The organism is Novosphingobium umbonatum, from assembly GCF_004005905.1.
GTDB classification, from domain to species: domain Bacteria; phylum Pseudomonadota; class Alphaproteobacteria; order Sphingomonadales; family Sphingomonadaceae; genus Novosphingobium; species Novosphingobium umbonatum.
The window spans coordinates 1-115,343 of sequence record NZ_SACO01000005.1 but is presented as its reverse complement, the minus strand read 5'-3'; the positions used below and the strand labels follow the sequence as shown (position 1 = coordinate 115,343).

Sequence of the window (115,343 nt, the reverse complement as noted above, 5' to 3'; positions counted from 1 at the left end):
CAATTTCACCTTCTCGCCCACGCTGACACAGCCCGACAGCGCCAACAGCGCCGCAGCGGATAGGAGGATGGCGCGGCTCATGGGTGATACTCCGGCAGCTTGGGCGGGCTGATCAAGGCGGTCGCCCCCTGATTGTCGATCTTCTCGGTCAATTCGCGCAGCGCCTTGCTGGTGGCGCGCAATTCGCGAATCGCATTTTCGGCTTCCGGCAAGGTCTGGTTGTTCACGCGGCGCATGGTCGGCGCGGTTTCGGCCATGGTGGCCTGCAAGCCTTGCGCCGCATCCCGTGCCGCGCGTAAAGTATCGGCCAATTGCCGCGCTAGCGAGGCCCCGTTGGGATCAAGCTGCGCGTCCACCCTGCCCGCCACCTGTTGAAACGCAGCCAAGGTCGACTGTGCCTGCACCAGCGTCGTGTCCAGATCGGCCAAAGTCTTGCCCACCTGCGGCGAGGCATCGGCCAGATGGCGCGTCATACGGTTGGTATTGGCCAGAATGCCCGCCAATTCCTGCTGGTTCTTGTCCGAGAGCATATCGCCCAACCGCTCGGTCAGGCCGGACAGCCGTTCCAGCAGCAGCGGCGCGTTGGACAGCAAAGCCCCCAGCCCCGATTGCTTGGTGGGGATTTGCGGCACGCCATCCGGCCCAAGCCGCGTCAAGGGCGGGGCACCGGGCAGGCCGCCGGACAGCTGGATCGCCGAAACGCCGGTAAAGCTGCCCTGAATGCTGGCCTTGGTGCCTTCCAGAATGGGCACGTCAGGGTTGATCGCCACCCGCACCCGCACCAGACCCGGATCGTCCTTTTTCAGCTCGATCCCCACGATCTGCCCCGCCGGAACGCCCGAATAGGACACTGGCGCGCCATTGGCCAAACCATCGACCGACTGGCGGAAATAGATGTCATATTCGTGCCGCTCGTTTCGGCTGAGATGGGCCAGCCACAGCGCCAGCCCCATGGCCAGCGTCAAAAGGCCCAGCGTGACCGCCCCGACCCAAATGTGATTGGCCCTCGTTTCCATCAAAAATGTTCCTGTCCGCCAGCAACCGGCCCCGGATAGCGCGCCGCCAAAGCGCTGCGCCCGCGGGGGCCGTCGAAATAATCATGGATCCATGGGTGATCGCTGGCCAGCAATTCCGGTATGGTGCCCACCGCGATCACCTGTTTATCGGCCAGAACCGCCACACGGTCGCAAATCTCGTGCAAAGTGTCGAGGTCATGGGTGATCAGGAACACTGTCAGACCCAACGTCTCGTGCAATTCGCGCGTCAAATGGTCAAAGGCCGCAGCGCCAATCGGGTCCAGCCCTGCGGTCGGCTCGTCCAGAAACAACAGTTCAGGGTCCAGCGCCAAGGCCCGCGCCAGACCGGCCCTTTTCTTCATGCCGCCCGACAGTTCGGACGGATATTTGGCCGCCGCCGCATCGGGCAGGCCGGTCATGGTCACTTTGAAACGGGCAATCTCGCGGCGCAGGCGCGGGTCCATCTGGGGGTAGAATTCCTTCAAACCCACTTCGACATTTTCCGCCACGGTCAGCGTGGAGAACAAGGCCCCGCCCTGAAACAGCACGCCCCAACGGCTGCGAATGTCGATATCGGCACGGCATGGCTCGCCGATCACCTGCCCCAACACCTCGATCCGCCCCGCGCTGGGCCGTTGCAGGCCAATGATCGAGCGCATCAGCACCGATTTGCCCGTGCCCGATCCGCCCACCACGCCGATGATCTCGCCACGCCGCACCTCTAGGTCCAGCCCTTGATGGACGACCTGCGCGCCAAAGCGGTTTTCAAGGCCGGTGATGCGGATGGCTGGTTCGCTGTTCATATCCAGCCCACTTCGGAAAAGAATACCGCAAAGAAAGCATCGATCAGGATCACCGCCGAAATGGCCTGCACCACCGCCATGGTTGTGCGCTTGCCCACTTCTTCCGAACTGCCCTCCACCTGCATCCCCTGATAACATCCGGTCAAGGCCACGATCAGGCCGAACATCGGCCCCTTTACCACGCCGACCCACAGGTCGATCATCGGCACCACTTCCTGCACCCGCGACAGGAAGGTGAAGAAAGGAATGCCCATCGTCGCCGCGCTGATGCTGGCCCCGCCGACAATGGCGATCAAAGCGGAAAACACGCCCAGCAAGGGCATCATGATCAAAGTGGCCAGAATACGCGGCAGCACCAAAGCCTCCATCGGAGAGACCCCGATGGTGCGCATCGCGTCAATTTCCTCGGTCAGCTTCATCGTGCCCAATTGCGCGGCAAAGGCGCTGCCCGAACGGCCCGCGACCATGATCGCGGTCATCAACACGCCCAACTCGCGCAAGGCGATGCGGCCGGTCAGGTTCACGGTGTAAATCTGCGCGCCGAATTGCGCCAATTGCACCGCCCCCTGCTGGGCGATCACCACGCCGACCAGAAAGCTCATGAGGCCGATAATGCCCAGCGAATCCACGCCCACCAATTGCATATGCCGCACTAGCGCGGTGAAACGCAGGCGGCGCGGGTGGAGCAGGACACTACCCGCTGTCGCCACCACCGCGCCAAAGAAATCCAGCACGCGCATGGAACCGGCGGCCAATTCCAGCACGACCTTGCCGGTCTGCGCGGTCAGATAGGTGAGGAAAGCGGGGCGATAGGGCGTGACCGGCGCCACCCCGCTGCAAGTCTTGATCGCGCCGATCAGACGTTCGGCCTGCCCGCTGGCGCCGGTAATCTGCGCGCCCGCATCGCGGGCCAGACGCCACACCAACCATGCGCCTGCCGTATCGATCTCCTTCACCGCGGCGATATCCAGCGTGGAAAAGGCCGGCTCTTCCTGCCGCATCGCGCGGTCCAGCCCGCTGACCGTGGCGATGGTCACTGCCCCCGTCAGGGCCAGCACAACGGCGCCCCCTTCGGTCTGATACAGAACATGATCGCAGGTGATGGTCATAGAAGCTAAGTTCATGCGGGAAAATCCCAGTTGCCGCAAGGCCGGGAAGACACCCAATTGCCGCAATGCAGCGCAATGCCCACCCGCACAGGCTTGCGCGCCCGCGCCCGCACTGGCAAAGGCCAATCATGACCGAGGAATCCAGCACCCAGCTCGACAAGACCTTTGATCCCGCCGCGATCGAGGCCAAGTGGTATGCCCATTGGGAACAGGGCGGCCTGTTCCGCCCCGAACGGGGCGATGCCACGCCCTTCACGATTGTAAACCCGCCGCCCAACGTCACCGGCAGCCTGCATATTGGCCACGCGCTGGACAATACGTTGCAGGATATTGTCGTGCGCTATGAACGCCTGCGCGGCAAGGATGCGCTGTGGGTGGTGGGCACCGACCATGCGGGCATTGCGACCCAGATGGTGGTCGAGCGCCAGATGGAAGCGCGTCAGGACAAGCGCACCAATTACACGCGCGAAGGCTTCATCGACAAGGTATGGGAATGGAAGGCCGAATCCGGCGGCACCATCACCAGCCAGCTGCGCCGTCTGGGCTGTTCGATGGACTGGAGCCGCGAACAATTCACCATGGACCCGCATTTCACGCAGGCCGTGGTGAAGGTCTTTGTGGACCTGTATAATCAGGGCCTGATCTATCGCGACAAGCGTCTGGTCAATTGGGACCCGAAGCTGAAAACCGCGATTTCCGACCTTGAGGTGGAAACCCGCGAGGTGCAGGGCGGCTTCTGGAAGTTCCGCTATCCGCTGGCAGACGGCGTGCGTCTTGCCGACGGGCGCGACTATATCGAGGTGGCCACCACCCGCCCCGAAACCATGCTGGCCGACATGGCCGTGGCGGTTCACCCCGATGACGAACGCTATCAGAGCGTGATCGGCAAGATGGTCAAGCTGCCCATCACCGGCCGGTTGATCCCGATTGTGGGCGATGAACATGCCGATCCGGCGCTGGGCACGGGCGCGGTCAAGATCACGCCCGGCCATGACTTCAACGACTTTGAAGTGGGCAAGCGCGCGGGTATCGCCGCCAACCAGATGCTCAACATGCTGGATGCGGATGCCCATGTCGTGCAGACGGCAGATGGTCTGGTGCCTGCGCAGTTCCTCGGCCTTGAGCGGTTTGAAGCGCGCAAGGCGGTGGTGGCTGCGATGAAGGAGCTTGGCCTCCTCGTCCCCCACATCACCAAGGACAAGGAAGGCAACGAGGTCGAGAACGAATTCGAACCCCGCACCATCCAGACCCCCTATGGCGACCGTGGCGGCGTGGTGATCGAGCCTTGGTTGACCGACCAGTGGTATGTGAATGCCGCCGAGCTGGCCAAGGCACCGATCGAGGCGGTCAAGACCGGCGCGATCGAAATCGTGCCCAAGTCATGGGAAAAGACCTATTTCAACTGGATGGACAACATCCAGCCCTGGTGCGTGTCCCGCCAGCTGTGGTGGGGACATCGGATTCCGGCTTGGTATGCCGCCGATGGTCAGGTCTTTGTCGCCGAAACCGAGGAAGCCGCCCAGGCTCTGGCCGGTGCAGGCGTGGAATTGTCGCGCGATCCCGACGTGCTCGACACGTGGTTCTCCTCCGCCCTGTGGCCCTTCGCCACGCTGGGTTGGCCACAGGAAGGCGCGGAGCTGGTCAAGCGCCATTATCCCAATGATCTGCTGATCTCCGGCTTTGACATCCTGTTCTTCTGGTGCGCCCGCATGGCGATGCAGGGCATGCATTTCATGAACGATGTTCCGTGGAGGAAGCTCTATCTCCATGGCCTTGTTCGCGCCTCCGATGGCGCGAAAATGTCCAAGTCCAAGGGCAATGTGGTCGACCCGCTGGGCCTGATCGACAAATATGGCGCGGATGCCTTGCGCTTCTTCATGGCGGCGATGGAAAGCCAAGGCCGCGATGTGAAGATGGATGAAAAACGCGTCGAAGGTTACCGCAACTTCGCCACCAAACTGTGGAACGCGGCCCGCTTCTGTCAGGCCAATGGCATTGTCGGCAGCACCAGCGTCGAGGCGCCCGCCGCCAGCAGCGCGGTGAACAAATGGATCATCGGCCAAGTGGTGGAAACCGTCGCCGCGCTGGACAAGGCCATGGCTGACCTGCGCTTTGATGCCGCTGCCCATGCCATCTATCGCTTCGTCTATGACGATTTCTGCGACTGGTATATCGAACTGATCAAGGGTTCGTTTGACGAGGAAACCAAGGCGGTGGCCGGTTGGGTGATCGACCAGATCCTCGTCATGCTCCACCCCTTCATGCCCTTTGTCACCGAAGAATTGTGGAGCAAGCTGGGCAGCCGTGAGGCTGAATTGATCGTCGCCGCATGGCCCGCCCCGCAGGCACAGGTTGACGCCGAAGCCAAGCGCGAGGTCGAATGGCTGATCGCGTTGATCGGCAATCTGCGTGCGGCCAAGAACGAGCTGGGCCTTGCCCCCGGTGCGCGCCTCACCGCCTATCTGCCCGAACCCGGCGAGGCGACCGCAGGCATTATCGCGCGCAATCCCACCGCGATTGACCGTCTGGCCCGTCTGGACGCCATCCACTTTACCGCCGCTCCGGCAGGCGCGGCGATGCAGGTGGGCGCGGGCGATGCCAATCTGATCGTGCCTTTGGAAGGCTTGATCGACGTGGCCGCCGAAAAGGCCCGCCTTGCCAAGGCTCTGGCCAATTCCACCAAGGAGCGCGACAATCTGGACAAGCGTCTGTCCAATGCCGCTTTCGTGGAAAAGGCCAAGCCCGAAGCCATCGAAAAGGCCCGCGCCGACCATGCCGCCCATGCGGCAGAGGCCGAACGTTTGGCCGCCGCTCTGGCGCGTCTGGGGTAATTGCTACCGCGATGACTCTGGCCCTTGCCACCATACGTCCGGGCGAACCGGAAATCTTTGCCGCCTTGCAGGGCGAAGGGGCGTCTTTGGGGCGCCCCTGCGTCTTCGTGCGCCTGTCGCGTTGCAACCTGTCCTGCCATTGGTGCGACACGGCCTATACGTGGCATTTTGATGGCGACAATCGCCCGCACAAGGATGGCAAAACCTTCTCCCGCCTCGACAATCAGGTGACGATGGACGAGGGTGAGGTGGCGCAGATGGTGCTGGATCTGGGCGGGCATTTGCCGGTGCCGCGTCTGGTGCTGACCGGTGGTGAGCCTCTGTTGCAGGCCCCTGCCCTTGCCCGCCTGCTGGCCTTTTTGCCCGGATGGCAGGTGGAGGTGGAAACCAATGGCACCGCCGCGCCCACCCCCGCGCTGGACGCCATGCTGCACCAGTTCAACGTCAGCCCGAAACTGAGCCATAGCGGCAATCCGGCAGAGCTGGCCATCGTGCCCGAACGCATGGCCGCCTATGCCGCCGACAAGCGCGCCTTTTTCAAATTCGTGGTGGCCAAACCTGCCGATGTGGGCGAAGTCAGCACTCTGGCCGCAACCTATAACATCCCCCCCTCGCGCATCTTCCTGATGCCGGAGGGGCGGGATCCGGCCACTTTGCTCTCGCGCATGGCGTGGCTCAGCGAAATCTGTCTGGCCTACGGTTATGCCCTGACAGACCGCTTGCATATTCACCTATCCGGCGACACCAGAGGCACATGAGCGACATAGCCCCCGAACAGAACCCTGCCGCCCCGCGCCCGTCCAGCCATGGCGCGCCAATGCGGGGCGATCTGACCCAGGGGCCGATCCTGAAAACCTTGCTGCTGTTTTCGATCCCCACGCTGATTTCCAACCTGTTGCAAACGCTCAACGGCACGATCAACTCGATCTGGGTGGGCAAACTGATCGGCGAAAGCGCGCTGGCGGCGACCGCCAATGTCAATATCATCATGTTCCTGATGATGGCCGCTGTTTTCGGTTTCGGCATGGCCACCACCGTGCGCGTGGGACAGGCTTTCGGGCGGCGGGATATTGATGCTGCCCGTGTCACTTTCGGGTCGGGCGTAGGCTTTTGCACCGCGCTATCGGCGATCATCGGGGTGGCGGGCTGGTTTCTGGCTGACAAGCTGTTGCACTTGATGGCCACGCCCGAGGCTAGCCGGATCGAGGCCTTGGACTATCTGCGCGTGGTGTTCATCACCATGCCTTTCGGCTCGCTCTCGATCATGCTGTCGATGGGGCTGCGCGGCGTGGGCGATGCCAAATTGCCGCTTTATGCCATGATCCTGACGGTCGCGATCGACATTGCCGCCAACCCCTTCCTGATCCGTGGCATTGGCCCGTTCCCGCCTTTGGGCATTACCGGATCGGCGCTGTCGACCGCGCTGGCCAATTTTGCCGGTGGGGCGCTGATGCTGGGCTGGATCTATCGGCGTGATCTGCCGCTGCGGCTGCGCGGGGCGGAACTGTCCTATCTGCGCCCGCGCGGAGAGGAATTGCGTTTCATCATTGCCAAGGGCCTGCCCATGGGCGCGCAAATGCTGATCGTATCCTCCGCAGGTCTGGTGATGGTCGGTCTGGTCAACCGCGAAGGCGTGGCCACATCGGCGGCCTATGGCGCCAGCATGCAATTGTGGAACTATCTGCAAATGCCCGCCTTTGCCATTGCCAGCGCGGTTTCGGCCATGGTGGCGCAAAATGTCGGCGCGGGCCTGCACAAGCGCGTCAGCCAGATCACATGGCGCGGCATGGTGCTGAATGAGGGCGTGACGCTGGTGCTGGCGCTGGTGATCCTGTTTGCCTCGCGCCCCTTGCTGCACATGTTCCTGTTGCCCGGCAGCCCTTCGGTGCCGATTGCCGAGCATATGCAACCGGTGGTGATCTGGTCCTATGTGCTGTTTGGCATCATGATGATCCTGACTGGAACAATGCGGGCCTATGGCGCGGTAATCACCCCGCTGGTGATCATGTTCCTGTCCATGTATCCGGCACGTATCGGTTTTTACTTTGCCGCCTATGGCTTGATCGGTTCCGAAGCCCTGTGGTGGGCCTATCCGTTCAGCGCGGTTCTGGCCGTGGGCATGACCGTGGCAGTCTATTTGCACGGCGGTTGGCGCAAAAATGCCGTGCGACGCGGGCCTCCGGCCTGAGCGCCTAGATCAGCGCAAACACACGGCCCGCTAGCCAGCCCATGGCAATGGATACACCCACGGCCAGCAGGCCATAAAACACCGGCTGATGCTGGGAAAAATCGGCCACCGCTTTTTCAAAGCCCTGCTTTTCCACCTCTACCCGTGCCGTGGCCGAAGCCAGAACCCGCCCGCGCTGCACGGCAAAGGTTTCGGCGGTATAGGTCCCCACCGGCACATGGCTGGGCAAGGCGATGCGGGCTTCGTAAAGCACCTGCTCCTTGACCCGCACCGCGCTTTCATCCTGCAGATACAGGCCCGAACGGCGCATCAGGTCCACCAGCCCTGCGGCGAAATGCTCCTGCGCTGCCGGATCGATGCTGCCGCTGGGCGATAATTGCAGGGCGGTGAGGCCCAATTGGTAAATGGCAGCGGTGCGCTCATCCACAATCTGCGCCAGCGGGCGGTTGCTGACCACGGCATAGAAACCGGGGACCGAGCGCAAGGTGGTGCTATCGGCATTGACCCAGACGCCCGCCACCCGCTTTTTCTCGCGCAGGGACAAGGGCCGCGCTGGCCCTTCCAGCACGATGACAATGTCATAATCCTTGGCCGCCCGCGCGCCTTCGGGCGAAAGGATCGCACCATAAAGCAGCAATTGCGTGCCGGTAAAACCCTGCCGCACCTCGATACGCGGTTGGGACACGGCGGGTACAAGGATAGGGTTCTGCGCCCGATCCCGCGCCATGGCGGGACCGGCCAGCGTGAAAGCCAGCGCGAACAAAGCGAGCCTCACAGCGCAGCCACCGTAAAGATTTCATCGGGCCGCCATGTCAGGCCAATCGCCATCCGCACCGCGACCAGCAACACGATCGCCGCCAACACCAGACGCAGCCGCAAAGGGCTGGCATTGCTGGCAAATCTTGCGCCCAATTGCGCGCCCGACACCGATCCGATCAGCAACAGCACCGCCAGCACCAGATCGACCGCATGGGTGGTGAGCGCATGCATCATGGTGGTGGCCATGGTGACGAACAGGATCTGGAACAGGCTGGTCCCGACCACCACCTGCGCCCCCATGCCCAGAATATAGAGCATGGCCGGCACCAGCACAAAGCCGCCGCCAATGCCCATCAACATGGTCAATATGCCGGTAAACATGCCCAGCAACAGCGGGGCCAAAGGAGAAATATACAGGCCCGAGCGATAGAACCGCCACCGACCCGGCAGGCTGGCCACCAAGGGATGATGCCGCCGCGCCCGCACGGGCCGCGCCCCATCGGCACCGGCACGCAGGCTGGTGATGCTTTCCTTGGCCATCAACCCGCCAATGCTGCCCAACATGGCGACATAGAGCAGGTTGATCACCGTATCGATCTGCCCCAGCCTTTGCAGCGCATCGAACAGAAGCGCGCCCAGCCCCGTGCCCAGCACGCCGCCCACCACCAAGACGCCGCCCATGTGATAATCCACGCCGCCGCGCCGCCCATGCGCCAAAACGCCCGACACGCTGGCACCGGTCACCTGACTGGCCGCAGAGGCCGCCGCCACCGTGGGCGGGATGCCATAGAAAATCAGCAGCGGCGTAGTTAGGAACCCGCCCCCCACGCCGAAAATGCCGGACAGCATGCCCGTCAACAGCCCCAGCCCGATAATCACGAGGCCGTTTACCGACAGGCTGGCAATGGGCAGATAAATATCCATGTCAAAGCCTTGGTTAGCGGCTTCACGCCCGTGAGAAAACCCCTCAGGCCCGCTCTAACCCGCTTTGGTTTAAAATCCTGCTGACAAGGTGAGCGCTGGCCCCGAATCAGGCATAGCCTGCCCCGCCACGCGGAAACGCCAGTCCAGCGACAAACGCCCCCCTGCCCCATAGCTCCACACCGACAGGCGCGCGGTGGGGCCAATGTCCAAACGCCCCGCCCCTTGCTGCGCCCCGCCCCAGGCGCCAGCGCCAATCCACAATTGCACCCCGCCATCCTGTTGCACCAGACGTTCGACCCGCATCTGGCCATCAACAAAAGGGGTCGCCGCCCGCCCGCCAACATAGCCTGCCTGCGCATAGGATTCGGCCTCGAACCCGCCGCCCAGCGCCAGCGGCTGCCATTGGCTGACCAGACTGACCGCAGGGCGCGGATGGGTCTCGCCACTGGCAAACTGGCTGGCACGCAATTCCACCAAGGCCAGCACGGGCAGCTTGGGCAAAGGCCGCAGGCTAACCCCCAGCGCGCCTTCGGTCTCGCCCGCGCCGTTCATCGCACGATAGGCGCGGACATAGACCGCGCTACGATGGCGGTCGTGCTCATCCAGCCGGTAACGCAACACGCCTCCGATCTGGTTGGCGCCATAGGAAGGCGCCATGGCAGCGCCACTCTGCACCGCATGATCACCTCCGCGCCGTGCCGCCAGCCATGCATCGCCCGACCAGCGGGACACAGGCGCAACAGGTGCAGCGGGCAAGGGCGCGGGATCGGGCGCTACATGATCAGGTCGCGCTGCTTCCCGCGCGGGCGCAAGACTCCAGATCGGCTGATCCGTCACGGCGCGCGCGCTATGGCTGGGCGCAACCTCGGTCATGGCCTGCGCTTTGGGCCGTGGCTTCGGCCTCTGGGGCCTTGGCCTCGGCGCTGGCTCCGGGAAGGGGCGCGGCAGCCCCGCCCAGCGCAGCCCGGCCAAAGGTTCCGGTCGCGCCAAAGCCAGATCCACACGGGCCAATGCTGCGGCATGGTCCCGCCAATCGGCGGCCAGCACCACTCTGCCGCCCACCCAAAGCGTTAGAACCATGCCTAGCATCACCATCGGCCGGCCTTTGCGGTGGTGGATCAATCCCTGCATCTCCTGCGTCATGGTGCTGCTCCCACAATCTTGCGCGCGGGGTGGATGTCATGCTCGGTCTTGTCCCAGACCAGCGCCTGACCGGCCAAAGTCCGGCAATAGGAAAACACGGCCCGACGCGCAGCCATGATCATCACCACATTGGCCAGAGGCATGCGCAACACTGCCCTGACGCCCTCGCCCCAGCCATATTCGCGGGTGGTGAAGGTGAAACGCATCCCCGCGCGCCAGACCATACCCATACCGCACAGCATCAGCCCCCATCGCAAGGCCGAAGGATAGGCCACTTGCGGCATGGCCGCGCCCAATTGCCAGCGCAGCCCTTGCAAAGCCGCGTCCAGCATCAACAAGGCATAGCCGGTAAACAGCACCAAGGCGGTCAAAGGCCCGCGCCTGTCGCGCAGCGTCATCCATTTTTCCACCCAGCGCCGCCCCCAACCCAAGCGGTCCCAGCCCTGCAAGCTGATCCCGTGAATCCAGCGCGTTTTTTGCCGCACCGCGCCGCTCAACGTATCGGGAAAATAGGATCTTGTGCCGATCAACTGCCCACGCTCGTCACGGCAACGCAGGAAACGGCTGCGTCCGCCAAGGCGGGTGATCAACAGGCCCAGTTCATAATCCTCGGTCAAACATTCCGCCGCGAAGGGGCCGGTCCCGCCATCGGCCTGTCGCAATTGGGCGATCTGGTGCAACATCGCCCGCGCAAAGCCACAGCTGACCCCCGCCGCAGGCAGGCCTGCGCCCAGAATGTCGCGTACGGGCAGCATACGGGCATGAGCCTCGGTAAATTCATCGGCATAATGACCTGACACCCAATGGGGGCCGGCGGGCAATTCGGGCCGCACCGGCAATTGGACAAAATCCACCTCATCCAGCGCCCGATCGACCAGCGCCAGTTCCAGCGGATGCACCATATCCTCGCTGTCATGCAGGATAATGCCGCGATAGGCGCGGCCCATGCGCCTTTCGTCGGCGCAAAGCGCGGCATAGAGGCGGTTGAGGCAATCGGCCTTGGTGGTAGGGCCATGGCGGTCATGGACGATAATGCGCAAACGGCTGTCCTGCGCCGCCCCTGCCATCGCTGCGGCGATGGTCGCGGGATCATTGCAATAACAGCCGACATAGAGCGTCACATCCTGCCCGCGCCAATGGTCCAGCATGGTGGCAATGGTGGTGCCGATCACATCAGCCTCGCGCCATGCCGCCACCATCACCGCCAATCGCCCCTGCAAAGGCTCGCACGCAAGTCGAGAATCCACGCGCGGCGTTTTCTGTTGCGAGCGACCGCGCAGCACGAGCCAGATGCCATCGACCAACAGTTCATCCACCAGCCCGACCACGAACCAAAAAAGCGCAAAAATCAGCATTTCGCGCTCGATCAGCAGCAGAAATTCAACTAGCCTAATCCCTGTCTCCGTGGTTCCAAGCGCCAACATGCTCCGGCCCCGCTTCTGATTTTTATGTATTAATACTTATATACCTCCTGCAATTTTCCGCAACAGAACTCCCCCAAAGGGCAGTTTCTGCGAAACAATGTGTTAGATAAATGAAATATTGGCATTTTTTGCAAAAAATGAAACGGCATCTGCAACAGGAGGCTGGCGCGGGCCTGTTGCTGGCGGGGGTTGCATGCCTGTCAATCCTGCTGGCCAATTCGCCATGGTCGGGCCTGTGGCTGACGATTTTGGACGAACCATTTCTTTCTGACCCAAATCACCATCTTGGCACGACTCGGGGCATCATCGGCAATGCGCTGATGGTGGTGTTCTTCTTTGTCGTCGGGCTGGAGGTGAAGCGCGAGATGCTGATCGGCAATCTGTCCGACCCGCGCCAGAGGCGGCTGCCGGTGCTGGCCGCTTTGGCGGGCATGGCGGCGCCAGCGCTGGTCTATACGGCGATCTGCTGGAGCCAGCCCGCCTTGCATCGCGGATGGGCCATTCCGGCGGCGACCGATATTGCCTTTGCGCTGGGCGTGATGGCCCTGCTCGGCCCCCGTGTCCCGAGCGGCTTGCGGCTGTTTCTGCTGACGGTGGCGGTGGTGGACGATATTGGCGCGGTGGTGGTGATCGCGCTGGCCTATACCGCGCATATCGATGCCATATGGCTGGCGGCGGCGGCTTTTGTGCTGGGGGTAATGCTAGGGCTCAACCGGTGGAACTGCCTGCGGACATGGCCCTATATGCTGCTGGCCGTGGCCTTGTGGTGGTGTGTGCTGCATTCGGGCCTGCATGCCACGGTCGCCGGTGTGGTGGCGGCGTTGACGGTCCCGCTCGCGCTGGACGAGCATAAGGACAGCCCATTGCTCCGTCTGGAACACAGCTTGGCGCCATGGAGCGGTCTGGTGATCGTGCCGCTGTTCGGCCTCAGCCATGCCGGTGTGCAGTTGAGCGGCGACGCCCTGAGCAGCGGCACCACCCTGCCCTTGGCGATTGCGCTGGGGCTGGTGCTGGGCAAACCTTTGGGCGTGTTCGGGGCGATTGTGCTGGCGGAAAAGACCGGCTTTGCGCGTAGGCCGCAAGGGGTCAGCTGGCTTCAGGCGCTGGGCGCGGGGCAATTGGCGGGCATCGGCTTTACCATGAGCATGTTCATCGGCACATTGGCTTTTCCGCCCGATCCCCTGCGCGAGAATGCCATACGTCTGGGTATTCTGGGCGGGTCTTTGTTGGCAGGCGCGCTGGGCGCGGCGCTGTTGTGGAAAGGGGCGGCGAGGGAAGGCACCGCCCCTTGAGCCTTTACCAGCTGCCGGTGTTGGGCATGGATACCCATGGCTCCTGCGGCGGCAAATGGCCGTTTTGCAGCAGTTCCACACTGATCCCGTCGGGCGTTTTGACAAAGGCCATATGGCCATCGCGCGGGGGACGGTTGATGGTGATGCCTGCGTCCACAAGCGTCTGGCAGGTGGCGTAAATATCCTCGACCTCCAGCGCGATATGGCCGAAATTGCGTCCGCCGGAATAGGTTTCGAAACTGCCATCCTCGGCGGGCCAGTTATAGGTCAGTTCCACCTCGACGCTTTCGCCGGGGCAGGCCAGATAGATCAGCGTGAAGCGCCCCTGTTCGGAGGAAAAGCGGCGCGTCTCGTGCAGGCCAAGCAGGTTAAAGAAGGCAATCGTCGCATCCGGATCGGTAACGCGGATCATTGTATGCAGAAATTTGGTCACTTGCTGGCTCCTTGGCCGGTGAACGGGCAATCGGGTGGATCGCCGTGCAAATAGGTATCCACAACAGATGTGAACAGGGGCGCTTGGCCCAAAGGCCGTAATTTTGATCAGGCCGGCCCGCAGTTTCATCGCCAAAGGACACCGCATTGGTGGTTTTGTGCGAAGCCAGGCCCGCCGCCGAAAGGAGGGGAAAACACCTCTTCGTAACCAATGTTGCCATAATAGTTCCACACCCATTCCCGAATGTGCCAATCTCGCCACAATTTTGGAAGGATTTGAATTGTTTCCGGCTATGGCCGGACTGCGCCTTGACCGGACAACAAGCCTATCTTATGGCGTGTTTTCGGATATTTACGGATGTAACGCTCGCATGTTCTGGCCTTTTCGCAAGCTGTTGGGTAGCCGGACGGTCTCGACCGTTGCACCGGCCATTCCCTCTGGCGAGCGAGCCTATGCGATTGGCGACATCCATGGTTGCGACCAACTTTTCGCCGCTCTGCAACAATCCATAGAGGCACATGAGGCGCGCCTGCCCCCTGCCCGCACCAGCATCATCCTGCTGGGCGATCTGATCGACCGCGGGCCGGACAGTGCAGCGGTTCTGGCCCGCGCGAAAGATTGGCAGGAACGCCACCGCGCCAAGGGGCTGCCCTTTCACATCCTGATGGGCAATCATGAGGATATGTTGTTGCAATCCATGGCCAAAGTAGAGGCCTTGCGCCCCTTTGTCGAACATGGCGGCAAGGAAACCATCCTCAGCCTTGGCGTATCGCCACAGGCCTATGAAGCAGCAAGCTGGAGCCAATTGCAGGTCCTGCTGCACAAGGCCCTTGGCGAGGAACGCGCCGCCTTTATCCGCAGTTTCCAGCCGATGGTACAGCTGGGCGATTATGCTTTCACCCATGCCGGCATCCGCCCCGGCGTGGCGCTGGAGGAACAAAGCGCGCAGGATATGCGCTGGATCCGCGAACCGTTCCTGTCCAGCAATGACAACCATGGCGCCTTCATCATCCACGGCCACACGATTGTCGAAGCGCCAGACTTGCGCTCCAACCGTATTGGCATAGACACCGGAGCCTATGCCTCGGGCCGTTTGACCGCGTTGATGCTGGAAGGCACACAGCGCTGGTTCCTCTCCGCCGTCCAATCGGGCGCAACTATCACTACCAGCCTCCAGCAGGCGGCTTGAATGCGGTTCACCAAAGGAGTGTCAGAATGAAGATTGCAATGGTTGGCTCTGGCTATGTCGGGCTGGTGTCGGGTGCTTGCTTCGCCGATTTCGGGCACGAAGTGGTGTGCATTGACAAAGATCCCACCAAGATCGAGCGGCTGAACAACAATATCATGCCGATCTATGAACCCGGCCTGGCCGAACTGGTGGGCAACAATGTGAAGGCGGGCCGCCTGTCCTTCACCACCAGCCTTGCCGAAGGCATTGAGGGCGCATCGGCCATCTTCATCGCCGTGGGCACGCCTAGCCGCCGTGGCGATGGCCATGCCGACCTGTCCTTTGTCCATGCCGTGGCCAAGGAAGTGGGCGAAAACCTGAAGACCCCCGCTGTGATCGTCACCAAGTCGACCGTGCCCGTGGGCACCGGTGACGAAGTGGAACGCATCATTGCCGCCACCGGCACGCAGGTGCAGTTCGCGGTCGCCTCCAACCCCGAATTCCTGCGCGAAGGCGCCGCCATTGGCGATTTCAAGCATCCCGACCGCATCGTGGTGGGCACCGAGGACGAATTTGCCAAGACGGTGATGAACGAGGTCTATCGCCCGCTGTTCCTCAACAAGTCGCCGATCCTGTTCACCTCGCGCCGCTCGTCGGAAATGATCAAATATGCGGCCAACGCTTTCCTGGCGGTGAAGATCACCTTCATCAACGAAATCGCCGACCTGTGCGAAAAGGTCGGCGGCAATGTGCAGGACGTGGCGCGCGGCATCGGCATGGATGGCCGTATCGGCTCCAAGTTCCTGAACGCAGGTCCGGGCTATGGCGGCTCGTGCTTCCCCAAGGACACGCTGGCCCTGCTGAAGACCGCAGAAGACTATGACAGCCCGACCCGCATCGTCGAAGCTGTGGTGAAGGTGAACGACAGCCGCAAGCGCGCCATGGGCCGCAAGGTGGTGGACGCGCTGGGCGGCATGACCGAGGCGCGCGGCAAGAAGGTGGCCCTGCTGGGCCTGACCTTCAAGCCCAACACCGACGACATGCGCGACGCGCCCTCGATCGCCATTGCCCAGACCTTGCAGGATGCTGGCGTTACCGTGGCCGCCTATGACCCCGAAGGCATTGAAATGGCCAAGCCTTTGCTGCCTTTCGTGGAAATGAAGAGCGGCGTGTATGAAACGATCGAAGGCGCCGACGCTGTGGTGATCGTGACCGAATGGGACGCCTTCCGCGCGCTGGACTTTGACAAGGTGAAGGCTCTGGCCAAGGCTCCCGTGCTGGTCGACCTGCGCAATGTCTATGATCCGGAAGAAATCCGCGCCAAGGGCTTTGCCTATAGCTCGGTGGGCCGCGTTTAAGCCGGTTTCAGGGGTGGGCCAAGGCCTGCCCCTACCGTAGACACAAAAAGGGCCGCCAGCGCGTCTGGCGGCCCTTTTTGTGTGGGCGGGACCCTATTGCAGGGTTCCGGCCCCGTCATCGCCATCACGGCGGCCATAGAATTGCATCAACTGCACCAGCAATTCACAACGCGCGCCAATATCATCGGCCTCCAGCAAGGCCTGTTTGCTGGCCGCGTCGAACGGTGCGATTTGCGCCACACCATTGATCAACGTCTGGTCATCCAGCCGCGTCACCTGCTGCCAATCCACCGCATAGCCCTGCGCCTCGGCAAAGGCGCGCGCCTCGCGCTCGAACATGGCGCGCTCCACCGCGCTCAGATGCACCTCCACCTCGGGCAAGGCTTCAGCCTCGACCTGCCGGAAAGGCGTCTGCACCGTCATCTCGCGCAGGACGCGGAAACGGGTCTGCCCCGTCAGCACCAGATTGAACCGCCCGTCGGGCAGCGCCTCCACCTCCGAAATATGGCCAAGGCAGCCCACCGCATAGAGCGGCGCCCCCTCCTCCGCCCGCTGCGGCTGGATCATGCCGATATTGCGATCGCGCGCCAACGCATCGGACACCATGGCCCGATAGCGCGGCTCGAAAATATGCAAAGGCAGGCTCAGCCCCGGATAGAGCATCGCGCCAGGCAGCGGGAAGATGGAGACGCGCATCAGCGCTTAACCGAAGAGAATCGTCGACAGCTTGCGGCGCTGGGCCGAAACCCATGCATCCTCCAGACCGATCGCTTCAAAAATCTGCAACAGCTTGGCCCGCGCCGCACCTTCGTTCCAAGCGCGATCCTGCGCGATCAGGCGCAGCAGAGTGGCTGCGGCGGCATCACGGTCGCCCGCGGCAAAGGCAGCACTGGCATAGGCAAAGCCAGCCTCCTGATCCTGCGGAGCGGCTTCGGCAGCGGCTTTCAGCCCGTCCAACTCGCTCGCCTCGGGCGCGTCTTTGGCCAAAGCCAAAGCGGCCTTGGCCTTGTCCAGCACGGGGTCCTTGGCCAATTCCTCGGGTAAGGCATCCATCAGTCTCTGCGCGGTTTCCACATCGCCCAGCAGCAGCAGAGCGCGGATCACCCCCGCATGGGGCGCGGCATTGTCAGGCACCATTTCGGCGATCTGGGCAAAAATGCTATAGGCACGCTCGCCATCGCCTGCTTCCAGCGCTTCCTCGCCCATGGCCAGCAACGGGGCCAGATCGGGCGCCTCGGCGCCATCGGCCTTGACCGGAATCTGCTTCAGGATCTGGTCCAGCATCGCCTTCAATTGCGATTCGCTGCGCGCATTGGTCAGATCGGCAATCGGCTGCCCCTGAAACATGGCATAGACGGTGGGAATCGTGCGGACCTGAAACTGGGCGGCAATGAATTTGTCTTCATCCACATTGATCTTGGCCAGCAGCACGCCCTTGTCGGCATATTCGGCCGACACCTTTTCCAGCACCGGCGTCAAAGCCTTGCACGGCCCGCACCATTCGGCCCAGAAATCGAGAATGACCAGCTTGTCCATCGAAGGCTCCACCACAGCCTTGCGAAAGCGATCCACCGCTTTCTGTTCATCGATGCTCAGGCCAAGTGTCGCCACGGGGATTCTCCATTTTGTGTCTTGCGGCACTTACGCGTGCCTCATTAGCCCTATGTGGCCCTTTACGCGCATTTGTGAAGGGAAAACCTTGCAAATACCCATGGCCCCCGCCGCCCTGCCCGCATCAAATGCCCGTCCGACAAAGGGAATAGGCATAAATTTACCGACCCGCCGCATTTTCCTCTTGGCAAGCGGGCAAAGCTCCGTTAGAGGCCCGCTCCACCCCAGAGGGTCGGCGCATTGCCTTCTCTCTCGAAACGCCAGAGCGGGCGTAGCTCAGGGGTAGAGCACAACCTTGCCAAGGTTGGGGTCGAGGGTTCGAATCCCTTCGCCCGCTCCAAGTTTCACCCGATGATGCAACCCATCATCAAAGCCCGAGCGGGCGTAGCTCAGGGGTAGAGCACAACCTTGCCAAGGTTGGGGTCGAGGGTTCGAATCCCTTCGCCCGCTCCAGTTTACCCGATGATGCATGCGTCATCAAAAGCCCGAGCGGGCGTAGCTCAGGGGTAGAGCACAACCTTGCCAAGGTTGGGGTCGAGGGTTCGAATCCCTTCGCCCGCTCCAGTTTTTCGACATAATGATCATCAGGGCGTGGCGCTTTGCCCCCTGACCCATCCGCCGGTCGGCTTACCCGCAAATATCCCTAATCGGCATCCCGAAGCATTATTAGGAAAAACGCGCAATACAGGCGGAAAATCCGCATAGGAGAGGTCGCGTGTTTTTCCGTCGTTCCGTTCCCGCCCGAGATCTCGATTCGCTGGTGGCCGAGGCGATTTTTCACAAGTCGCCCGACGCCATGCTGTTGATCCGCAACGGCCTTTTCGTTGCAGCCAACCCTGCCTCCGCCAAATTGTACCGCGCGCCGCTTAGCCGCATTCTGGGCGCCTCTCCGGTGGATTTTTCCGCCGCTGTGCAGCCCAATGGCCGCCCTACGCCCGAAATGGTCGGCCTGCGCCTGCAGGAGGCCATGCAAAAGGGCTTCTCGCGCTTTGAATGGCTGAATCGGGCGCCCGATGGCGAGGAATTCCGAATCATCGTCACGCTGATCCCCTGCCAGATCGAGAGCGGGGACGAGGTGCTGGTCCTGCTACAGGATCTGGGCGATACGACACAGGCGATGGATGCGCTGCGTTCAGGGCTGGAGGACCTGTCCAAGGGCGATCTGGAATGCCGCATCACCCAACCCTTTGCCGGTGAATATGACAAGGTGCGCGAGGCCTTTAACGCCTCGGTCGATGCCATGGCGCAATCGGTGATGGCGGTGCGCGACACGGCGCAGGCCGTCAGCCTAGGCGCGGGCGAGATCAGGCAGGCCTCGGGCGACCTGTCCGCCCGCACCGAACAGCAGGCCGCAAGCGTCGAGGAAGCCTCCGCCGCCCTACGCGCGATCACCGATACGATGAGCAGCGCAGCCGAGGAAAGCCGCCGCACCACCGCTTTGGTCGAGGAAGCCCGCGATCAGGCGATGGAATCGGGCAAAGTGGTCAGCAGCACGATACAGGCCATGGACGCCATCGAACATTCCAGCCGCGAAATCGGCGACATCATCAGCGTGATCGATGGCATCGCCTTCCAGACCAACCTCTTGGCCCTGAACGCCGGTGTGGAAGCCGCCCGCGCGGGCGATGCGGGCAAAGGCTTTGCCGTGGTGGCCAGCGAGGTCCGCGCCCTCGCGCAGCGCAGCGCCGATGCGGCCAAGGATATCAAGGCCCGCATTCAGGCATCGACCGAACAGGTCGCCAATGGCGTGGAACTGGTCAGCCGCGCAGGCCAGACGCTGGAGCGCATCGCCACGGTGGTCAGCCAGATCAGCGAGGCCATGCACAGTCTGGACGAAAAATCACGCAGTCAGGCCAGCAACCTGCGCGAGGTGAACAACACGATGGGCGAGATGGACAGCATCACCCAACGCAACGCCGCCATGGCCGAGGAAGCCACCGCCGCCGCACGCAGTCTGGCCGATCAGGCGGACCAACTCAACCACCTGCTCTCACGCTTCCGCATGGCCGGTGGTGGCGGGGGCAACAACAGCTATCCCCCGCTACGCGCCGCGGGCGGCAGGGGCTGGTAAAGCCCCGCCCCACAATTTCAGCGTTTCAAACGCTCGGCGTGCCATGCGACATGGTCGGCCATAAAGCTGGAGATGAAATAATAGGAATGGTCATAGCCTTCCTGCATGCGGATGGTGGCGGGAATGCCAGACGCCTTGCAGGCTTCCTCCAGCAGATGGGTTTTGAGCTGCCCTTCCAGAAAATTATCGCCCAGCCCCTGATCGACCAGCAATTCGGGCAGACGCGCCCCATCCTCGATCAGGGCGCAGGCGTCATAGGCGCGCCATGCCACGCGATCCTGCCCCAGATAGCCACCCAGCGCCTTTTCACCCCAAGGGCAGTTGAGCGGTGAGACGATCGGCGCAAAGGCGCTGACCGAGCGGAAGCGATCGGGGTTGCGCAAGGCGATGGTCAGTGCCCCATGCCCGCCCATCGAATGGCCGGTGATGCCCTGCCGCGTCCTGTCGACCGGAAAATGCTCTGCCAGAAGATCGGGCAATTCCTGTTCGATATAGGTCCGCATCCGGAAATGGGCCGCCCAAGGCTCCTGCGTGGCATCCACATAAAAGCCTGCGCCCTTGCCGAAATCATAAGCCTCGTCATCGGCCACTTCATCGCCGCGCGGGCTGGTATCGGGCGCAACAAAGATCACCCCCGCCTCGGCGCAGGCGCGGCGGAATTCGCCCTTTTCGGTCACATTGGCATGGGTGCAGGTCAGGCCCGACAGATACAACAAGACCGGCAGCTTCTGCCCCTCTGCATGCGGGGGCACATAAACGGAAAAGACCATGCGGGTGCCCGTGGCTTGCGAATCATGGGCATAGACGCCCTGAACCCCGCCGAAACTGCGGTTGGTGCTAATGGTTTCCAACGTCATTCTTTGCCGGTCCCTTTATGGCGCCGCGATGCGGGCGCGAACGTCAAGCTTTTCATAACTGGCCGCTTGTGCGTGTAAAGCGGTGGAAAATCCACCCGCCTGCGGCCCAACCGGCCCGATGCGATAATCAACCTCGCCACAGCGATAAACCTTGCACGCTTCGTTCAAGCCTTTATTCAACGCCCCTATTCATCCACGGTTCACCCCTTTCCGGCCACTCGCCGGACACGGGAAACGACACAGCTTTTGACGAAGGACAGATACGGACATGGTTCGGTCCATTAACATGCCCAACCGCGCCGCTCGCGCGCGCAAGATTGCCCTTGTTGCTCTTTCGTCGACTGTGGCCATGGTGCCTGGCGTGGCCTGGGCCGATTGCACCGCCAGCAACAGCACGACTGTCACCTGCTCGGGCACGTCGGCGGCCTATACCAACAGCGCTTCGGGCGTGAATGTCACCGTCAATTCGGGCGCCAGCGTCACCTCGCCTCTGGTGATCGGCAGCAGCGGCACGCTGACCAATGCCGGCACCATCACCAACACGGGCGCTGTCTATGGCGTGCAATATGGTGACAATGCCACGATCACCAACAATGGCACGATCACCTCTTCGTCCAGCTCCTCGGGCGCAGGCACGATCAGCGTGGGCGCCAATTCGACCGTGACCAACAATGCGGTGATGACCGCCTATGCGGGCACGCCGCTGGTCACCTTTGGCACCAATGGCACGTTCATCAACAACACGGCGGCCACCGCTGCGCTGACCGGCATTGTGGCCTTTGGCACCAACACCGGCACCGACCGCGCCTATTTTTACAATTACAACACCGCCTATGGCCTGACTGGTTCGGTCACCGCCAGCGGCAACATCACCGCCTATAACAACGGCATTTTCACCGGCAATTTCGTCCAGACCGCCAAGGCTCTGGACAATGCGGTGGTGTTCACCAACGACACCTCGGGCACCTATACCGGCCTGATCGTGACCGGTGACCAGACCACGCTGACCAACAATGGTACGATGTACCTCTATTCGGGCAGCACCATCGGTTCGCTGGGCCTTTACGCCTCGCAGGTGACCAACAACAAAGACCTGTGGGTGGGCACGACCTCCTCGCCCGCCGTGCTGTCGATCTATGGCAATTACACGCAGAGCAGCACCGGCACGCTCAATGTGGCAATCATCCCCTCGGGCAGCGCCACCAATGCCGCTGGGACCACTTATAGCCAGATCTACACCACCGGCACCGCCACGCTGGCCGGCAAACTCAATCTGAACGTGTCGGCAGGCTTTTACCCCACCGGCACCACCTTTGACGTGGTGAAGGCCGATGGCGGCATTTCGGGCACATTCACTTCCGACAACATCACCGTCAACAGCGGCACCAACCTGCTGTTTGTGACGTTCTCCGGCCTTGGCGTGATCACCACTTCGGGCACGCAGCAGGTCTATCGCGTGGCCGCCACACATAATTCCTATGCCACCGTCATGCAGGCTGCTGGCGCCAATGCCAACCAGCTGGCCATTTCGCGCGGGCTGGACAAGCTGCTGGTGACCGCTTCGGCCAACACCGGTTCGGACGCCGCCGCCTTCCTCGGCACGGTGGACATCATCAACAACACTTCGGACGCCAAGCTGTTCCTCGACCAGCTCTCGCCCGAAGGCTATCTGGCCTATGCCACGGCGCTGCGTGATCAGGCCAACCTGTTTGCCCGCACCATCAACCACCGCATGGGCGACCAGAACAGCGACCACCCCGAAGATGGCTGGTGGCTGACCCCGCAGATGCAGGCCAGCTTCAGCTCCACCGCATCGCAGGTGGGCGGTTATCGCACCAAGGACAATCTGGTGGGCCTGACCGGCGGTTATGACTTCTCCGGCCCGAACCATGTGTGGGGTCTGGCGGTCAACCTGTCTTGGGACAAGCTGCGCTATGCCGCGCAAAGCCTGAGCGGCACCAACCGCGATTATGCCATCGCGCTGTATGGCGGCAAGAATTTCGGCCCGCTGCATGTGACCGGCCAGCTGGCCTATAATGCAGGCAAGCTGACCACCAGCAAGATCATCACCATCGGCGGCTACACCCGCACGGCGGCCGGTTCGGCCAGCGAATATCTGGCCAAGGCAACCGCCAAGGCCGGTTTCCAGCTGAAGTTCAACGGCATGGTGCTGGAACCCTTCGTCGGGATCGACTTTAACAAGGGCCGTATCAGCGCCTTTACCGAAACCGGTGCGGGTTCGGCCAACCTGACCATCTCGGCCATCAGCGCCGACCGCACCGAGGCGCTGGCCGGTGTATCCTTCACGCGCAGCAAGGGCATGTTCCGCCCCTATGTCGACGTGACCTATCGTTCGCGCATGAGCGGTGCTGGCAACACGGTTACCGCCCTGATGAACGCTCAGGCCGACACGCAATTCACCGTGACCGGTCTGGCGCAGGGCAAGAACCAGATCGACGCCAATGCGGGTATGAACTTTGTGTTCGACGATGCTGGCGCGCTGTTCGTGGGTTATCAGGGCACCTATCGCACCGATTACAAGGCGCATGGCATCAATCTGGGCATCCGCCTCGAATTCTGATCCACGCCTTTTCGGGTAAAGACAAAGGGGGGTATCGCCAAGGCGGTGCCCCCCTTTTGTCATTTGCGCGTCACCGATCCATCACACGACCATCACAAAAGCGCCGCATGCCTGTCACACCGGCCTGATATTCAGGAGGGAAGGAGACAGTATGACCGCTCACGCCCACCCCGCCGCCGCCCGCCGCCTTACGGTCCGTCTTGCGCAGGATGCGCGCGATCTGGACGCTGTGCAACGCCTGCGCTGGCGCGTGTTCTTCGAGGAAATGGGCGCGGATGCCGATCCGGCCAATGCCGCACTGCGTTGCGACCGCGACGCCTATGACGCGCTTTGCGATCATCTGCTGGTGATTGACGAGGCGCGCGAGGGGGATGAGGAAAACAAGGTGGTGGGCACCTATCGCCTGTTGCGCGAAAGCGTGGCGCGCGCCCATGACGGGTTCTATTCCTCCAGCGAATATGACGTCTCGCCCCTGATGCGCCCGCGTGAGGATGGCCGCGAATTGCTGGAACTGGGCCGCTCCTGCGTGCTGCCCGAATATCGCACCAGCGCGACCATCTCCATGCTGTGGCGCGGCATTGCCGATTATATCAAGGCCAACCACATCGGCCTGATGTTCGGCTGCGCCAGCTTCCCCGGCACCGATCCCGATGCCTTTGCCTCGGCGCTGTCTTGGCTTTATCACAACCATCTGGCCGATCCGGCGCAATGCCCCCGCGTGCTGCCCGGCAAGGGCGTTTCCATGGAGCGCCTGCCGCGCGGTGCCTATGACGAACGCCGCGCCATGTTCCAGCTGCCCCCGCTGGTCAAGGGCTATATGCGCGTGGGCGCCAAATTCGGCGATGGCGCCTTTATCGACCATGCCTTCAACACGGTAGACGTGTTCGTGGTCATGCCGGTGGACCTCATCGCCGACCGCTATGCCTCGCGCTTCAGCGTGGCGGCTTAAGCTTTCAACCTCTCCGCCACCGCCGCTTCGCAAGCGCGCGCCAACGCCTTGCGATCGGCGGCCAGCACCGGCTGTTCAAACCACACTTGCGCCACCAGCCTCGGCCCTTTGAGCAGCCCGCCCGCATGGGGCAGCAATTCATCATCGCCGATCCATGCAATCTGGCGCTGCTCTGCCTCGGTCAAAGGCGCGCCATCGGCCCGCAGATAGCGCAAGGTCACCGGCTGCACCTTGGCCGAGCCATCCGCCACACCGGGCACTAGCGCGAACAGGCTGGAGCGGAAGGGCAGCGTTTCCAGCCCCAACCCCGTTGTCCCTTCCGGAAACAACACCAACCCGCGTTCCGCCTCCAGATGGCTGGCCAAAGCCGCCGCCTGATCCTGCGCCTTGCCCCGCCGCTCGCGCTCGACAAACAGGCAGCCATAGGCCTCCGTCAGCTTACCGATCACCGGCCAGCCCCGAATATCACCCTTGGCCACAAAGCCCGCATTCAGCACCAGACCCAGCACCGGAATATCGGTCCAGCTGACATGGTTGGCGACATAAAGCGTGCCCGCCTCGGGCAAGGGCGTACCATGCACCTCCACCCTGATGCCAAAAGCGGGCAGCAGGCAACGCCACGCCATCACCGCAAGACACCGCCGCCATCGCAACCCACGCGGTATGCAAAGCCACACGCCCGCCACCGCCAGAAACAAAGCCACGCCCAAACCGGCGCGAAATTTCCGCCACATTCTCCGCAAACCCCAAACAAACGCATCAGCCAAGTCGATCAGCCTCAGCCTAGATATGTGACTGGGTGATGACTAGCGCGATTTGCGGGCACCAAGACGCGGCAAAGCCTGCGCGAAGGCAACCCGCGCGCCCAAGCCCGCCACGATCACATCCAGCGCCGCCTGCGCATCGGCCTGCGCCCCGCAGACGAAAATATCCACCGCTGCCAGGGCTTCCTCTGGCCATGTATGGATGGAAATATGGCTTTCGGCCAGCAGGGCCACGCCGGTCACCCCTTGTTCCGGCCCGAAGGGATGCAGATGGACCGACAGCACTGTCACACGCGCCGCCGCACCTGCCTGACGCAACAAAGCCTCGATCCGCGTCAGATCCCCCAGATGCTGACCATCGGCCAGATCGGCCACCAGATGCACGCCAGTGGCGGGCGCATATGGCGCGCTCATGCCAAAGCCTCGTGGACGTGGCCTAGCCAACCCATCGCCCGTTCCGCCGCCTGCACGCCGCTATCATGGGCTTCTTCAAACAGGGACAGGCCGCAAAGGTCTGAATGGGCGCGAAACACCGGCCCATTCTGCGCCACACCCGCCAAAGCCGCCCGCAGACCCACCGTCGGCCGCACCATGGCATGGCCCCAGCGCCAGACATCGATCCGCTCGATCAAGCCTTCCAGCTCGGGGTTCATCGCCAACAAATCCTGCGCCACGATGGCCTGCCATTGCGGCAGGCTTCGCGCCAGCATCGCCCGCCTTTCCGCCGCCGGATCGCCGCGCGACAGGGCGTTGTACCAGGTCAAAACCCCCACAGCCTCACCATTGCTCCGCGTTTGATGCGTGGCCACCACATAGCCAAGCGATTCACTACCCGCCGCCACATTGTCCCATGCCAAAGGCACACCATCGCCCGATGGCAGACGCGAGACCGCCACATTGGCGACCACCCAAGGCGCATAGGTCAGCCCCTTCACCCCCGCAAAATCGGTCGCAACGTGGCGTGCCACAAAGTCTGGCATCGCCAACACCACCGCCCGCGCCCGCCAGCGCTGCGTATGGCCGCTGGCATGGTCATGCGCATCGACCAGCACATCGGCCCCATCGCGCGCCACGCGCAGCACGCTGGTGTTGCTGTGGATTCGCTCCGCCCCCACACGCCCCGCCATCAACCGCGCCAGCCTTGCATTGCCCTCCGGCCAAGTCAGCACGCTCTCGCCCGCGCCATCACTGGCCCAACCGCGCCTTCCGGCGAAATAATGGATGCCCGCCCATGCCGACACAGCTTCGGGCTCACAGCCATAATCATCGCGGCAGGCATAGCGCACATAGGCCAGCAAGGGCGCGCTGTTAAACCCCTGCCCCGCCAGCCATGCGGCAAAGCTGATGCCATCCAGCGCGGTATAGGCAGGGTCGGCGCTGGACAGGCGGCTGGGGCTGGCGAAGGCGGTGCGACCATCGCGGCCAATCGCCTTGCGAAAAGCCTCCATCGCCGCCGTAAAGCGATCACGCTGCGCCTTGTCCTGCGCGGAAAGGTAAGTGCTGGGGTAAAGCCCCTCTTGCCATTCCCCGCGCCACAACAGGCGCTCTTCCAGATCGGCGCAGAGTTGGTAGGGGTCATAGATCGGGGCGCCGCTGGCATCCTCGCCGGTAATCATGCCGAATTGGCGCAGCATATGGCGCAGGGCCACCGCCTCCTTACCCGGCACCGGCAGGTAATGCGCGCCCCACGGGAAGGCCGTCTGCGCATTGGCGCCCGCGCGGGCATTACCCCCCGCCTCACGCTCCAGTTCCAGCAGGGCGAAATCATCAAACCCCGCCTCACGCAGCCGCCAGCCCGCCGCCAGCCCCGCCACGCCGCCGCCCAGCACCAGCAGGGGAATACGACGCTCCAGCCCGCTCGCCGCTGGCAGGCGGCCATCGCGCAGGGCATGGCCCCGCGCCACATCCGCGCCCAGCAATTGCCCCGCAAAAGGCCCATAGGCCGGCGCGCTGGCGCAGCCCCCCAAAGCGCCCGTGGCCATCATCGCCGCTCCGCCCGCCAAAACGCTGCGGCGGCGCATCTCAGCCTTCATATTTGGCCCATTCTTCCGAGAAGCTGCGCACCAGAGCCTGATTGTCGAGCCGGTTCACCGGCACCGGCCTGCGCGCCATATCGGGGGGAAAATCAAACATCAGCGGTTCGGATGTGGCGTTCAAAAACCGCAGGCCCGCAGGCAAATTCGCCGCCATCACCGGCGGCTGATGCGCGGCCAGAGTATAGCCCCATTCGCCAAAGCTTGGCACATAGGCATGGTAGCCCCGCGTGGAAAGCCCCGCCGCCTCCAGCGTTTGCGCCACCGTCCAATAGGAACGCGGCGCCACCATCGGCGAGGTCGACTGCACCACCATCACCCCCTGCGGCGCCAGCAGGCGCGCAACCTCGCGGTAAAAGCTGACGGTGTAGAGCTTGCCGAGCGCATAATCGGTGGGATCGGGAAAATCGACAAGGATCGCGTCATATTGCCCCTTGGCGCTGCGTGCCCAGCGGAAGGCATCGGCATTGGTCACCTTCAAACGCGGGTTGGACAAAGAGCCTTGGTTCAGCGCCGAAAGCTGGGGGATCTGGCGAAACATCCGCGTCATTTCAGGGTCCAGATCGACCAGATCGACATGGGCCACGCGACTATCGCGCAGGATTTCCCGCGCCGCCAGTCCATCGCCCCCACCCAGCACCAGCACCCGCGAGGGATGCGCCACCCGCCCCAGCACCGGCCAGACCAAGGCCTCGTGATAGCGATATTCGTCACGGCTGGAAAATTGCAGATTGCCGTTGAGATAGAGCCGCAGATCCCCGCCGCGCCGCGCCAGCACCAACCGCTGGTAAGGCGTGGAGCGGGCATAGATCACACCCTCGCCATAATAGGCGATTTCCGCCGCGCGCTGGATACGCTCGCCCAGAAACAGGCCTGCCACCAGACTGCCCGCCACCAGCACAGCGGCCAGCATATCGACCACCACCCGCCTTTCACGCCGCAACACCCATAGCAGCGCCACCGCCACCGCCACATTGGCCAGCCCGAACACCATGCCGGTGCGGATCATGCCAAGGCGCGGCACCAGCACGAGCGGAAAGGCCAGACTGGCAATCAAGGCGCCGACATAATCATAGGTCAACACATTGGAGACCAGATTGCGAAAGGCAAAGCGCCCGCGCAAAATGCGGATGAGCAGCGGGATTTCCAACCCCACCAACACCCCAATCGCCAGCACCAAAGCATAGAGCAAGATGCGGAAATCGGCCGCCATGGGAAAGGCCAGAAACAGCCCCGCCGCGCTCCACCCGCCCAGCATGGCGATCATGATTTCCACGCGGATGAACACGCCCATCTCGTCCCCGCGCACATAGCGCGAGAGGAAAGAGCCAACCCCCATCGCAAACAGATAGGAGCCGATCACCGTGGAGAACTGGGTAACGCTGTCGCCCAGCAGATAAGACGCCAGCGTGCCCGCCAGCAATTCATAGATCAGCCCGCAAGTGGCCACCACCAGCACCGAAAGCAGCAGGATGGCAGCATGGCTCTTGGAAGCAGGGCTTTTGGAAGCAGGCGCGGTTTCCTCAGCCATGAATGGCCGCAGCAATGATGATCGACAGGCCCAAAGCCGCCGCGCCAGCCAGCAGGGCCACGGCCTGATTCTGCTTCTCGATAATCTCTTTCCACAATTCGCCGGGGGTCAATTTATCGACCACGATAAAGCTGATGATGAACACCAGAACGCCCAGCGCCGCATACATCAAAGTGGCCAGCACGGTTGCGCCAGTTAGCATGATCATTCTCCCCTATTATTTATGCGCCGGACCACCGCCATAGCCACCGCCGCCATAACCGCCGCCAAAATACCAGAAGCCACCGCCGCTGCGATGCTGGCGCGAATGGTCGCCGGGGCCGCTGTGATGCGATCCGCCATCGGCAAACGGGTCCCATGCGTTGTACCCCGCCCATGCGGCAAGCCCCAGCAACAGCAGGCACCATGCCGCGTAAGTCAGCAATCCACGGCTCATCGCGTCCGGCTCCAATGCTTCAACGCCACCCACAGGACAGGCAGGCCCGCGCCCGCCACCACCAACCACCACAGGCCCCAAGCCATGCCGCCATCCTCCACCAGAAAGGCAAGGCCGATCGTGTCGGGCGTGGTCTGGAACGGGTTGGTATAGGTTGGCGCGGCTCGGGTGGGGTCGTTCCAGCTATGCGCGCTGGCCTCTACCACCACGTCATATTGGCCCGCAGGCACGCCTTCAAACAGGGTCTCGGCGCTATGGCTGCCCTCGCTCCATGTGCCATCGCTATCCACGCCGGTGTAATATTCCAGCGCGGCAGGCGCGGTGAACACGGCCTGCGTCTGGCGATTGACCAGACGATAATCGAGATCGACCCATTGGTTGACGAAATTGCTCGATTCCACCTTGATGGTCACAAATTGCTTGGGCCGCGCCAGCGTGATCGCGCCAATGGGGATCGCCGCTGCGGCACCATCCACCGTCACCTGCCCCTGCCCGCGCTGGGACAGGCTGGGCGAACCCATCGCCGTCAACAGCAAATTCGCCGCCATCACAGTGGCCAAGGCGATGCCAGCCATGTTAGGCAGGCTGGTATCGGCTACGTCAAAATCTGCCCACCATGCGGCAAAGCGCGAAGGCGGATTGGCGCTGGACGGCCCCTGTCGCCTGGTAAAGCTCCTGATCCGCCAAGAAGGCAAAGGCACCAGATGCGTCCATTGCACCTCCTCGCCATTGGCCTCGCGGCTCAGGCTCTGGCCATCGCCGCTGATGAAGCTCTCGGCAAAAACCTGTTCCCCCGCCCGCACGCGCCAGTAAAATTCGCCCAGCACAGCTTTGGTGGTGATCGTGGCCGCGCCATCCTCCTCCGCGCCAAAGCGGCGCGAGGCCCAGCCATAGGTGCCATCACCCAGAGCCTTGGGGTGCGCGGTGAGCATCTGGCCAAATTGCCAATGCCCGTTGGAATAAACCAGCCAGCGATAGCCCGCATAGGGGTTGAACAGGAGATATTCCTCCCAGCCATAGCCCGAAGCCTCGCGCGCCAGCCAGCCAATCACTTCCCATTGCGTGCCGAACAAAGCGCCACGGCTGCCCAAAGGCAGGGCCAGACGCGCCAGTTTCTGGTGATATTCGGCAATCACCTTCACATCGGGATGGGCCACATCCAGCAGGCTGCCGCAATATTGGCAGGCGACCGAGACGGTATAGCCCGCCGCCTTGACCTCGATCCCCCCGCCACAGCAGGGACAGGTGACCGCGCGGCTCATGCCAGACCCTCCGGCATGGTCCAGCCCTCGATCTTGCGCAGACGGCTGGGTTTCAATTCGGCCAGTTCGACATAACGCCCGACATAGACATCCACCTTGCCGCCATCGCGCTGCACCGACAAAGCCGCGCCGGTGTCACAGCGGAAGTCAATGCTTTCCACCGCCCAATCCTTCGGGCAGGCAAAGGGCAGATCGCCCTCCCCGCCTAGGCAGGTGACCTGTTTGATATCGCTGGCGGTGAAATTCTGCCCATCGACCGTTGCGCGGCTGCCCAGCAGGATCGGGCCGGAAAAGCGCTCCGCCAGTTCCTCACGCGGGGCCAGCAGTTGAAACTGGCCCATCGCCTCGCCCAGCCAGCGCGTGGTTCCATCGGTCAATTGCAGCAACCATTCGTTCCACGAACCATCGCTCCAGCCCCAGCGTACACGGCCCACCACGGTAAAGCGCGTGCCATCCATCGCGCCCCCCGTGCCAAGCTGGATGGGCGAAATATCATAGGGCAGCACGGCGGCAGTGCCGACCTGACTCATCCCGTCGCGCATCACCACCGCCTGACAATAGGCGCAAACCGCATAGGGCAAACCGCCCCCGCGCATGGGCAGCGGCGCGCCGCATTGCGGACAATTCATCTGGGCCATCGGATAGACCTTACTTCACACGGGCCAGAATATCGGCCTTTTTGGCGTCAAATTCACTTTGCGTGATCGCGCCCATGGTCAGCAACTTGTGCAGCTTTTCGATCAAGGCAAAAGGGTCTTCCTGAGGGGTTTGGGCAGCGCCGAGAGCATCCTTCATCGCCCCACCCAAAGCCGCCGCTGCCGCCATTTCCGCGCCCAGACCGCCCACGCCGGACGCGCCATTATCCAGCCCTTCGGCCGCCTGAAAGCGCGTATAGCCCGCCATATCGCCCAGCACCCGCATGGACGACCCCTTGTCGAGATAGGCCTGCACTTCCTCTGGCAGGCTGACGCTTTCGACAAAGAAGGTCGGGCAAGCCAGACCCCAGGCCGCAAAAGCCTTGTCCACCTCCAGCTTGATCGCGTCCGACATTTTCTGCTGATTGCCCGCCAGATCGAGGAAAGCGGTCTGGCTGCTGCCCAATGCGGTGGCGATGGCGGTGACGATCACGCTGCGCAATTGCGTGTCCAGCGCGTCGGCCCAGACCTCTGCCGTGGTGCCCACAATGCGTTCGACAAACAGTTTCAAATCCGTCACGCGGAAGGAATAGGTGCCAAAGGCCCGCAGGCGGATCGCGCCAAATTCGGCATCGCGCAAAGTCACCGGCTGGGGCGTGCCCCATTTGCGGGCGGTCTGCTCCTTCAGGGAGATGAACAACACATCGGACTTGAAGGGCGAGTTGAAGCCCTTGTCCCAATTGAGCAAATTGGTGAGGATCGGCAGATTGGCCGTCTCCAGACTATGCAACCCCGGCCCAAAATAGTCCGCCACATGGCCTTCATTGATAAAGGCCGCCACTTGCCCCTCGCGCACGGTCAATTGCGCGCCGTTCTGGATCTCGTTGCCTTGGGTGGGCACGCGCCACGCCACTTGTCCGGGGGCTTCGTGCCATTCGATCACATCGATGAAATTGCGGCGCAGAAAATCGAACATGGGTCGCACTCTTGGGCAGCGCGGCGCAACCATCACGCCGCAGGTGTTATTCTAGAGTAATACACCAAACTTGCAAGCCAGACCCACTCCACAACCGGCAGACACGCAGCCCCCTTCAAATCCCCGCCAATATGGCTTAGGGGGCGTGGCATGACCACTTCGGCCCCCAAAACCTATCGCGTGAAAAGCTTCGGCTGCCAGATGAACGTCTATGACGGGCAGCGCATGGAAGAATTGCTGGCCACCCAAGGCATTAGCCCCGCGCCCGAAGGGGCCGAGGCCGATCTGGTGGTGCTCAACACCTGCCACATCCGCGAAAAGGCGGTGGACAAGGTCTATTCCGACATTGGCCGCCTGCGCCGTGACGATGGCACCAGCCCGATGATCGCGGTGGCCGGTTGCGTGGCGCAGGCCGAGGGCGAGGAAATCATGTCGCGCGCGCCGGCGGTGAAAATGGTGGTGGGTCCGCAGGCCTATCACCGCCTGCCCGACATGTTGGCCCGCGCTGCCAAGGGCGAGCGTGTGACCGACACCGACATGCCCGCCGATGCCAAATTCGGCGCCCTGCCCAAACGGCGCAATGTGGGCCCCACTGCTTTCCTGACCGTGCAGGAAGGCTGCGACAAATTCTGCACCTATTGCGTGGTGCCCTATACGCGCGGCGCGGAAATCAGCCGCCCCTATGCCGATCTGATCGCCGAGGCGCAGCGTCTGGTGGAAGCGGGCGCCAAGGAAATCACGCTGCTGGGGCAAAACGTCAACGCTTGGTCAGGCGAGAATGCCAAGGGCCAGCAGGTGGGGCTGGACGGGCTGATCCGCGATCTGGCCGCCATGCCCGATCTGGCGCGCATCCGTTACACCACCAGCCACCCCAATGACATGACCGATGCGCTGATCGCCGCGCATGGCGAGGTGGACAAGCTGATGCCTTTCCTCCACCTGCCGGTGCAGTCGGGCAGCAACCCTATCCTCAAAGCCATGAACCGCAGCCATAGCGCGGAAAGCTATCTGGCCATTCTGGACAAGGTGCGCGCAGCCCGTCCCGACATCGCGCTGTCGGGCGATTTCATCGTCGGCTTCCCCGGCGAGAGCGAGGCCGATTTTGCCGATACTTTGGCGCTGATTGACGCGGTGGGCTATGCGCAGGCTTTCAGCTTCAAATATTCGCCCCGCCCCGGCACGCCTGCGGCCACGATGGCGGACCAGATCAGCGCCGAAGTGATGGATGATCGCCTGAAGCGTCTGCAAGCCGCGCTCAACCGCGACCAACAGGCCTTTAACGAGGCCAGCGTGGGCCGCATTTGCGAAGTGCTGGTCGAACGGCGCGGCAAGCTGGAAGGGCAATGGCTGGGCAAATCACCATGGCTGCAATCGGTGCATTTCCAGCATGATGCCAAGATTGGCGACCTGTTGAAGGTGGAACTGGTGGATGGCTGGGCCAATTCGCTGGGCGCGCGAGTAATCGGATAAAGAACGCGCGGGCAGTTTCCCGCCCGCGCTCCTTTGGTCCATTCGCTCAGGTCTTGCAGGTTAGAGGAAGAACGATCCGAATACCTGCAGCACGCGGCCATTGCGGATGTCCACGCGGATCACATCGCGGCCATAGCGCACATAGCGGTCATTCGGTCCAACCGCAGGCAGGCGATAGGCGCCCGGATTGGCCAGCCAATAGCGGCGGGCGTAATAATCGGGGGCAAAGCGATAGCCGGGGGCTACCGGACGATAGGCATAGCCGCGCGGACCATAATAGGCGGGACCACGGAAAACCTCGGCATGGGCGCGGCGATATTCGCGCCAATCCTCGCGCGCTTCACGGCGGATTTCCTGACGGTATTCGCGCCGGTCGTCGCGGCGATCGCGGCGCCAGTCGTCATGACGGTCCATGCGCTGTTCGTGGTGATTGTCCGGCCCGCCATGGGCCTGTGCAACGGCGGGAACCAGCGTGGCGGCAGCAAGGCCCAGCATCAGGATCTTTCGCATGATTGTCTCCTTTATCGGGGCAGCGCCCCTTGCGGACCCTGCCAATGAAGCCCTTTTGCCCACCTCCGCATGAACCGATTTGGAACCCGCCCAACAGGCTTCGTTCAGAGTTGTCGCAATTTGTCGCAAGCTTATCCACAAGCCAGCCACCTATTTGCGCTTTGCGCCGAAGGGGCAATGGGATAGTTTTGCATCAGCGGAGCAGTCATCCGACTCCGGCTCCGCAGACAAGGAGCGCATGGCCCGCAAGCACATCCGCGCTAACGACACCATGGGTGAAGTGGCGCAATTTCGTCCCCAGCAAGCACGGCCCAACCCTTCGCGGCGGGCCAGAGCCGAGCTGGAGTTCGATGAGCCGACAATACTCGGCGCCTTGTTCGGGCAGTTTGATTCCAATCTGGTGCTGATCGAAAACCGTCTGGGCGTGTATATTTCCGCCCGTGGCAACCGCATCATGATCGAGGGCAACGAGGATAATGTCGCCCGCGCCCGTGAAGTGCTGCAAGGCCTGCACCGCCGCATCATTCAGGGTCAGGAAATCGACGCTGGCGCGGTGGAAAGCCTGATCGCCATGTCGGTGGAACCGATGCTGGAAGGCATCATTTCGGGCGATGACAGCCACCCCCCGATCATGATCCGCACGCGCGGCAAAACCATCGTGCCGCGCAGCCCCACGCAAATCGAATATATGCGGGCGCTGGCCAAGCATGATGTGATTTTCGCGCTGGGTCCGGCAGGCACGGGCAAGACCTATATCGCCGTGGCGCAGGCCGTATCGCAATTGATCAATGGCAGCGTCAAACGCCTGATCCTGTCGCGCCCTGCGGTGGAGGCGGGGGAAAAGCTGGGCTTTCTGCCCGGTGATATGAAGGACAAGGTCGATCCCTATCTGCGGCCTTTGTATGACGCGCTCTATGACTGCATGCCGCCCGAACAGGTGGAACGCCGCCTGGCCAATGGCGAGATCGAGGTAGCGCCGATTGCCTTCATGCGCGGACGCACGCTGGCCGATGCTTTCGTCATTCTGGACGAGGCGCAGAACACCACCCATGCGCAGATGAAAATGTTCCTCACCCGCTTCGGCATGAACAGCCGGATGGTGATCTGCGGCGACCCCAAACAGGTCGATTTGCCCGGCGGGCAGGCGATGAGCGGGCTCAACGATGCCGTGGCCAAGCTGGAAGGTGTGGAAGGCATCGCCACGGTGCGGTTCAACCGCGATGATGTGGTGCGCCATCCCATCGTCGGGCGGATTGTGGATGCCTATGAAGGACAGGATCTGGCGTGACATCGCAGATTAGGCCCATAAGGATTAAGCTTAGACATTTGCGCCCGCAGCTTTTAGGCAGGCGCCATGTTGACGCTTGAAATCGATATCGAAGCCCCTTGGCCCGCCACCACCGATTGGGAGGCGCTGGCGGCCAAGGCGGCGGGTGCGCTGACCGTGGTGGCGCCCGAATTGGCCAAGGATTGCCTGTTGGTCAGCCTGTTGATGACCAGCGATGATGAAGTGCAGGTGCTCAATGCCGAGTGGCGGGGCAAGGACAAGCCGACCAATGTCTTGTCCTTCCCCATGCTGGAACGCGAGGATCTGCTGGATCTGGACGGCGATGGCCCGCCCGAAATGCTGGGCGATCTGGCGCTGGCCTATGAAACCTGCGCGCGCGAGGCGGAGGAAAAGGGCATCAGCCTGGAAGACCATGCCGCCCATCTGATGATCCATGGCCTGTTGCATCTGGCGGGGCTGGATCATGAAATTTCCGATGAAGATGCGCGGGAAATGGAAATTTTGGAAATAAAGGCGCTTGCACTTATCGGCATTGCCGACCCATATGGCGACCACGGGATTTGAATTTCCCGCAACTGCCGCTGCGTTTGCCGCGCGGCCTATTGGAGTATTACGCGCTGTGGCCGAAATGGGCCGTCTTGGAGACACCGGCAACGGAGAGTCGGACAGTAAGCTCTCGCTGTGGCGAGCGGTAAGACGTTTCTTTGACGGAGGCGAGGCGGACCAATCGCTGCGCGACCATCTGGAAGACATTATCGACGAGCATGAAGAGGAAGGCGGCGCGCCTGCTGGCAAGGGGGACCTGTCACTGATGGAGCGGCAGATGTTGCGCAACCTGCTCCATTTCTCCGAACATGATGCCGCCGATGTCTGCATCCCGCGCGGGGCGATTGTGGCGGTGCCGCATAATGCGCCCTTTGCCGATGTGGTCGCCGCCTTTGCCGAACACGGCCATTCGCGCATGCCGGTCTATCGCGACACGCTGGATGAAGTGATCGGCATGATCCTTATCAAGGATGTGTTCGGCTATCTGGCCCGTGGCGAGGAACCGCAAGGCCATTGGACCCGCCTGATGCGCCAGCCCTTGTTTGTGCCCACCGCACGCGGCGCGCTGGATGTGCTGGCCGATATGCGGTCGAGCCGTGTGCATCTGGCCGTGGTGGTCGATGAATATTCGGGCACCGAAGGCATCATCACCTTTGAGGATCTGGTCGAGGAAATCGTCGGCGAGATCGAGGACGAGCATGATGATGCCCCTGCCCCGCTGCTGACCCCGCTGGAAGAAGGCATGTGGGACGCCGATGCCAAGGCCCGGTTGGAGGAAGTGGGCGAACGCATCGACCCGCGTCTGGCCGAGGTGGAGGAAGATATTGATACGCTGGGCGGGCTGGCCTTCCTGATGGCGGGCCATGTGCCCCATGTCGGCACGATGATCCCCCACCCCAGCGGATGGACGATTGAAGTGACGCAAGCCGATGAAAGACATGTTATGCGTCTACGCCTGCACCCACCGGCCTCCCTCCTGAGCGAAGAGGACTGACCCCATGCCCGCCACTCGCCGCTTGCCCCCCCTGCGCGCGCTGGAAGCCTTTGTCCGCATCGTCCGCCTCGGTTCCGCCAAGGCGGCGGCGCATGAATTGGGCCTCAGCCCTTCGGCCCTGTCGCGGCGCGTGGGCAGTCTGGAAGATTTCGTGGGCAAGCGCCTGTTCACCCGCCAGCATCAGGCGATGAAGCTGACCGATGATGGTCAGGCCTTTTACGCGGCGGTCAGCCCCAAGCTGGAGGAATTGGCCGAAGCGGTGGAATCGCAGATGGAGGCGGGCAATGTGATGCGCCTGCATCTGGGCATTCCCGCGCTGTTTGCCGGTGAACGTCTGTTCCCGCGCCTGCCCGAATTGCGCAAATTGCACCCGCGCCTGCATATCGACTTTGACACTGGCGCGCAGCTCGATTCCGAATTGGGCGATTCGATTGATGCCGCGATTGTGCTGTCAAAAGAGCCCGATCCCGCGCTCCATTCGGTCCGGCTCGACCATAACAAGGTCCATGCCTTCGCCAGCCCCGCTCTGGCCGCAGAGATTGGCGCCACGCCCGATGTGGCGCGCCTGTCGAAACAGACCTTCGTGATCTCCACCGACCTGCCCGAAAGCTTTGACGTGTGGAAATCGGCGCTGGGGCTGGAAAAGCTGGAACCGGCGGCCATTGACCATTTCGACTCCGCCCAGTTGATCATCGCCGCCGCAACGCAGGGGTTGGGCGTGGCCATCCTGCATGATGACCATTTCCTGCGCGAAGGCGATGACCGTTTGGTGCGCCTGTTCGATATCGAGGTGAACAGCCCCTATTCCTATTGGTTCGTGTGCCGCCCCAAGGCGCTGGAAACGCGCCCGGTGCGGATTTTCTACGACTGGCTGGTCAAGGCCGGGCTTTAAGCCGCATAGCGCTGCTGACCATAGGAACCACCGCCCTGATGGCCGGAGGAGAAGCGCTGCACCACCGCCGACAGACGTTCGGATTCGGTGGCCAGTGAATGCGAGGCGGCGGTAGATTCTTCGACCAGCGCGGCATTTTGCTGGGTGGCGCGGTCAAGATCGCTGAGCACGCTGTTGACCTGCGCAATGGATGATGCCTGACTGGCCGCTGTGGCCGACAGGCTGGACAGCATGGCCGCCACTTCGGTCGAGCGGTCGACGATGCGTTGCAGGCTCGACTGGGTCTGGCTGACCATATCCACGCCTTGGCGCACTTCATGGCCCGAATTGACGATCAGGGCGCCAATTTCACGTGCAGCCTCGGCGCTGCGCTCGGCCAGGTTGCGGACCTCGGTGGCCACCACGGCAAAGCCCTTGCCCGCATCACCCGCACGCGCAGCCTCCACACCGGCATTGAGCGCCAGCAAGTTGGTCTGGAACGAGATGCCGTCGATGATCTCGACAATCGAGCGCATCTTTTCCGAGGTGGCGGCAATGGAATTCATCGCGGCCACCGCATCCAGCATCAGCTGTCCGCTGGCCGAAGCCTCGCTTTCGGCCTCACGCGCGGCATTGGCGGCATTGGCCACACCTGCGCCCGCCGAACTGACCGATTCGGCCAGATCGCGCACCGTGCTGGCCGTTTCGCCCAGCGAGGAAGCCTGCACTTCGGTGCGGCGCGCCAGATCCTGCGCGGCGGCGGAAATCTCGCTGGCACCGGTACGCACCGCGCCTGCCGAACGGGCCACTTCGCCCATCTGTTCGGCCAGAGAAGCCACGGTAGCGTTGAAATCCTGACGCAATTGTTCGTATTCGGCAGGGAAGTGGTTGTCGATACGGTGGCTCAACTGCCCCTGACGCAGCGCCCCCAGCCCCTTTTCCAAGGCGCCGGTCACCTGCTGCTGCGCCACCAGCTTGCTTTCAGCCTCCAACCGGCTGCGTTCGGCAACGGACGTGCGAATGTCATCCAAAGCGCGGGCAATCTCGCCCAGTTCATCGGGCTTTTCCGTGCCGGGGATCGACATGTCCACCTGCCCGCGCGCCATGGAACCCATCGCATCGCGCAGCCGCGCCAAGGGACTGGTCAAGCGCACACGCAGCATCAGCATCACCAGCAAGCCAATCACCACGCCAGCCACGCCCAGCACGCTATAACGCCACACCGAGGCCTTCGCCCCCGCCACGGCTTCATCGGTACGCTGCTGCGCCAGTTGGCTGTTGTAATCCTTGTCCTCCTCAATCGCGCTTTGCAAATCGCGGGCGTGCTGGACAATCTCGCCGCGATAAAGGACTTCGGCCTGTGCCGGATTGTCGGTGGCAGCCTGTTTCACCGCCTCCATATCGGCGCGGAACTGTTGCCACTTTTGCGAAAAGGCTTCGTAAAGGGCTTTGTCCTTGTCATCCGAAATCAGCTTGCCATAGGCGGCAACCTGCTCATCGACCTTGACGATGCCCTTGTCCAACTCGCCATTGGCTTTGGCCAGTTCTTCGGGCGATTTGGCCATGATCACGCGCGAGAGGCGAATGCGCGCGATTTCAAAATCGATCACAATCTGGCCCAAGGCCGCCACGCTGGGGAGCGAATTTTCGTTAATATAAACCAGATCGCGCTGCATGGCACCGGCACCAACCGCGGCGGTTACGGCGCTACCGCCAATCAGGGCGGCAAGGGTGAGAGAGCCAGCCGTAACAAGCGTGCTGATCTTGATCTGGTTTAACACAAAGCGATCCCTTTTTATCCGGATTTCGCCTTGCTTACACGGTAAATCTACAAGGAGGCCCTGTTGCCCCCCTGCGTTGCAACCCGCAATCAAAGTTGCATTTGCGTTAATCTCAAACTTTCACCCCTGACTAACAACCTCTCCCGCTGCCCATGCAACGGGAGAGGCCGCGATCAGGTTCAGGCAGCCGAAACGGTGGCCTTCACAATCTTGCCGGGGTTACGCGGCGGTTCGCCCTTGGGCAGGGCGTCGATGAATTCCATGCCCGACTGCACCACGCCCCAAACCGTGTACTGACGGTCAAGGAAGGTGGCATCGTCAAAACAGATGAAAAACTGGCTGTTAGCCGAATGCGGAGCGCTGGTGCGCGCCATCGAGCATACGCCGCGAACGTGGGGTTCGTTGTTGAATTCGGCCTTCAGGTCGGGCTTGTCGCTGCCGCCGGTGCCGGTGCCATGGGGGCAACCGCCCTGCGCCATGAAGCCGGGGATCACGCGGTGGAACTTCACGCCATCGTAAAAGCCTTCACCGGCCAGTTCCTTGATGCGTTCCACATGGCCGGGGGCCAGATCGGGGCGCAGCTTGATAACCACATCACCCGTGCCATTACCAGTATCCACGGTGAAGGTCAGAAATTCCTCGGCCATTTGTCTTAACTCCTGCTGGCATACGGGGCGGCGCTTTGGGCCGATAGGTCCCCGTGTCGCGCGCTCTGATAGAGATGGCGTGGCGCAAAGTCACGCGCCAGATGGTGCAGCCCTGTGCAGAGCTTGGCCCCATGCGCATAAACTGGTCAAAGCGCGCCATTGGGCGGTTGCATTTATGGAACAACTGCCTAATCCCTTGGCCCATGAGCCTGGAGCCGCTGGACCCTGACACGATCGACACCGCCCAAGCGGCAAGCGAAGCCGTGCCTGCGGAAAGCGAGCGTCTGGACGCGGATAACATGCTGAAAAGCGACTATGTCCGCCGTGTGCGCGACGCGCTGGAGGCGGGTGATGATGGCGCTGTCTATGCGTTAGTGGAGCCGCTGCACCCCGCCGACATCGCCGACCTGCTGGAACAGGTAGAGGCTGACGAGCGCAGCGCGCTGACCCGCGCCATTTCCGACCTGATGGGCAGCGAGGTCTTTGCCGAGCTGAACGACCACGTGCGCGAAGCATTGGTGGACGAGCTGTCGGCCGAGGATATTGCCGAGATTGCCGAGGAGATGGAGACCGACGACGCGGTCGCCCTGCTCGAAGATCTTGAGCCCGAAGAACAGCAGGCCGTGCTGGCCGAGATGGAGCCGGAAGAGCGCGCCGCCATCGAATCGGCGCTGGCCTATCCGGAGGAGACCGCAGGCCGTTTGATGAGCCGCGACTTTATCGCGGTGAACGAACAACTGACCGTGGGTGAACTCATCCACTATCTGCGCGACAACAAGGATCTGGCCACCGAGTTTTGGGAAGTGTTCATTGTGGACGCCCATTACCGGCCGGTGGGCACCTGCCAATTGTCGTGGATCCTGCGCACCGACCGGCATATTGCCCTGTCCGATGTGATGAAGCGCGACCAGACGCTGATCCCTGTCACCATGGATCAGGAAGAGGTGGCGCTGCGTTTCCAGAAATACGCGCTGATCTCCGCCGCCGTGGTGGATGAAAGCGGGCGTCTGGTGGGCCAGATCACGGTGGACGACGTGGTCCACATCATTCAGGAAGAGGCCAGCGAGGACATCCTGCGCCTGTCGGGCGCCGGTGATGGCGACATTAACGAGCCGATCCTGATGACGGTCCGCACCCGCCTGTCATGGCTGGTGGTCAATCTGGGCACGGCCATTCTGGCCTCATCGGTGGTCAGCCTGTTTCAGGACGCGATTGCCCGCTTTGCCCTGCTGGCCGTGCTGATGCCGATCGTGTCGGGCATGGGCGGCAATGCGGGCACGCAGACTTTGGCGGTGGTGGTGCGCGCCATTGCCACCAATCAGCTGACCAGTTCGAACACGATCCGCATGGTCTTGCGCGAATTGCGCATCGCCATGGCCAATGGCCTGTCGCTGGGCCTGTTGATCGGCACCAGCACCGCGCTTTTGTTCCATAACCCGCATCTGGGCGCAGTGATTGGCGCGGCGATGATTATCAACAATCTGGTGGCCGGTCTGGCCGGTATTCTGGTGCCCATCACGCTGGACCGCGCCAATGTCGATCCGGCTGTCTCTTCGGCCGTATTTGTCACCACTGCCACCGACGTTATGGGCTTCTTCTCCTTCCTTGGTCTGGCCGTCGCCACCGGACTGGTTTGAAAGCCCTATCCCCATGCCGCTCAATATGACCAAAGTCGCCTATGGCGCGCAATCGCTGGACGAAGTGCATGGCTGGTTTGCCGATGGCGGGCGGCGCGGGGGCGAGAAGGTTGTGCATATCACCACGCGCAATTGCCCCAAGCGCGCAGCCGAAATGATCGGCGGATCGGTGTTCTGGATCCTGAAACATCAATTGGTGGCCCGCAGCGAGATCATCGGCTTTTCCGAAGCCGAGGGGGGCCGCACCGCCATCCTGATCTCCTCCGATCTGATCGATGTCGTCCCCACTCCACGCCGCGCGCATCAAGGCTGGCGCTATCTGGAGGAGAAAGACGCCCCCGCTGATCTGGCCAGTGGCGCCAGCGGCGATGTGCTGCCCGCCGATATGGCGAGCGAATTGGCAAGGCTGGGGCTGGTTTAAGCCGCACGCAACCACCGATCCAGCAAATGCCATGCAATCGCGCGTGGCGATGGTGCGCTAAAGGCTACTCCGTCCTCCCCCCGCGCACGCGCCTCCATCGCCTCGGCCACTTGTTCGCGGGTGAACCAGCGGGCGTCTTCCAATTCATTGGTGTCAATGTTCAGCGCCGGATCATCGGCATAGGCATGGCCCGCGATCATCAGGCTGGAGGGGAAAGGCCAAGGCTGGCTGGCGACATAGCGCACGTCGCGCACCGTCACGCCCGCTTCCTCGCGGATTTCGCGGGCCACCGCCTCCTCGAAAGTCTCGCCCGGTTCGATAAAGCCCGCCAGCGCCGAATAGCGCCCCGCAGGAAAGCGGGGTTGGCGGCCCAGCAACAGGCGGCCTTCATGCTCTACAGTCATAATCACCACCGGATCGGTACGGGGGAAATGCGGCGTGGCGCAGGCCTCGCTGATGCAATCGCGCTGCCACCCGCCTTTGGCGATGCGGGTCGGGCTGCCGCAACGCGCGCAGAAACGGTGCCGCCCATGCCAACCCGCCAAAGCGCGGGCCGCGCCATAAATGGCGACTTCCTGATGCGACAGGCCCGATAGAGCGCTCCACAGATCGAAACTGGCAGGCGCGGTGCTGGCGTCTTCGGGGCGCGGCGCGGCGACAAAATGGCCTTGCCCTTCGGCATCCAGCCCGAGGAAGATCAGCTCCGCCCCTTCTGGCGCAGCATCCAGACTTTGCCAGACCAGCCCGCCATCAACGACCGGCTCCAATCCCTGCAAGGCCAGCAGCCGCCCGCCCTGCGCCTGCAAAGCCGCCAAGGCCTGCGCATCGGAACGCAAGGCATCGGCGCGGTCCAGCGGGCTGCCTGCAAAAGTCATTTCAGGCTGCGTCATCTCACTCTCCCTTTAACGCCAAGGCGGCTGCGCGGGCATAGAGCGTGGGCAGGCCCGCCTCGTCAAGCCGGTCCAGCGGCCACCATTCGCCATCGCCCTGTGGCGCATGACTGACCTTTGCCGCCCAGACATCCAGCTCCAGCGCGACATGGGTGAAAATATGGCTCACGCTGCCCGCCTCCAGCCACTGGGCCGAGACAGGCGGCGCGCCCATACCATCGGTCCGCGCGCTCCAGCCATTGTCGGGCAAGGCGCGCATGCCGCCCAACATGCCCTTGGCCTCGCGCCGGACCAGCCAGACATGGCCGTCACGCTCGATCCAATAGGCAATGCCCTTGCGCTGCGCCTTGGCCTTTTTGGGCGGTTTGACCGGATAGGCCTCCGCCGCGCCCTTCCCCGCGCAATGGCTGGACAGGGGACAGATTAAACATTGCGGGGCACGGACGCTGCAAATACTTGCGCCCAAATCCATCATCGCCTGCGCAAAATCGCCGCTGCGCAGGGCGGGCGTGATGCGGTCGGTCGCCTCGCGGATCTCGGCACGGCCAGCGGGCAGAGGCGCGTCAATCGCAAACAGGCGGGCCACCACCCGCTCGACATTGGCATCCACCACCACGGCGCGCTGGCCAAAAGCGATCGCCGCCACCGCCGCCGCCGTATAGGCGCCAAGGCCCGGCAAAGCTCGAAGCCCCACCTCATCCGATGGAAAACCGCCACGCTGTGCCACCACTCTTGCGCATTCCACCAGTCGCCGCGCCCGCGAATAATAGCCCAGCCCTGCCCAAGCCGCCATCACCTCTTCCTCTGGCGCGGCGGCCAAGGCCTGCACATCGGGCCAGCGGGTGGTGAAACGTTCGAAATAGGGGATGACAGCCGCCACAGTGGTCTGTTGCAGCATCACTTCGGACAGCCATACGCGATAGGGATCAGCCGCATTGCCACCGGGAGGCACACGCCAGGGCAGGCTGCGCGCATGAACATCATACCAGCGCAGCAGATCAGCACTGACCTCTGTTTCCAGCATCTTGCCGCAATTCTCGCTCTGCGCTCTGGCGTCCATGCGGCGGCTATGGCATGGCGGGCAGGCCATGGAAAGGGACCCGTCCAACACCCCAAAGGGCAGAAAGTCGCCCGCCGCCAAATCCACCCCGCGCCTGTATGAAAGGCCGCGAGGCGGGCAGGCGCGCGCGATTGCCGATCTGATGCCCGATATTGGCCGCACCGCCTTTCGCCGCTTTGGCTTTGTGCAATCCAGCGTGGTCACTCGCTGGCCCGAAATCGTGGGCGAAGCCCATGCCAAAGTCTGCGCGCCCGAAGCGATCCGCTTCCCGCCCGGCGAAAAAAGCGATGGCATTTTGCAACTGGTGGTGCTGCCCGCCCATGCGCCGCTGATCAGCCATGTGCTGCCCGAAATTGTGGAGCGAGTGAACCGCTTCTTTGGCTATAATGCGGTGGCCAAGGCGAAAATCCGGCAGGGCGAGGTCAAGCCCCGCCCGCAAAACGCCCCCCGCCCCGCCCCGCCAATCCTGCGACCCATCCCCTATGAATTGGGGGAAAGCCTGCGCGATATTGGCGATCCGGAATTGAAGGCCGTGCTGGAATCGCTCGCCCGCAGCATCGCGCGCGAGGAAGAGGCGTGGCAGGATAGACAAGAGAAGGAGCTTTGATGCGTTTGAGCAAGCTGTCGCTGCTATGGGCCGCCACACTGGCTGTAGCGGGAACCAGCCCTTTGCAGGCCGCGCCCGCAAAGCCTGTAGCCAAGGCTGCCCCCGCCGTGGCCGTATCGCCGGTCGGTGGCCATGTGCTGGGCCGCGCCAATGCGCCGCATAAGCTGGTCGAATATATGAGCTATACTTGCCCGCATTGCGCCCATTTCGACGCCGAGGCCAGCGCCCCGCTGCAATTGGGCCCGATTGCGCAGGGCAAGCTGTCGTTTGAAGTGCGCCACCTGCTGCGCGACCCGCTGGATGTAACCATGGCGGTGCTGACCAATTGCGCCCCGCCCGCTCGTTTCTTCCCGCTGCATCACAAATTTCTGGCCGACCAGCCCAAATGGATGGCCGTGGTGCAAGCCATGACCGAGGCGCAGATGCAGCGCTGGAACAATGGCCCGATGCTCGAACGCATGCGCGCCATTGCCGGTGACCTGAAATTCTATGACACGGCGGCCGGTTTTGGCGTGTCCCGCCCGCAGGCCGATGCCTGTTTCGCCAATGAAGCGCTGATCAAGCGTATTGTCCAGCAGACCCGCGATGCACAGACCATCGGCGTGGATTCCACCCCCAGCTTCACGCTGGATGGCGATTTGATGAAAGATGCCCATGATTGGGCTTCTGTTCAGGCACAATTGGGCAAAGCATTGAAGTAAAGGCAGCGCCCAGCTAGCCTTGCCCGCAAACTTGACCCTCATTCCATAGGTTGCCCCATGACGATGAAATTGCGCACCGCCCTTTATGCTATTGCCACGCTGCCGCTGGCTTTGGGCCTTGCCGCCTGCAACAAGTCCGAAACGCCTGCTACATCGGGCGCTCCGGCGGCCAATGTGGCCCCGCCCGCTGGCAAACAATGGGCCGAGGTTTTCGCCAAGACCGAGGATGGTGCGGGCCTGATCGTGGGCAACCCCAATGCGCCGATCAAGCTGGTGGAATATGGTTCGCTCTCCTGCCCGCATTGCGCGAAACTGGCGCAGGATGGCATGGCCACGCTTACCGGCACCTATATTGCCAGCGGCAAGGTCAGCCTGGAATATCGCAGCTTTGCTATCCACCCGCAGGATATTCCGCTGACGGTGCTGGCCCGCTGCGCTGGCGATGATGCCTATTTCGGCCTTGTCGAACAGATCTATGCCAATTTCGAAGCGATGAACGGCCAGACGCAGGCGCAATATGACGAGGCGAAAAAGGCGATGAGCCTGCCCGCCGCCCAGCGTTACAGCGCCCTGTCGGACGCTCTGGGCTATACCGCCTTCTTCTCGGCCCGCGGCCTGCCAGAGGCGCAGCAGCGCCAGTGCCTTGCCAATCTGCCCGCCGCCGAAGCGGTGGCCAAGGCATCGGAAACCTATAGCGCCAAGGGCATTGATTCCACCCCCACCATGTTTGTGAATGGCACCAAGGTGGAAGGCAATGAGTGGAAGAATGTGGAAGCCGCGCTGAAGGCAGCGGGCGCCTAATTCGCGTTAAATGAAATTCCGCAGGCTCAAACTTTCCGGCTTTAAAAGCTTTGTAGAGCCTGCGGAATTGCGGATCGAGGCTGGGCTAACCGGTGTGGTAGGCCCCAATGGCTGCGGCAAGTCGAACTTGCTGGAGGCTATCCGCTGGGTGATGGGCGAAAGTAGCCCTAAATCTTTGCGCGGCGGCGGCATGGAAGATGTCATCTTCGCGGGCACCGCCACCCGCCCCCCGCGCTCCTTTGCCGAAGTGGTGCTCTCCGCGCTGGATGCAGAGGGGCAGGAACTGGAAGTGGCTCGCCGGATCGAGCGCGGCGCGGGCAGCGCCTATCGCATCAATGGCCGCGATGTGCGGCAAAAGGATGTGGCGCTGGTGTTTGCCGATGCGGCCACGGGCGCGCATTCCCCCGCTCTGGTCAGCCAGGGGCGCATCGCCGCCGTTATCAACGCCAAGCCCGCCGAGCGCCGCGCCATGCTGGAGGAGGCTGCGGGCATTTCCGGCCTGCATGTGCGGCGGCGCGATGCCGAAACCCGCCTGCGCGCCACCGAGGCCAATCTGGCTAGGCTGGATGATTTGATGGCCGGTCTGGACACGCGGATCGCCGGATTGCGGCGGCAGGCCCGCGCGGCGGAGCGATACAAGGACCTGTCCGACCGCATCCGCAAGGCCGAGGCGCGGTTGATCTATGCCCGCTGGCGCGAGGCGGCCGAGGCGAGCGACAAGGCCAAAGGTGCCGCCGCCGAGGCCGAAGCCCGCGTGGCCAAGGCGCAAGAGGCAGCGACGCAAGCACAGGCCGATCAAGCCAACGCCGCTCTGGCTTTGGCCGCAGCCCGAGACGCGCAAGCCAGCGCGCGCGAGGCGGCGAGCGCGCTGGCGCATCAGCTTTCCACGCTGACCACACAATTGGAGGCGGCGCAAACCCGCCTTGCCGATCTGGACCGCCAGCGCGACAGGCTGGAGCGCGACCGCGCCGAGGCCGACCGCGTCACACGCGAAGCCGCCGAAGCCTTGGCGCGGCTGCAGGAGGAATTGGCGCAGGGTAAGGCTGCCTTGGCCGATTTGGAAGCCAAGCGCCCCAGCCTTGCCGCCGCCGCCGAAAAGGCCGACCAGCAGGCCCGCCGCGCCGAACTGGGCTTTGCCGAAGCCACCGCCGCACAGGCCAGTGTCGAGGCCGAATGGCGGGTGGCCGAGGCTGAAGTGAGCCAAGCGCAAGCCCGATTGCAAAGGCTGACCAGCGAACAGGCGCGCATCGCCGCGCAGCTATCCGCACTGGATCAAGCGAGCGATCCACAGGCAGATCTGGCCCGCGCCATTCAGGCCGTCGAAACAGCAGCCCAAGCCTTGTCCATAGCCCGCGAGGCACAAGGCGAGGCGCAGGCCCGTCGCGCCGAATTGCAGGTCCGGCGCGACCAAAGCGCCGCTCAACTGGCCGCCGCCCGCGCCGATTTGGCAGGGGTGGAGCGCGAATATCAGGCCTTGGCCCGCGACCGCGAGGCGAGAGCCAAGGCGCAAAAAGGCGCGGCAGGGCGGCGATTGGCACTGGACCATGTGCGTGCCGCGCCGGGCTATGAACGCGCTTTGGCCGCGGTGCTGGGCCGCGATGCCAAGGCTCCCTTGGGCGAGGCAGGGCCAGAGGGGCGGTTCTGGACCGGCGCTCCGGTCCCCGTGCCGGTGGAAGGCAATCTGGCCGCCCATGTGCCCGATGCGCCGCCCGAACTGGCCGCGCGTCTGGCCTGCGTGATGGTGGCGGAGGCCGATGACGGGCGCGCCCTGCCACAAGGTGTGTGGCTGGTGACGCTGGCGGGCCATGTGCGGCGCTGGGATGGTTTTGTGATGCGCGGCGAAGGCGCGGCGGAAGCGGCAAGGCTGGAGGCGGACAACCGCTTGGCCACGCTGGAGGCGCAGGTACCGCCTCTACGCGAGGCCGTGGCCCAAGCTGAACGCGAGGGCGCGCAAGTGAGCGCCGATCTGATCGCCGCGCAACAGGCCGCGCAAAGCGCCGAACGCGCCATAACCCAAGCCGCCGAGGCCGAACGCAGCGCCCTGCGCGCCCGCGATGCCGCCGAAGCTGCGCGGGACCGGCAGGCGCTACGCCGCGCCGAATTGGCCGAGGCGGCGCAGGATCTGGCCGCGCGTCATGCCAGCGCGCAGGCCGAAGTCGATGCTGCCTTGGCCCGCCGCGCTGGCCTGCCCTCGCCCGATGCAGGCCGCGCCGCTTTGGAGGCCGCCCGCCAAGCCCATCACGCCGCCCGCAGCGCCTATCAGGCGGCACTGGCTCTGGTATCGGCGCAGGATCAGGCCTTGGCCGTGGCCCGCGAACGCGCCCATGCGCAAAGCGGCGAGTTGCGCAATTGGCAAAACCGCGCCAGCGATGCCGCCAAACGTCTGGCGCAAATGGGCGAGCGCGCCGAGGAAATAGCGCAGGAACGCCAAGTGCTGGCCGCCAAGCCGGAGACCTTGGCGCGTGATCTGGCGCAGGCGCAGGAGCAAAGCGATGCCTCTGCCGCAGACTTGACCGAGGCCGAAGGCGCGCTGGCCGCCGCGACGCAGGCCAGCGCTCAGGCGGACAGAGCCTTGGCCCAAGCGCAGGAAGCCTTGGCCCAAGCCCGCGAGCATCGCGCCACCGCCACCACCCATGCCGAGCATGAGGAAATGCGCCGCGTGGAAATGGGCCGCATCTCGGGTGAGCGTTTCCAATGCCCGCCGGTCTTGCTGACCGAACGCTTTGGCTTTGCGGATAAGGATGTGGATGGCGCGGGCGCGGAAAGCGCCATGCTCGACAAGCTGACCGGCGACCGCGAGAGGCTGGGGCCGGTCAATCTGGTCGCCGCCGAGGAACTGGCCGCCGCCGAGGAACGGGCGGGCGAATCCTTGCGCGAGCGCGCCGAACTGGCCGAGGCGGTCAACCGGCTGCGCGGTTCGATCGGCAATTTGAACCGCGAAGGGCGCGAAAGGCTGCGCGCCGCCTTTGAAGCGGTGGATGGCCATTTCCGCCGCCTGTTCGCCACTCTTTTCCAAGGCGGACAAGCCCACTTAGCTCTGGTCGACTCTGATGATCCGCTGGAAGCTGGCCTCGAAATCTTTGCCCAACCGCCCGGTAAACGCCTGCAATCGCTCACCCTGCTATCAGGCGGGGAACAGGCTTTGACCGCCGTGGCGCTGATCTTCGCGCTGTTCCTCACCAACCCATCGCCCATATGCGTGCTGGACGAGGTGGACGCGCCGCTGGACGATGCCAATATCGAACGCTTCTGCGATCTGCTGGAGGCGATGGCGGCGGATACGGACACGCGCTATCTGATCGTCACCCATAATGCGGTGACGATGAGCCGCATGCACCGCCTGTTTGGCGTGACCATGGCGGAAAAAGGCGTGTCACGTCTGGTCAGCGTGGATCTGCGCGCCGCAGAGGCGCTGTTGGCGGAAGCAGAATAGTTCAGGCGTTCCCCACCACCCAACAGGCCAGCGCCAACAACAGCCCCGCCCCGCGATTGCTGCGGAAACGGGCCAAGGCATTGTCGCCATCATCGGGGTTGAACGTGCCCACCTGCCACAGCAGGTGCAGCGCCATGGGGGCCAAAGCCAGCAACACCAAGGGATCGGGCCGCCACAGCCAGAAAGCCCCCGCCCAGCAAGCGATGCTCAGGCCATAAAGCCCCGCCACGCCCGCCCGCACATGCGCGCCAAACGACAGGGCCGACGAACCGATGCCCACCACCGCATCATCCTCGCGGTCTTGGCAGGCATAGATCGTGTCATAACCCATGCACCAGCCCCAGCATCCGGCATAGAGCAGGCCCAGCACGCCCAGATGGTCAAAACCGGCCACCTCTACCCAACCGACCGGCGCGCCCCATGTAAACACCAGCCCCAGCCATGCCTGTGGCCAGCCCGTGATGCGCTTCATGAAAGGATAGGCCGCGACCAAAGCCAGCGAACCCAAAGCCACCACCTGCGCCTGCCAGCGCAATTGCAACAGCACCACCAGCCCGATCAGGCATAGGGCAATTGTCCAGACCCAGGCCGCCTTCTTGCTGACGCGCCCGCAAGCCACAGGACGCAGAGCGGTGCGCGCTACGCGGGCGTCAATGTCAGCGTCCACAATGTCATTATAAACGCAGCCCGCCCCGCGCATCGCCACGCTGCCCAGCAGCAGCCAGCCCAGCATGGCCCAGCGCCGCTCGCCTCCACCCAGTAACAGGCCCCATGCGCAGGGCCAGAACAGCAGCCACCAGCCAATCGGCCGATCAAGCCGCGCCAGCGAGGCATAATCGCGCCAAGCCGGTGGCAACAGGCGCATCAACCCGCGATGCTGGGAATCGGCGACAATAACGGGGGCGGTTTCCATTTCGGCCATGGCGGCAAGCCATAGCGGCGCGCGCCACAATCGGCTAGAGGGCCGAGCCTATGAGCGATCATCTTCCCGCCACGCCCGCATGGCCGCCACGCTCGGCCCCGCGCCTGTTTGTTGCCACGCCTTTGTCCGAAGGGCTGCAAGTACCGGTGGATGGGCCACAGGCGCATTATCTGGCCCGCGTGATGCGGGTGGGCATCGATGATGCGGTGATCCTGTGCGACAATATCAGCGGCGAATGGGCCACACGCGCGGTGCATGTGGGCAAACGCGATCTGGTGCTGGAATGTGTGAGCCTGTTGCGCGAGCGGGAGGATGTGCCCGATTTCACCCTTTGCGCCGCGCTGCTGAAGAAAGATCGCTTTGATCTGGTGCTGGAAAAGGCCTGCGAATTGGGCGTGGCGCGCATTCAACCGGTGCTGACGCGGCGCTGCGTGGCGGACAAGCTCAATCTGGAACGCGCCCGCGCCACTTTGACCGAGGCAGCCGAGCAATGCGCCCGTACCGCCCTGCCCGAAATAGCCGAGCCGGTGAAGCTGGACGCTTTGTTGCGCGCATGGCCGGAACAACGCGCCCTGTTCTTTGCCGATGAATTGGGCGGGGCCCCTGCGGCGGCCAGCTTTGGCGCGCATAAAGGCCCCGCCGCCCTGCTGACCGGCCCGGAAGGCGGGTTTACCGATGAAGAACGCGCCGCCATCCGCGCCCTGCCCCAAGCCAGCGCCATCACGCTGGGCCCGCGCATCCTGCGGGGGGAGACGGCCGCGATTGGTGCCACAGCCCTATGGATGGGCCTATCCGGTGATTGGGCATAACATCGCCCCCCTCTAGGCAAAGGCCATTGCCGTCACTACATTAGGCCTATACGCAGGGGTGAAATCTTCACATTTGTGAATATGTCAGTTTGAATAGCGCTGGCGATTTGCTGCAAGCGCCTTTAGAGGATGCGGCATGAGCACGCGCGAAGAGAACGGAATTGTCGAGCCGGAAATCACCAGCATCGACGAATTGACCACCCCCATGCTTAAAGGGGAAAAGCCGCGCGAGGCTTGGCGCATTGGCACCGAGCATGAAAAGCTGGTCTATCGCGCCCCCGATTTCCATGCACCCTCCTATGACGAGGCGGGCGGCATCCATGACCTGCTGCTAGGCATGAAGCCGCATGGCTGGAGCGAGATCTGGGAAGGCAATCCCGACAAGGGCGGCAAGGTTATCGCCATGAAGGGCAAGGATGGCGCGATCAGCCTTGAGCCGGCGGGCCAACTGGAACTGTCGGGCGCGCCTTTGGCCAATCTGCACCAGACTTGGGAAGAGACCGAGCGCCACATCCAGCAGGTCCATCAGGTGACCGATGGCACGGGCGTGGGCTTCCTCAGCCTTGGCCTGTGGCCGGACAAGACCCGCGAAGAATTGCCGATCATGCCCAAGGGGCGCTATGACATCATGCTGCGTCATATGCCCCGCGTGGGCACGATGGGGCTGGATATGATGCTGCGCACCTGCACCATCCAGACCAATCTGGATTACAGCGACGAAGCCGATATGGCGCAGAAATTCCGCGTCAGCCTGGCCTTACAGCCTCTGGCCACCGCGCTTTTCGCCAATTCGCCCTTCCTTGAAGGCAAGCCCAACGGCTATCTGTCCTATCGCAGCCATATCTGGTCCGACACCGATCCAGCGCGCACGGGCATGCTGCCTTTCGTGTTCGAGGAAGGCTTCCATTACGCGCGCTACGTCGACTATATGCTGGACGTGCCGATGTATTTCGTGTTCCGCGAAGGGCGCTATATTGACGCGGCGGGCCAGTCCTTCCGCGATTTTCTGGATGGCAAGCTGCCCGCCCTGCCCGGCGAACGCCCCACAATGTCCGACTGGAACGACCACCTCTCCACCGCCTTCCCCGAAGTGCGGTTGAAGAGCTTTCTGGAAATGCGCGGCGCCGATGGTGGCCCGCTGGAACGCATTGTAGCCCTGCCCGCGCTGTGGGTCGGCCTGCTCTATGATCAGAGCGCGCTGGATGCGGCATGGGATCTGGTCAAGGGCTGGACCATGGAAGAGCGCGAGGCTTTGCGTGGGTCCGTGCCCAAGCTGGGGCTGGATGCTCCGGTGGCCGGTGGGCGGAGCTTGCGTGATATTGCCCCTGAAGTGCTGTCCATTGCCCGTGCTGGCCTGAAGGCGCGCGGACAGTTGAATGGTTCAGGCGATGACGAGAGCCTTTATCTGGCCCCGCTGGACGAGATTGTGGCCAGCGGCATTGTTCCCGCGCAAGACTTGCTCAACCGCTATCATGGCGTATGGGGCGGCGATCTGACCCGCGTTTACGCCGAAGAGAGCTTCTAAACCACGCCAAAACAGGCGGTTGAGCCATAGCCCAACCGCCTGTCTCGCAAACGGGGGAATGTTTGTCGCGGCGCTTATTTAGGCAGCGGCCAATACCTGCACCTTGCGCTTGCGCATGGCATAGGCCGTCGCGCCGAAACCCAGAATCATCATGATCCAGGTCGACACTTCCGGCACAGCCGCAAGGCCCAGCGTGACGGTGTAGGATGCCGCCTTGCCCGACGTGCCCGTCAGATAAAGCGTGATGACATCGCCCGCAGCCAGCGCCGTACCCACCAGCGAGCGCAATTCATAAACACCCGTGGAATCCACGCTCAAATTCACGCGGCTGGCCGCACCATTGACGGTAACGTAAGCCGAGGTGAAATTGATGTTGGACGCGGGGTTCAACTTGCCATTCAAATAGCCTTGCGTGCTGCTGACCACGATGTCCAGAACCAGCCTATACGGTGCGGTAAACGTATAGGTCGTGCTGAAAGCCTTGGTCGTGCCCACGTTATAAGTGATTGTGTCTGCCGCCATTGCGGGGGAAGCCGCCATCAATGCCGGCGCAATCCATATCAAATTATTGATTTTCATGCGAAACTCCAATATCTCGGCCTACATTAAGTAAAAAAGAGCCAATCCGCCAGATCAAGCCCAATTAGCAAAATACACCAAGATAACGGATTCAACAATTTCCCGAATCCAAGCCATGTTTAGACAAATATTTACTTTAGTGCAAAAATTATCAAACCCTAACCTCAACATTTTGTTTTTCAGCACTTTTTCGAAAGCACCAAGTCGCCGTTCCGGAATGTTTTTTTGCCTTCTCAAGAAAAATATTTATAAATCGTTTATAATCAGCTGGTTAAAATTGCCCCCAACCACTCAGAAAGCAAAACGAAAACTGAATTTTTGTCCAAATATTATTCAACTTTAAACACAAACCCCTTCGCGTCCAATAAAGCGATAGAACCCGATGCATTCCGGATCTATCCAGATGGCCACACCATGCCGCCGAACGATCGACACAAAAACAGGCGGCCAGCATCTCTGCCGACCGCCTGCATAGGCGATATTGGTCGCTTGCGGCCGATTAGGCGGCAGCCAACACCTTCGCACCAGCCTGACGCTTGCGCATGGCATAGGCCGTCACGCCAAAGCCCAGGATCATCATGATCCAGGTCGATGCTTCGGGGATGGCGCCCGAAACCGAAGCAAAGGACACGGTGTAAGCAGCACTCTTGCCAGCCGTACCCGTTACCGTCAGAGCAACACTCGTACCTGCGCTCAGAGCCAGGCTCATCAGGTCGCGCCATTCAAAGCGACCGGTCGATTGCACCGACAGATTATACTGCACACCATTAATGGTGACATAGGCAGCCGTGAAATCAATGTTCGAGGCGGGATTCAACTTGCCGTTGATCGTGCCCTGCAGGCTGCTAGCCACCACGTCCAGATAGCCCGAATAGGGCATGGTGTAGGTATAAGTATCGCTGAAAGGGTTCGTGGCATAGGTCGTATAGGTCACGGTATCAGCCGCTGCAGCGGGCGTAGCCGCCAACAGCGCCGCTGCCGCGACGATAGTTTTGTTGATATTCATACATTTCCCCATTTGATTCAGAAATATTCTGACCCAGGGCACGAAAACGCTGCGCGCTAATGCCCAAAAATGTCCTAATCTCTGTACGAGGCTTTTTCAAACATGCTCGACATGCAAGCTATTGAGTACAAAGTATTTTTTACCTAATCTCACCAATCATGCGCGGCATATAGATGCTATATGTTCAAAGTTGGCGGAGTTCTCCAAGGATTCCGGTTATATCAAGGCTAAAGATGAGCCGGAAAAAAATTTGCACAGGGCAAAAAATGGAAACATGTCGAAAATGGCCACGCTGGAGCCCGATATCGACCATATGAAGGATTTAAGGCCGATTTCCACGTACATTAGTGGCGTTGGGTAGAAATACACGCAAATGTCACAGGAATCAGCCAGATAGATTTAATCAAAAGCCCAACCGGCGCAAGGCCCGAGTCGCAGGCGCGCCCTCGACCGCCCACGCCCAATAGGCTCGATATTGCGCATCCTCGGCCAACAAATGCCGCTCCTCGGTCTTGGCCCGCCACCAATAAACGGCGCTGACCAAGCCCAGAATGCAGGTGTTGCGAAAGGCATCCACCAAGGACCCATTGGTGGGCAGGAACGGCAGGGTCAGCGACCACCAGAACAGGTTCTTCGACAAATAGGCCGGATGGCGCGTCAGCCGGTATGGCCCATGGGTAATCACCCCGCGATAGGTCAGGTTCGAAAAGCGCAGGCCAAAGGCCACCGTCGCCCAAGCGTAAATGCCCGTCAACATCACCAGCCACGCCCCCCACACCCATTGCAGCGCTGGATAGCCTGCCAGCCAATAGGTCCATTCCGCCGTGCCCGGATGGTAATCCAGCACGCCCCCCGCCCCCATCAGCACAAAGGGCGGATAGCAGATCAGCGCCGCCAACCATCCGTCCAGATAGGGATTGGCGCTGCGAATATGCGCGTCCAGCGGGCGCAGGGTCAGCAGATAGCCCAGAGTGCCGATCTGCACATCCACCATGAACAACATGCCGACCAAGGCATCGGCCAGCCTGACCGGATCCTGCAACGCCGCGCCGAAATCCATCCGCACCACCTGCCCGAAACCACCGGGTAGGATCGAGAGCATAAAGGCCGTGAAAAAGCCCTTCACAGCCCAGCTACGGGCATGTTTGATGACTTCACAGCGCTCTACCCCGTCCAGCCCCAGCAGCCATGCACCGGCATGCCATGCGCCATCGCGCGGCTGCACCATCACGCGGTCCAGCCACAGGACATAGGGCACCGACAAAAGCACCAGCGGCCCGATCGCCACGCCCATCACTTGCAGGGCAAAGAGCCAAGGCCCCTGCCAATAGAAACGGAACAGGCCATAGAGGAAAGCGATAAAGGCCCATGTCGCCCACAGGCCCGCCAGCTTGACCGCACTATCGCGCCACGCCTGCCCCCAGGGGCGGGGCTGCGTCCAGTCCAGCCCTGTCGAGGGGCGGCGATGCACCTTCTCCACCAGCAAGGCCCATGTCGCCGCCGCCAGCGCCGCCAGCAACATGCCCGCCACCGCCGCATAGGGACCGGCCAGAACTTCACGCGGACCGCCCACGCCCAGGGCATCGGCCACCGCTGGCCAATGGCGGCAAACCATGATCCACAGGCCCAGCGCCGCCAACCCCACAAATCCGGTGGCGGCGGCTACATCGCTGGCAGGGGGCGCAAGGCGGGAGGTTTCACTCATCCCGCCTGCGTTTAACGACCTATGGTTAAAGCCAAGGTAACGCGCTTATTTCAGCGCGGTAATCTTGCCCGAATCGTCGAACAGATACAGCACGCCATTGGCGACAACCGGAGCCAGCGTGATCGGAGCCTTCACGTTGGTAAAGCGCTTGGGCACGCCTTCCAGCGCATTGACCACATGCACTTCGCCACGGCTATTGGCCACCCACAGGCGATCACCGGCCAGCACAGGACCGGTCCAGAAGATCGGGCCTTCTTTCTTCTTGGGCTTGGTCCAGCGGTCAAACTGCACCACCCAGCGCACCTTGCCGCTGTTTTTGGCAATGCACAGCAGCTTGGATTCATCGGTCAGGGTGAAAATCCAGTCGCCCGCCAGCGCAGGAGTGGAAATGCCCGCCAAATTGAGTTCCCAGATACGCTGGCCGGTCACCAGTTCATAGGCAGCCATACGCCCGCCCTGACCCAGCGCATAGACGCGGCCACGGTCGATGATCGGGTCGGCGTCAATATCGGTCAACACGCCCACGCTGGTGGACAAGGACGTGCGGGCCAGCGCGTCATTCCACAACTGGCGGCCATTCTCATAGCGATAGGCGATCAATTCGCCGGTCGAGAAACCGGCCACCACCGAACCTTGCCCCGCCGCCGGAGCGCCCACGCCAAACACGCCGGTCGCGCCCAGCGAGGCAGATTCCTGCCACAGGGTCGCGCCATCCTCCACCTTCAAGGCGTGGAGTTCGTTGTTCTGCGTCATGATATAGAGCGCGCCAAAGGCCACCGTGGGCGAACCACGCAGCGGGCCAGTGGGGCGCACTTTCCACAATTGCTTGCCGGTCTTGGCATCCACCGCCGCGACATCGCCAACGCCGGTGGTGACATAGACGCGGCCATTGTCATAGGTGGCCCCGCCGCCAAACACGGCCTCGCCAATGCCGCCGGTCAGGGCAAAACTGGTCGTCCATTGCGCAGCGCCCGTGGCCGCGTCAAAGGCATGCAGCACGCCATCGGTATCAAACACAAACAGGCTGCCCCCGCCCACCACTGGCGCCGCGCCCAGACGGCGGCGATCGGTGGAGCCAGCCACCTTGGCTTCCCACAAAGGCTTGGGATTTTCGGCCATTTGCAGATTGCCATAGGATTTGGAGGCCGAACCGCCCGGCTGCGCCCAATCGGCATTGGGCTGGGCCAAAGGCAGCACGACCGCCACCGTGCCAATATCCAGATCGGCCTGTGCCGAGGATTCCACGCGGCTCAGGATCGGCTCACGCTTGCCCATGGTGGGCGTGGGTGCCTTGGGCTTGCGCGGCAGCTTTGGCCCGCCGCCACAGGCCGACAGCAGCGCCGTCGTGGCCAGAGCCAGCAGCAGGCTGCGGGCGAAAGGGCGACCTTGATTTTTGTTGGCCGAAAGCTTGGCGATAGACTGCATGGAATAGGCGTCCTGAAAGCGAGAGCGCGGGCGTGAGACGAAAATTGTTATTCAGGCTTGGCTGGCTGGGCCGGAGCGGCGGCAGGCTGAGCCGCAGCAGGCGCCTGCGGGGCCATTTCGGCGGGCGGCGCAATATCATCCACCGCGTCAAAGCCCAAAACGCCCGCCATTTGCCGCGCACGGGCGCGCAGCGAATCGGGCTGGTCCTTATCCTTGGCAATGGCACCGAACAGCGGGCCAGCCAGATCATTCTTGCCCTGCTTCAAATAAGCGATGGCCAGCAATTCGCCCGCCTGACCAAACCATGCCCCACCGGGCGCGGCCAAAGGCTTCAGGGCGGCAACCACCGCATCGGGCTTCATCGTATCAAAGGACAAAGCCACCTGACGCAAAGTGGCAAAATCGCGATAGGGCTGGGGCGCGTCGGCCTGCTTGGCAATCGCCTCATAACGCTTGGCTGCATCCGCCGCCTTGCCCGACTGGACCAACAGACCCGCCTGCAGCAATTGGGCGACCACCGCGCTGGCCCCGCTCTTGTCCGCGGCCAGAGTGTCCAGCACCTTGGTCGCATTGGCGTTTTGCGAGGCCTCGATCTGGTCCATGGCGATGGTCAGTTGCTCGGCGCGCTGTGCGGCCTGCTGATCCTGATAATGGCCCCAATAAAGCCAGCCACCCAGCGCGGCCAGACCCAACACAAGGCCAGCGCCCACCGGCTTGGCATAGCGCTTGAGCGCCAGCAGCGTCTGGTCTTCGCGCAGGGCATCATCCACCTCGCGCAGGAAAGCCTCGCCCTGCTCTGCCTGACGGGCGGCCAGCTGTTGTTCGCGGGTCTGGGGTGGAGTGGGACGCAAAGCCAATTTCAAGTTTCCCGATTCTGCACGGCCGAAAATACAGGCCGCTATGGCCGCCGTAAAATGAACCTGTCGTTTAGCGGATGGGCGGCGTAATTCAACTTTTATGAATCATTGTGGGTTTTGGGTCACGCTTCACAGATCGGCCCGCCCCATGGCACCGGCGTAAAGGCGGCGATAACGGGCGATCATGCCCTGCTCGTCATAATCGGCCTGCGCAATGCGGCGGTTGGCCGCGCCAATATCGCCGCGCAGGGATGCATCCTGCGCCAAGGCCAGCAAAGCAGCGGCATAGGCGGCGTCATCGCCCGCGGGCGTGATGAACAACCGGTTTTCCGGCGCCACCATGCCCGCCACATCGCCCACCGCCGGACTGCATACCGCAAGCCCGCCCGCCATGGCTTCCACCACGCTGATCGGGAATTGCTCGCTATCAGACGAGAGCGCGAAAAGATCGAACAGGCCAATCGCCTTGGCCGGATCAGGCGCATGGCCGGGCAAATGGACGCGATGGGCCAGCCCGAGCCTTTCGGCCTCGGCGCGGATCGCCTCGCGTTCGGGCCCCTCGCCCATGATCACCAATTGCCATGGATCGGGCAGGCCCGCAAAGGCGCGCACCAGACGCGGCAAGTTCTTCACCGCGCGCAGACCGGCCAAAGTGCCCAGCCACAATTCCCCCTCGCGTTTCACAATGCGCGGCAGGGCGTTGGGGCGGACCTTTTGCGTAAAGCTGGCCGTGTTCACCCCATTGGCAATGCGATGCACCCGCGCGACAGGCTGTTGCCAAGCCTTCAGCGCGATCTGTTCCAGCCTTTGCGAAGGCACAACCAAAGCGCTGGCCCGCCCCAAGGCGATCCGGCGATACCAGTTGCGCAGGGGCTTGAGCTTTTCCGCCTCGTCCTGATTAAAACCATCCTCATGATGGATCAGAGGCGGCAAAGGCAGCGCGCTGGAATAAAGCGTATGGGCCATCACCGCATCCATCGCCCCGAAATTATAGGTCAGCACCAGATCATGCCCGACCATCGCCCTGGCCAGCGAGAGCAGACGGGCAGGCGTGGGCTTACCCTGCAAGGACGGGAAAGCCTCATCCCCGCGCCATTCGATGCCCTTGGCAATGCGCGCGGTGGCCTCCATCGCGCCCGCCACACCGCTGATGATCGTATGCGAACAGGCATCGCCAAAAGCATTAATCAACTGGGCGCAGCGCAATTCCTTGCCGCCGGGGTTAAAGCTGGAATGCAGATGCAGCAGACGTGTCTTGCTCATGGGAATGTTCAGACCACCCGCTCCAGCAAGCGCTCGATCGCCGCCACCGCCTCGGGTTCATCCAGCGTGGGCGCATGGCCCACGCGCGAGACGTTAACCGCCACGGCATCGGGAATGCGGCGCGCCATCTCCTCCAACGTGGCGGTGGAGAGGATATCCGACAATTCCCCGCGCAGCAGCAGCAAGGGCCGCCCCGTCAGCGCCAGATAGCCCGGCCACAGGTCAACCCCTGCCTCGGCACCGGGCTTTTCAAAAGGCTCGGCCAGTTTCATGTCATAATCATAAACGATGCGGCCATTCTGCCCCAGCGTCATCACCCTTTTGGCCATGGCCAGCCATTGATGCGCGTCATAATCGGGGAAGGCCGCGCCATGCTCTTCCTCCAGATCGCGCGCGGCATGCATCCATGTGGGATAGGACCGCGCCTGCCCGACATAATCGCGAATCCGCGCAAGGCCCGAAGCCTCGATCACCGGCCCGATGTCATTGAGCACCGCCCCCGCAATACGCTTGGCATCGATCATGGCCAGAACCATCGTCATCAACCCGCCCAGCGAGGTGCCGATGGCCACAAAGCGGTCCACGCCCGCCTGTTCCAGCAATGCGTTGACATCGGCCACATATTGCATGGGATTATAGGTCTGGGAATTCTTGGCATAATCGCTGTCGCCCCGCCCGCGCATCTCGGGGCAGAGGACGCGCCATTGCGGCGAGAGCCTTTCGGCCAGCCCTGCAAAATCACGCGCGTTACGCGTCAGGCCGGGCAGGCAGAGGATAACAGGGCGATCCTTGGGCTGATCCTGCGGGCCGGCATAGTCGCGATAATGCAGGCGCAGGCCATCGGGGCTTTGCCAGAACTGGTCAGAATAGGCGCTCATGGCCGCTGGGGAATCCCTCTCTTGTGGCACCTTGGGACTTATGCACTTGCGCATCGCCTTTGGGCCGCCCACTTATTGCCCCATGAGCGCAGAACCGCAAGCGATAGACTACACGCCCGATCCGCAAATTATGGCGCTGGCCCCGTGGCTGGGCGATTGCGTGGCAGCGGCGGACTTTCCGCAAACGACCTTACGCTGGCGCAACCAGCGTTGGGCGGAGGCTGTCGGGCTGGGCGGGCTGGATGATGCGGCATGGCTCCGCCATTTTGGCCGCTTTGCCCCGCTGGAGAGGAACCTACCCCAGCCTCTAGCTTTGCGCTATCACGGGCATCAATTCCGGCATTATAATCCCGATCTGGGCGATGGGCGCGGCTTTCTGTTTGCCCAGATGCGCGATGCGCAAGGCCGCTTGCTGGACCTTGGCACCAAGGGCAGCGGGCAGACGCCATGGAGCAGGCAGGGCGACGGGCGCCTGACGCTGAAAGGTGCGATGCGCGAGATATTGGCCACCGAAATGCTCGAAGCCTTGGGGGTGAATACGTCCAAGACTTTCTCCGTGGTGGAAACCGGCGAGAATCTGTGGCGCGGCGATGAACCCTCGCCGACCCGATCAGCGGTGCTAGTGCGGCTGAGCCATGGCCATATCCGCATCGGCACTTTCCAGCGCCTGCTGATGCTGGAAGAGGCAGAGAATATGGCGCAACTGGTCGATTATTGCCTGCGCCAATTCCCCGGCGCGCTGCCGCCCGAAGACGCCCCCGCACGCGAGGAACCCGCAATCATCCTGCTGCATCAGGTGGTGGAGCGGATGGCGGCGATGGCGGCGGGCTATGTGGCGGCCGGTTTCGTGCATGGCGTGCTCAACACCGACAATATGAACATCTCGGGCGAGAGCTTTGACTATGGCCCGTGGCGCTGGCTGCCCCGCTGGGATGCGGGCTTTACCGCCGCCTATTTCGACCATCAGGGCCTCTATAGCTTTGGGCGACAGGCCGAGGCGATGCGCTGGAATTGCGGACAACTGGCCGTGGCCCTTCGCCTATTGTCCGAGGATAGCGCGCCGCTGATTTTCGCGCTGGACCGGTTTGATGGGCTGTATCAGACGGCTTTGGCCAAACATGTGCTGTGGAGGCTGGGCGTGAAGCCCAAGGGGGACGATGGCGCCCTGCTCGCCGCTTGCGGGCGGTTTATGCAGGAAAGCGGCATGGCGCCGGATAATTTCTTCCACGCCCATCGGGCCTTGCGCGATTTGGCTTTGCCCGAAGCGGCGGGCTATGAGCCTGTGCCCCATGCTTTGGACCATCCCGCATGGCATGCCCCCGTGCCCAGCAACCATATTGACGAGGTGGAGCGCATCTGGGCCGCGATCACCGAGGGGGATGACTGGGGGCCGATGGAGGCCCATGTTGCCGCCATCCGCCATCTGGGCGAGGCCTTGGCGTTGGGCGGACCACCGCCTAAAGTCTGAGTTTGCGCCCAAGTTTTCGGATGCTTTTGGCGGGCGCATGGGCCAAGGGATGGGGTGAAAGGATTACACACCATGCCTGCCCGCTCCGCCTCATCCCAGAACGGCCTGCCCTTTGCGGTGGTTTGCTATATCATCTGGGGCCTGTTGCCGCTCTATCTGCGACAGGTCCATGATGTGCCCGCGCTGGAATTTGTGGGCTGGCGCACCTTGTTCACCCTGCCGGTCTGTCTGGTGCTGATTGTCGCCCTACGTCAGGCCCATGCCCTGCGCGCCACCTTGCGCCAGCCCAAGACCTTGCTGTGGCTGGCGGCTTCAGCCACGCTGATTTTCGGCAATTGGCTGACCTATGTCATCGCCATTCAACAAGGCCATGTGTTTGCCTCCAGCCTTGGCTATTACATCAACCCGCTAATCAACGTGTTGTTGGGCACGATGTTTCTGGGCGAGAAGCTGGGGCGGGCGCAATGGGTGGCCGTCGGGCTGGCCGCGCTGGGCGTAGCCATTCTGGCTTCAGGCGCGGGGGCAACCTTGGGGATTAGCATGGCGCTGGCCATCACTTTCTCGCTCTATGGTCTGGTGCGTAAACAGGTGGCGGTCGCCCCCTTGCCCGGGCTGGCGATCGAGACCGCGATCCTGACCCTGCCGGCCGTCGCGCTGGTGTGGTTTGGCCACGGGCCAGAGGGCGTGACGCTCAACGCATGGAACATGCATAGCACGCTGGTCGCCTGCTCAGGCATTGTGACCGCCGTACCGCTGGTGCTGTTTGCCTATGCGGCGCAGAGGATGGATTATTCGCTGCTGGGCTTTGTACAATTCATCGCGCCAACCATCGTGTTCTTCCTTGGCCTTTTCCTGTTCCACGAAGCATTACGCCCCGTGCAATTGGGCTGTTTCGTGCTGATCTGGCTGGCGTTGGCGGTGTTCTGCTGGGATCTGTGGCAGAAACGCAAATTGGCATAAAGAAAGGGCGGGGTTTGCAGCCCCGCCCTGTTCCTTTTTAATCAGGATCGACCAGCTTAAGCCGCCGCTTCCTTGCCCTTCAGCACGCGGACTGGTTCCTTGCGGCCTTCGACGACATCCTTGTCCACCACCACTTCGGCAATGTCGGATTCGGTGGGCAGGTCGAACATCGTATCCAGCAGCAGGCCTTCCACGATCGAACGCAGGCCGCGCGCGCCGGTCTTGCGCTCGATGGCGCGCTTGGCAATCGCTTCCAGCGCATCATCGGTGAAGGTCAGCGTTACGTCTTCCAGATCGAACAGCTTGGCATATTGCTTGACCAAAGCGTTCTTGGGCTCGCGCAGGATCTGCACCAGCGCGGGGATGTCCAGATCGTTCAGCGTGGCGATCACCGGCAGACGGCCGATGAATTCGGGGATCAGGCCAAACTTCTGCAAATCTTCCGGCTCAGCCTTTTGCAGCAATTCGCCCACCTTGCGCTTGTCCGGATCGGCGACATGGGCGCCAAAACCGATCGAACGCTTTTGCAGGCGGTCGGCAATGATCTTTTCCAGACCGGCAAAGGCGCCGCCACAAATGAACAGGATGTTGGTCGTGTCCACCTGCAGGAATTCCTGCTGCGGATGCTTGCGGCCGCCCTGCGGCGGAACCGAGGCCGTGGTGCCTTCCATCAGCTTGAGCAGCGCCTGCTGCACGCCCTCGCCCGACACGTCGCGGGTGATGGAGGGGTTTTCGGCCTTGCGGCTGATCTTGTCGATTTCGTCGATATAGACGATGCCGTGCTGGGCCTTTTCAACGTTATAATCGCTGGCCTGCAACAGCTTGAGGATGATGTTCTCCACATCCTCACCCACATAACCAGCCTCGGTCAGCGTGGTCGCGTCCGCCATGGTGAAGGGCACGTCAAACGTCTTGGCCAAAGTCTGCGCCAGCAAGGTCTTGCCCGAACCGGTGGGGCCGACCAGCAGAATGTTCGACTTCGACAGTTCGACTTCGCCGCCCTTGCCGCTGTGCTTCAGGCGCTTGTAGTGATTGTGCACCGCCACCGCCAGCACGCGCTTGGCACGATCCTGACCGATCACATAATCGTTCAGCGTCTCGAAGATGTCCTTGGGCGTGGGGACGCCGCCGTCCTTCTTGCCGGCAAGGCCGCTCTTGGTTTCCTCGCGGATGATGTCGTTGCACAATTCGACGCATTCATCGCAGATGAACACGGTAGGTCCCGCGATCAGCTTGCGCACCTCGTGCTGCGATTTCCCGCAGAAGCTGCAATAGAGGGTGCTCTTTGCGTCGGATCCGCTCAGTTTCGTCATGCCATTTCCCAAATGGCCCGTTCAGGGCTGTTATCTTTGCAGCCTAGCCCCGCGGGCGCCAAATTCAATCCCCGACGGTTAACCCATCCCTGCTTGAGACAGGCTGAACCGTCAGGGTTACCGATCAGTTGCCAGCGCCTTCGACATCGGGGCGGCGCTCGAACACCTTGTCGATCAAGCCAAACTTCAGGGCTTCATCGGCTTCAAGGAAATTGTCGCGGTCCATCGCGGCCTCGATTTCCTCCACCGGCTTACCGGTGAATTTGGAATAAAGGCTGTTCATCCGCGAACGGATGCGCAGGATTTCGCGGGCCTGAATCTCGATATCGGACGCCATACCCTGCGCACCGCCGCTGGGCTGGTGGATCATGATACGCGCGTTGGGCAGGGCGATTCGCTGCCCCGGCTCACCGGCGGCCAGCAGGAAGCTGCCCATCGAGCAGGCCTGACCGATGCACACGGTCGACACCTTGGGCTTGATATATTGCATCGTGTCATAAATCGACAGGCCCGCCGTCACCACGCCACCGGGCGAGTTGATATACATGCTGATATCCTTGCTCGGGTTTTCCGATTCCAGGAACAGCAACTGGGCAACGATAACCGAGGCCATATGGTCCTCGATCTGGCCGGTCACGAAAATGATACGCTCGCGCAGCAGGCGCGAGTAAATGTCGAAGCTGCGCTCGCCGCGGCTGGATTGCTCCACCACCACCGGGATCAGCGCGCCCGTGACGGGATCGGTGGTGAATTTGCCCTGAGCGTCGCTGCGTCCAAACAGATCGATCATGTAAAATCCTCTTGGTCTAGGCTGTCTATGTCGCGCTTCACGCTGCAATGTTCAAGGGCGTTACCCCCAGAAAACCTGCGAACTTGAACACATACCCCAAGGTATGCCTCCGTAGGGGAGAATTAAACCCTTCCCTTTGCCGCAGAAGAGCATTTGACGCAGACCTGAAAGAAGGTATGCATTGCATACAAAGTGCCAATAGAGCACCCGACCTGAAAACAGAGGATGACCCATGGCCCATTTCCCCGATACCCGCAGTTTCACTGGCGTTTTGCGGCCTGTCCGGCTGGAATGCGACATTCTGGACATGGAGGTGGAAGGCGAAATCCCCGCCTCGATGAACGGAACCTTCCACCGCGTTCATCCCGACTCGCAATTTCCTCCAAAATTTGCCGATGACCAGTTTTTCAACGGCGATGGCATGGTCAGCCTGTTCCACTTTCGCGGCGGCAAGGTGGATTTCAAGCAGCGCTATGCCCGCACCGACAAATTCAAGCTGGAACGCGCGGCCGGTCGCGCCCTGTTCGGCGCCTATCGCAACCCTCTGACTGATGACGAGGAGGTGAAGGGGCAGATCCGCTCCACCACCAACACCAATGTGATGGTCCACGCGGGCAAGCTGTTTGCGATGAAGGAGGATGGCCCCTGCCTCATCATGGACCCAATGACGCTGGAGACCGAGGGCTTCACCTTTTTTGACGGCAAGCTGAAAAACCAGACCTTCTCCGCCCATGGCAAGGTAGACCCTGTTACCGGCAATTTCTGCAATTTCGGCTATGCCGCCACCGGACTGCTGACGCGGGATTGTTCCTTCTTTGAAATCGACCCGCAGGGTAATGTCCTCTACGAAACCTTTTTCGAAGCGCCCTATTATTGCATGATGCACGATTATGCGATCACCGAGCATTATGCCGTGTTCCATATCGTGCCCTCCACCAGCAATTGGGACCGCTTGAAGGCGGGCCTGCCCCATTTCGGCTTTGACACCACACTGCCGGTTTATCTGGGAGTGCTGCCGCGTGGGCCAGGCGTCACGGGTAAAGACATCCGCTGGTTCAAGGCGCCCAAGACGATCTTTGCCAGCCATGTGATGAATGCGTTCGAAGACGGCACGAAGATCCATTTCGACACGCCAGAGGCGGTGGGCAATTGCTTCCCCTTCTTCCCCGACATCCATGGCGCACCATTTGACCCCATAGCCGCACGGCCTTTCCTCACCCGCTGGACGGTCGATCTGGCCTCGACGTCGGACGAGTTCCTCAAGGTGGAACAACTATCCCACTGGATCGACGAATTCCCCCGCATCGACGAACGCTATGTCGGGCAACCCTACGCCCATGGCTATATGCTGGTGATGGATCCGGAAATGCCGGTGGACTTCCCCGGCGCGCGGGCTTCGGGTTTCCGCATGAACCGCATCGGCCATATCAACCATGCGACCGGCGCACAGGACAGTTGGTGGGCAGGCCCGCATTGCATGATTCAGGAACCCTGCTTCGTGCCGCGTTCACCGGATTCGCCCGAAGGCGATGGCTGGATCATCGCGGTGGTCGACAATCTGGTGACCAATTATTCCGATCTGGTGGTGCTGGACGCGCAACGTCTGGAGGATGGCCCCGTGGGCCGCGCCAAGCTGCCCTTCCGCTTGAAAAGCGGGCTGCATGGCAATTGGTGCGATGCCAGCAAATATGCGGGCTTTGCCGCCTGAGACAAAAGGGGGGAGCGGCACCATGCCCTCCCCCCGATTGCTTTTCAGGCGACCTGCATCCCGCCCTTCCACAGGGCCAGCACGCGGCCCTGCACGCCTTGGCGGTCAAAGGGCGTGTTACCGGCCAGAGCGGCCATCTTGCGCGAGTCGACAATCCACGGGCGATCGGCATCCACCAGAGCAATATCCGCCTGCAACCCAACCGCCAACGCGCCCGCATCCACGCCCAAAATCGCCGCCGGATTGGTCGCCAACAGGCGGAAAGCGGTAGCCAGATCGATCACTCCATCGCGCACCAAAGTCATGGTCAAAGGCAGCAGCGTTTCGGCCCCCGCCATACCCGGTTCGGCATCGGCAAAGGGCAGGCGTTTATCCTCCGGCCCGCGCGGATCATGGCCGCTGGTGATCACGCTGATCGTGCCATCGCCAATTGCCTCGATCACGGCGCGGCGGTCGTCCTCCTGCCGCAAGGGTGGCGAGAAGCGGCAGAAGGTGCGGAAATCGGCCAGAGCCGTGTCCGACAGCATGAAATGGGCGGGCGTCACACCAGCGGTAACCCGCAAGCCCCGCTTTTGCGCGGCGCGGATCAGGTCCAGCGCGGCGCGGGTGGTGATCTGGCGGAAATGCAGCCTCGCCCCCGCCATCTCAGCCAGCGCAATGTCCCGCGCCACGGCCAACGCCTCGGCCTGAACCGGCGCGCTGGGCAGGCCAAGCCGCGTGGCCATTTCGCCTGCGGTGGCTACGGCATTGCCGGCGATCCCGCTATCCTCGGCATGGGTGATGACCACCAGATCAAGCATGGCGGCATAGCGCAACAGGCGCAGCATCGTGCCCGAATCGGCAATCCACTGACGTCCGGTGGCAATCGCCTTTGCCCCTGCTTCACGCATCAGGGCGATCTCGGCCATATCGCTGCCTTCCAGCCCGCGCGTGGCGGCGGCCAAAGGATGCACCCACAGGTCAGGCTTGCCGCTTTGCGCGGCGTAACGCACCGTGCTGGGCCGGTCGAGCGGCGGGTTCTGGTCCGGCATCAGCGCCGCGCGGGTAATGCCGCCGAAATGCAGCGCGGGCTTGTCGATGGCAAATACGCCAAGGTCCACAAGACCAGGCGCGATCAGGGCACCCTTGGCCTGCACCACGCGGTCGCCATCCTGCGGGGCGACATCGGCGCCCAAGGCCACAATCCGGTCGCCTTCGCAACGGATCGCGCCCGAAACCGGCACGCCCTCGCCCAAAACCAGCTTGCCGCCGGTGATCGTCAGAGCCGAGTTCTTCATGCCGAGGCTCCTTTGTCTGCTACCGCTGGCGCCCAACCGGGCACTTGCCGCGCGCGCCTCGTCAAAACTTCCAGACAGGCCATGCGCATTGCCACGCCCATTTCCACCTGCGTGGTAATCAGGCTGCGGCCTTCCAGATCGGCCACATTGGAATCAATCTCGATCCCGCGGTTCATCGGGCCGGGGTGCATCACAATCGCATCGGGCGCCGCCTTGGCCAGACGGTCCAGCGACAGGCCATAGAGATGGCGATATTCACGTGGCGAAGGGATGAACTGGCCGGTCATGCGCTCGTTCTGCAGGCGCAGCATCATCACCACATCCGCGCCTTTCAACGCGGCATCGAAATCATGAAAAGGCGTTACGCGCATCCGTTCAATATCGGCAGGCATCAGCGCGGGCGGCGCGCAAACGCGCACATTGGCCCCCAGAGCCGTCAGCGCCAGAATATTGGAACGCGCCACGCGGCTGTGCAGAATATCGCCGCAGATGGTGACGGTCAGGCCCACGAAAGTGCCCTTGGCCCGCTTGATGGTCAGCGCGTCGAGCAAGCCCTGCGTCGGGTGTTCATGCTGGCCATCGCCCGCGTTCAGAACGGGGCAATCCACCTTTTCCGCGATCAGGCGCACCGCGCCCGAACTGGCATGGCGGATCACAATCGCGTCGGCGCGCATGGCGTTGAGCGTCATGGCGGTGTCGATCAGCGTCTCGCCCTTTTTCACGCTGGACTGGCCCACCGACATGTTGACCACATCCGCGCCCAGACGCTTGCCCGCGATCTCGAAAGACAGCAGCGTGCGGGTCGAATTTTCATAAAAGGCATTAATGATGGTCAGGCCGCGCAGGGCCTCCACCTTCTTTTGCGGCTGCCGGTTCAACTCCACCCATTGCTCGGCCTCGTCGAGCAGAAAGTGGATCTCGTGCGGGGCAAGGCCCGCCAGCCCGAGCAGGCTGCGGTGGGGGAAGGCAAGACTGCCTTCGGGATAGGTAAAGCTGGTCATCAAAAAGAGCGCACTATAGCGATGAAGCATAAGCCTCAAGGGGCTTTGCGCTGTTCTCCACTTCTGATTATGATGGGCGGATCAGGAGAAGATAAGCATGGCATTTGCAAAATTGGTCTGGCGTCTGTTGGTGGGGATCAAGGACGCGCTGGTCCTGTTGGCCATGCTGGCGTTTTTTGGCGGGCTTTATGCCGCCATGTCGGTGCGCCCCGCGCTGCCTCAGGTGAAGGAAGGCGCGCTGGTCATCGACTTCAAGGGTGCCATTGTCGAGGAATTGCCCAAGGCCGATCTGGAAAGCCTGCTGTCGGGCGATGGCGACACGCCGCAATTGCGCGAGCGCGATGTGCTGCGCGCGCTGAAGGGGGCGGCAAAGGATAGCAAAATCAAGGCTGTCGTGCTGGATTTCAGCAAGTTTTCCGGCGCAGGCTTTGTCCATGCCAGCGAAATTGGCGCGGCGATTGACGAAGTGCGCGCCGCGAAAAAGCCGGTGCTGGCCTTTGGCGCGATGTATGACAATGCGGGCCTGTTGATCGCGTCCCATGCCAGCGAGATTTGGGTCGATCCCTTGGGCGGCGCCTATGTCGAAGGCATGGGTGGCCAGCGGCTTTATTATGGCAAGCTGCTGGAAAAGCTTAAGATCACGGCCCATGTCTTCCGCGTCGGCACTTACAAGGATTACGTCGAGCCCTATCTGCGCGATGGCATGTCCGATCCCTCGCGTGAGGCGAACAAGGCGCTGCTGGGCGCGATTTTCGGCCAATGGCGCGACAATATCGTCAAGGCCCGCCCCAAGGCGCAAGTTGACAAGGTGGCGGCCGATCCGGTGGGCTGGTTCAAGGCGGCGGGCGGCGATGCAGCCAAGGCGGCGCTCAATGCTGGTCTGGTGGACAAGATCGGCAACCACGCCGAATTTGGCGCCGCCGCGGCCAAGATTGTGGGCAAGGATAGCCAAGACACTCAACCGGGTGGCTATAGCCACACACCGATGGGCACATGGCTGGCCGCCAACCCCGCCTCCACCGATGGCAAGGCGATAGGCGTCGTCACCATTGCCGGCGCTATCACCGATGGCACCGCAGGGCCGGGCAGCGCAGGCGGCGAACGCATCGTCAAGCTGATCGATTCGGCGGAGAAGAAGGATCTGGCCGCGCTGGTCATCCGCGTCGATTCGCCGGGCGGTTCGGTGGTCGGCTCCGAAGCGATCCGCGCCGCCATCCTGCGTCAAAAGGCGCGCGGCCTGCCGGTGGTGATCTCCATGGCCAATATGGCGGCCAGCGGCGGCTATTGGGTCTCCACACCGGGCAGCCGCATCTTTGCCGAACCCGGCACAATCACCGGTTCCATCGGCATTTTCGCGGTCATCCCCAGCTTTGAACGCGTGCTGGCCGATTGGGGCGTGAAGGGTGATGGCGTGCGCACCGGCCCGCTCGCGGGGCAGCCCGATGTGCTGACCGGCTTTACGCCCGAAATCGAACAGGTGCTGCAGGCCAATATCGAGGCAGGCTATAGCCGCTTCATCAATCTGGTGGCGCAATCACGCCATAAAACGCCCGCGCAGGTCGACACGATCGCGCAGGGCCGCGTGTGGGATGGCGGCACCGCGCGCCAGATCGGGCTGGTGGACCAGTTCGGCGGGCTGGATGATGCGCTGGCCTATGCAGCCAAGGAGGCCAAGCTTGATCCCGATGGCTGGCACGCCGCTTTCCTTGGCGAGGATGCAGGTACCTTGCGTCAGGTGGTGGACCAGTTCCGTCAGAATGGCGATGATGCCTCCGAGGAGGAGGAGGACAGCGCCATGGGCCATGACTGGGCCGGCATGATTGCCATGCGCCAGCGCCAGCAATTGGGCATGGCAATCAGCGACACGCTGCATATGCTGGGCAGCGGCGGCGCGCAGGCCTATTGTCTGGAATGCATGGGCAACACTTCCGCCCTTGCCTCCCCCCGCCCCGCTGTGGCCGGACAGCAAGGGTGGATGCTGAAGATCCTCCGCTGGATCGCCGGTTGATAGAAAAAGGGCGGGGCCAAGCCGACCCCGCCCTTTCCCTTCGCTCGCTGCCCGCGAAACCTATCCGCCTGTTTTTCGCCCCGTCTGATGGGCCTCGGCCTCGGCCATCGTCATGGCATGGTCACCTTCGGCCACTTGTTGCAACAAACGCGCCGGATCACCCAATCGCGCCAATGCCTCACGCTTGATCGCGGCGGCTTGTGCGGGACAGGCGCCATGTTCGCGCCCTGTCACCAGCGGGCCTTCCTGAATTTTGCGGGCCGGATGCGCTTCATGCCCCAGCTTGCGCGTAACCACCCAGCGCCCTTCCCACACACAATGGCGCAGGTCGGCCCGGTTGGGGGCATGGACACCCGCTGTTCGCATGGTGATCTGGGGCGTGACGGAATAAACCAGCGGCGCCCTTGCAGCCTTCTCCCCCCCATGGGGCAAGGACAGGGTCAGACTGTGGGAATCGTGGGGCGCGACAAGGCTGGCCGCCAGCAAACTTGCCGCCATGGCAATGCTCGTCATCGAAAACTCTCCTGCTTACCGCGCTTGCCGCCCGCCTTTGGCGATGTCTGCACAAGCGCAACCCCTGTTTAGCGGCGCAACTTTGCCCGATTGTTGCCCGGATGTGAGAAAATGCAGGTCGAACCCATCCAAATCCGGTTTGACCGCTTGCCCTTTTGCCAGAAGCACTCTAAGGCCCAGCCCCTGAATTTGACGTAGCTTCGTCGATGTTGCGGGCGTGGCGGAATTGGTAGACGCGCTGGTTTTAGGTACCAGTATCGTAAGATGTGGGGGTTCGAGTCCCTTCGCCCGCACCAGTCTTCCTCCTCGCTCATCTCGTAGCGGCGAATTGGGAAGGCATTGAATTATCATGCAGATTGTCGAAACCACCAATGAAGGCCTGAAGCGCGCATATAGCGTGACGATCGCCGCGGCCACGATTTCGGAAAAGGTCGAGGCCGAAGTCAAGACCATCGCTCCGCAGGTGCAGCTTCCCGGCTTCCGCGCGGGCAAGGTTCCGGCGAATCTGGTCAAGAAGCGCTTTGGCGCCCAGATCCATCAGGACGCCCTGTCGGGTCTGATCCGCGAAGCTCTGGACAAGGTTGTGGCCGATAACGCGCTGCGCCCTGCCACCCAGCCCGAAGTCGCTCTGGGCGAAGGCTATGAAGAAGGCAAGGACGCCACGCTGACCGTCAGCCTCGAAGTGCTGCCCGCGATCACCGTGCCTGACCTGTCGGGCTTGAAGCTGGAAAAGCTGGTCGTTCCTGTGACCGACGAAGAAGTGATGGAAGGCGTTGCCCGCATCGCTTCGTCGGCCAAGCGTTTTGCCGATGCCGAAGAAGGCAAGGAAGCCGCAGAAGGCGACCAGCTGACCATCGATTTCGTGGGCAAGCTGGACGGCGTGGAATTTGACGGCGGCAAGGCTGAAGACGCTGCGCTGGAAATCGGCTCGGGCCGTTTCATCCCCGGTTTCGAAGAACAGCTGGTCGGCGCCAAGGCTGGTGATGAAAAGACCATCACTGTCACCTTCCCCGAAGATTATCAGGCCGCTCATCTGGCTGGCAAGGACGCCACCTTTGACATCACCGTCAAGGCTGTGAAGGTTGCCGCCGAAACCGTTCTGGACGACGAATTCGCCAAGAGCCTGGGCCTGACCGATCTGGAACAGCTCAAGGGCCTGCTGCGCGGCCAGCTGGAAGGCGAAACCGCCGGCCAGACCCGCACCCAGATGAAGCGCCAGCTGCTGGACATTCTGGCCGATGGCGCCGATTTCGAAGTGCCCGCCAGCATGGTGGAAGCCGAATTCGGCCAGATCTGGCAGCAGCTGACGCAGGAAGCCTCGCGCGAGGAAAATCCTGAAGAAGCTCTGGCTGAGATCGAAGCCGAGAAGGAAGACTATCGCAAGATCGCCGTGCGCCGCGTGCGTCTGGGCCTTCTGCTGTCGGAAATCGGCCAGCAGGCTGGCGTGGAAATCACCGCGCAGGAATTCCAGATGCTGGTGTCGCAGGCTGCCCAGCAGTATCGTCCGGAAGACCGTCAGCGTTTCGCTGAATATGTCCAGTCCGAACCTCTGTTCGCCGCCCAGCTGCGCGCTCCCCTTTACGAAGAGAAGGTCGTTGACCACCTGTTCGAAAAGGCTGAAGTCACCGAGCGCGAAGTGACCAAGGAAGAGCTGCAGGCTGCCATCGAAGCCGAAGAAGGCGAAGCTGGCCACGTGCATGGCCCTGACTGCGGCCACGACCATGGCGAAGCCGAAGCGGCTCCCAAGAAGAAGGCCACCAAGAAGAAGGCCGCTGCTGAAGCCGTAGAAGGCGAAGAAGCTGCTGCCGAGGCCGCTCCCAAGAAGAAGGCGACCAAGAAGAAGGCCGCCGCCGAAGAACCCGCTGCTGAATAAGCCAGGCGGTTTCTGACCAACAAAGACCCGGCCTCTCCATCGCGGAAAGGCCGGGTTTTTTGTTGCCCGAATTACCGCCCGTTGGGCAGCACGGGGATATGGCGGGGCAAATGGCGGTTGGTGACATCATCAAACGCTTGCGGGCGCGGCAAATGGCGCAGCATCGTATAGGCGCAGGTAACCTGCCAAAACCGGTCCGAGGGCGAGGTGAGAAAGCTGATCCGTCCATGCCCGTCGACGACAAATTGATCGAGCCGCAGCCCACAATGGCGGGCGATGGCCACAGCCTCAGCGGGTGGCGCTACACGCGCAGCATTCAAAGCCAGCACCGGGGCGGGAGCAGCCATCAGCAAAAGGGCGGCATGCAGCGACATGCCCTAAAGCTTATGCATTACCCTTTGTTCTGCAATGATAAAGCGCAAAAACCGCCTTACAATTCGCGATGGCTTTCCAAATAGTCTTCGGGGATACGCAGAATTTCAGCAGCAACCTGCGTTTCGCGCAAAAACAGCCAGAGGCCCCACATCAGCAGGCTGATCGCCAACAGGAAGATACCCGCCGCGATTCGCTCCACCGGCACGTTGAAAATTTCCTCGACGAACAGCACCGCCACCGTCGTGCCAATCGCCAGACCGGCCATCACCAGCAATTTGATCGCCCGCGTGTTAAGCTCGATGCGTTGATCCACCGACCGCATTTCTAGCACCACGCGATCATGCGCGGCCCCCTTGGTCTCGCCATGCATCCGTTGCAACGTGCGGGCGCGATCGACGATGCGGCCCAAACGGCTCGACAGGATGTTCATGATATTGCCGATAGCCACCAGCACGAAAACGGGCGCCAGCGCCAATTGGATTGTATGTGCGATCATGGGCGCAGCTTTAGGCCATTTGCGGCCCCAACCCAAGACAGGGTTTGCCCCAAGCCACCCTTAATCCCCCAGCAAAAAGGGGCGGCAGCGACCGTGGTCGCCCCGCCCCTCTTGTGCTTGACCGGCAGCTTTCGCTGCCCGCCGCTTACTTCAACGTGGTGAGGTAAGCGATCACGTCGTCACGGTCAGCCTTGGCAGGCACATTCATCGCCATACGGGCGCCGGGCACCAGCTTGGCAGGAGCGGTCAGCCACTGGTCGAGCAGGGCAGCGTTCCAGGGCTTGCCGAAAGCCTTCAGCTGCGGCGAATAGAGAGCGAAATCGGTGCTGCCAGCCTTGCGCCCCACCACGCCGCGCAGGTTGGGCGCCATGGTGCCCTTCTGGCCAGCGTTGATCACGTGGCAGATCTGGCACTTGGCCTTGAACGCGGTCGCGCCCTTGGCAGCATCGCCAGCAGCAGCGGCGGGGGTGGCGATGGCAACAGCCAGCAAAGCAGCAGCGGGGGCGATCAGTCGCGAAATCGTCATTCGATCCTCTTTTCGTTCAGAATCACGGGGGGTGATCCAATGGATTTTTCAACGCCTTGCCTGCAAACCGCTATGGAATGCAAGTGTCCTGTTGGTTCAAGGCAGCAACAAATACATGCCGTTTTGCCGCTATGCCCTGCCCCGACAATGCGCCAGTCTACGCATTGCCGCATGGCGAGAAAATGAACGCCGCCCTTGATGCCGCCCGCTTTACAGACGCTCGATCTTTTGCGTGGCCTCATCGATGATCTTGGCCACTTCAAAGGCCAGATCTTCGGCCGCGCCTTCGCGCCCCAAACGTTCGACAATCGCGCTGCGCAGATTATGCACTGCCCGTCGCACCGGCGCGCCATCGGTCTTTTCCGCCAGTTGGGCCAAAGCGGCCAGCTTGGCGAACAGGACCTCTACCTGCGCCTGCTTCTCGGCCAGTTCGGCCTTGCCCGCCTCGCTGATGGTGAACAGGCGGCGGTTGGCGCCCTCGCTTTCCACTTCGGCCACCAATTCCATTTCGGCCAGCATGGTCAGCATCGGGTAAAGCACGCCGGGGCTGGGCTGATAAGCGCCGCCCGACTTTTCGGCAAAGCTGCGGATCAATTGATAGCCATGCTGGGGCGCCTGCGCCAACAGCGCCAGCACCATCAGGCGCAATTCCTCGCCTTCAAAACGCTTGCCACGGCGATGGCCGCCGCCATGGCGCGGGCCACCGCCCCTGCCGCCACCAAAGCCGCCCCCGCCGAAACCATCCGGCCCAAAGCCGCGGCCTCCGCCAAAGCCCCCAAATTCGCCGCCAAACGGCCCCACGGCCATAAAGCCACGACCTCTGCCGCCCCGGCCACCATGACCGCCCATGCGGCCTCTTTCAAATCCGAACATACAAACTCCTATCATCCGGTGTTGATCCGGATATAGGCGCGGCTCAAAAACATTTCAAGATATATCTTAGATTATTCTATCCACGCATGGCGCGAGGACCTATCCACCCCGAAGCCATAGGCCCCTGCACGGAAAATCAGGCCTTCCCCGTCCCAATCACTCGCCTGCATCGGCGCTCCGTCCAAGCGCTGCCATTGGCCATCCAGTGGGAATTGCGCGAAATGGGCCAGACGCTCCACACGCCCAGCCGAAAGCGCGGCCACATAATCCTCCAGTTCCGCATCGCGCGCCTGCCAGTCGATCCAACCAATCGGACTGTCCTGACAATAAGCGTTGTTATTGCCCTGCTGGCTGCGGCCGAATTCATCACCCGCCGTCAACATAATCGTGCCGGTGGAGGCGAACAGACAGGCCAGCATGGCGCGTAAATCCCTGGCGCGGGCAGCCACAACCGCAGGATCTTCGCTCGGCCCTTCTACGCCATGGTTCCAGCTGAAATTCTCGCCATGGCCGTCGCGGTTATCCTCGCCATTAGCCAGATTGTGGCGATTTTCATAGGCCACCGTATCGGCCAGCGTAAAACCATCATGCGCGGCAAGGAAATTGACACTGCGACAGGCCTGTTCGCCGAAAATATCCGCGCTGCCCGCCATGCGGGTGGCCCAATCGCCCAAACGCCCCTCTCCGCGCCAGAACCGGCGCATGTCATCGCGGTAGCGGTCGTTCCATTCCAGCCAACCCGCCGGAAAGCGCCCCAGTTGATAGCCCCCCGGCCCGATATCCCACGGCTCGGCAATCATCACCCGATCGGCCAGCCAAGGATCGCGCGCCATCTCTGCAAAAATCGGCGCATCGGCATCAAAACCCGGCCCCCGCGCCAACACCGGTGCCAGATCAAAGCGGAAGCCATCCACCCCGCAATGGGCCACAAAATGGCGCAAAGACGCCAGAGTCAGCGCCCGTACATGCGGATTGGCAAAGTCCAGCGTGTTGCCACAGCCGGTATCATTGATCAGCCGCCCCTCGCCATCATGCGCGTAGGCGGAATTATTCAATCCACGCAGGCTCAAAACCGGCCCGTAAATGTCGCTTTCGCCGCTATGGTTGAAGACCATGTCGAGGATGACACCAACCCCCGCCTCATGCAGTGCGGCCACCGTGTCGCGCAATTCCGCCACTCCGCCGGGGCACAGGCCGGGGTCCAGCACCATCATGCAAACCGGATTATAGCCCCAGAAATTGCGCAGGCCCAAAGGTGGCAAATGGCGCTCATCAATCCATGCCACAATCGGCATCAGTTCAACCGCGCTCACCTTCAGCTTGCGCAAATGGGCGATGATCGCCGGATGGGCCAGAGCCGCCACCGTGCCGCGCAGGACTGGCGGAACCTCCGGATGCAGCAGGGTGAAGCCGCGGACATTCACCTCATAGATCAGCCCGCCTTGGGTAAATCGCGGTGGTTGCAGCGGCAGGGCCTTCATCGGCGCGGGAACCAGAGCACGCGGCACCAGATGCGCCGTGTCGGCTCCATAGGTGCGTAAGGCTTCATCCCATTGGAAACGCCGGTCCAATTCCACCGCATAAGGATCAACCAGCAATTTCGCCGGATCAAACCATAGGCCGCTTTCGGGCGCCCATGCCCCCTGCGCGCGATAACCATACGCACGCCCGCGCAAATCCTGCGGCAAGCTCGTGCGCCACACCTCGCCCTCGCACACCATGGCCACGCGGCTTTCCGCGCCGTCTGCATCAAACAGGCACAGGTCCACCGCACTGGCATGGGGCGAGCGCAGCGCAAAATGCGTGTCGCCGCCCTCTACCCATGCCCCCAATCGCGCCATCAAGTGATAACGGTCGGTTCGGTGCGTCCGGTGTGACGCGTGATGCCCGCAATAGCATCCGCAGCCGTGATCAGATCGGCCAGCTTGTCCGGCGTATGGCCCGCCAGATCGCCGCCCACGGGCTCGTAACGCTCCAGATAGACGCGCAAGGTGGCCCCTTCGGTGCCTGTGCCGGACAGGCGGAACACGATGCGGCTGCCGCCTTCGAACAAGACGCGCAGGCCCTGATTGAGCGAGACTGAGCCATCGACCGGATCGGTGTAACCGAAACTATCAGCCTCGGCCACGGTCAGGCCGGAGAAGCTCTGCCCCGGCAAGCTGGCCAGCGAGGCGGTCAATTCCGCCACCAATGCATTGGCTGCTTCGGTGGGCAGCGCTTCATAATCGTGGCGGGCGTAATAGTTGCGGCCGAATTTGGCCCAATGTTCCTCTGCAATCTGTGCCACGCTCTGCTTGCGGACGGCCAGAATATTGAGCCAGAGCAGCACCGCCCACAGCCCGTCCTTCTCGCGCACATGGTCGCTGCCGGTGCCTGCGCTTTCCTCGCCGCAGATGGTGGCCATTCCAGCGTCCAGCAGCGTGCCAAAGAATTTCCACCCCGTGGGCGTTTCATAGGCCGGAATGCCCAAGGCTTCCGCCACCCGATCCGCCGCCGCGCTGGTGGGCATGCTGCGCGCAATACCCTTCAAGCCGCCCGCATAGGCAGGGGCCAGATGGGCATTGGCCGCCAGCATGGCCAACGAGTCCGAAGGGGTAACAAAGATCCCCTTGCCCACGATCAGATTGCGATCGCCATCGCCATCGGAAGCCGCGCCGAAATCGGGCGCTGCCACGCCGAACATGGTTTCAAACAATTCATGCGCGTGAACTGCGTTAGGATCGGGATGATGCCCGCCAAAATCCTCCAACGGCACGCCATTTTTCACCGTGCCCTCGGCAAATCCCAGACGCTTTTCCAAGATCTCGCGCGCATAGGGGCCGGTCACCGCATGCATCGCGTCAAAACTCATGGTGAGGCCGCCCGCCACCGCCGCGCGGATCGCGTCGAAATCAAACAGCTTTTCCATCAGCGCGGCATAATCGGCCACTGAATCGATCACTTCCACCGTCAGGCCGCCCACCTGCGTCGTGCCGATCGTGTCGAGGTCGATGTCATCAGCCTCCACCATGCGCCATTCGGTGATTTCGCAAGTGCGCTGGTAAATCGCCTCGGTCACGCTTTCGGGCGCGGGGCCACCATTGGCGATATTATACTTGATGCCGAAATCCTCGTCCGGCCCGCCCGGATTATGGCTGGCCGACAGCACCAGACCGCCGCTGGCACCATATTGGCGAATCACGTTCGAGGCTGCGGGCGTGGACAGAATACCCCCCTGCCCCACCAGCACCCGCGCATAGCCATTCGCCGCCGCCATGCGGATCGCCTGCTGGATCACCGTGCGATTATGGTAGCGCCCGTCGCCGCCGATCACCAAAGTGGCGTTTTCGGGGCGCTCCACCACGTCAAACACGGTCTGGATAAAGTTTTCGGCATAATTGGGCTGGGCGAAGACCTTAACCTTCTTGCGCAGGCCCGACGTGCCGGGCTTTTGCCCTGCGATGGGTTGAGTGGGACGGGCGACGATCGATACGGTCTGGCTCACACGAACTCCTGGGTGATCTCGCTATAAAGCTCTGCATAGGTGCCGCCACTTTGTTGCCACGTAAAGTCAGAAAGCATGGCGTTCTTCTGAATTCGTCGCCAAGTATCACCTTGATTATAAAGCGAGACCGTGCGGGACATGGCCTCAATCATCGCCTCTGCCGATACTACGTCAAATTGCACGCCGGTGGCCACACCCGCCTTTACCGCCGCCAGATTGGCATCCACCACCGTATCGGCCAGACCGCCCGTGCGCGCCACCACCGGAATGCAGCCATAGGCAAGGCCATAAAGCTGGGTCAGCCCGCAAGGTTCAAAGCGCGAGGGCACCAGAATGGCATCGCCCCCCGCCTGCATGCGATGGGCCAGCGCCTCGTCATAACCGATGCGGATGGCCACTTTGCCCGCATGGCGCGCGGCGGCGGCGTTCAATTCCGCCACAATCGCCGCATCCCCGCTGCCCAGCAGGGCCAGTCGCCCGCCCATCGCCACCAAAGCATCCAGACATTCGGGCAGCACATCCATGCCCTTTTGCCAAGTCAGGCGGCTGACCACGATGAAGATCGGACCGTCGCCGCTCTCCAGCCCGAATTCAGCCTCCAGCGCGCGCTTGTTGGCGCGGCGGCGGCTTAACGTGCGGACCGAGAAAGGCTCGGCCAGAGCAGAGTCAGCCTGCGGGTTCCATTCGGCATCATCAATGCCATTGACGATGCCGCGCACCCGATCACCACGGCTGATGATCAGCCCTTCCAGCCCCATGCCGAAATGCGGGTCGCGGATTTCGCGGGCATAGGTGGGCGAAACGGTGGTGATGGCCTGCGCCGCCTCCAGCCCTGCCTTCAAATAGCCCACGCCCCCATGATATTCCACGCCATGCATCGACCATGCATGGGCAGGCAGGCCCAGCAGCGGGAAGATTTCCGCGCCATAATGCCCCTGAAACGCCATATTATGGATGGTCATGATGGCGGGGATACGTTGAGCCCCGACGGGCGCGAAACGCAGATAGGCCGGTGCCAGACCCGCCTGCCAATCATGGGAATGCAGCAGATCGAACGCCAATCCTTCCACCACGCCGCCCGCCACATCGGCCGCCGCGCGGGCAAAGGCGGCAAAGCGCAAGGGATTGTCCGGCCAGTCATGCCCCGCCGCATCGCCATAAGGACCACCCTCACGCACAAAAAGCGCGGGGCAATCGAGCACCAGCAAGGACGGTCCGTCCGGCTTGCCATCCAGCGTACCTGCCAGCAGCCTTGCAGGCCGCCCCAACAGGTCATCCCATTCATGCAGCACCTTGGGTGCAGGCGCCAAGGCGCGCTTGCCCTTGGCCGGTTTGGCCTGCGCCGCCAGCTTGGTCAGCACCGCCGGATAGCCCGGGATCAGCGTGGTCATCGCCACACCATGCGGCGCCAAAGCGGCGGGCAAGGCGCCCGCCACATCGGCCAAACCGCCGGTCTTGATAAAGGGCACCGCTTCTGACGCCACCGATAGCACGCGCAGCATGGGGGACTCTCCCGTCACAGGTCCAATTGCTGGATCATCCGTTTGGTAATCAGGCACACGCCATTGTCGGTGCGGCGGAAACGCTTGGCATCCAGTTCCGGATCCTCGCCCACCACCAGACCTTCGGGGATACGCACACCCGAATCCACGATCACGCGATTGAGCCGCGCCCCGCGCCCGATGTTGCAATAGGGCAGGATCACCCCTTCGGTCACGCTGGAGAAGCTGCCCATTTTCACGCCGGTAAACAGCAGCGAACGATAGGCCGTAGCGCCCGAAACGATGCAATCCTGCGAGATCAGCGAACGCACCGCATGGCCGCGCCGCCCTTCCTCGTCATGCACGAATTTGGCGGGAGCCGCCACCACCTGATCGGTCCAGATGCGCCAATCGCGGTCATACATGTTGAGCATGGGCACTGTATCGGTCAGATCGAGATTGGTCTCGAAATAAGCATCCAGCGTGCCCACATCGCGCCAATATTCGCCAATTTCATCCGCGGCTCGCACGCAGCTTTCGGTGAAGCGATGGGCCACCGCCTTGCCACCCTTCACGATCTTGGGGATCAGGTCATTGCCGAAATCATGCGTGCTGAGCGGATTGGCGGCATCTTCACGCAGCAGGTCGAACAGGAATTTCGTGTCGAACACATAAATGCCCATCGAGGCGAGGCTGAAGCCCGGCTTACCCGGGATTTCGGGCGGATTGATCGGCTTTTCGACAAAATCGGTGATGACGTCCTTGTCATCCACCGCCATCACGCCAAAGCCGGTCGCCTCCACCTGCGGCACGACCAGACAGCCAATCGTCACATCCGCGCCCGAATTGACATGCTGGCGCAGCATCAACTCATAGTCCATTTTATAGATGTGGTCGCCGGCCAGAATGACCATATATTTCGGGCTATAGCTCTCGATAATATCGATATTCTGGTAAACGGCGTCGGCTGTCCCCTCATACCATTGCGTTTCGGAAACGCGCTGGCTGGCGGGCAGGATGTCAAAGCTTTCGTTACGTTCGGGACGCATGAAGTTCCACGCACGGTTCATGTGCCGGATCAAACTATGCGCCTTATACTGGGTCGCCACGCCGATGCGGCGGATGCCCGAATTGATCGCATTGGACAAAGCAAAGTCGATAATCCGGCTCATCCCGCCAAAATAGACCGCAGGCTTGGCCCTATTGTCGGTCAATTCCTTCAACCGGCTGCCGCGTCCGCCTGCCAGCACATAGGCCATGGCATCGCGGGCCAGAGGCTGACCATAGGTTTCGCGCATCCTTACCCCTCCTTATGTCTTGCGACCGATCAATCCTGAATTTGCAACATTATCGTGGCCAAAGGCGGCAATGTGACCAAGGCCGCGCCATGTTCCGCGGTAACCTGTCCGCCATTGCCCATGCCGCTGCCGCCATAGACGGTGGCATCGCTGTTCAATATTTCCGCCCACACGCCATCCATGGGCAGAGGCAGGCGGTAATTCTCGCGCGGGTTGGGCGTCATGTTGCACACCACCGCCACGGGCTTTTCACCGTCACCGGCATGGCGCAACCATGCAAAGACGCTGGCCTCGGCATCATCGACCACCAGCCATTCAAAGCCCTCGCCCTCGCAATCGCGGGCATGCAGCGCGGGGATAGAGCGATAGAGCCGGTTCAAATCGCGCAGCAGCAGGCGCAAACCTTCATGCCGGTTATGCGGCGAACGATCATCCAGCAAATGCCAGTCCAGCCCGCGCGCCTCGCTCCATTCGCGCCACTGGCCAAACTCCTGCCCCATGAACAGCAGCTTTTTGCCCGGATAGCCCCACATCAAGCCGTAATAGGCGCGCAGATTGGCGAATTTCTGCCATTCATCGCCCGCCATCTTGTTCAGCAGACTGCCCTTGCCATGCACCACTTCGTCATGGCTGATCGCCAGCACGAAATTCTCGGCAAAGGCATACATCAGGCCGAAGGTAATGTCGGTATGGTGGTGCCGCCGGTGGATCGGGTCGCGCGCCATATAGCGCAAAGTGTCATGCATGAAGCCCATGTTCCACTTAAAGCCAAAGCCCAAAGCGGAAGCGCGGCCTTCTGTGTCATAGGCGGGCTGGGTCACACCGGGCCATGCGGTTGATTCCTCGGCCATGGTCATAAAGCCGGGCACTTGCGCATAGACCGCGCGGTTCATCGCGCGCAGGAAATCCACCGCTTCCCAATTCTCGCGCCCGCCCTGCTCGTTGGGGATCCATTCGCCGTCCTTGCGGCTGTAATCGCGGTAGAGCATCGAGGCCACCGCATCCACGCGCAACCCATCGACATGGTAACGCTCGGCCCAGAACAGGGCGTTGTTGATCAGGAAGCTGGAAACCTCGCGCCGCCCGAAATTGTAGATGGCGGTGTTCCAGTCGGGGTGGAAGCCAAGGCGCGGGTCGTCATGCTCATAAAGCGCCGTGCCGTCGAAACGGGCCAACCCATGCGCGTCTGTGGGGAAATGCGCGGGCACCCAATCGATAATCACCCCCAGCCCCGCCCGATGCGCGCCATCGACGAAACGCGCAAAGCCCTCGGGCGAGCCGAAACGCGCGCTGGGCGCATAAAGGCCGATGGTCTGATAACCCCATGAAGGGTCAAAGGGGTGTTCGGACACCGGCAGAAATTCAATATGGGTAAAGCCCATATCCACCGCATAGGGGATCAAACGATCCGCCATCGCATCCCAATCGAGGAACCAGCCCTGCTCGTCGCGCATCCAGCTGCCGGCATGCACTTCGTAAATGCTGATAGGCACGCGGCGCGGGTCGACGCTGGCCCAATGCGCGCGGTGGGCGTCATCGCCCCAATCCTGCTTCACCGGATGGGCGGTGACGCTGGCGGTGGAGGGGCGCAATTCGCTGGCCTGCCCATAGGGGTCGGCTTTCAAGGGCAGCACCTGCCCGCTTTCGGCCACGACGCGATATTTATAGGCCCGCCCCGTGCCAATGTCGGGCAGGAAGATTTCCCACACGCCAATATCGGCGCGGCGGCGCATCGGGTGGCGGCGGTGGTCCCAATCGTTGAAATCGCCTACCAGACTGACCAATTGCGCATGGGGCGCCCAGACGGCGAAATGCACGCCATGGGCCCCTTCATGCTCGATGCAATGCGCGCCCAGCTTGTCAAACAGGCGCAGATGGGTGCCTTGGGCGATCAGGTAATCATCCATCGGCCCCAGCACGGGGCCAAAGGAATAGGGATCGCTGACCCACCATTCCGCCCCCAAGGCCCCCGCGCGATAGCGCAAGGGCTGGCGCGGGCCGGACAGCTTGCCTTCAAACAGGCCGCGGTCATCCACCCTTGTCAGGCTGCCCAAAGGCTCGCCCGACAGAGAGAAAGCTTCTGCCACCTCGGCGCCGGGCAAAAGGGCGCGTGCGAACACGCCCTCCGGCCCGTCAAACGCCCCCAACAAGGCGAAAGGATCGGCATTCTTGCCTTCCAGCAGGGCCTCGATGGCGGTGGCAGTCGGCTTCATTTCACGCCCCAGATTTCCCGCGCATATTCGCCGATCGTGCGGTCAGAGGAGAACCAGCCCACATTGGCGATATTGTGGATGGCGGATTTGCGCCACAAGGCTTCGTCTTGCCAGATGGCGTCCACCTTGCGCTGGCCTTGGGTATAGCTGTCGAAATCGGCGCAGAGCATGAACCAGTCATGGTCATACAATCCGCCCATCAGGCCCTTGTAACGGTCTGGATCATCGGGGCTGAACACGCCGCTGGCAATGGCGTTCACCGCCTGCCGCAATTCGCGATTGCCCTCGATAATCTCGCGCGGGTTGTAACCATTGGCCCGCTTTTCATTCACTTCATCCGCGGTCAGGCCAAAGATGACGATATTGTCATCCCCCACCCGATCCTTGATCTCGATGTTGGCGCCATCCAGCGTGCCGATGGTCAGCGCGCCATTCAGCGCGAATTTCATATTGCCGGTGCCGCTGGCCTCCATCCCTGCGGTGGAGATCTGTTCGGACAGGTCGGCGGCCGGAATGATCTTTTCGGCAAAGCTGACATTGTAATTGGGGACAAACACCACTTTCAGCAATCCGCCCACGCTGGGGTCGGAATTGATGCGGCGGGCGATGTCATTGGTCAGTTTGATGATCAGCTTGGCATTGTGATAGCTGGGCGCCGCCTTGCCGCCCAGAATCTTGACGCGGGGCACCCAGTCGCGCTCGGGATGGCTGCGGATCTGGTCATAGAGCGCCACCGTCTCCACCAGATTGAGCAATTGGCGCTTATACTCATGGATGCGCTTGATCTGCACGTCGAACAAAGCATCGGGATTGAGGCGGATGCCCATCACTTGCTTCAAATGCGCGGCCAGCGCCACCTTGTTAGCCCGCTTCACCTCGGCCAGTCTTTCGCCAAATTGCGCGTCACCGGCCAGAGCATTGAGGTCCGTCAGCTTTTCTGCATCATCCAGGAAAGCATCGCCAATGCCTTCACGGATCACCTTGGTCAGGCCCGGATTGCACTGCTGCAACCAGCGGCGCGGGGTGACGCCATTGGTCTTGTTGTTGATCCGCGTGGGATACAGCGCATGCAGATCGCTGAACACCGTCGACTTCATCAGTTCGGTATGCAGCGCGGCCACGCCATTGACGCTATGCGCGCCGACAAAGGCCAGATTGGCCATGCGCACACGGCGCTCGCCGCCCTCGTCAATCAGGCTGATCGCGGCAATCTGCTCGCCGCTCATGCCCGCACGCCCTGCCTCGCGCAGCACGCGGCTGTTGATGGCATAGACGATCTGCATATGGCGCGGCAGCAGGCGCTCAAACAAGGGCAGCGGCCAGCTTTCCAGCGCTTCGGGCAGCAGAGTGTGGTTGGTATAGGCAATCGTCGCCTTGGTAACGTCCCATGCCTCGTCGAACTCCAGCCCGTAAACGTCGATCAACAGGCGCATCAATTCGGCCACCGCCACGCTGGGGTGGGTATCGTTCAGCTGGATCGCGGCCTTTTCGGGCAGGCTGCGCACATCGCCATGGTATTGGACATGGCGGCGCAGAATGTCCTGAATGGAGGCGCTGGAGAAGAAGAACTCCTGACGCAGGCGCAATTCCTGACCCGCAGGCGTGTTGTCCGCAGGGTAAAGCACGCGCACAAGGCTGTCGGCCTTCACCTGCTCGGCCAAGGCGCCGGCATGGTCGCCCGCGTTAAAGGCATCAAGGCGCAGGGGATCGAGCGCGCTGGCCGTCCACAGGCGCAGCGTATTCACCCGCGCCCCGCGCCAGCCCACAACCGGCGTATCCACCGCGCTGGCTTCCACTTGCTCGGCAGGGCGCCATGTCACGCCGCCATTGGCCTCCAGCACCTCGCCGCCAAAGCCCACACGATAGGCGCTTTCGCGGCGGTCAAATTCCCACGGATTGCCATGGGCCAGCCATGTTTCGGGCAGTTCGACCTGCCAGCCATCATCAACGCGCTGACGGAACATGCCATTCACGTAACGGATGCCATAGCCATAGGCGGGGATGTCCAACGTGGCGAGGCTTTCCATGAAACAAGCGGCCAGTCGGCCAAGCCCGCCATTGCCCAGCGCCGCATCGGGCTCCAGATCTTCCAGTTGCGCCAGATCGAAACCATGGTCACGCAGGGCATTTTCCACATCGCGCGTCAGGCCCAGATTGGACATGGCATCGCGCATCAACCGCCCGATCAGGAATTCCATCGAGAGGTAATAGACCCTTTTGCCACCTTCATCATAGGTGCGGCGGGTCGAGGCGAACCACTGGTCGATGATCTTGTCGCGCACCGACAGCACCGCAGCCTGGAACCAGTCATGCGGCTTGGCCGCGCGCTCGTCCTTGCCCACGCGATGGCGCAGCACGTCCACGATCAAGGCCTTCATCTCTTCGGCAGAGGGGGCGGCAGGTTGGACTGAAGTTCCCGATTGGCTCACGCAAAGATACTCCCCACAAGACAGTTAGGTGGCGCAGCCACAGGCCCGCCCCTTTCAAGGCTGTGCCCAACAGCATTATCCACCCTCATCCCCATGGCCGCCATGCCGCCCCATGATGGAGCGCGCCGCAAATCCTAGGTATAATCAACGATAAAGCGCTTTATCGTCGACCTAAACTGTCTTGCGGCAACATGGTTGACCATGCGTTACCGTTCACCCTGCATTATCCCCTAGCTGGCGCGATCATGCCCCGCCTTTGCCAGAAACCTATGGCTAACACCCCTTTTGCGCTCCTGTCGACGGGGCATGAAAAAGTTTCTTTGCCATACGTATTCCGCTGCGATGCAACACACTTTGCGTTGCGCTGCGGGCCGCTTATCATGCGGCTACTGCCCCGCGACGAAAGGCCCCGCGATGACCCAGACGCTTTCCTCCTCCAGCACACAGGAAGCGTGGTGGCGCGGCGCGACCATTTACCAGATCTATCCGCGCAGCTTTGCCGACAGCAATGGCGACGGCGTGGGCGATTTGCGCGGCATCACCGCGCATCTGGACCATGTGGCCAGTCTGGGCGTGGATGCGATCTGGATCAGCCCTTTTTTCACCAGCCCCATGGCCGATTATGGCTATGATGTGGCCGATTACCGCGATGTGGACCCCAGCTTTGGCACGCTAGCCGATTTCGACGCCTTGGTGGAACGCGCCCATGCCTTGGGTTTGAAAGTCACCATCGATCTGGTTTTCGCCCATACCAGCGACCAGCACGCATGGTTTCAGCAAAGCCGCGCCAACCGCGACAATGACCTGTCGGACTGGTATGTCTGGAAAGACCCCAATCCCGACGGCACCCCGCCCACCAATTGGCAATCGGTGTTTGGCGGTCCGGCATGGACTTGGGACGCGCGCCGCTGCCAATATTATTACCATCAATTCCTGAAAGAGCAGCCCCAGCTCAATGTGCATAACCGCGCGGTGCAGGATGCGCTGCTCGATGTCGTGCGCTTCTGGCTGGCACGCGGGGTGGATGGCTTCCGCTTTGACGCGCTCAACCATTCGATGTTTGATCCGGCCTTTACCGATAATCCGCCCGCCAGCCATGATCGCCCCCGCACCCGCTCCTATGACTTCCAGGACAAGGTCAACAGCATGAACCACCCCGATGTGGCGGGCTTCATCGAACGCATTCGCCGGACTTGCGATGACTATGGCGTGGTTTTCGGCGTGGCCGAGGTGGGCGGGGATGACAGTATCAGCCTGATGAAGGCCTACACGGCAGGCGACACCCGCCTGTCGAGCGCCTATAGTTTCGACTTCCTCTATGCCCCCGAACTAACCCCGCAAAGGGTGAAAGAGGCGCTGGCCCCGTGGCAGGGCGAGGTGGACGAGGAAGGCCGCGCCGAGGGTTGGCCAAGCTGGGCCTTTGAAAACCATGACGCGCCGCGCCTCGTCTCGCGCTGGGCCGATGAGGCCAACCGCCCCGCTTTTGCCCGTCTGGCCATGGCGCTTCTGGTGGCCCTGCGCGGCAATGTGTTCCTGTATCAGGGGCAGGAATTGGGGTTGACGCAGGATGATATTCCCTTCCACCTGCTCAAAGACCCCGAGGCCATTGCCAATTGGCCGCTGACGCTCAGCCGCGACGGGGTGCGCACGCCGATGCCATGGCAGGCAGGCGCGGAACATGGCGGCTTTACGCAAGGAGAGCCTTGGCTGCCGCTCTCGCCCGACAATATCGCCCGCGCGGTGGATGCACAGGAGGCCGATCCCGACAGCCTTTTGCATTGGACCCGCCGGATGCTGGCCCTGCGCCGCGCCCATCCCGCGCTGATGCTGGGCGATATGGAGGCGGTGCAGGCCCATGGCCATGTGTTGAGCTTTACCCGCCGCCTTGGGGGGGAAGCGATCCATGGCGCCTTTAACCTTGGGCCGCATACAGTCCACCCGCAACATCCTGCGGGCGATATCCTGCTGTCCGTCAATGGCGGCAGCGTGGAGGCCCTGCCCCCCTTCTCTGCCCTGTTCCTGCGCCGCAAGCTGGGCTAGAAGCCGTGGCATGAACGCCCTGCCCTTTGACGATGACCTTGCCGCCCTGCTTGCCATAGCCGAACATGGCGGCGCCCTATGCACCGTGGTGGGGATTGATGGCAGTTGGTCCCGCCGCTTGGGCGCGCAATTGGCGGTGCTGCCCGATGGGCGCATGGTGGGCAGTCTGGCCGATGGCTGCCTAGAACGCGCGCTGGCCGATCAGGCGCAAGCGGCCGGCGAGGCCCGCGTGCTGCGCTATGGCGCGGGATCGCCCTTCATGGATATCCGCCTGCCTTGCGGTTCGGGGGTAGAGGTGATGGTCGACCCCGCCCCCGATGCTGCCCTTGTGCAGGCCGCTGTGGAGGCCTTGGCGCGGCGCGAGGTGGCGGAGCTGCCCATCTCGGCAGACTTCACCCGCCGCTATCTCCCCCGCCTGCGCCTGCTGGTGCTGGGCAGCGGGCCGGAAGCGGGCGCTCTGGTCGATATGGCGCAAAGGCAGGGCGTCGAGGTCCTGCTGGCCAGCCCGCATGGCGAGAGCGGCGAGGCCAGCCTGTCGCTGGGCCAAGACCCCAACCTGCCCGCGCATTGGCAGCCCGACCCATGGACCGCCGCCGCCATCCTGTTCCACGACCATGAATGGGAACGCAGCCTGATACCTTGGGCCTTGGGCACAGCGGCCTTTTATGTCGGCGCGCAGGGCGGTGCCAGAACGCGCGCAAACAGGTTGGAGCATCTGGCCGCCTTGGGCTTTGGCAAGGAAGCCTTGGCCAAATTACGCTCCCCCATCGGGCTGATCCCAGCGGCGCGCACGCCTTCGGTGCTGGCCCTGTCAGTGCTGGCCGAGGTGGTGGGGGCGTATGAGAAGTTGGTGGGGTGAGTTGCCTCCGGCGGGCAAAGGGACTCGTCCCTTTGCAATCCCCAAACTGGTTGGGAGGACAACCGCCTGCTTTGTCTTTCCGCAATATAAACCGCTTCGCGGAATTACCCCCGCCGCGCAGCGGCCTTAAAAACCCCAATCCACCACGCATCCTTGGCGGACAAACGCGCCCATAAACGGGTTTACAAAGGGCCCCCGCCCTTTGCCCGCCGGAGGCACACTCCCCCCCCCTACAACCGATCCGCCTGCGCCACCGCATCACTGGCGCGCAGGGATGAAACGATGCGCGTCAAATGCGCCAGATCGCTCACCTCCAGATCGACCTCATAGGTGCCGAACAGGCCATCGCGGCTGGTGTTTTGCAGCTGGGTAATATTGGCCATATTGGCAGCAAAAATGCCGGTCACCTCCGCCAGTGTACCGGGGCGGTTATAGAGAACGCAGCGCAAACGGCCCACCGCGCCGGTGGTGGTCTCACCCCAGCTCAGGTCCAGCCAGTCGCTATCCTCGCCATCGAGCAGCGCGTGGCAGGCGATGGAATGGACCTCGACGCCCACGCCCGGCTTGCGCACACCCACGATCCGGTCACCGGGCACAGGGTGACAGCAAGATGCCAGCTGGAACGCCATGCCCGCGGTCAGCCCCTTGATCGAAATGGCGCGTTCCTGTTTCAGCCAGTTTTCCGCCTCGGGCAGATGCTTGGCCGAACCGGGCACCAAGGCTTCCATCACCTGCCGGTCGTCCAGCTTGGCCGTGCCGATGGCCGCCATCAACTCGTCCTCGCTCTTCAGCCCCAGACGCTTTACCGCTTCGGCAGTGGCCTTTTTGCCCACTTTGCTGGGCAGGCGCGTGATAATATCCTCGAACAATTGGCGGCCAATCGCGGCCTGTTCGGCGCGTTCTTTCTGGCGCACGGCACGGCGGATGGCGGCGCGCGCCTTGCCGGTCACGCAAAAGCCCAGCCATGACAATTGCGGGCTGGCATTGCGGCTCTTGATGATCTCCACCACATCGCCATTGCCCAAAGGCGTGCGCAAAGGCATGTGGCGGCCATTGATCTTGGCCCCCACCGCCATGCTGCCCAGATCGCTATGCACCGTATAGGCAAAGTCGATCGGCGTGGCGCCCTTGGGCAGCTGGAACAATTTACCCTTGGGCGTGAAGGCAAAGATGCGATCCTGATAAATCGCCATCTTGGTGTTTTCGAGCAATTCCTCGGCGTCATGGCTGGCATCGACCACTTCGAGCAGATCGCGCAGCCAGCCTACTTGCCCGTCAGGCAAGACCCCGCCCTGCTTGTAACTCCAATGCGCGGCAAGGCCATATTCATTGGTCTGATGCATGTCCCATGTGCGGGTCTGCACCTCCATCCGCATGGAGTTTTCATAGATCAGCGTGGTGTGCAAAGACTGATAACCATTGGCCTTGGGCGTGGAAATATAGTCCTTGAACTTGCCCGGCAGCGCCTGCCACGTGGTGTGCAGCACGCCGATGGTGCGGTAACAATCCTCCACCTTATCCACCAGAACGCGGAAGGCCATGATGTCGGTGATCTGGTCAAAATGCACATGGCGCTCGGCCATTTTGCGCCAGATGGAATAGGGGTGCTTTTCGCGCCCCCATACTTTCACCTGCATGCCCTGCTCGGCCAAGGCCTGACTGATCGCCAAAGCAATCGCGTCAACCTGCCCATTATCCTGATTGCGGATCTGCGCCAGACGGCCGGTGATCGTGGCATAGGCCTCCGGCTCCAATTGCTGAAACGCCAGCAATTGCATCTCGCGCATATATTCATACATGCCCACGCGCTCGGCCAAGGGAGCATAGATCTCCATAGTTTCCTTGGCGATGCGGCGGCGCTTGTCCTCGCTTTTGATATAATGCAGCGTGCGCATATTGTGCAGCCGGTCGGCCAGCTTCACCAACAGCACGCGCAGGTCTTCGGACATGGCCAGCAGGAATTTGCGCAGGTTCTCCGCCGCGCGTTCCTTCTCGCTCATCGCCTCGATCTTGGACAGCTTGGTCACGCCATCGACCATACGCGCCACGGCGGGGCCAAACAGGCGCTCGACCTCCTCAATCGTGGCCAGCGTGTCTTCCACCGTATCATGCAGCAGCGCGGTGATGATCGTATCCTGATCGAGCTTCAGTTCGGTCATCAGGCCCGCCACTTCCACCGGATGGCTGAAGTAAGGATCCCCACTGGCGCGTTTCTGCGTGCCATGCTTTTGCACAGTGTAGACATAGGCGCGGTTGAGCATCTGCTCATCCGCATCGGGAGCGTAAGATTTTACCCGCTCGACAAGTTCATATTGGCGCAACATCGTTTCGCGATTGTGGAGGGGTAGGGCGCATAGGGCAAGGGGGAAAGGGCGATTTGTGTGATGCGGGAGGCATTATCCCCCCGCACCGGCATTATCCCCGCATCCACACCCCGCAAGCGATCCGCCCGCCTGCATTGCCGGTGGGATCGCTTTTGTAATCATCGGGCGCAGCATGGACCACCACCGCCGCACCATCCTTGTCAAACATGGCGTTCAGCAATTCGGCCTCGGCAAAGGGCAAGGGCAGCGTCACATCGGCCTTGCCATCGGCACCCACGGTGATGTTGGGCAAATCGCCCATATGCGCGCCCATCGGATTGTCGCGCCCATGTTGATGGCCAGCCGGGTTCAGATGCCCACCCGCCGAGGTGAAAGCCGGAACCTCGCACACACCGCGCGTATGCAGATGCACCGCGTGCGCGCCAGCAGGAAGGCCGGTCAGCGCCAGTTTCAGCGCCACGCCATCCTTGCCCTTCACCAGCGAAGCCACGCCAGCGGGCCCCGCATCACCTTTCAGCACAGCCGCCACAGCCAAAGGAGCAAGCGCCTTTTTCGCCACCGGCACCTTGGCCATAGCCGGAACCGCCACCAAACCTGCCGCCACGGCCAGAACCAACCACTTACCCATCACGCCATCTCCCGCTTTACCCCAAAAACCCACGAGAAGCCGATTAGCTCCACACTGCTTCGGGAGGCAGGCTCATCAGGATCGCATCAATATTGCCGCCGGTTTTCAGGCCGAACAGAGTGCCGCGGTCATAAACAAGGTTGAACTCGGCATAGCGGCCGCGCCATTCCAATTGCTGCTGCTTTTGCGCGGGCGTAAATTCCAAGCCCATCCGGCGGCGCACCAGCAGCGGGAATATGCGCAGGAAAGTCTCACCCACCGCTTTGGTAAAGGCGAAATTGGCCTCCCATGCCGCATCGTCAGCGCATTCGAGATGGTCATAGAAAATGCCGCCCACGCCGCGATGCACCTTGCGATGGGGGATGTAGAAATAGTCATCCGCCCAGGCCTTGAAGCGTTCATAATAATCGCCGCCATGCGCGTCACAGGTGGCCTTGAAGGCGGCGTGGAAATCGGCGGTATCCTCATCATAGGGCAAAGGCGGGTTCAAATCGGCCCCGCCGCCAAACCACGCCTTGGTGGTGGTGAGAAAACGCGTGTTCATATGCACGGCGGGCACATGCGGATTGGCCATATGCGCCACAAGGCTGATGCCGGTGGCGGTAAATTGGGGCTGCTCTACGCTGGCGCCGTTGATGCTGGCGGCAAATTGCGGGCTGAAGGCACCATGCACGGTGGAGACATTCACCCCCACCTTTTCAAACACGCGGCCCTTCATCAGCCCCTGCACACCGCCTCCGGTGTCCGCCTCGCCCGCCACGGCATCGCGGGTCCATGGCGTATAGGCAAAGTTGGCCTCCGATCCGGCCTCGCGCTCAATCGCTTCAAACTCGGCACAGATGGCATCGCGCAGGGCTTCAAACCAGGTGCGGGCGCGGGTGGTATAGGGAGTCCAGTCGGTCACATCAGCCTCTATGCGCAAGGATCAATCGCGCGAACGCTTGCCACCGCAAGTCTGGCTGGGCAAGGGGCATCCATGCAGCAGCGCTTTCATCCCTTTGCCTTTGCCGGTCATGAATGGCGGATTTCCGAAAGCCGCGCGCTGTTCTGGCCTGCTGAACAGGCGGTGGTGGTCGCCGACCTGCATCTGGAAAAGGCCAGTTGGTTTGCGCAAAGCGGCCAGATGCTGCCTCCCTATGACAGCCGCGAGACTTTGGAGCGATTGCTGGGCGCGGTGGAGGCAAACGGGGCGCGGCGAGTGCTATGCTTGGGCGACAATTTCCACGATGACCATGGGCCGGAGAGAATGGAGCCCCATGCGCTGGGCCTGCTGAATGAACTGGCGCGGCGGGTGGATCTGGTGTGGATCATCGGCAACCATGATGCGGCGCTGACCGGCGTGCCGGGAACCGTGGTGGAGGAATTGCATTGCCACGGCATCGCCCTGCGCCATGAGGTCGATCCCTTGGCGACAGGGCCGGAGTTGTCGGGCCATTACCATCCCAAGCTGCGCATCCGCATAAAGGGCCGGATGATCGCCCGCCCCTGCGCGCTGCGGGGCGATTCGCGGATGATCCTGCCCGCCTTTGGCACGCTGACCGGAGGCATGGATGCGAGCGATCCGGCGCTGATAAAAGCGCTGCAACCGGCGGCGACAATCGATGCCATCGTGCCCACCCGCGATAAAGCGGTGCAGATTCGCGTCTTACCGGCACCAAATTAACGAAATCGACGCATAGGGAGTGAGATTGCCCTTTCCAGACATGCCTGATTCGATCTAAAGGCTGGCCCAAGTTAAACCTCAGGAGACACGACTATAGCTCCCCCTCCCCGGCGCATGATGGCGCCCCCCGTGAAAAGCGGGCCCCGCTATAACGAAATGATCACCGTGCCCAAGGTGCGCGTGATCGATGACGAGGGCGAAAACCTCGGCATTCTCTACACGCGCGAGGCGATTGAACAGGCCTACGAAGCCGGCCTTGATCTGGTGGAAGTATCCCCCAACGCCGATCCGCCAGTCTGCAAGTTCCTCGACGTGGGCAAGTTCCGCTACGAGGCGCAGAAGAAGGCCAATCTGGCCCGCAAGACCCAGAAGACGCAGGAGATCAAGGAGATCAAAATGCGTCCCAACATCGACGATCATGATTATGAGACGAAGATGAAGGCGATGGCGCGGTTCATTGGCGAAGGCGACAAGGTGAAGGTGACGCTGCGTTTCCGCGGTCGTGAACTTTCGCACCAGCAGCTGGGCATGAACCTGCTGCGCCGCGTGCAGGAAGACATTGCCGAAGTGGGCAAGGTAGAAGCCTATCCACGCATGGAAGGCCGTCAGATGCTGATGGTCATCTCGCCGAAATAAGCTTATACAGAATAGACCTCGCCCCGACTCCAAATAGGCCTGTGATGTCACCGGCCCGGGGAGAGATCTACGAAGAGGCGCTGGCCCCCATGCGGGACCGGCGCCTTTTGTTTTCAAAAACAGATTAGATGCGAGGGTGTTCCCCCCCTCGCGCTCCCATGACCTCTTCCGGCGAAAGGGTCGTCTAACACTCTAATACCGCCCTTTGACTTTCTCCCGCTCTTTCAAAAGTTTGGCATTCGCTTGATCGAGGCCGGCTTGCAGTGAGGGTGTATGCATTTCGGCAATATCTGCGATTTTCCAGAAACCGTGCTCCCGCGCCAAACTAAACGTCGCAAAACCACGCCCTTTGGAATTCCAGCGCCGCAACACCTTCACCTTGGCATGATCGGCATCGCCGTTCACCGACACGACACTCATCACCAACCCTTCGTTATCCTGACAGCCGCAAATAACTTCAGCCTCAAGAAAACCTATTTCCTGCTCCGGCGCATGACGATCCAACATCATCGCCCGATCCAGCCGTTCCGCAAAAAATGACCGATAGGAGCGAGCATCAGGATCACTATCATCACGCAAAGCATAGCGAATAACTCGCTCCATAAACGCCCGCGCGCCGGTTGGTTCCCTTGCCTGCACCGCAACTGGCAACGCAACTGGCATCGCCACCAAAGCAATCGCAATGAACCAACGCATAGGCCCTCCTCCCCACAAAGGAGGAAGCTATCAAAATGTCAGGGGGCTTGTAAGCCGGGTTCTGTGAAGGCCGCCCGTATCAACGAACGTATCGTAAACGACGCGGCGGCCAGCGGCAGCCATTCCTCTTGGCGGCATATTGCTATGCGCGCTCTAGCAACCAACCCGGGCCATTGGCGCGAAACACGCGTGCCTTTTGCAAGGCGTATGGCCCCTATTCGGTCTTGCTCCGGGTGGGGTTTGCCGTGCCGGTGCTGTTACCAGCCCCGCGTTGCGCTCTTACCGCAACCTTTCACCCTTACCTGTGACCCCGAAAGGCCCATCGGCGGTTTGCTCTCTGTTGCACTTTCCCTTGAGGGTCAGCTTACGCCTCCCCCCCGGCGGGCGTTACCCGCCACCCTTGTTTCGTGGAGCCCGGACTTTCCTCGGCAGGGTTACCCCTGACGCGGCTGCCCCGCCCCCTGACCATCAAGCGCCTATCAGCAATGGGCACCATACGCAAGCAAGGCAGACGCAAGCAGGCCGCCGGAAGGGTCCCTCTTCCGGCGGCCTGATACCGCCAACTGCCATCACGAATGGCACCTGCCATGGCGGATAGGTTTAATGCGCGAGGCGGGCCTTGACCGCCATGGCCAGCGCCATCGAACGCGGCGAGATATTTTCCTTGGGTGCAGGGCTGGCAGCCGCCACCTGCTTGGGTTTGTCGGCAGGCTTGGCTTGAACCGCCGCCTTGGCCACCGCCTTGGCAGGCGTTGTGATCTTGGGCGCCAGAACAGCGGTGTGAATGGTCGGCACGCCCACGGCTGCGGGCAGATTGGCGCGGGCAAAGCAAGCGCCCCCTGCCTTACGGATCGCCTCGCATTTGCCCGCCGCCGAAGCGGCATCCAGACCGGCCACCGTCACGCGCCAGAAATCGCGGCCATTGACCGTGGCCTTGGCGATCGAGATGCGCCCTTCCAGCCCCTTGTCCCGCGCCACGGCGGCATCACGGGCACGCTGGGCGTTCTGTTCGCTCAGGAATGCGCCCAATTGCACCATATGATTGCCGCTGCGCAGGACCTTGGGAGCCGGTTTGGCGGCAGGCTCAGCCTGCGCCATTTGAGCGTCGGGCGATTTGGTTTGCGCCTTGGCGGGCTTGGCCTTGGCTTTGGTTTTATCGGCCAGTTTCGCCGCCACCGGCTTGGGATCAACCGCAGGTGCGGCCATGTCCGGCGCGGGTGAAACCGGCGTCATGCTGGCGGTGATAACGCGGAAATTTTCAACATTGGCGCTGCTGGCCACCGGGGCGGGCACCGTGGGCGCCAGTTCGGACGACTCAGCGCTATTGGCCGCCAGCACGGGCGTCGGCACCGCCGTTTCCGCCGCCGCTGCCATGACGGGGCTATCCACCTTGGCCTGCACTGGGGCTGGGGCCGGCGCCAGCGCCAATCGCGCGGGCAGGCCGGTATCCGACTTGATCGCCACGCCCAACAGGCTGGCCACCCGCTCGCGCGAGGCTTCGGGCTTGGCCTTGGCCGCCCATTCGGTCATGCGTGCATCGACACGGTCTGCGGGCAGATCGGTGGAAATCAGATTGCGGGCCTGTGCCCAATCGCCCGCCAGAGCATAGGCATAGGCCAGATTGGCGCGCAGCTTTTCCGAGCCATCACCCGCCTTTACCGCATCGGCCAACAGCGCGGCGCCCTTTTCGGGCTCGCCCGCCAAAGCCAGAGCAAGCCCCAGATCGACCACCGGAATGCTGCCCTTGCCCTGTTCCAGCGTCATCAGGGCGGCACCATCCTGCCCGCTGCCAACCTGCGCCAAGGCCAGAGCCAGCAGAGTGCGGTTGCCCGTATCGCCCAAGCTGACCGCATCGCCCAGAGCGGTAGCGGCAGACAGGAAACGCCCTTCACGCAAATAGATCCGGCCCAAGGCAGCCCTTGCCCCCGCATCACGCGGTTGCTTGGCAACGGCCTGTTCGGCAGCGCTCAATACGGGGCTTTGCTTGACAGCAGCGGCTTTCACGAAATGGCCCACCGGCGCCGTCTTGGCCCCATGCTTATCCGCCGCCTGCGCCGTGCCCGCCAGCCCCAGCGCCACACAGGTCGCCAAACTGATGCGAAGCTGTCTAAGTCCGGCCGCGCCAAGCCCAGCAGACTTGCGGCCACCATCACCCTTGGGATCGTGTTGCATGGAAATGTGTCCCTACTCTTCCCGCCCACGGCGGAACCTCGGGTTAATGTTTTGCAGAGCGCGGCTAACTTATGGTTAACGCCGCCTTGCGGGTTGGCCGCGCAGGTAAGAAAAAAGAAAGGAAGCCATGACAGGATGCGCGCAGATGGTTAAAGCGTCGCTGACAATGAAAACCGGGGCGCAAATAAGGGATTTCTAGGCAATGCAGGGATTTAAGGCCAAGGCAGGGCGAAAGAGCCTTAAGCTGAGTCTAGGGGCCGTTGCAGTGGTTGGCGCCTTTTCCGCCTTTACCATTCCGGCGCAGGCCGATGTCAAGACCGGTGTGGATGCATGGAGTCGCGGCGATTACGCCACCGCCCTGCGCGAATGGCAGCCCTATGCCGACAAGGGCGATGCCGATGCCCTGTTCAATCTGGGCCAAGCCTACAAGCTGGGTCGCGGTGTGCCGCAGGATATGGTGAAGGCCGAAATGCTTTACGCCAAGGCGGCGGCCAAGGGCCATGCGCAGGCGGGCGACAATTACGGCTTGCTGCTGTATCAACGCGGAGAAAAGACCGCCGCCCTGCCCTATCTGCGCGCCGGTGCCGATCGCGGGAACAGCAGCGCACTTTATCTGATGGGCCTGTCCTATTTCAACGCCGATGGCGTCAGCAAGGATTGGGTGCGCGCCTATGCGCTGGAAAGTCTGGCCGCACAGCCCCATGCCGATGTGCCAGCCCTTGGCGTGGCGCAACAGGCGCTGACGCAAATGGACCAATATATCCCGATGGAGGACCGTCAACGCGGCATCGCGCTGGCCAGCGAATTGGCGACCCAGATCGAGGCCAACCGCAACCGTCTGGCCACCGCCACCGCTTTGGGCACGCCGGTTGCCATGGCCCCTGCGGTAAAGGCCCCGACGCCCGCCGCCCGCCCCGCCGCGCGTATGGCCCCGCCCGAAGCGGTGAACCAGCCCGCGCCCGAGGCGGTGCAGCTGGCCACCCCGACCAAGGCCGAACCTGCACCCAAGCCCGCGCCGGTCAAGGCGGAAACCAAGGCTCCGGTCTTGGCCAAGGTAGAGGCCAAGGTGCCGGTCAAGGCCGAAGCGCCCGAAGCACCCCGTGCGCCTGCCGAAAAACCGGTGGCCCCCAAACCAGTGGCAAAACCCGCCCCCGCGCTCGCCGCTGGATCGTGGAAGCTGCAATTGGGTGCCTTTGGCGTTGCGGCCAATGCCGATGCCTTGTGGGGCAAGGTGAAGGCCCTGCCGCAAGTGGCCGGCCATGCCCGCCAGAATGTGCCCAGCGGCAAGGTCAACCGCCTGCTGGCCGCTGGCTATAGCGAGGATGCCGCCCATAGCGCCTGCTCGCAATTGTCGGCCAAGGGTATCAGCTGCCTTGCTGTCAAGGAATAACAGCGACTTACCCCCCTTATCGTCAGAGCGGCTGCCCACGCTGGACTTGCTGCGCGGCTTGGCGGTGTTGGGGATCGTGGCGATCAATGTGGCGGGGTTTGCGGGGCCGAAACTGGCCACGCTGACCCCGTCTTTGTTAAGCGCCACCGGACCCTTGCCTGCGCCCCCTGCGGATGAAACCGCCTTTGCGCTGCTGTTCCTGCTGGTGGAGGGCAAGATGCGCGCGCTGTTCACCATGCTGTTTGGCGCGTCCATGCTGTTGTTTATCGAGCGGATGGAGGCGGCAGGGCGCAACGGCATGATGCTGCAAGCGCGGCGGCTGCTATGGCTCGGCCTGTTTGGCTATTTGCATTATGTCCTGCTGTGGTGGGGCGATGTGCTGTTTGTCTATGCTTTATGCGGCTTGATCGCTCTAGCCTTTGCGGCATGGCCGCCGCGCATGCTGTTGCTGATCGGCGGGATGGGCTTTGTCGGCTGGGCCTTGCTGGGGGGCCTGGGCGATTTGCCGCTGGTGCTGGCCGAGGAACAGGCGAGGCTGGGCGCGCCTCCCGCGCATGATGTGTTGCAGGGCTGGGCCGAATCCCGCTCGGCGGCGATGCAGGATAGCGCGCAAGCCATGCTGGGCTTTTGGCCAATGGCGGCGGACAAGTTGCGCAATGCCCCTTTCTGGCCGTTGGTGATGGCTTTTGCCAGCATGGGCGAAACTTTGCCGCTGATGCTGCTGGGCATGGCGCTGTATCGGCTGGGTTTTTGGCAGGGGCAATGGAGCCGCCGCGCCTTATGGGTTACGGCCTTGGCAGGCCTGGTGATCGGGGGAGCCATGGCTGGCGGCTTGCTGGCATGGGCTTGGCCGCGCCATTTCCCCGCTTTGGCCATGCCCTCGATTCTGGCCTATTGGGCGGGGCCTGAACATCTGCTGATGGCGCTGGCCTATGCCGCGATGTTGCTGCTGGCTGCCCCGAGTCTGGTGAGTCATGCCTTGGGGCAAAGGTTGATCGCGGCAGGGCGCATGGCTTTTACCAATTATATCGGCACCACGCTTTGCCTGACCGCGCTCTGCTATGGCTGGGGTGCGGGCCTGTTTGGCCGGATCGGCCATGCGCAACAATTGTGGCTGGTGCTGGGCGTATGGGTGGCCATGCTGGCATGGAGTAAACCTTGGCTGGCGCATTTCCGCCAAGGGCCGCTGGAATGGCTGTGGCGCAGTCTGGTGGAGTTTCGCGCCCTACCCTTCCGCAAAAACCCGTAATACGCCCTAACAGGCTGCCAAGGCTAATGCGCTATACCGGCAATATCTTGCCGCGTCCCTCGCGTGAAAGCGATCTGCCATGACCACCATTTCCAGCGCGACCGGTATCACCTCGGCTCTCAACGCCACCTATAAGCAGTTGAATGCGTTGAAAGCTGCCAGTGGCAGTCTGGCCAGTGGTTTGAGCAACAGCGGGTCAAGCACCAGCACAATCGCCAGCGCGATCAAAAGCACCAATGCCAGCAACCGCGTTGCCACTTTGCTGGGCACCGCCAGTTCCAGTTCGGCAAGCAGCGCCAGCACCCTGCTCTCCACCGGCACCAGCAGCGATGCAACCGCCATGGCGCAGACCATCACCGCGCTTTACACGGCGGGCAACAAACGGGTCGCCAGCCTGCAGGAGCAATTCGCCGGCGCCACCGCCAGCAACATGACCGACGCGCAAAAAGCCGCGCTCAGCACGTTGATGCGGCAAGCGCTGAGCAGCCAGTCGCAGAGCCTGATCGCTCTTTCGGCCTAAAGGGGCGCATCGCGGCGCCCCCTTCGAGGCGTCAGTCCTTCTTGAACGGATTTTTGGGCATACGCAGCGTCAAACGCACCGGCACCGCATTAAAGCCCAGATCGCGCCGGATGCTGTTGGTCAGATAGCGCTCATAGCTCTTGGGTAGGGCATCCAGACGCGTGCCAAACAGGATGAAGCTTGGCGGACGGGTCTTGGCCTGGGTGATGTAACGCAGCTTGATCCGCTTGCCACCGGGCGCTGGCGGCGGATTGGCCGAAAGCGCGCTGTCGAACCAGCGGTTGAGAGCGGCGGTAGGCACGCGCTTGCTCCATGCCGAACGCAGTTCAAACGCCGTGGCGATCATCTGGTCCAGCCCCTTGCCCGTGCGCGCCGAAACCGCCAGCACCGGCAAGCCCTTCACCTGCGCCAGACCTTCGTCCAGCGCGGCGCGAATGCCATTGAACAGGCCCGAGGCGTCCTCGGCCACGTCCCATTTGTTGATGACAATCATCAAGGCGCGGCCTTCTTCCAGCACAAGGCTGGCGATCTTCAGATCCTGATGCTCCAGCCCGCGGGTGGCATCCAGCATCAGCACCACCACTTCGGCAAAGTCGACCGCATGGCGCGCATCGGCCACGGCCAGCTTTTCCAGCTTTTCCACCACCAGCGATTTCTTGCGCATACCGGCGGTGTCGATCAGGCGGATGGGGCGGATTTCGTCGGTCTTGGGGTCCTGCCATTCCCAATCGATGGCGATCGAATCGCGGGTAATCCCCGCTTCAGGGCCGGTCAGCAGGCGATCCTCGCCCAGCAGGGCGTTGATGGTGGTGGACTTGCCCGCATTGGGACGCCCCACGATGGCCAGCTTCAATGGCGCGCGGTTGAGCGCTTCCTCGTCCTCTGGATCGATGGGGGGAAGGCCTTCCTCCTCATCATCCTCGTTGAAGAAGGGCAGCAGGGCCTCGAACAATTCGGCCATGCCTTCGCCATGCTCGGCGCTGATGGCCACGGGATCGCCCATGCCCAAAGTATAGGATTCGTAATAGCCACCCTCGCCCGCGCGGCCTTCGGCCTTGTTGGCGACCAGAATCACCGGCACCTTCTGTTCACGCAGATAGCGGCCGATTTCATCGTCCAGCGGGGTGATGCCATGGCGCGCGTCGACGACAAACAGCGCGACATCGGCGCCTTCCAGCGCGGCCATGGTCTGCATACGCATACGGCCGGAAAGGCTGGTGGGATCTTCCTCTTCCCAACCGGCGGTGTCGACGATGGTGAAATCCAGCCCCAGCAGATGCGCTTCGCCAAAACGGCGGTCGCGCGTCACGCCGGGCTGATCGTCCACCAACGCCAGCTTCTTGCCAACGAGGCGGTTAAACAGGGTGGACTTGCCGACATTGGGTCGGCCGATGATGATAACTTGACGGGACATGATTGCAGCCCTGCCCCCAAGGCAGCCACTTGGCAAGCAAAAGGGCGCGTGCCTGCCGTCCCAAACTGCGAAATTCCGGCAAAGGGCGGGTCTAAGCCTGCCCCACCGAAGCTTTCGGAACCAGAGCGGGATTCTATCGTTAACTCCATAGCAACCATGCTTGGGGAGGCATCCCTAACCGAAAGCTCCGTAATATTTACCTATGACGCAACGCACTCCCCTTCTGCCCCTGGTGGCAGCCAGCCTTTCGCTCGCCCTGATCGCCACGCCGGTGATGGCCCGCGAATCCATTCACTTCACCGATGTGACCAGCGGCCGCACGGTTAAACTGGCCGCAGCCACGGTGGCCGCCAAGGAAAACCATGCCCCGCTCAGCACGCGCAGCGCGCCGTTGAACGCCAATGCCGATTCGGCATCGGAGCACCCCAATCCCGTTAACGATCCCATTGGCGACATCATCGCCCGCACAACCCGTCACCGCTAAGCTGGCAACGAATCAGTAAAGTCGACGCGAAAGGGCCGGGAAAGCGGATGCTTCCCCGGCCCTTCGTGTTTGAACGCCAAAAAGAGATCAGAGCTTGGCCACGGGCGCGTCATCGCCCAGATCTTCATACCATGCCTCGACCGGACCATTGAGCTTGATGGTCAGCGGGTTACCCTTGCGGTCCATGCTCTTGCCCGCCTGAACGCGGACCCAGCCTTCGGAAATGCAATATTCCTCGACATTCTTGCGCACCACGCCCTTGAAGCGGATGCCGATGCCGCGCTGCAGCTTGTCGACATCAAAGAAAGGGCTGGTGGGGTTGATCGCCAGGCGATCGGGGGGACAATCGGCGCCGGTGGAGGCGACGGGAGCGGGCGTGGTGGTTTCTTCTGTCATGCCCATGCGAAATAATTTGCATTACCCACTTGTCAACGGAAACAAACCCCTTTAGAGGCGCGGCTCCCGGCAACGAAGACGCTTCGACACGAAGCCAACTTCACCAGCCAGCGGGCGCGTAGCTCAGTGGTAGAGCACACCCTTCACACGGGTGGGGTCGCAGGTTCAATCCCTGCCGCGCCCACCATAAAACCCTCTGAAACAAGGGGATTTTATGGAAACGGATTTTCCCGAAAGAATTTTCAAAGCGGAAAATAACGAGAACAAACGCCTCATTTCGCATCGAGCCCGTACAAATCGCGTACACGGCCATCACGCTCTCTCCTTCCTTTTGCTGGCGCCTGCGCTGAACAGAGTCAGCTTGGTACGCTCCTCGGCGGCCCGTAGGCCGCGCAATTGCGCCTCGTGAATTTTCTCGGCCGTCTGCTCGGCGTGGGTATAAGTTCTGCGCATCAGACTGGTGTCGGACCACCCCCCGAATTCACCCGCAGCCTTCTCGTCGATGCCCTGCCGCACGTTCATTTCCTGACCGAAGCCATGTCGCCCGGCGGCGTGAAATGGCAGCAGATCGATGCCAGCCAGTTTACAGGCCTTGGCCCAACCCTTTCGAGGGCTTGATCGGTCTGCAAAACCGAAGACCCTCAGATTATCCTGTGTGCGCTCGAACCCGCGCGGATAAAGTCGAGGCAGCGACGCCAGTTCCCTGACCAATTCCTGCGGAACCGTGATCCAGCGGTCATCGTGCCCTTTGGCCGCCGGGATGCAGACCATGTTCTGATCCAGCCTCAAATGACGGTCGGGATGCATCGCCACGGCCTGGCTGATCCGCGCCCCCGTCATGAACATGAACATGGCCAGTGCAGCGTGACGCCGCGGCGCGTGCTGGCGGAATTTGAGCAGCCATTCCCAGCTTCCTGGCGTCTTCTTGACCCGGCTTTTTCGACCGCGCTTGAGATCCTGTGCGACTCGCTCCTCTTTGGAATAGCCCTTGATGCGAATCGGGGCGCAGTGGCCAAGGTCATGCGCATTGTTGATGACAGAGCGAACGGGCGTCACGACATGGCGCACCCACGTGTCTGCCGATGCCTTTGGGTAGAGTTCCCCGCCCAGTTCACGCACGAGTTTGGGCGTAATGTCTGCGACAGCCATCGAGCCAAGCTTGGTCAGGATTGGAACGAGATACCCAGCATCCGCTTCGCTCGGCTTGTAGAGAAGCACAGCATCAGCGAATGTGAACTTGGCAGGCGGCTGCGTCTCAGCATCCTCGCCTAGGACGTGGCGACGTATTTGCCTCTCTTCCTCGGCACGGCACCAGTCCCACGCGCCTGCTTCTTCAGATGCTCCAGTGCTGCATCGATAGTAGTCGGTGATGGGAGCGCCGAGATATTCGACGCGCCCGCGCGCCCACCACGTGGGGCCTCTGCGGAACGGTTCGAGGGGCATGGTTTGCGATATTCCAGAATTTGGTCGATCTGATCGGCGGTAATGATCATGTTCCGCCCGAGCCGGTGGAAGGCACCGATGCGGTTGGCCTTCTCGCGCAATGCTCGTTCGGAAATGACGAGACCCCGGGTGGACAGCAACTCAACCCATTCGCTGGGCGGCTTCCCGGAATCGAGAATGGATGAGAGGACAGCCATTCCAAGAGCTCCTCATTGGTTAGTTTCTGGGATCGGGGTCTTGCGCGGAACTGGCCAGGGTGAGCCGCCCCATCGGGGTTGACCGACCTGCGGCGGCCACGAAGTGGTTTGCCACATAATCTTCGATGGCGGTTTCCGGCAGAAGGAGCCGACCGTTGACGCGAATATGGGAGAGCAGACCCCGCGCGACCATGCGACGGACGCGAGACTCCGGCCAACCGCTGCGCGCGGCCAGCTTTGGCAGTGTCAGCAATTGCATGACTAGCACCTCTGTAGTAGTTTATGATTGGAGTTTGGCAGAAACTCACAATTATTGGAGTAACTCATGTTTGTGAGTTTCGTCAAGGCGGAATCGTGCACGGGTGCAGGATGAGCATCGGCGCGCGTTTTCTGGAGATCCGGAAGGCCAAAGGGCTTAAGCAAACCGATGTCGCAGAAGCGATCGGCATTTCGCACGGCGCCTTGGTCAATTATGAAAAGGGGCGTGAGCCTCCGGCCTCGGCGATCCTCGCCTTCAGCCGGGTTTATGGCGTGAGCGCAAACTGGCTTTTGACCGGCGAAGGACGGCCTGATGCCGAAAGCCTGGACAGTATCTATGCCCGTTCAATCGCGACCGCTTGGGCTTTCCTGAGTCGCGGTGGCGACGATGTGGAACAGGACGCCCTTATCAAACTCGGCGGCGCGCTGTTTCAATACCTGCTGGAGCATGGCGAGATCAGCCCTGCCATGAGTGAGAAGATTTTTGCCCTGAGCGCCTGAGATGAACGACAACCAGTTACCACCGATTGCCGACGAACGCCTCATAGCTGCAATGAAGGCGGTCAATCCTCCGGTAGAAAAGCTGATGGCTGACCGCCTCGCGCTGCGGCAGGAGATGAGGCAGGCAAAGGATGAACTCGAACGCGTCCGTCATCACTTGATCCCGAGGTACATTGGCATCGTCAAAGCCATAGCTCTTGGGGCGGCGACCTTGGCTCTTATCGCCTTGGCCCTCGCCCTTTTCAAAGGCCTCTTCGAGGTCAAAACCACAGCCACCCTCTTTGCCTCCCTTTTGCTGCCAATTTGGTTCGTCGATCATGCCGAAAAGCAGTTTGGTCGCTGGGTACTTCATCGCAACGGAACAGCCAAATACATTGAACAGCCTAAACGCAAGAGATGATCAGGACGGCTTGAATGTGCATACTACTTCACTGGGTAGAAAAACTCCAAACTGTCCCCCTATTACCTGAATTTTGTTATAGCCAAGTAACTTTCGCCAGATCCTGATACCGCCGCATTTGAACGAAAAAGTTCACTTGCTTGCACGGAAGGTGGCCCGCGGAAGTCATGTCTCGGCGGATTGCCTACGATGCGCCAGTAACCAAAACCCTGATCAAGCAGGATGATAGCCTTGCTCCCGTCTGCATACTCCAGTTCGAGCTTCCGCCCGTGAATGGCGGTTTCGGTCACCTCGAGGGCAACATCGAGACCAAGCTTTTCACCCAAGAACTGCGCAACGTCCTCACGGTCGCCCTCGTGATCCCAGTCATTGAAAATCCGATATGGCACACGATCTTTCTTCAAGGGCTGTACAGCCACGTCGACTTCGACTGTGTCGCCGGCCTTCAGCTCTGCGGCAAGAGCCTCGCAGGTCCGAAGGAACAGAAGCATGGGCAGCGGGGCATTGAGGTAGCGGTCTGAGTAAGAAATTCGAACCAGCTGGCCCGGATGCCAGATGCCTGCGGCCTCCATTTGCTGCTTCAGTTTTGCGCCGAAGCGCTTGCCAAACTGTCCAACCGGGCATTGGCCAAATCCAAGCATGACCTCCACCTTGTCCCCGGGAGCGACTTGGCGCTCGAGGTCGTCGGCAACGATCAGAGTGAAGGGCGTCGGCGGATTGACGTTACCGGCAACGACAGCATGGGTTTCACCAACCCCCCATCGCTCGCCGGGTTGCGCCGCATTCTCGTCGCGTGAAAAGAAGCCTTTCGCACCATCCTGGGAGACCAGTTCGGCGATCCGATGGTTGCCGAAACGGCCTCCTGCAGCTTCGCCCCGTGCAAGCCGGAAGTCGTTGCGTACTGCCGTGTCGCGCAAGAACCGGCGCTCCACTTCAGCCAAGCTATCGAACGATTTGCGGGATAGAACGAGCGTCATCGGCATGCCTCGGGCTGAGGCAGACGAGAAAAACGTCCGCATCTTGATCGAGGATAGTTCGGCAAGGTCGAATGCGTCGGGCAGGAATACCGTTACGCTATCCCCGCTACGGGCGCGTAGCAGAATTGTGTTTGCTGCATCGTTGACAGCCTTCGCATCCGCAACGGCCCGGTCCTCCTCAGGCAACTCGGCATTCGTCTCAAGGAAGGCACGGACAGCGATCAACGCTGCGTTGCGGTCCAGGCGACCTTGCTGTTTGTAGAGATCAGGCGCCAGCACACAGGCCGAGCACCCCATTTCGCATTCCTTGGGGCAATCGAGAACATGAGAGGCCCGTTCAAACACATGATAGATGTCGTCGAGCAACCTCGGAGCATACCCGGCGCCGCCAGAGGCTTCGTCAAACAGGTAAACCGAAGGCGTCTTGCGGCCCAATTGGCCATCCCTTGCAGCTACTGAAATTCCCAGCTCGCGTGGCTCAATGCCAAGCCAGCGGGCGAGACTTTCACGCAGAGCGGCGCCGAGTGCCCAGGCTGCGCCGTCGCTTTCGAGCCCCGGCAACTGGACTTCGACCACGTCGGTCAGAACTTCGTGCCCCAAAGCCAGGGCACGCGTGATCGCGTACCCTTGATCGTTGCCCGGACAACGATCAATCGCCTTCTTGTCGCGTGACGTAAGCGGCCGGTGATCCTTAAGCGCGTCAGTGCCGGCTTCCCCGGCTCGTCCGCACTCGAGGCAAATCTCGTAGCCCTTGTCGTTAGGGCCGCGCGAATGGTGGTAGATGTAGCCATCGTGCGAAGCACGGATGCGGCCACTGGTCGGCTGCAGCAAGGGTTGCCACAAGGCGTCTCCCACGCTGACCTTTGGTGACTTGGGCTCGATGTAGACAGCCTGATCGGTGTCCGCATGGGGCTGCGCGTTCCAGTCGACCCTGAAGCCGGCCGGCTCGAGGAATTGCTCCGTCTTGACGTTCGGATCGCCGCAATGGTTGCAGCGCTCGGGCATCTGGTGATCGGAGCCGGCCCCGCCGCATTGATCGCACCACCAGGCCCAGCGCAAGTTCTGCGGCTCCCGCTGGCCGCTATCAATCGGGCTCAACCAATTGAGCGTTACGCCGGCCGACTTCCAGACGAGGCCATCAACCACAACCTCGGCACCTGGAGCATATTCACGGATTGCAATGTCGGCATTGCGGGTCGGGCATTCATAGCGGCGATCCCGCGCACCCTCCTCGTCCGAGCGATGGCGCTCCTGCGCCTTTTGCGTTTCAGCACACAAGGTATCGAAGGGAACCACGGCTGTAGGGAACCCGCTTCCCGGGATCAGGGAGCGATTGGCCAGCTCTTTCAGCAGGAACTCCTTGCACAGGCGCCGCGCCTGGAACTCGATTGCCTTCTTTGCTGGTCCATCAAGCGCATCGGCATCGTCCTTCAGGCGCTCCCAGGTCCGTCGGAAGTTTGCTGCCTCCTGCTCGAACATCGCAGCCGTGTGCTCACGGATCGCGGTATCGAATTCGAGACCAGTACCCTTCAGCAGGCGTTTGAGCCCAGCGTCTGTATTTGCAGCAGTGGTGGGCAGTCGAACCCATTCGCAGAAGGCGTCCACGGGCGGCAGCGCTTCGAAAGGTCGAAGGTCGGCGCGACAGCCGAAAAAGTCGCCAGTCTTGGTCCGCGCGAACTCGCCGTCCACCTCTCGAAACCATTGGGCGAGCAGATAGGCGTTCGCGTGGCGCTGAGCGATACGGTCGGAATCGAGAGACACGCGCGGAGATGCGAGCTTGCGGCCAAGGTAGCTCGCAGGATCGGCGAAGGTTTCCAGATCGAGCGGGGTGTTACGTGCAATCGTGAGGCTTGTCGAAAACCCTTGGCCCCGTCGACCCGCTCGACCCGCGCGCTGGTTGTAGTTGGCAATTGAGGGCGGAACGTTGGTCATCAGGACCGCCTCAATCGAGCCGATATCGACGCCCATTTCCATCGTCGTCGAGCAGGCCAGGAGGTTGATGTCGCCTTGCTTGAACTGCTCCTCGAAATCCCGCAGCCGGTGTGGAGGCTGCTGTGCACTATGTTCTTCGGCACGCAGATAGGGAGTCGCCAGCGCTGCCTGGTCATGGAGGTGAGTCCATAGATGCAGGCCGCGTAGGGACCGCACCTGCTCGTCGTCAGCCAGCCAGTCAGTCAGACTTTGCTTGGCGTCGGAATTGAGCGGCCGGGTATGCGGTAGCTTCGGGAATTCGATTTCCGCGACCACCTTGCCGTCGAACCTTCCAGTTCCCGTGGTGACAAGGTTTGGCGAACGACCGAACACGAGCCGGGGCAGCACCCGCCGCGTTAGCGGGCATTGCCAGGTCTTGGTTACGGCTTCGATCTCTGCGTTTTTCTCGAGGCGCAGACTGAATGTGCCGCCGACACCGGAGAGAAGCGGCCCCATTTGTTCCCACGCTGTGCGAAGGAGTTGATTGATTTTGTGGCGATCGCGCGGATCCGAGATATCCAAACCCAGGGCGGTAGCAAGAATGAGGACGGCAGTCGGTTGCCCACCTTTCGTGTTAACTGAGGGCCAGAGGATATCCCTTTTTGAACCGGGGGGTTGATCAGGTCCGATCACATTCCTGGGACGCGCCCGACCGGGCATCCAACGAGCGTCGCCGTCGTCTACGTCCAACGCAAAATAGCTTCGGAGATAGTCGACCATGAAGTAGAGGAAATCGCGCCAGTCCTCGATTGAGTAACCTTTTGCGGCAACGGCCTCGGGCAGCTTCTCCTTGCCGATCCGTTCGATGTCCGGGAAACGCAAGCGAGCCAGACCCAGCGTCTCCATGGCATTGGCGTTGCGCGGTCTGCGGGCGAGTTCACGCAGCAATATGAAGCGCGCAAGTGCTTCACGATTATCGTGATAGCGCTCGCTACGGTCGAGGTCCCAGACTTTCGCCATCATGCCGATTGTCGGCTCCGAGGCTAGAGCCGATACCAGTTCCTTCCACGCAATGCCGGCTGCGCCGCCACCGCTAAGCTCGGCGTCGATCTTTGCGATGTCGTCTTTGAACGATGGCATTTCATCTACCAAGCTCGCGAGCTTGGCGCGCTTCTGGATTAGCTCCTGCCGTCTCTCCTCGGGCAAGTCGCTGCCTTGCGCCGCCTTCTGCACCGCATGGTAGATGAACCCGCGTACAAATCCGCGCTCGCCATTGGTCTCGATGTTGGCGGCAAACCGGGCCGTGCCCTGTCGACTATCGGAGAAGCTGATCAACTGGCGACCGTCGAAAGGCAAGGCATGCTCTGCCTGGTGCGGTGAAACACCCTCCAGGAGGATTGGCGCCGCATTCTGGGTCAGGAACGGCGTGCCGAAACGGAATGACAGCATCGCGGGCCGTCCATGGCGCTTGTTGCTGAGACAGGCCGGGCAACGCCCCTCGTTCAATTGCGTCAGCGAGAATTGGCTTGTGTCGTCGGTCAATTCGCCGCTGAGGACGTCAAATCCAACAGGCGTCGACTGAGATTGCGCGTTGATAGCGATCAGGCGCGGATGCCCGATGCCCTCCGGTTGCCGCTCTTCCTCCTCGTCTTCGTCATGGTCCCGATCGCGGTAACTATTTTCGCGAAACTCATCGGTGTCTTGATCGCTGCGCCGCGGCAAGACCCTGTCCCCCAGATCGTCCGCAGGCAGGAACGGCTCGCCACAATCCGGGCAGCTCTGGATTTCGAACACCAGCGACTGGCAGTGTGGGCAACTGTCCTTCTGATCAAACAGGACCGGGCCGAATGGCCAGCCGTCCGGCCGTGTGCCCCCGGTGCAGCCCGGATTAATGCAGGTCCACAGGCCAGGAATGGCGCGTGTAAAACTGTGCGCGCGCATCGGCAGCACCGGCCTGATCTCTTTGGCATTGTGCGCAGACAGGTCGAGCAGGATCTTCTCTGCAGACGTCGTCACGGATGACAGAGATGAGATGGTCTGCGGCTTCTTTTCGAGCATCTCGGCCACTACGCGGGCCGCCGGATCGTCGGATGCAGTCAGGACCTTCGAAAGATCCACCGGTTGCGGCTTGCCGATTACGACATGCGTGCGCTCAAGCGGGACGCCAGCGATATCGGAGAGGAAGCGCTGCAGTGAAGCGACTGCATCCGCGTCATCTGCCGACCCGATGGTGGCTGACGTTGCTACAAATCGGACCTGATCGGGCGTCACATCGAACGCATTAATGACGCGCCGAAGCAGCAACGACAGCTCCGCAGCGGCTGAACCGATGTAGCTATGCGCTTCGTCGATCACGATCCAGCGCAGCTTGCCCCTGGACGCATCTAGTATCTTACGGTCCTCACGCCGGATCGTCATGTATTCCAGCATCGTTTGGTTCGTGACGAGGATGGGGGGCGGGTTCGCCCGGAGGGTCTCGCGGTAAAGAACCTGATGCGGGACTTCGTGCTCGGCCTTGTCGCGGTTTGATTTCCGCGCTGTTCCCATCAGTCCGTTGTAGAGGGCGAAGCGCACATCGCCGGTGAGCGGCTTGGTCCAGGCCGTTAGACGCTTCTCCTGGCTCGCGATCAGCGCATTGAGCGGATACAGCATGAGGGCTCGCACACCGGTCAGCTGACCCTCTGCTTCAGATGCGCGGACCAGATCATCAAGCAGCGGAACGAGGAAGCACTCGGTTTTGCCAGAACCGGTTCCACTAGAGACCAACACAGATTGCGGGTCTGCATTGCCCAGAAGCTCCCAGGTCCTCAGCTGGTGGGCATAGGCAGGATAATCGAACCGCAACTCCGCATCGGGCGTTTTCGTGATTGCGTAGATCGTGCGCGGATGAAGCAGTGAAGTGAGTTCGTCCGGGCGCTTGCCCGACGAAACATAGCCGGGTGCTGCCTGAAAGAGCTGTTCCGACAGCAAGGCACCCTTGAAGGGATCCGTGCCGGCGAGGTTCTGCCGGAGAAAGGCGTTCAGGTCCTCATGCCTGATTCCAGCACGAGACACGACCGCTTCTGCGAGGCCAGCCTGCAAGCGCCGATGGACATCCATCGGCGACAGACGGGTAGGCTGGGACACATCATCAGCGGTCATTCTTGAGCTCCGTAAGGGCGTAGCCATAGGCCTTGGCGAAGAATGTGGGATGACGTCGCTCGACGTCTTTCACTGTTAGAATCTGTACCTTGTCGAGCGTGATCCGCCCCATAGCAGCCAAGGCTGCGACAAAAGGGGCGTCGAAGACGCGCATAAGGGATTCGAGAAAATTTTCCTTCGGGAGTAGCTCCCGGAAAGCGGGGCGAAATGGATTGAAGCCACCGGCATCTGTGCTGATGCCCTCGCTCGTGTGGTCGGTGAAGTGACTACGCACGTCCTCCCAGGTCGACGGCGAATAATCGCGGCAAATCAGAGGAGCCAGCTGGGGAGCACGTGCTGCGATTTCATTCTGGCGCTCAGTGAGCCTGGTCAATGCCCACTGGGGATCGTCCAGCCGGGTAACGAGATAGTGCCCCTGAGCCTGGAAAGCTGCGTCCCATGCGCCGTATGGCAAGAGGATCCAGCTCGAGCAAAGCCCGTCGAACAATTCGAGAATGGTCGACAGGTGCTGTTCTTCGCAGCGGTACAGCAGCAGGGGAGCAAGTGCACCGGCGTAAACCAATTTGCTGAAGATCTCGAATGTCTGCGGTGGGAGACCGTTGAGCGACAAGGCCAGTTTCATGACCACCTGGATCGTCTGACCGGCCTCTGCCGTCGTCGGATCTTGCGCTATATCGGTAACGAGGGACTGCAGGTCCTCTTGCGCCTTAAGGAATGGCTGGGCCATGGCCCGGCCGAGCTGGTGCTGCGGAACTTCGGGATCAGGGTCACCTGAGATAAATTTTGGCCTAGTGAGGACGCGGGAGCCCTCACGAAGATAGACGAGCCAATCACCTTTGAGGCGCGGTAAGTGAATGAGCTGGCCACCAAGGCCACTTTGCAGGCCGTCGTAACTGCCAAATTCGAGCTCTTTCTCGGGAGCCCCAAGTGAGCGGCCACATACCCTAACATCCTCACCGACTATCGCGGTTTTCGGGCGCAAGCCTCCGTTTGGCTCCCGCTCGAGACTGTTGCCAAACTCTGTTACATACCAGTGGTCATTGCTCCCGTTATGAAAATCGAGCCTGACCTGGGCGTCGATGCCAAGGGGGCGCATGAGAGCTGCAATGTCCGTTCGCAGTGCGGACAAGCCAAGTTCCCGATCAATTCGCCAGTTGGCGTCCAACGCAGCGTCAGCATTATGGGCGACTTCCCCCATCAGGATCGAAGTCGAGGGGGCGCGTGCAACCGTGTCACGAAGATCGGCCAGGCCAAGAACTGCGTCGCGCGGGAGGAGATCTCCGTCCCAGGTTGTGAGCCATTCCTTCGATTGGAGCGGAACTTTAAGATCGAACGCAGCAGTTTGAGCGGCAGCCAGGCGTAAGGTCAGCAAGGCCCGGCGAGGAGGATCGATCCGTATCCGCCAGCGGTGCTCCGAACTCGGTGCTTCGTCGCCAAGCATAGCGGCCCCATCCCAACCGCTCAGCTCGATATCGGAATGTGTCCCGTTGCTCCGCTGCGTAAGCTCAAAGTCAGCGGGCAGAACGAACGCAGTCAGCCGATCGCGCACATGACCTGTTGCACCATCAAGCCAAGCGAATTCACACAACCCGGGTCCTGCAGTGGCTAGGTCTTCCGACCAGCTGCGTTGGCCTACAATCCGCCAACGCACCTCTCCCAGAGATGCGACCCGGTGTGAAAGACCATCTGACACCTGCGCATGGAGCGGGTGCTTGAACAGCTGTTCGCCATCAGGCGTCTGTACCCCGGAAACTGCATCGGCCACGATCGAGAGCCGGTCTTTGCGGTCCGCACTCTGTCCGGTTCGCACAAGGAAACTGTCGCCGTTGCTCTTCTGAGCTATGATTGTGCCCGTGCACCGGTAAAGACAGCGCCTTGGAGCGAAGGCAAAATCTTCGGGCTCAATCTCGGCGTTGCCGTCCTTACCTCGAACTGACCAGTCCTCAGGAACATCGATAAAGACAGGCTCCGCTTTGTAAGCGCCGGAGCCTTGGCCGATGAGAGCAAAGGTTGTGCGCTGGGCATCTGTGCCGCGCGGTTCGAATACACGCAGCCCGCTGCTCACGGGCTTACCGCCAGGCAGCATAAAACTGCGTGCCAGCCGATCTCCGCGTGCGTGAAATTCGGCCGTAACCGGAAGGTCGAATGGAAACTCGATTGCCGCTTCGCTTCGCATCGGCCTTGCGATCCAGCGGTTTGCGTCCTCGTGCTCAAGATAGGCAAGTCGGCCAGAAATTCGGTCAGCCAATCCATCGGAAGGCTGGAGGAACACGCGAATGTGATCGCCGGACGAAAGCAACTGGTCCTTGTCGTCCCACCGTCCATCGAGGTGGAAGTCGAGGCACTCACGCCAATCTTCGCCATGCTGAGACATCATCCGGCCAACGCGAATGCTGCCGCTGCTGGAGAGCTTTTTTGCTTCCAGCAGCGTATCGATCAGACCCGCCGCCGCCCCATCCAGGGTCATTGGCAATTCATCGCGCCACTCCTCGTAGGCCTGGTCCAGCCGCGCCGAGTAAGGACGACCATTGGCCGGCACTTCCTTGTCAACGAATGCGCGTAATTCGACAATCTTGAGCGCCAGCTCACCGCAGATCGCGTACATTTCCGGGCTGCGCCAGATCGTCGGCAGCAGGTATTCGTTCCGCTCACAGATGGCGACTGCGGTGCCGATGTCCTGCACGTCAGCGCCCAAAAGCTCGCCAACAGCCCGTTCGAGAAACTTTCTTGGCCAGCTTGCGCCGCTCGCCATCGCGGCGGCCGGAAAGCCGCCTTGACGCGCCAGGTTAGACAGCCGCTGATTCCCGTGAGAAGTAATCAACGGTTCGACGCCCCAGGCGCGAAACCCCTGGTCCGCCAGATCACGCCATTCGCCTTGCGAGAGGTGCAGTCCCAGTACCTTTTCGATGTCAACCCAACGTTGGACGCCGCCCTGATAGGATCGCCGAAACCAGTCCGCGGCCCAGAGAACAAAGGCTGGTGCAAGCGAGGGACGTTGCCAATCAGAGGGGAGGCCCAACGATAGCTTCTTTTCCATGCGCTCAAACATTCTGGACTTGTAACGGCTTTGTGCCGGTCACCTATCTCACTATGCCACCTTGGCCTCGAATGCGAGGGGGCTGATGCCGCCCAGATATGAATGGCGCCTACGTGGGTTGTAGAAGCCGTTGATGTACTG

98 protein-coding genes, 5 tRNA genes and 1 other RNA gene (1 of these 104 running past the window's edge) are annotated in these 115,343 nt (G+C 62.0%); 42 read left to right on the top strand and 62 right to left on the bottom strand.

What is annotated here, in order from left to right:
- The 4 genes in view from EOE18_RS08675 to EOE18_RS08660 are tightly spaced (each overlapping or abutting the next) and all read right to left on the bottom strand, a layout consistent with a single transcriptional unit that may run on beyond the window.
- Nucleotides 1–81, bottom strand: partial view of an ABC-type transport auxiliary lipoprotein family protein gene (locus EOE18_RS08675; protein ID WP_127708403.1) — the 5' portion only. It extends 507 nt beyond the left edge of the window; 81 of the gene's 588 nt are visible here — the first part of the coding sequence; the start codon lies at nt 79–81; its stop codon lies off the left edge, out of view.
- Nucleotides 78–1,016 (bottom strand): MlaD family protein, encoded by a 939-nt coding sequence (locus EOE18_RS08670; RefSeq protein ID WP_127708400.1) that lies wholly within the window; start codon nt 1,014–1,016, stop codon nt 78–80. The genes EOE18_RS08675 and EOE18_RS08670 overlap by 4 nt, the downstream gene beginning before the upstream one ends.
- On the bottom strand, nt 1,016–1,819 hold the full coding sequence (locus EOE18_RS08665; RefSeq protein ID WP_127708397.1) for an ABC transporter ATP-binding protein: 804 nt from the start codon (nt 1,817–1,819) through the stop codon (nt 1,016–1,018). The genes EOE18_RS08670 and EOE18_RS08665 overlap by 1 nt, the downstream gene beginning before the upstream one ends.
- Nucleotides 1,816–2,943, bottom strand: a complete 1,128-nt coding sequence (locus EOE18_RS08660) for an ABC transporter permease (RefSeq protein ID WP_246027340.1) — start codon at nt 2,941–2,943, stop codon at nt 1,816–1,818. Before EOE18_RS08660 ends, EOE18_RS08665 begins: the two co-directional genes overlap by 4 nt.
- 113 nt (nt 2,944–3,056) lie before the next feature.
- Here EOE18_RS08660 and EOE18_RS08655 point away from each other — a divergent pair, with 113 nt between their 5' ends.
- The 3 genes from EOE18_RS08655 to EOE18_RS08645 are packed head-to-tail and all read left to right on the top strand — an operon-like array spanning nt 3,057 to nt 7,947.
- Nucleotides 3,057–5,759, top strand: a complete 2,703-nt coding sequence (locus EOE18_RS08655) for a valine--tRNA ligase (protein ID WP_127708394.1) — start codon at nt 3,057–3,059, stop codon at nt 5,757–5,759.
- Nucleotides 5,760–5,770: 11 nt separating this feature from the next.
- Entirely contained in the window at nt 5,771–6,517 is a 747-nt protein-coding gene (locus tag EOE18_RS08650; protein WP_127708392.1) for a 7-carboxy-7-deazaguanine synthase QueE, read from the top strand.
- Entirely contained in the window at nt 6,514–7,947 is a 1,434-nt protein-coding gene (locus EOE18_RS08645) for an MATE family efflux transporter (protein WP_181953032.1), read from the top strand. The genes EOE18_RS08650 and EOE18_RS08645 overlap by 4 nt, the downstream gene beginning before the upstream one ends.
- Nucleotides 7,948–7,951: 4 nt before the next feature.
- Here the strand turns inward: EOE18_RS08645 and EOE18_RS08640 are convergent, their stop codons facing one another.
- From EOE18_RS08640 to EOE18_RS08625, 4 genes are all read right to left on the bottom strand, one after another.
- On the bottom strand, nt 7,952–8,674 hold the full coding sequence (locus tag EOE18_RS08640) for a TIGR02186 family protein (RefSeq protein WP_127708745.1): 723 nt from the start codon (nt 8,672–8,674) through the stop codon (nt 7,952–7,954).
- A gap of 44 nt (nt 8,675–8,718) precedes the next feature.
- Entirely contained in the window at nt 8,719–9,630 is a 912-nt protein-coding gene (locus tag EOE18_RS08635) for a sulfite exporter TauE/SafE family protein (protein WP_127708389.1), read from the bottom strand.
- A 69-nt stretch (nt 9,631–9,699) separates the two neighbouring features.
- Nucleotides 9,700–10,773 carry a hypothetical protein gene (locus EOE18_RS08630; RefSeq protein WP_164852713.1) on the bottom strand — a complete coding sequence of 358 codons (1,074 nt, stop codon included), beginning with the start codon at nt 10,771–10,773 and terminating at the stop codon, nt 9,700–9,702.
- The gene (locus EOE18_RS08625) at nt 10,770–12,197 is read right to left on the bottom strand and encodes a glycosyl transferase family protein (protein WP_127708383.1); all 1,428 of its coding nucleotides are present in this window, start codon (nt 12,195–12,197) and stop codon (nt 10,770–10,772) included. The genes EOE18_RS08630 and EOE18_RS08625 overlap by 4 nt, the downstream gene beginning before the upstream one ends.
- Nucleotides 12,198–12,334: 137 nt before the next feature.
- Here EOE18_RS08625 and nhaA point away from each other — a divergent pair, with 137 nt between their 5' ends.
- A complete protein-coding gene (nhaA, locus tag EOE18_RS08620; RefSeq protein WP_127708379.1) occupies nt 12,335–13,489 on the top strand; it encodes a Na+/H+ antiporter NhaA in 1,155 nt (384 codons plus the stop codon).
- A gap of 4 nt (nt 13,490–13,493) precedes the next feature.
- On the opposite strand, the gene EOE18_RS08615 is transcribed toward nhaA, so the two are convergent.
- The gene (locus tag EOE18_RS08615) at nt 13,494–13,922 is read right to left on the bottom strand and encodes a VOC family protein (RefSeq protein ID WP_127708376.1); all 429 of its coding nucleotides are present in this window, start codon (nt 13,920–13,922) and stop codon (nt 13,494–13,496) included.
- A 370-nt stretch (nt 13,923–14,292) separates the two neighbouring features.
- On the opposite strand from EOE18_RS08615, the gene EOE18_RS08610 reads away from it, so the two are divergent.
- The gene (locus EOE18_RS08610) at nt 14,293–15,111 is read left to right on the top strand and encodes a metallophosphoesterase family protein (RefSeq protein WP_127708373.1); all 819 of its coding nucleotides are present in this window, start codon (nt 14,293–14,295) and stop codon (nt 15,109–15,111) included.
- A 26-nt stretch (nt 15,112–15,137) separates the two neighbouring features.
- Nucleotides 15,138–16,448 carry a UDP-glucose dehydrogenase family protein gene (locus EOE18_RS08605; protein ID WP_127708370.1) on the top strand — a complete coding sequence of 437 codons (1,311 nt, stop codon included), beginning with the start codon at nt 15,138–15,140 and terminating at the stop codon, nt 16,446–16,448.
- Nucleotides 16,449–16,541: 93 nt separating this feature from the next.
- Here EOE18_RS08605 and EOE18_RS08600 read toward each other — a convergent pair whose 3' ends face one another.
- The gene (locus EOE18_RS08600) at nt 16,542–17,144 is read right to left on the bottom strand and encodes an LON peptidase substrate-binding domain-containing protein (RefSeq protein ID WP_127708367.1); all 603 of its coding nucleotides are present in this window, start codon (nt 17,142–17,144) and stop codon (nt 16,542–16,544) included.
- Between the two features lie 6 nt (nt 17,145–17,150).
- Nucleotides 17,151–18,059, bottom strand: a complete 909-nt coding sequence (locus EOE18_RS08595) for a tetratricopeptide repeat protein (protein ID WP_127708364.1) — start codon at nt 18,057–18,059, stop codon at nt 17,151–17,153.
- A 265-nt stretch (nt 18,060–18,324) separates the two neighbouring features.
- Between EOE18_RS08595 and EOE18_RS08590 the strand changes: the two genes are divergently transcribed.
- The 4 genes from EOE18_RS08590 (at nt 18,325) to EOE18_RS08575 (ending at nt 20,130) form a co-directional block, all read left to right on the top strand.
- Nucleotides 18,325–18,399: transfer RNA gene (locus tag EOE18_RS08590), tRNA-Gly, on the top strand.
- Nucleotides 18,400–18,437: 38 nt separating this feature from the next.
- Nucleotides 18,438–18,512, top strand: a tRNA-Gly gene (locus EOE18_RS08585).
- A gap of 36 nt (nt 18,513–18,548) precedes the next feature.
- A tRNA-Gly gene (locus EOE18_RS08580) sits at nt 18,549–18,623 on the top strand.
- 151 nt (nt 18,624–18,774) lie between these two features.
- A complete protein-coding gene (locus EOE18_RS08575) occupies nt 18,775–20,130 on the top strand; it encodes a methyl-accepting chemotaxis protein (RefSeq protein WP_127708361.1) in 1,356 nt (451 codons plus the stop codon).
- Between the two features lie 17 nt (nt 20,131–20,147).
- On the opposite strand, the gene fghA is transcribed toward EOE18_RS08575, so the two are convergent.
- Entirely contained in the window at nt 20,148–20,987 is an 840-nt protein-coding gene (fghA, locus tag EOE18_RS08570) for an S-formylglutathione hydrolase (protein WP_127708358.1), read from the bottom strand.
- Nucleotides 20,988–21,255: 268 nt separating this feature from the next.
- Here fghA and EOE18_RS08565 point away from each other — a divergent pair, with 268 nt between their 5' ends.
- The gene (locus EOE18_RS08565) at nt 21,256–23,568 is read left to right on the top strand and encodes an autotransporter outer membrane beta-barrel domain-containing protein (protein WP_127708355.1); all 2,313 of its coding nucleotides are present in this window, start codon (nt 21,256–21,258) and stop codon (nt 23,566–23,568) included.
- A 151-nt stretch (nt 23,569–23,719) separates the two neighbouring features.
- Nucleotides 23,720–24,517, top strand: a complete 798-nt coding sequence (locus EOE18_RS08560; protein ID WP_127708352.1) for a GNAT family N-acetyltransferase — start codon at nt 23,720–23,722, stop codon at nt 24,515–24,517.
- Here EOE18_RS08560 and EOE18_RS08555 read toward each other — a convergent pair.
- The 9 genes from EOE18_RS08555 to EOE18_RS08515 form a co-directional block, all read right to left on the bottom strand.
- Nucleotides 24,514–25,251 carry a lysophospholipid acyltransferase family protein gene (locus EOE18_RS08555; RefSeq protein ID WP_127708349.1) on the bottom strand — a complete coding sequence of 246 codons (738 nt, stop codon included), beginning with the start codon at nt 25,249–25,251 and terminating at the stop codon, nt 24,514–24,516. The genes EOE18_RS08560 and EOE18_RS08555 overlap by 4 nt on opposite strands.
- 72 nt (nt 25,252–25,323) lie before the next feature.
- Complete coding sequence (gene speD, locus EOE18_RS08550) at nt 25,324–25,695, bottom strand: adenosylmethionine decarboxylase (protein ID WP_127708346.1); 372 nt, start codon at nt 25,693–25,695, stop codon at nt 25,324–25,326.
- Nucleotides 25,692–27,314, bottom strand: a complete 1,623-nt coding sequence (locus tag EOE18_RS08545) for an NAD(P)-binding protein (protein WP_127708343.1) — start codon at nt 27,312–27,314, stop codon at nt 25,692–25,694. The genes speD and EOE18_RS08545 overlap by 4 nt, the downstream gene beginning before the upstream one ends.
- The gene (locus tag EOE18_RS08540; protein WP_127708340.1) at nt 27,304–28,845 is read right to left on the bottom strand and encodes a polyamine aminopropyltransferase; all 1,542 of its coding nucleotides are present in this window, start codon (nt 28,843–28,845) and stop codon (nt 27,304–27,306) included. Before EOE18_RS08540 ends, EOE18_RS08545 begins: the two co-directional genes overlap by 11 nt.
- Nucleotides 28,838–29,047 (bottom strand): DUF350 domain-containing protein, encoded by a 210-nt coding sequence (locus EOE18_RS08535; protein WP_127708337.1) that lies wholly within the window; start codon nt 29,045–29,047, stop codon nt 28,838–28,840. Before EOE18_RS08535 ends, EOE18_RS08540 begins: the two co-directional genes overlap by 8 nt.
- 15 nt (nt 29,048–29,062) lie before the next feature.
- Nucleotides 29,063–29,281 (bottom strand): hypothetical protein, encoded by a 219-nt coding sequence (locus EOE18_RS08530; RefSeq protein ID WP_127708334.1) that lies wholly within the window; start codon nt 29,279–29,281, stop codon nt 29,063–29,065.
- Nucleotides 29,278–30,543 (bottom strand): DUF4178 domain-containing protein, encoded by a 1,266-nt coding sequence (locus EOE18_RS08525; protein ID WP_127708331.1) that lies wholly within the window; start codon nt 30,541–30,543, stop codon nt 29,278–29,280. Before EOE18_RS08525 ends, EOE18_RS08530 begins: the two co-directional genes overlap by 4 nt.
- On the bottom strand, nt 30,540–31,181 hold the full coding sequence (locus EOE18_RS08520) for a DUF4178 domain-containing protein (RefSeq protein WP_246027339.1): 642 nt from the start codon (nt 31,179–31,181) through the stop codon (nt 30,540–30,542). The genes EOE18_RS08525 and EOE18_RS08520 overlap by 4 nt, the downstream gene beginning before the upstream one ends.
- A gap of 10 nt (nt 31,182–31,191) precedes the next feature.
- Nucleotides 31,192–32,154 carry an SPFH domain-containing protein gene (locus EOE18_RS08515; RefSeq protein WP_127708328.1) on the bottom strand — a complete coding sequence of 321 codons (963 nt, stop codon included), beginning with the start codon at nt 32,152–32,154 and terminating at the stop codon, nt 31,192–31,194.
- A gap of 150 nt (nt 32,155–32,304) precedes the next feature.
- On the opposite strand from EOE18_RS08515, the gene miaB reads away from it, so the two are divergent.
- Entirely contained in the window at nt 32,305–33,624 is a 1,320-nt protein-coding gene (gene miaB / locus EOE18_RS08510; RefSeq protein ID WP_127708325.1) for a tRNA (N6-isopentenyl adenosine(37)-C2)-methylthiotransferase MiaB, read from the top strand.
- Nucleotides 33,625–33,684: 60 nt separating this feature from the next.
- On the opposite strand, the gene EOE18_RS08505 is transcribed toward miaB, so the two are convergent.
- Nucleotides 33,685–34,134 (bottom strand): RcnB family protein, encoded by a 450-nt coding sequence (locus EOE18_RS08505; protein ID WP_127708322.1) that lies wholly within the window; start codon nt 34,132–34,134, stop codon nt 33,685–33,687.
- Between the two features lie 238 nt (nt 34,135–34,372).
- Between EOE18_RS08505 and EOE18_RS08500 the strand changes: the two genes are divergently transcribed.
- The 4 genes from EOE18_RS08500 (at nt 34,373) to EOE18_RS08485 (ending at nt 37,854) form a co-directional block, all read left to right on the top strand.
- Nucleotides 34,373–35,422, top strand: a complete 1,050-nt coding sequence (locus EOE18_RS08500; RefSeq protein WP_181953031.1) for a PhoH family protein — start codon at nt 34,373–34,375, stop codon at nt 35,420–35,422.
- 69 nt (nt 35,423–35,491) lie between these two features.
- A complete protein-coding gene (gene ybeY / locus EOE18_RS08495) occupies nt 35,492–35,986 on the top strand; it encodes an rRNA maturation RNase YbeY (RefSeq protein WP_127708739.1) in 495 nt (164 codons plus the stop codon).
- A 55-nt stretch (nt 35,987–36,041) separates the two neighbouring features.
- A complete protein-coding gene (locus EOE18_RS08490) occupies nt 36,042–36,962 on the top strand; it encodes a hemolysin family protein (RefSeq protein ID WP_127708319.1) in 921 nt (306 codons plus the stop codon).
- Nucleotides 36,963–36,966: 4 nt separating this feature from the next.
- The gene (locus tag EOE18_RS08485) at nt 36,967–37,854 is read left to right on the top strand and encodes a LysR substrate-binding domain-containing protein (RefSeq protein ID WP_127708316.1); all 888 of its coding nucleotides are present in this window, start codon (nt 36,967–36,969) and stop codon (nt 37,852–37,854) included.
- Here the strand turns inward: EOE18_RS08485 and EOE18_RS08480 are convergent.
- Nucleotides 37,851–39,614, bottom strand: coding sequence for a methyl-accepting chemotaxis protein (locus EOE18_RS08480; RefSeq protein WP_127708313.1), 1,764 nt, complete (start codon nt 39,612–39,614; stop codon nt 37,851–37,853). The two genes, EOE18_RS08485 and EOE18_RS08480, sit on opposite strands and share 4 nt — an antisense overlap.
- A 179-nt stretch (nt 39,615–39,793) precedes the next feature.
- Entirely contained in the window at nt 39,794–40,261 is a 468-nt protein-coding gene (locus tag EOE18_RS08475; RefSeq protein WP_127708310.1) for a peptidylprolyl isomerase, read from the bottom strand.
- 203 nt (nt 40,262–40,464) lie between these two features.
- Here EOE18_RS08475 and mgtE point away from each other — a divergent pair, with 203 nt between their 5' ends.
- Together mgtE and EOE18_RS08465 are read left to right on the top strand one after the other, a co-directional pair.
- Entirely contained in the window at nt 40,465–41,898 is a 1,434-nt protein-coding gene (gene mgtE / locus EOE18_RS08470; protein ID WP_127708306.1) for a magnesium transporter, read from the top strand.
- Nucleotides 41,899–41,911: 13 nt separating this feature from the next.
- Entirely contained in the window at nt 41,912–42,319 is a 408-nt protein-coding gene (locus EOE18_RS08465) for a DUF1489 domain-containing protein (RefSeq protein WP_127708303.1), read from the top strand.
- Here the strand turns inward: EOE18_RS08465 and nudC are convergent.
- Nucleotides 42,316–43,209, bottom strand: coding sequence for an NAD(+) diphosphatase (gene nudC, locus EOE18_RS08460; RefSeq protein ID WP_127708300.1), 894 nt, complete (start codon nt 43,207–43,209; stop codon nt 42,316–42,318). The genes EOE18_RS08465 and nudC overlap by 4 nt on opposite strands.
- A gap of 1 nt (nt 43,210) precedes the next feature.
- Nucleotides 43,211–44,269 carry an A/G-specific adenine glycosylase gene (locus tag EOE18_RS08455; protein WP_246027338.1) on the bottom strand — a complete coding sequence of 353 codons (1,059 nt, stop codon included), beginning with the start codon at nt 44,267–44,269 and terminating at the stop codon, nt 43,211–43,213.
- 28 nt (nt 44,270–44,297) lie between these two features.
- Between EOE18_RS08455 and EOE18_RS08450 the strand changes: the two genes are divergently transcribed.
- The 4 genes from EOE18_RS08450 to EOE18_RS08435 are packed head-to-tail and all read left to right on the top strand — an operon-like array spanning nt 44,298 to nt 49,811.
- Nucleotides 44,298–44,876 (top strand): DUF721 domain-containing protein, encoded by a 579-nt coding sequence (locus EOE18_RS08450; RefSeq protein WP_127708735.1) that lies wholly within the window; start codon nt 44,298–44,300, stop codon nt 44,874–44,876.
- The gene (locus tag EOE18_RS08445; protein WP_127708298.1) at nt 44,876–45,577 is read left to right on the top strand and encodes a DsbA family protein; all 702 of its coding nucleotides are present in this window, start codon (nt 44,876–44,878) and stop codon (nt 45,575–45,577) included. Before EOE18_RS08450 ends, EOE18_RS08445 begins: the two co-directional genes overlap by 1 nt.
- A 57-nt stretch (nt 45,578–45,634) precedes the next feature.
- Complete coding sequence (locus EOE18_RS08440; protein WP_127708295.1) at nt 45,635–46,378, top strand: thioredoxin domain-containing protein; 744 nt, start codon at nt 45,635–45,637, stop codon at nt 46,376–46,378.
- Between the two features lie 10 nt (nt 46,379–46,388).
- Complete coding sequence (locus EOE18_RS08435; protein WP_127708292.1) at nt 46,389–49,811, top strand: AAA family ATPase; 3,423 nt, start codon at nt 46,389–46,391, stop codon at nt 49,809–49,811.
- Nucleotide 49,812: 1 nt separating this feature from the next.
- On the opposite strand, the gene ubiA is transcribed toward EOE18_RS08435, so the two are convergent.
- Entirely contained in the window at nt 49,813–50,733 is a 921-nt protein-coding gene (gene ubiA, locus EOE18_RS08430) for a 4-hydroxybenzoate octaprenyltransferase (protein WP_127708289.1), read from the bottom strand.
- Between the two features lie 50 nt (nt 50,734–50,783).
- Here ubiA and EOE18_RS08425 point away from each other — a divergent pair, with 50 nt between their 5' ends.
- Together EOE18_RS08425 and EOE18_RS08420 are read left to right on the top strand one after the other, a co-directional pair.
- Nucleotides 50,784–51,542 carry a 16S rRNA (uracil(1498)-N(3))-methyltransferase gene (locus EOE18_RS08425; RefSeq protein WP_127708286.1) on the top strand — a complete coding sequence of 253 codons (759 nt, stop codon included), beginning with the start codon at nt 50,784–50,786 and terminating at the stop codon, nt 51,540–51,542.
- A gap of 136 nt (nt 51,543–51,678) precedes the next feature.
- The gene (locus EOE18_RS08420) at nt 51,679–53,067 is read left to right on the top strand and encodes a glutamate--cysteine ligase (protein WP_127708283.1); all 1,389 of its coding nucleotides are present in this window, start codon (nt 51,679–51,681) and stop codon (nt 53,065–53,067) included.
- A gap of 78 nt (nt 53,068–53,145) precedes the next feature.
- Here the strand turns inward: EOE18_RS08420 and EOE18_RS08415 are convergent, their stop codons facing one another.
- From EOE18_RS08415 to EOE18_RS08385, 7 genes are all read right to left on the bottom strand, one after another.
- Complete coding sequence (locus EOE18_RS08415; RefSeq protein WP_127708280.1) at nt 53,146–53,589, bottom strand: FxDxF family PEP-CTERM protein; 444 nt, start codon at nt 53,587–53,589, stop codon at nt 53,146–53,148.
- 556 nt (nt 53,590–54,145) lie between these two features.
- On the bottom strand, nt 54,146–54,652 hold the full coding sequence (locus EOE18_RS08410; RefSeq protein WP_127708277.1) for an FxDxF family PEP-CTERM protein: 507 nt from the start codon (nt 54,650–54,652) through the stop codon (nt 54,146–54,148).
- A 403-nt stretch (nt 54,653–55,055) separates the two neighbouring features.
- Nucleotides 55,056–56,357 carry a methyltransferase family protein gene (locus EOE18_RS08405; RefSeq protein WP_127708274.1) on the bottom strand — a complete coding sequence of 434 codons (1,302 nt, stop codon included), beginning with the start codon at nt 56,355–56,357 and terminating at the stop codon, nt 55,056–55,058.
- A 45-nt stretch (nt 56,358–56,402) separates the two neighbouring features.
- Nucleotides 56,403–57,782, bottom strand: a complete 1,380-nt coding sequence (locus tag EOE18_RS08400; protein ID WP_127708271.1) for an outer membrane protein assembly factor BamB family protein — start codon at nt 57,780–57,782, stop codon at nt 56,403–56,405.
- 47 nt (nt 57,783–57,829) lie between these two features.
- On the bottom strand, nt 57,830–58,639 hold the full coding sequence (locus tag EOE18_RS08395; protein ID WP_127708268.1) for a tetratricopeptide repeat protein: 810 nt from the start codon (nt 58,637–58,639) through the stop codon (nt 57,830–57,832).
- Nucleotides 58,640–58,768: 129 nt separating this feature from the next.
- On the bottom strand, nt 58,769–59,902 hold the full coding sequence (locus tag EOE18_RS08390) for a glycosyltransferase family 4 protein (RefSeq protein ID WP_127708265.1): 1,134 nt from the start codon (nt 59,900–59,902) through the stop codon (nt 58,769–58,771).
- Nucleotides 59,903–59,910: 8 nt separating this feature from the next.
- Entirely contained in the window at nt 59,911–60,780 is an 870-nt protein-coding gene (locus tag EOE18_RS08385) for an alpha/beta fold hydrolase (RefSeq protein WP_127708262.1), read from the bottom strand.
- Nucleotides 60,781–60,862: 82 nt separating this feature from the next.
- On the opposite strand from EOE18_RS08385, the gene EOE18_RS08380 reads away from it, so the two are divergent.
- Together EOE18_RS08380 and rarD are read left to right on the top strand one after the other, a co-directional pair.
- Nucleotides 60,863–62,248: a protein adenylyltransferase SelO family protein gene (locus EOE18_RS08380; protein ID WP_127708260.1), complete on the top strand. Its 1,386-nt coding sequence runs from the start codon at nt 60,863–60,865 to the stop codon at nt 62,246–62,248.
- Nucleotides 62,249–62,320: 72 nt separating this feature from the next.
- On the top strand, nt 62,321–63,208 hold the full coding sequence (gene rarD / locus EOE18_RS08375) for an EamA family transporter RarD (protein WP_127708257.1): 888 nt from the start codon (nt 62,321–62,323) through the stop codon (nt 63,206–63,208).
- Nucleotides 63,209–63,264: 56 nt separating this feature from the next.
- On the opposite strand, the gene clpX is transcribed toward rarD, so the two are convergent.
- Nucleotides 63,265–64,521 carry an ATP-dependent Clp protease ATP-binding subunit ClpX gene (gene clpX, locus EOE18_RS08370; protein ID WP_127708254.1) on the bottom strand — a complete coding sequence of 419 codons (1,257 nt, stop codon included), beginning with the start codon at nt 64,519–64,521 and terminating at the stop codon, nt 63,265–63,267.
- A 124-nt stretch (nt 64,522–64,645) separates the two neighbouring features.
- Nucleotides 64,646–65,311, bottom strand: coding sequence for an ATP-dependent Clp endopeptidase proteolytic subunit ClpP (clpP, locus tag EOE18_RS08365; RefSeq protein WP_127708251.1), 666 nt, complete (start codon nt 65,309–65,311; stop codon nt 64,646–64,648).
- Between the two features lie 232 nt (nt 65,312–65,543).
- Between clpP and EOE18_RS08360 the strand changes: the two genes are divergently transcribed.
- Nucleotides 65,544–67,019 (top strand): lignostilbene-alpha,beta-dioxygenase, encoded by a 1,476-nt coding sequence (locus tag EOE18_RS08360; RefSeq protein ID WP_127708248.1) that lies wholly within the window; start codon nt 65,544–65,546, stop codon nt 67,017–67,019.
- A 44-nt stretch (nt 67,020–67,063) separates the two neighbouring features.
- Here EOE18_RS08360 and EOE18_RS08355 read toward each other — a convergent pair whose 3' ends face one another.
- The gene (locus EOE18_RS08355) at nt 67,064–68,296 is read right to left on the bottom strand and encodes a dihydroorotase (RefSeq protein WP_127708246.1); all 1,233 of its coding nucleotides are present in this window, start codon (nt 68,294–68,296) and stop codon (nt 67,064–67,066) included.
- Nucleotides 68,293–69,297, bottom strand: a complete 1,005-nt coding sequence (locus EOE18_RS08350) for an aspartate carbamoyltransferase catalytic subunit (RefSeq protein ID WP_127708242.1) — start codon at nt 69,295–69,297, stop codon at nt 68,293–68,295. The genes EOE18_RS08355 and EOE18_RS08350 overlap by 4 nt, the downstream gene beginning before the upstream one ends.
- A 97-nt stretch (nt 69,298–69,394) precedes the next feature.
- Here EOE18_RS08350 and sppA point away from each other — a divergent pair, with 97 nt between their 5' ends.
- The gene (gene sppA, locus EOE18_RS08345) at nt 69,395–71,305 is read left to right on the top strand and encodes a signal peptide peptidase SppA (protein ID WP_127708239.1); all 1,911 of its coding nucleotides are present in this window, start codon (nt 69,395–69,397) and stop codon (nt 71,303–71,305) included.
- A gap of 60 nt (nt 71,306–71,365) precedes the next feature.
- On the opposite strand, the gene EOE18_RS08340 is transcribed toward sppA, so the two are convergent.
- Entirely contained in the window at nt 71,366–71,818 is a 453-nt protein-coding gene (locus EOE18_RS08340) for a hypothetical protein (RefSeq protein WP_127708236.1), read from the bottom strand.
- Nucleotides 71,819–72,029: 211 nt separating this feature from the next.
- Between EOE18_RS08340 and EOE18_RS08335 the strand changes: the two genes are divergently transcribed.
- Both EOE18_RS08335 and tig read left to right on the top strand, forming a co-directional pair.
- A tRNA-Leu gene (locus tag EOE18_RS08335) sits at nt 72,030–72,114 on the top strand.
- Nucleotides 72,115–72,167: 53 nt separating this feature from the next.
- Complete coding sequence (gene tig, locus EOE18_RS08330) at nt 72,168–73,691, top strand: trigger factor (RefSeq protein WP_127708233.1); 1,524 nt, start codon at nt 72,168–72,170, stop codon at nt 73,689–73,691.
- 71 nt (nt 73,692–73,762) lie between these two features.
- Here tig and EOE18_RS08325 read toward each other — a convergent pair whose 3' ends face one another.
- From EOE18_RS08325 to EOE18_RS08280, 10 genes are all read right to left on the bottom strand, one after another.
- A complete protein-coding gene (locus tag EOE18_RS08325; RefSeq protein ID WP_127708230.1) occupies nt 73,763–74,038 on the bottom strand; it encodes a hypothetical protein in 276 nt (91 codons plus the stop codon).
- An 83-nt stretch (nt 74,039–74,121) separates the two neighbouring features.
- On the bottom strand, nt 74,122–74,562 hold the full coding sequence (locus tag EOE18_RS08320; RefSeq protein ID WP_127708227.1) for a DUF2721 domain-containing protein: 441 nt from the start codon (nt 74,560–74,562) through the stop codon (nt 74,122–74,124).
- A gap of 145 nt (nt 74,563–74,707) precedes the next feature.
- Complete coding sequence (locus EOE18_RS08315) at nt 74,708–75,088, bottom strand: c-type cytochrome (protein WP_127708224.1); 381 nt, start codon at nt 75,086–75,088, stop codon at nt 74,708–74,710.
- A 210-nt stretch (nt 75,089–75,298) separates the two neighbouring features.
- On the bottom strand, nt 75,299–75,961 hold the full coding sequence (locus EOE18_RS08310) for a PadR family transcriptional regulator (protein ID WP_127708221.1): 663 nt from the start codon (nt 75,959–75,961) through the stop codon (nt 75,299–75,301).
- 71 nt (nt 75,962–76,032) lie between these two features.
- The gene (gene glgX / locus EOE18_RS08305; protein WP_127708733.1) at nt 76,033–77,802 is read right to left on the bottom strand and encodes a glycogen debranching protein GlgX; all 1,770 of its coding nucleotides are present in this window, start codon (nt 77,800–77,802) and stop codon (nt 76,033–76,035) included.
- On the bottom strand, nt 77,802–79,445 hold the full coding sequence (locus tag EOE18_RS08300) for an alpha-D-glucose phosphate-specific phosphoglucomutase (protein WP_181953030.1): 1,644 nt from the start codon (nt 79,443–79,445) through the stop codon (nt 77,802–77,804). Before EOE18_RS08300 ends, glgX begins: the two co-directional genes overlap by 1 nt.
- Nucleotides 79,442–80,947, bottom strand: coding sequence for a glycogen synthase GlgA (gene glgA, locus EOE18_RS08295; protein ID WP_127708218.1), 1,506 nt, complete (start codon nt 80,945–80,947; stop codon nt 79,442–79,444). The genes EOE18_RS08300 and glgA overlap by 4 nt, the downstream gene beginning before the upstream one ends.
- Before the next feature lie 14 nt (nt 80,948–80,961).
- Nucleotides 80,962–82,224, bottom strand: coding sequence for a glucose-1-phosphate adenylyltransferase (glgC, locus tag EOE18_RS08290; protein WP_127708215.1), 1,263 nt, complete (start codon nt 82,222–82,224; stop codon nt 80,962–80,964).
- Nucleotides 82,225–82,253: 29 nt separating this feature from the next.
- Entirely contained in the window at nt 82,254–84,437 is a 2,184-nt protein-coding gene (gene glgB / locus EOE18_RS08285) for a 1,4-alpha-glucan branching protein GlgB (protein WP_127708212.1), read from the bottom strand.
- Nucleotides 84,434–86,815: a glycogen/starch/alpha-glucan phosphorylase gene (locus EOE18_RS08280; protein ID WP_127708729.1), complete on the bottom strand. Its 2,382-nt coding sequence runs from the start codon at nt 86,813–86,815 to the stop codon at nt 84,434–84,436. Before EOE18_RS08280 ends, glgB begins: the two co-directional genes overlap by 4 nt.
- A gap of 465 nt (nt 86,816–87,280) precedes the next feature.
- Between EOE18_RS08280 and EOE18_RS08275 the strand changes: the two genes are divergently transcribed.
- Together EOE18_RS08275 and EOE18_RS08270 are read left to right on the top strand one after the other, a co-directional pair.
- On the top strand, nt 87,281–88,906 hold the full coding sequence (locus EOE18_RS08275; protein ID WP_127708209.1) for an alpha-amylase family glycosyl hydrolase: 1,626 nt from the start codon (nt 87,281–87,283) through the stop codon (nt 88,904–88,906).
- Nucleotides 88,907–88,916: 10 nt separating this feature from the next.
- The gene (locus EOE18_RS08270; protein ID WP_164852712.1) at nt 88,917–89,765 is read left to right on the top strand and encodes an XdhC family protein; all 849 of its coding nucleotides are present in this window, start codon (nt 88,917–88,919) and stop codon (nt 89,763–89,765) included.
- 230 nt (nt 89,766–89,995) lie between these two features.
- Here the strand turns inward: EOE18_RS08270 and EOE18_RS08265 are convergent, their stop codons facing one another.
- From EOE18_RS08265 to hemF, 3 genes are all read right to left on the bottom strand, one after another.
- Entirely contained in the window at nt 89,996–92,089 is a 2,094-nt protein-coding gene (locus tag EOE18_RS08265; RefSeq protein WP_127708203.1) for a RelA/SpoT family protein, read from the bottom strand.
- Between the two features lie 91 nt (nt 92,090–92,180).
- The gene (locus EOE18_RS08260; RefSeq protein WP_246027337.1) at nt 92,181–92,717 is read right to left on the bottom strand and encodes a superoxide dismutase family protein; all 537 of its coding nucleotides are present in this window, start codon (nt 92,715–92,717) and stop codon (nt 92,181–92,183) included.
- A gap of 43 nt (nt 92,718–92,760) precedes the next feature.
- On the bottom strand, nt 92,761–93,621 hold the full coding sequence (gene hemF, locus EOE18_RS08255; protein WP_127708200.1) for an oxygen-dependent coproporphyrinogen oxidase: 861 nt from the start codon (nt 93,619–93,621) through the stop codon (nt 92,761–92,763).
- Between the two features lie 72 nt (nt 93,622–93,693).
- Between hemF and pdeM the strand changes: the two genes are divergently transcribed.
- Both pdeM and infC read left to right on the top strand, forming a co-directional pair.
- Nucleotides 93,694–94,380, top strand: a complete 687-nt coding sequence (gene pdeM / locus EOE18_RS08250; RefSeq protein ID WP_127708197.1) for a ligase-associated DNA damage response endonuclease PdeM — start codon at nt 93,694–93,696, stop codon at nt 94,378–94,380.
- Nucleotides 94,381–94,494: 114 nt separating this feature from the next.
- Nucleotides 94,495–95,016, top strand: coding sequence for a translation initiation factor IF-3 (infC, locus tag EOE18_RS08245; protein WP_127708194.1), 522 nt, complete (start codon nt 94,495–94,497; stop codon nt 95,014–95,016).
- 192 nt (nt 95,017–95,208) lie between these two features.
- Here the strand turns inward: infC and EOE18_RS08240 are convergent, their stop codons facing one another.
- The 3 genes from EOE18_RS08240 to EOE18_RS08230 all read right to left on the bottom strand — a co-directional run bounded on the left by EOE18_RS08240 (nt 95,209) and on the right by EOE18_RS08230 (nt 97,884).
- On the bottom strand, nt 95,209–95,712 hold the full coding sequence (locus EOE18_RS08240) for a DUF3828 domain-containing protein (protein WP_127708191.1): 504 nt from the start codon (nt 95,710–95,712) through the stop codon (nt 95,209–95,211).
- 34 nt (nt 95,713–95,746) lie between these two features.
- Nucleotides 95,747–96,177: RNase P RNA component class A (gene rnpB / locus EOE18_RS08235), an RNA gene on the bottom strand.
- Between the two features lie 135 nt (nt 96,178–96,312).
- The gene (locus tag EOE18_RS08230) at nt 96,313–97,884 is read right to left on the bottom strand and encodes an SPOR domain-containing protein (RefSeq protein WP_127708188.1); all 1,572 of its coding nucleotides are present in this window, start codon (nt 97,882–97,884) and stop codon (nt 96,313–96,315) included.
- A gap of 265 nt (nt 97,885–98,149) precedes the next feature.
- On the opposite strand from EOE18_RS08230, the gene EOE18_RS08225 reads away from it, so the two are divergent.
- The 3 genes from EOE18_RS08225 to EOE18_RS08215 all read left to right on the top strand — a co-directional run bounded on the left by EOE18_RS08225 (nt 98,150) and on the right by EOE18_RS08215 (nt 101,043).
- Nucleotides 98,150–99,274 carry an SPOR domain-containing protein gene (locus EOE18_RS08225; RefSeq protein WP_164852711.1) on the top strand — a complete coding sequence of 375 codons (1,125 nt, stop codon included), beginning with the start codon at nt 98,150–98,152 and terminating at the stop codon, nt 99,272–99,274.
- On the top strand, nt 99,258–100,523 hold the full coding sequence (locus tag EOE18_RS08220; protein ID WP_246027336.1) for a DUF418 domain-containing protein: 1,266 nt from the start codon (nt 99,258–99,260) through the stop codon (nt 100,521–100,523). The genes EOE18_RS08225 and EOE18_RS08220 overlap by 17 nt, the downstream gene beginning before the upstream one ends.
- Nucleotides 100,524–100,602: 79 nt before the next feature.
- A complete protein-coding gene (locus tag EOE18_RS08215) occupies nt 100,603–101,043 on the top strand; it encodes a hypothetical protein (protein ID WP_127708179.1) in 441 nt (146 codons plus the stop codon).
- Between the two features lie 31 nt (nt 101,044–101,074).
- On the opposite strand, the gene der is transcribed toward EOE18_RS08215, so the two are convergent.
- On the bottom strand, nt 101,075–102,457 hold the full coding sequence (gene der, locus EOE18_RS08210; protein ID WP_127708177.1) for a ribosome biogenesis GTPase Der: 1,383 nt from the start codon (nt 102,455–102,457) through the stop codon (nt 101,075–101,077).
- A gap of 232 nt (nt 102,458–102,689) precedes the next feature.
- Between der and EOE18_RS08205 the strand changes: the two genes are divergently transcribed.
- The gene (locus tag EOE18_RS08205) at nt 102,690–102,941 is read left to right on the top strand and encodes a hypothetical protein (RefSeq protein ID WP_127708174.1); all 252 of its coding nucleotides are present in this window, start codon (nt 102,690–102,692) and stop codon (nt 102,939–102,941) included.
- 87 nt (nt 102,942–103,028) lie between these two features.
- Here EOE18_RS08205 and EOE18_RS08200 read toward each other — a convergent pair whose 3' ends face one another.
- A complete protein-coding gene (locus EOE18_RS08200; RefSeq protein WP_127708725.1) occupies nt 103,029–103,337 on the bottom strand; it encodes a DUF3297 family protein in 309 nt (102 codons plus the stop codon).
- Between the two features lie 112 nt (nt 103,338–103,449).
- Here EOE18_RS08200 and EOE18_RS08195 point away from each other — a divergent pair.
- Nucleotides 103,450–103,524 (top strand) — tRNA-Val (locus EOE18_RS08195).
- 125 nt (nt 103,525–103,649) lie between these two features.
- Here the strand turns inward: EOE18_RS08195 and EOE18_RS08190 are convergent.
- The 3 genes from EOE18_RS08190 to EOE18_RS18615 all read right to left on the bottom strand — a co-directional run bounded on the left by EOE18_RS08190 (nt 103,650) and on the right by EOE18_RS18615 (nt 105,236).
- Complete coding sequence (locus EOE18_RS08190) at nt 103,650–104,486, bottom strand: tyrosine-type recombinase/integrase (RefSeq protein WP_246027335.1); 837 nt, start codon at nt 104,484–104,486, stop codon at nt 103,650–103,652.
- 119 nt (nt 104,487–104,605) lie between these two features.
- Nucleotides 104,606–104,977: a DNA-binding domain-containing protein gene (locus EOE18_RS18780; protein ID WP_246027334.1), complete on the bottom strand. Its 372-nt coding sequence runs from the start codon at nt 104,975–104,977 to the stop codon at nt 104,606–104,608.
- Nucleotides 104,978–104,996: 19 nt separating this feature from the next.
- Nucleotides 104,997–105,236, bottom strand: coding sequence for a helix-turn-helix domain-containing protein (locus tag EOE18_RS18615; protein ID WP_127708168.1), 240 nt, complete (start codon nt 105,234–105,236; stop codon nt 104,997–104,999).
- A 110-nt stretch (nt 105,237–105,346) separates the two neighbouring features.
- Here EOE18_RS18615 and EOE18_RS08180 point away from each other — a divergent pair, with 110 nt between their 5' ends.
- Complete coding sequence (locus tag EOE18_RS08180) at nt 105,347–105,736, top strand: helix-turn-helix domain-containing protein (RefSeq protein WP_127708165.1); 390 nt, start codon at nt 105,347–105,349, stop codon at nt 105,734–105,736.
- Between the two features lies 1 nt (nt 105,737).
- Nucleotides 105,738–106,136, top strand: coding sequence for a hypothetical protein (locus EOE18_RS08175; RefSeq protein WP_127708162.1), 399 nt, complete (start codon nt 105,738–105,740; stop codon nt 106,134–106,136).
- Between the two features lie 62 nt (nt 106,137–106,198).
- Here the strand turns inward: EOE18_RS08175 and EOE18_RS08170 are convergent, their stop codons facing one another.
- Nucleotides 106,199–112,165, bottom strand: coding sequence for a DEAD/DEAH box helicase (locus EOE18_RS08170; RefSeq protein ID WP_164852709.1), 5,967 nt, complete (start codon nt 112,163–112,165; stop codon nt 106,199–106,201).
- Nucleotides 112,155–115,202 carry an STY4851/ECs_5259 family protein gene (locus tag EOE18_RS08165; RefSeq protein ID WP_246027333.1) on the bottom strand — a complete coding sequence of 1,016 codons (3,048 nt, stop codon included), beginning with the start codon at nt 115,200–115,202 and terminating at the stop codon, nt 112,155–112,157. Before EOE18_RS08165 ends, EOE18_RS08170 begins: the two co-directional genes overlap by 11 nt.
- Nucleotides 115,203–115,343: the final 141 nt, after the last annotated feature.

Excerpts from the sequence above, each read along its gene's own strand:
- EOE18_RS08670 (WP_127708400.1), bottom strand. The coding sequence starts at position 1,016 with ATGGAAACGAGGGCCAATCACATTTGGGTCGGGGCGGTCACGCTGGGC.
- EOE18_RS08665 (WP_127708397.1), bottom strand. The coding sequence starts at position 1,819 with ATGAACAGCGAACCAGCCATCCGCATCACCGGCCTTGAAAACCGCTTT.
- EOE18_RS08660 (WP_246027340.1), bottom strand. The coding sequence starts at position 2,943 with ATGAACTTAGCTTCTATGACCATCACCTGCGATCATGTTCTGTATCAG.
- EOE18_RS08655 (WP_127708394.1), top strand. The coding sequence starts at position 3,057 with ATGACCGAGGAATCCAGCACCCAGCTCGACAAGACCTTTGATCCCGCC.
- EOE18_RS08650 (WP_127708392.1), top strand. The coding sequence starts at position 5,771 with ATGACTCTGGCCCTTGCCACCATACGTCCGGGCGAACCGGAAATCTTT.
- EOE18_RS08645 (WP_181953032.1), top strand. The coding sequence starts at position 6,514 with ATGAGCGACATAGCCCCCGAACAGAACCCTGCCGCCCCGCGCCCGTCC.
- EOE18_RS08640 (WP_127708745.1), bottom strand. The coding sequence starts at position 8,674 with ATGGCGCGGGATCGGGCGCAGAACCCTATCCTTGTACCCGCCGTGTCC.
- EOE18_RS08635 (WP_127708389.1), bottom strand. The coding sequence starts at position 9,630 with ATGGATATTTATCTGCCCATTGCCAGCCTGTCGGTAAACGGCCTCGTG.
- EOE18_RS08630 (WP_164852713.1), bottom strand. The coding sequence starts at position 10,773 with ATGACGCAGGAGATGCAGGGATTGATCCACCACCGCAAAGGCCGGCCG.
- EOE18_RS08625 (WP_127708383.1), bottom strand. The coding sequence starts at position 12,197 with ATGTTGGCGCTTGGAACCACGGAGACAGGGATTAGGCTAGTTGAATTT.
- nhaA (WP_127708379.1), top strand. The coding sequence starts at position 12,335 with ATGAAACGGCATCTGCAACAGGAGGCTGGCGCGGGCCTGTTGCTGGCG.
- EOE18_RS08610 (WP_127708373.1), top strand. The coding sequence starts at position 14,293 with ATGTTCTGGCCTTTTCGCAAGCTGTTGGGTAGCCGGACGGTCTCGACC.
- EOE18_RS08605 (WP_127708370.1), top strand. The coding sequence starts at position 15,138 with ATGAAGATTGCAATGGTTGGCTCTGGCTATGTCGGGCTGGTGTCGGGT.
- EOE18_RS08600 (WP_127708367.1), bottom strand. The coding sequence starts at position 17,144 with ATGCGCGTCTCCATCTTCCCGCTGCCTGGCGCGATGCTCTATCCGGGG.
- fghA (WP_127708358.1), bottom strand. The coding sequence starts at position 20,987 with ATGACGTTGGAAACCATTAGCACCAACCGCAGTTTCGGCGGGGTTCAG.
- EOE18_RS08565 (WP_127708355.1), top strand. The coding sequence starts at position 21,256 with ATGGTTCGGTCCATTAACATGCCCAACCGCGCCGCTCGCGCGCGCAAG.
- EOE18_RS08560 (WP_127708352.1), top strand. The coding sequence starts at position 23,720 with ATGACCGCTCACGCCCACCCCGCCGCCGCCCGCCGCCTTACGGTCCGT.
- EOE18_RS08555 (WP_127708349.1), bottom strand. The coding sequence starts at position 25,251 with ATGTGGCGGAAATTTCGCGCCGGTTTGGGCGTGGCTTTGTTTCTGGCG.
- speD (WP_127708346.1), bottom strand. The coding sequence starts at position 25,695 with ATGAGCGCGCCATATGCGCCCGCCACTGGCGTGCATCTGGTGGCCGAT.
- EOE18_RS08545 (WP_127708343.1), bottom strand. The coding sequence starts at position 27,314 with ATGAAGGCTGAGATGCGCCGCCGCAGCGTTTTGGCGGGCGGAGCGGCG.
- EOE18_RS08540 (WP_127708340.1), bottom strand. The coding sequence starts at position 28,845 with ATGGCTGAGGAAACCGCGCCTGCTTCCAAAAGCCCTGCTTCCAAGAGC.
- EOE18_RS08535 (WP_127708337.1), bottom strand. The coding sequence starts at position 29,047 with ATGCTAACTGGCGCAACCGTGCTGGCCACTTTGATGTATGCGGCGCTG.
- EOE18_RS08530 (WP_127708334.1), bottom strand. The coding sequence starts at position 29,281 with ATGAGCCGTGGATTGCTGACTTACGCGGCATGGTGCCTGCTGTTGCTG.
- EOE18_RS08525 (WP_127708331.1), bottom strand. The coding sequence starts at position 30,543 with ATGAGCCGCGCGGTCACCTGTCCCTGCTGTGGCGGGGGGATCGAGGTC.
- EOE18_RS08520 (WP_246027339.1), bottom strand. The coding sequence starts at position 31,181 with ATGGCCCAGATGAATTGTCCGCAATGCGGCGCGCCGCTGCCCATGCGC.
- EOE18_RS08515 (WP_127708328.1), bottom strand. The coding sequence starts at position 32,154 with ATGTTCGATTTTCTGCGCCGCAATTTCATCGATGTGATCGAATGGCAC.
- miaB (WP_127708325.1), top strand. The coding sequence starts at position 32,305 with ATGACCACTTCGGCCCCCAAAACCTATCGCGTGAAAAGCTTCGGCTGC.
- EOE18_RS08505 (WP_127708322.1), bottom strand. The coding sequence starts at position 34,134 with ATGCGAAAGATCCTGATGCTGGGCCTTGCTGCCGCCACGCTGGTTCCC.
- EOE18_RS08500 (WP_181953031.1), top strand. The coding sequence starts at position 34,373 with ATGGCCCGCAAGCACATCCGCGCTAACGACACCATGGGTGAAGTGGCG.
- EOE18_RS08485 (WP_127708316.1), top strand. The coding sequence starts at position 36,967 with ATGCCCGCCACTCGCCGCTTGCCCCCCCTGCGCGCGCTGGAAGCCTTT.
- EOE18_RS08475 (WP_127708310.1), bottom strand. The coding sequence starts at position 40,261 with ATGGCCGAGGAATTTCTGACCTTCACCGTGGATACTGGTAATGGCACG.
- mgtE (WP_127708306.1), top strand. The coding sequence starts at position 40,465 with ATGAGCCTGGAGCCGCTGGACCCTGACACGATCGACACCGCCCAAGCG.
- EOE18_RS08465 (WP_127708303.1), top strand. The coding sequence starts at position 41,912 with ATGCCGCTCAATATGACCAAAGTCGCCTATGGCGCGCAATCGCTGGAC.
- nudC (WP_127708300.1), bottom strand. The coding sequence starts at position 43,209 with ATGACGCAGCCTGAAATGACTTTTGCAGGCAGCCCGCTGGACCGCGCC.
- EOE18_RS08455 (WP_246027338.1), bottom strand. The coding sequence starts at position 44,269 with ATGGACGCCAGAGCGCAGAGCGAGAATTGCGGCAAGATGCTGGAAACA.
- EOE18_RS08450 (WP_127708735.1), top strand. The coding sequence starts at position 44,298 with ATGGAAAGGGACCCGTCCAACACCCCAAAGGGCAGAAAGTCGCCCGCC.
- EOE18_RS08445 (WP_127708298.1), top strand. The coding sequence starts at position 44,876 with ATGCGTTTGAGCAAGCTGTCGCTGCTATGGGCCGCCACACTGGCTGTA.
- EOE18_RS08440 (WP_127708295.1), top strand. The coding sequence starts at position 45,635 with ATGACGATGAAATTGCGCACCGCCCTTTATGCTATTGCCACGCTGCCG.
- EOE18_RS08435 (WP_127708292.1), top strand. The coding sequence starts at position 46,389 with ATGAAATTCCGCAGGCTCAAACTTTCCGGCTTTAAAAGCTTTGTAGAG.
- ubiA (WP_127708289.1), bottom strand. The coding sequence starts at position 50,733 with ATGGCCGAAATGGAAACCGCCCCCGTTATTGTCGCCGATTCCCAGCAT.
- EOE18_RS08425 (WP_127708286.1), top strand. The coding sequence starts at position 50,784 with ATGAGCGATCATCTTCCCGCCACGCCCGCATGGCCGCCACGCTCGGCC.
- EOE18_RS08420 (WP_127708283.1), top strand. The coding sequence starts at position 51,679 with ATGAGCACGCGCGAAGAGAACGGAATTGTCGAGCCGGAAATCACCAGC.
- EOE18_RS08415 (WP_127708280.1), bottom strand. The coding sequence starts at position 53,589 with ATGGCGGCAGACACAATCACTTATAACGTGGGCACGACCAAGGCTTTC.
- EOE18_RS08410 (WP_127708277.1), bottom strand. The coding sequence starts at position 54,652 with ATGAATATCAACAAAACTATCGTCGCGGCAGCGGCGCTGTTGGCGGCT.
- EOE18_RS08405 (WP_127708274.1), bottom strand. The coding sequence starts at position 56,357 with ATGAGTGAAACCTCCCGCCTTGCGCCCCCTGCCAGCGATGTAGCCGCC.
- EOE18_RS08400 (WP_127708271.1), bottom strand. The coding sequence starts at position 57,782 with ATGCAGTCTATCGCCAAGCTTTCGGCCAACAAAAATCAAGGTCGCCCT.
- EOE18_RS08390 (WP_127708265.1), bottom strand. The coding sequence starts at position 59,902 with ATGAGCAAGACACGTCTGCTGCATCTGCATTCCAGCTTTAACCCCGGC.
- EOE18_RS08385 (WP_127708262.1), bottom strand. The coding sequence starts at position 60,780 with ATGAGCGCCTATTCTGACCAGTTCTGGCAAAGCCCCGATGGCCTGCGC.
- EOE18_RS08380 (WP_127708260.1), top strand. The coding sequence starts at position 60,863 with ATGAGCGCAGAACCGCAAGCGATAGACTACACGCCCGATCCGCAAATT.
- rarD (WP_127708257.1), top strand. The coding sequence starts at position 62,321 with ATGCCTGCCCGCTCCGCCTCATCCCAGAACGGCCTGCCCTTTGCGGTG.
- clpX (WP_127708254.1), bottom strand. The coding sequence starts at position 64,521 with ATGACGAAACTGAGCGGATCCGACGCAAAGAGCACCCTCTATTGCAGC.
- clpP (WP_127708251.1), bottom strand. The coding sequence starts at position 65,311 with ATGATCGATCTGTTTGGACGCAGCGACGCTCAGGGCAAATTCACCACC.
- EOE18_RS08360 (WP_127708248.1), top strand. The coding sequence starts at position 65,544 with ATGGCCCATTTCCCCGATACCCGCAGTTTCACTGGCGTTTTGCGGCCT.
- EOE18_RS08355 (WP_127708246.1), bottom strand. The coding sequence starts at position 68,296 with ATGAAGAACTCGGCTCTGACGATCACCGGCGGCAAGCTGGTTTTGGGC.
- EOE18_RS08350 (WP_127708242.1), bottom strand. The coding sequence starts at position 69,297 with ATGACCAGCTTTACCTATCCCGAAGGCAGTCTTGCCTTCCCCCACCGC.
- sppA (WP_127708239.1), top strand. The coding sequence starts at position 69,395 with ATGGCATTTGCAAAATTGGTCTGGCGTCTGTTGGTGGGGATCAAGGAC.
- EOE18_RS08340 (WP_127708236.1), bottom strand. The coding sequence starts at position 71,818 with ATGACGAGCATTGCCATGGCGGCAAGTTTGCTGGCGGCCAGCCTTGTC.
- tig (WP_127708233.1), top strand. The coding sequence starts at position 72,168 with ATGCAGATTGTCGAAACCACCAATGAAGGCCTGAAGCGCGCATATAGC.
- EOE18_RS08325 (WP_127708230.1), bottom strand. The coding sequence starts at position 74,038 with ATGGCTGCTCCCGCCCCGGTGCTGGCTTTGAATGCTGCGCGTGTAGCG.
- EOE18_RS08320 (WP_127708227.1), bottom strand. The coding sequence starts at position 74,562 with ATGATCGCACATACAATCCAATTGGCGCTGGCGCCCGTTTTCGTGCTG.
- EOE18_RS08315 (WP_127708224.1), bottom strand. The coding sequence starts at position 75,088 with ATGACGATTTCGCGACTGATCGCCCCCGCTGCTGCTTTGCTGGCTGTT.
- EOE18_RS08310 (WP_127708221.1), bottom strand. The coding sequence starts at position 75,961 with ATGTTCGGATTTGAAAGAGGCCGCATGGGCGGTCATGGTGGCCGGGGC.
- glgX (WP_127708733.1), bottom strand. The coding sequence starts at position 77,802 with ATGGCGCGATTGGGGGCATGGGTAGAGGGCGGCGACACGCATTTTGCG.
- glgA (WP_127708218.1), bottom strand. The coding sequence starts at position 80,947 with ATGCTGCGCGTGCTATCGGTGGCGTCAGAAGCGGTGCCCTTTATCAAG.
- glgC (WP_127708215.1), bottom strand. The coding sequence starts at position 82,224 with ATGCGCGAAACCTATGGTCAGCCTCTGGCCCGCGATGCCATGGCCTAT.
- glgB (WP_127708212.1), bottom strand. The coding sequence starts at position 84,437 with ATGAAGCCGACTGCCACCGCCATCGAGGCCCTGCTGGAAGGCAAGAAT.
- EOE18_RS08280 (WP_127708729.1), bottom strand. The coding sequence starts at position 86,815 with ATGAAGGCCTTGATCGTGGACGTGCTGCGCCATCGCGTGGGCAAGGAC.
- EOE18_RS08275 (WP_127708209.1), top strand. The coding sequence starts at position 87,281 with ATGACCCAGACGCTTTCCTCCTCCAGCACACAGGAAGCGTGGTGGCGC.
- EOE18_RS08270 (WP_164852712.1), top strand. The coding sequence starts at position 88,917 with ATGAACGCCCTGCCCTTTGACGATGACCTTGCCGCCCTGCTTGCCATA.
- EOE18_RS08265 (WP_127708203.1), bottom strand. The coding sequence starts at position 92,089 with ATGTTGCGCCAATATGAACTTGTCGAGCGGGTAAAATCTTACGCTCCC.
- EOE18_RS08260 (WP_246027337.1), bottom strand. The coding sequence starts at position 92,717 with ATGGGTAAGTGGTTGGTTCTGGCCGTGGCGGCAGGTTTGGTGGCGGTT.
- pdeM (WP_127708197.1), top strand. The coding sequence starts at position 93,694 with ATGCAGCAGCGCTTTCATCCCTTTGCCTTTGCCGGTCATGAATGGCGG.
- infC (WP_127708194.1), top strand. The coding sequence starts at position 94,495 with ATGATGGCGCCCCCCGTGAAAAGCGGGCCCCGCTATAACGAAATGATC.
- EOE18_RS08240 (WP_127708191.1), bottom strand. The coding sequence starts at position 95,712 with ATGCGTTGGTTCATTGCGATTGCTTTGGTGGCGATGCCAGTTGCGTTG.
- EOE18_RS08230 (WP_127708188.1), bottom strand. The coding sequence starts at position 97,884 with ATGCAACACGATCCCAAGGGTGATGGTGGCCGCAAGTCTGCTGGGCTT.
- EOE18_RS08215 (WP_127708179.1), top strand. The coding sequence starts at position 100,603 with ATGACCACCATTTCCAGCGCGACCGGTATCACCTCGGCTCTCAACGCC.
- der (WP_127708177.1), bottom strand. The coding sequence starts at position 102,457 with ATGTCCCGTCAAGTTATCATCATCGGCCGACCCAATGTCGGCAAGTCC.
- EOE18_RS08200 (WP_127708725.1), bottom strand. The coding sequence starts at position 103,337 with ATGACAGAAGAAACCACCACGCCCGCTCCCGTCGCCTCCACCGGCGCC.
- EOE18_RS08190 (WP_246027335.1), bottom strand. The coding sequence starts at position 104,486 with ATGGCTGTCGCAGACATTACGCCCAAACTCGTGCGTGAACTGGGCGGG.
- EOE18_RS18780 (WP_246027334.1), bottom strand. The coding sequence starts at position 104,977 with ATGGCTGTCCTCTCATCCATTCTCGATTCCGGGAAGCCGCCCAGCGAA.
- EOE18_RS18615 (WP_127708168.1), bottom strand. The coding sequence starts at position 105,236 with ATGCAATTGCTGACACTGCCAAAGCTGGCCGCGCGCAGCGGTTGGCCG.
- EOE18_RS08180 (WP_127708165.1), top strand. The coding sequence starts at position 105,347 with ATGAGCATCGGCGCGCGTTTTCTGGAGATCCGGAAGGCCAAAGGGCTT.
- EOE18_RS08175 (WP_127708162.1), top strand. The coding sequence starts at position 105,738 with ATGAACGACAACCAGTTACCACCGATTGCCGACGAACGCCTCATAGCT.
- EOE18_RS08170 (WP_164852709.1), bottom strand. The coding sequence starts at position 112,165 with ATGACCGCTGATGATGTGTCCCAGCCTACCCGTCTGTCGCCGATGGAT.
- EOE18_RS08165 (WP_246027333.1), bottom strand. The coding sequence starts at position 115,202 with ATGGAAAAGAAGCTATCGTTGGGCCTCCCCTCTGATTGGCAACGTCCC.